This window comes from Aurantibacter aestuarii, from assembly GCF_003008425.1.
GTDB lineage: Bacteria > Bacteroidota > Bacteroidia > Flavobacteriales > Flavobacteriaceae > Aurantibacter > Aurantibacter aestuarii.
Window position 1 is genome coordinate 171,459 of record NZ_PXOQ01000015.1, and the last position, 115,343, is coordinate 286,801.

Annotated in this window: 107 protein-coding genes and 1 riboswitch (2 of these 108 cut by a window edge); of the genes, 56 read left to right on the forward strand and 51 right to left on the reverse strand. The window is 31.7% G+C overall.

From position 1 onward, the window contains the following. Nucleotides 1-92, reverse strand: the 5' portion of a protein-coding gene (locus tag C7H52_RS12130; protein ID WP_106464172.1) for a stage II sporulation protein M. 886 nt of this gene lie to the left of the window's left edge; 92 of the gene's 978 nt are visible here — the first part of the coding sequence; its start codon is at nucleotides 90-92; the stop codon falls past the left edge of the window. Nucleotides 93-158: 66 nt separating this feature from the next. On the opposite strand from C7H52_RS12130, the gene C7H52_RS12135 reads away from it, so the two are divergent. Next, nucleotides 159-905: an RDD family protein gene (locus tag C7H52_RS12135; protein WP_106464173.1), complete on the forward strand. Its 747-nt coding sequence runs from the start codon at nucleotides 159-161 to the stop codon at nucleotides 903-905. 20 nt (nucleotides 906-925) lie between these two features. Beyond that, nucleotides 926-1,528, forward strand: a complete 603-nt coding sequence (locus C7H52_RS12140) for a trimeric intracellular cation channel family protein (protein ID WP_181256249.1) — start codon at nucleotides 926-928, stop codon at nucleotides 1,526-1,528. Nucleotides 1,529-1,554: 26 nt separating this feature from the next. On the opposite strand, the gene C7H52_RS12145 is transcribed toward C7H52_RS12140, so the two are convergent. Further along, nucleotides 1,555-2,253, reverse strand: a complete 699-nt coding sequence (locus C7H52_RS12145) for a peptidylprolyl isomerase (protein WP_106464323.1) — start codon at nucleotides 2,251-2,253, stop codon at nucleotides 1,555-1,557. Between the two features lie 2 nt (nucleotides 2,254-2,255). Between C7H52_RS12145 and C7H52_RS12150 the strand changes: the two genes are divergently transcribed. Together C7H52_RS12150 and C7H52_RS12155 are read left to right on the forward strand one after the other, a co-directional pair. Continuing rightward, a complete protein-coding gene (locus C7H52_RS12150) occupies nucleotides 2,256-2,897 on the forward strand; it encodes an NUDIX hydrolase (protein WP_106464174.1) in 642 nt (213 codons plus the stop codon). 48 nt (nucleotides 2,898-2,945) lie between these two features. Continuing rightward, a complete protein-coding gene (locus tag C7H52_RS12155) occupies nucleotides 2,946-3,749 on the forward strand; it encodes a lysophospholipid acyltransferase family protein (RefSeq protein ID WP_106464175.1) in 804 nt (267 codons plus the stop codon). On the opposite strand, the gene C7H52_RS12160 is transcribed toward C7H52_RS12155, so the two are convergent. Both C7H52_RS12160 and C7H52_RS12165 read right to left on the reverse strand, forming a co-directional pair. Further along, nucleotides 3,746-4,384, reverse strand: coding sequence for a hypothetical protein (locus tag C7H52_RS12160; protein WP_106464176.1), 639 nt, complete (start codon nucleotides 4,382-4,384; stop codon nucleotides 3,746-3,748). The two genes, C7H52_RS12155 and C7H52_RS12160, sit on opposite strands and share 4 nt — an antisense overlap. Nucleotides 4,385-4,389: 5 nt before the next feature. Then, on the reverse strand, nucleotides 4,390-4,884 hold the full coding sequence (locus C7H52_RS12165) for an RNA polymerase sigma factor (RefSeq protein WP_106464177.1): 495 nt from the start codon (nucleotides 4,882-4,884) through the stop codon (nucleotides 4,390-4,392). A 190-nt stretch (nucleotides 4,885-5,074) separates the two neighbouring features. Between C7H52_RS12165 and C7H52_RS12170 the strand changes: the two genes are divergently transcribed. The 4 genes from C7H52_RS12170 to C7H52_RS12185 are packed head-to-tail and all read left to right on the forward strand — an operon-like array spanning nucleotide 5,075 to nucleotide 8,090. After that, on the forward strand, nucleotides 5,075-5,701 hold the full coding sequence (locus C7H52_RS12170) for a hypothetical protein (protein WP_106464178.1): 627 nt from the start codon (nucleotides 5,075-5,077) through the stop codon (nucleotides 5,699-5,701). Beyond that, nucleotides 5,698-7,020, forward strand: coding sequence for a 2TM domain-containing protein (locus C7H52_RS12175; RefSeq protein WP_106464179.1), 1,323 nt, complete (start codon nucleotides 5,698-5,700; stop codon nucleotides 7,018-7,020). Before C7H52_RS12170 ends, C7H52_RS12175 begins: the two co-directional genes overlap by 4 nt. Beyond that, a complete protein-coding gene (locus C7H52_RS12180) occupies nucleotides 7,011-7,328 on the forward strand; it encodes a 2TM domain-containing protein (RefSeq protein WP_106464180.1) in 318 nt (105 codons plus the stop codon). Before C7H52_RS12175 ends, C7H52_RS12180 begins: the two co-directional genes overlap by 10 nt. Nucleotides 7,329-7,334: 6 nt before the next feature. Continuing rightward, complete coding sequence (locus C7H52_RS12185) at nucleotides 7,335-8,090, forward strand: LytR/AlgR family response regulator transcription factor (RefSeq protein WP_106464181.1); 756 nt, start codon at nucleotides 7,335-7,337, stop codon at nucleotides 8,088-8,090. On the opposite strand, the gene C7H52_RS12190 is transcribed toward C7H52_RS12185, so the two are convergent. Then, nucleotides 8,082-9,296: an LETM1-related biofilm-associated protein gene (locus C7H52_RS12190; protein ID WP_106464182.1), complete on the reverse strand. Its 1,215-nt coding sequence runs from the start codon at nucleotides 9,294-9,296 to the stop codon at nucleotides 8,082-8,084. The genes C7H52_RS12185 and C7H52_RS12190 overlap by 9 nt on opposite strands. Before the next feature lie 156 nt (nucleotides 9,297-9,452). Here C7H52_RS12190 and C7H52_RS12195 point away from each other — a divergent pair, with 156 nt between their 5' ends. The 3 genes from C7H52_RS12195 (at nucleotide 9,453) to C7H52_RS12205 (ending at nucleotide 12,090) form a co-directional block, all read left to right on the forward strand. Then, nucleotides 9,453-10,109 (forward strand): DUF4331 family protein, encoded by a 657-nt coding sequence (locus tag C7H52_RS12195; RefSeq protein WP_106464183.1) that lies wholly within the window; start codon nucleotides 9,453-9,455, stop codon nucleotides 10,107-10,109. A 29-nt stretch (nucleotides 10,110-10,138) separates the two neighbouring features. After that, a complete protein-coding gene (locus C7H52_RS12200; RefSeq protein WP_106464184.1) occupies nucleotides 10,139-10,702 on the forward strand; it encodes a DUF4331 family protein in 564 nt (187 codons plus the stop codon). Between the two features lie 89 nt (nucleotides 10,703-10,791). Beyond that, nucleotides 10,792-12,090, forward strand: coding sequence for a tetratricopeptide repeat protein (locus C7H52_RS12205; protein WP_106464324.1), 1,299 nt, complete (start codon nucleotides 10,792-10,794; stop codon nucleotides 12,088-12,090). A 257-nt stretch (nucleotides 12,091-12,347) separates the two neighbouring features. On the opposite strand, the gene C7H52_RS12210 is transcribed toward C7H52_RS12205, so the two are convergent. The 3 genes from C7H52_RS12210 to C7H52_RS12220 are packed head-to-tail and all read right to left on the reverse strand — an operon-like array spanning nucleotide 12,348 to nucleotide 14,338. Then, on the reverse strand, nucleotides 12,348-13,166 hold the full coding sequence (locus C7H52_RS12210; protein WP_106464185.1) for an anti-sigma factor: 819 nt from the start codon (nucleotides 13,164-13,166) through the stop codon (nucleotides 12,348-12,350). Between the two features lies 1 nt (nucleotide 13,167). Next, the gene (locus C7H52_RS12215; protein WP_106464186.1) at nucleotides 13,168-13,701 is read right to left on the reverse strand and encodes an RNA polymerase sigma factor; all 534 of its coding nucleotides are present in this window, start codon (nucleotides 13,699-13,701) and stop codon (nucleotides 13,168-13,170) included. Between the two features lie 16 nt (nucleotides 13,702-13,717). Continuing rightward, nucleotides 13,718-14,338 carry a superoxide dismutase family protein gene (locus C7H52_RS12220; RefSeq protein WP_106464187.1) on the reverse strand — a complete coding sequence of 207 codons (621 nt, stop codon included), beginning with the start codon at nucleotides 14,336-14,338 and terminating at the stop codon, nucleotides 13,718-13,720. Nucleotides 14,339-14,515: 177 nt separating this feature from the next. On the opposite strand from C7H52_RS12220, the gene C7H52_RS12225 reads away from it, so the two are divergent. Further along, on the forward strand, nucleotides 14,516-15,643 hold the full coding sequence (locus tag C7H52_RS12225; protein WP_106464188.1) for a vWA domain-containing protein: 1,128 nt from the start codon (nucleotides 14,516-14,518) through the stop codon (nucleotides 15,641-15,643). A gap of 88 nt (nucleotides 15,644-15,731) precedes the next feature. Continuing rightward, nucleotides 15,732-17,198, forward strand: a complete 1,467-nt coding sequence (locus C7H52_RS12230) for a MoxR family ATPase (protein ID WP_106464325.1) — start codon at nucleotides 15,732-15,734, stop codon at nucleotides 17,196-17,198. Nucleotides 17,199-17,391: 193 nt separating this feature from the next. Here the strand turns inward: C7H52_RS12230 and C7H52_RS12235 are convergent, their stop codons facing one another. The 10 genes from C7H52_RS12235 to C7H52_RS12290 all read right to left on the reverse strand — a co-directional run bounded on the left by C7H52_RS12235 (nucleotide 17,392) and on the right by C7H52_RS12290 (nucleotide 33,622). Then, nucleotides 17,392-17,772 (reverse strand): hypothetical protein, encoded by a 381-nt coding sequence (locus C7H52_RS12235; RefSeq protein WP_106464189.1) that lies wholly within the window; start codon nucleotides 17,770-17,772, stop codon nucleotides 17,392-17,394. A 641-nt stretch (nucleotides 17,773-18,413) separates the two neighbouring features. Then, a complete protein-coding gene (locus tag C7H52_RS12250) occupies nucleotides 18,414-19,094 on the reverse strand; it encodes a DMP19 family protein (protein ID WP_181256242.1) in 681 nt (226 codons plus the stop codon). A gap of 300 nt (nucleotides 19,095-19,394) precedes the next feature. Next, nucleotides 19,395-21,197, reverse strand: a complete 1,803-nt coding sequence (locus tag C7H52_RS12255; protein WP_106464326.1) for an acyl-CoA dehydrogenase family protein — start codon at nucleotides 21,195-21,197, stop codon at nucleotides 19,395-19,397. 112 nt (nucleotides 21,198-21,309) lie between these two features. After that, nucleotides 21,310-22,500 (reverse strand): acetyl-CoA C-acyltransferase, encoded by a 1,191-nt coding sequence (locus tag C7H52_RS12260; protein WP_106464193.1) that lies wholly within the window; start codon nucleotides 22,498-22,500, stop codon nucleotides 21,310-21,312. A 100-nt stretch (nucleotides 22,501-22,600) separates the two neighbouring features. After that, nucleotides 22,601-25,009 carry a 3-hydroxyacyl-CoA dehydrogenase/enoyl-CoA hydratase family protein gene (locus C7H52_RS12265; protein ID WP_106464194.1) on the reverse strand — a complete coding sequence of 803 codons (2,409 nt, stop codon included), beginning with the start codon at nucleotides 25,007-25,009 and terminating at the stop codon, nucleotides 22,601-22,603. A gap of 7 nt (nucleotides 25,010-25,016) precedes the next feature. After that, complete coding sequence (locus C7H52_RS12270; RefSeq protein WP_106464195.1) at nucleotides 25,017-25,472, reverse strand: MarR family winged helix-turn-helix transcriptional regulator; 456 nt, start codon at nucleotides 25,470-25,472, stop codon at nucleotides 25,017-25,019. A gap of 98 nt (nucleotides 25,473-25,570) precedes the next feature. Then, entirely contained in the window at nucleotides 25,571-27,343 is a 1,773-nt protein-coding gene (locus C7H52_RS12275; RefSeq protein WP_106464196.1) for an AMP-dependent synthetase/ligase, read from the reverse strand. Nucleotides 27,344-27,454: 111 nt separating this feature from the next. Beyond that, nucleotides 27,455-31,126: a phosphoribosylformylglycinamidine synthase gene (gene purL / locus C7H52_RS12280; RefSeq protein WP_106464197.1), complete on the reverse strand. Its 3,672-nt coding sequence runs from the start codon at nucleotides 31,124-31,126 to the stop codon at nucleotides 27,455-27,457. Between the two features lie 143 nt (nucleotides 31,127-31,269). Then, complete coding sequence (locus tag C7H52_RS12285) at nucleotides 31,270-32,409, reverse strand: endonuclease (protein ID WP_106464198.1); 1,140 nt, start codon at nucleotides 32,407-32,409, stop codon at nucleotides 31,270-31,272. A gap of 7 nt (nucleotides 32,410-32,416) precedes the next feature. Beyond that, nucleotides 32,417-33,622, reverse strand: a complete 1,206-nt coding sequence (locus C7H52_RS12290) for an RsmB/NOP family class I SAM-dependent RNA methyltransferase (RefSeq protein WP_106464199.1) — start codon at nucleotides 33,620-33,622, stop codon at nucleotides 32,417-32,419. 401 nt (nucleotides 33,623-34,023) lie between these two features. On the opposite strand from C7H52_RS12290, the gene C7H52_RS12295 reads away from it, so the two are divergent. After that, complete coding sequence (locus C7H52_RS12295; RefSeq protein WP_106464200.1) at nucleotides 34,024-35,475, forward strand: hypothetical protein; 1,452 nt, start codon at nucleotides 34,024-34,026, stop codon at nucleotides 35,473-35,475. Between the two features lie 34 nt (nucleotides 35,476-35,509). Beyond that, nucleotides 35,510-36,634 carry a WD40/YVTN/BNR-like repeat-containing protein gene (locus C7H52_RS12300; protein WP_245918621.1) on the forward strand — a complete coding sequence of 375 codons (1,125 nt, stop codon included), beginning with the start codon at nucleotides 35,510-35,512 and terminating at the stop codon, nucleotides 36,632-36,634. A 54-nt stretch (nucleotides 36,635-36,688) separates the two neighbouring features. Here C7H52_RS12300 and C7H52_RS12305 read toward each other — a convergent pair whose 3' ends face one another. Genes C7H52_RS12305 through C7H52_RS12335 form a run of 7 tightly spaced genes read right to left on the reverse strand, consistent with a single transcriptional unit; the run spans nucleotide 36,689 to nucleotide 43,338 of the window. Further along, nucleotides 36,689-37,129: a Spy/CpxP family protein refolding chaperone gene (locus C7H52_RS12305; RefSeq protein ID WP_106464201.1), complete on the reverse strand. Its 441-nt coding sequence runs from the start codon at nucleotides 37,127-37,129 to the stop codon at nucleotides 36,689-36,691. 2 nt (nucleotides 37,130-37,131) lie between these two features. Then, nucleotides 37,132-37,596 carry a hypothetical protein gene (locus C7H52_RS12310; RefSeq protein ID WP_106464202.1) on the reverse strand — a complete coding sequence of 155 codons (465 nt, stop codon included), beginning with the start codon at nucleotides 37,594-37,596 and terminating at the stop codon, nucleotides 37,132-37,134. Between the two features lie 30 nt (nucleotides 37,597-37,626). Then, a complete protein-coding gene (locus C7H52_RS12315; RefSeq protein ID WP_106464203.1) occupies nucleotides 37,627-38,169 on the reverse strand; it encodes an RNA polymerase sigma factor in 543 nt (180 codons plus the stop codon). Nucleotides 38,170-38,227: 58 nt separating this feature from the next. Beyond that, a complete protein-coding gene (locus C7H52_RS12320) occupies nucleotides 38,228-40,057 on the reverse strand; it encodes an ABC transporter ATP-binding protein (protein ID WP_106464204.1) in 1,830 nt (609 codons plus the stop codon). Beyond that, the gene (locus C7H52_RS12325; RefSeq protein WP_106464205.1) at nucleotides 40,058-41,776 is read right to left on the reverse strand and encodes a phospho-sugar mutase; all 1,719 of its coding nucleotides are present in this window, start codon (nucleotides 41,774-41,776) and stop codon (nucleotides 40,058-40,060) included. It lies immediately after the preceding gene. A gap of 47 nt (nucleotides 41,777-41,823) precedes the next feature. Next, nucleotides 41,824-42,771 carry a glycosyltransferase family 2 protein gene (locus tag C7H52_RS12330; RefSeq protein WP_106464206.1) on the reverse strand — a complete coding sequence of 316 codons (948 nt, stop codon included), beginning with the start codon at nucleotides 42,769-42,771 and terminating at the stop codon, nucleotides 41,824-41,826. Between the two features lie 33 nt (nucleotides 42,772-42,804). Further along, nucleotides 42,805-43,338 (reverse strand): DUF4199 domain-containing protein, encoded by a 534-nt coding sequence (locus tag C7H52_RS12335; protein ID WP_106464207.1) that lies wholly within the window; start codon nucleotides 43,336-43,338, stop codon nucleotides 42,805-42,807. A gap of 156 nt (nucleotides 43,339-43,494) precedes the next feature. Here C7H52_RS12335 and C7H52_RS12340 point away from each other — a divergent pair, with 156 nt between their 5' ends. The 3 genes from C7H52_RS12340 (at nucleotide 43,495) to C7H52_RS12350 (ending at nucleotide 45,354) form a co-directional block, all read left to right on the forward strand. Then, nucleotides 43,495-43,746, forward strand: a complete 252-nt coding sequence (locus C7H52_RS12340) for a type B 50S ribosomal protein L31 (RefSeq protein WP_106464208.1) — start codon at nucleotides 43,495-43,497, stop codon at nucleotides 43,744-43,746. Between the two features lie 103 nt (nucleotides 43,747-43,849). Continuing rightward, on the forward strand, nucleotides 43,850-45,025 hold the full coding sequence (locus tag C7H52_RS12345; protein WP_106464209.1) for a GlmU family protein: 1,176 nt from the start codon (nucleotides 43,850-43,852) through the stop codon (nucleotides 45,023-45,025). A gap of 2 nt (nucleotides 45,026-45,027) precedes the next feature. Then, nucleotides 45,028-45,354, forward strand: a complete 327-nt coding sequence (locus tag C7H52_RS12350) for a hypothetical protein (RefSeq protein WP_106464210.1) — start codon at nucleotides 45,028-45,030, stop codon at nucleotides 45,352-45,354. Between the two features lies 1 nt (nucleotide 45,355). Here the strand turns inward: C7H52_RS12350 and C7H52_RS12355 are convergent, their stop codons facing one another. Genes C7H52_RS12355 through C7H52_RS12370 form a run of 4 tightly spaced genes read right to left on the reverse strand, consistent with a single transcriptional unit; the run spans nucleotide 45,356 to nucleotide 50,225 of the window. Next, nucleotides 45,356-46,966, reverse strand: a complete 1,611-nt coding sequence (locus tag C7H52_RS12355; protein WP_106464211.1) for an ABC transporter substrate-binding protein — start codon at nucleotides 46,964-46,966, stop codon at nucleotides 45,356-45,358. A gap of 2 nt (nucleotides 46,967-46,968) precedes the next feature. After that, nucleotides 46,969-48,726, reverse strand: coding sequence for a hypothetical protein (locus tag C7H52_RS12360; protein WP_106464212.1), 1,758 nt, complete (start codon nucleotides 48,724-48,726; stop codon nucleotides 46,969-46,971). A gap of 11 nt (nucleotides 48,727-48,737) precedes the next feature. Beyond that, complete coding sequence (locus C7H52_RS12365; RefSeq protein ID WP_106464213.1) at nucleotides 48,738-49,886, reverse strand: ABC transporter ATP-binding protein; 1,149 nt, start codon at nucleotides 49,884-49,886, stop codon at nucleotides 48,738-48,740. 39 nt (nucleotides 49,887-49,925) lie between these two features. Next, on the reverse strand, nucleotides 49,926-50,225 hold the full coding sequence (locus C7H52_RS12370) for a GNAT family protein (protein WP_106464214.1): 300 nt from the start codon (nucleotides 50,223-50,225) through the stop codon (nucleotides 49,926-49,928). 122 nt (nucleotides 50,226-50,347) lie between these two features. Here C7H52_RS12370 and C7H52_RS12375 point away from each other — a divergent pair, with 122 nt between their 5' ends. Genes C7H52_RS12375 through C7H52_RS12390 form a run of 4 tightly spaced genes read left to right on the forward strand, consistent with a single transcriptional unit; the run spans nucleotide 50,348 to nucleotide 53,868 of the window. After that, the gene (locus C7H52_RS12375; RefSeq protein WP_106464215.1) at nucleotides 50,348-51,013 is read left to right on the forward strand and encodes an alpha/beta hydrolase; all 666 of its coding nucleotides are present in this window, start codon (nucleotides 50,348-50,350) and stop codon (nucleotides 51,011-51,013) included. A gap of 52 nt (nucleotides 51,014-51,065) precedes the next feature. Next, nucleotides 51,066-51,986 (forward strand): lytic transglycosylase domain-containing protein, encoded by a 921-nt coding sequence (locus C7H52_RS12380; protein WP_106464216.1) that lies wholly within the window; start codon nucleotides 51,066-51,068, stop codon nucleotides 51,984-51,986. Beyond that, nucleotides 51,986-53,443: a cardiolipin synthase gene (cls, locus tag C7H52_RS12385; RefSeq protein ID WP_106464217.1), complete on the forward strand. Its 1,458-nt coding sequence runs from the start codon at nucleotides 51,986-51,988 to the stop codon at nucleotides 53,441-53,443. The genes C7H52_RS12380 and cls overlap by 1 nt, the downstream gene beginning before the upstream one ends. 50 nt (nucleotides 53,444-53,493) lie before the next feature. Beyond that, a complete protein-coding gene (locus tag C7H52_RS12390) occupies nucleotides 53,494-53,868 on the forward strand; it encodes a TSUP family transporter (protein WP_106464218.1) in 375 nt (124 codons plus the stop codon). Between the two features lie 2 nt (nucleotides 53,869-53,870). Here the strand turns inward: C7H52_RS12390 and C7H52_RS12395 are convergent, their stop codons facing one another. Beyond that, entirely contained in the window at nucleotides 53,871-54,563 is a 693-nt protein-coding gene (locus C7H52_RS12395; protein ID WP_106464219.1) for a TlpA family protein disulfide reductase, read from the reverse strand. A gap of 200 nt (nucleotides 54,564-54,763) precedes the next feature. After that, nucleotides 54,764-55,345 (reverse strand): tetratricopeptide repeat protein, encoded by a 582-nt coding sequence (locus C7H52_RS12400; RefSeq protein WP_106464220.1) that lies wholly within the window; start codon nucleotides 55,343-55,345, stop codon nucleotides 54,764-54,766. A 205-nt stretch (nucleotides 55,346-55,550) separates the two neighbouring features. Here C7H52_RS12400 and rpmH point away from each other — a divergent pair, with 205 nt between their 5' ends. The 3 genes from rpmH to C7H52_RS12415 all read left to right on the forward strand — a co-directional run bounded on the left by rpmH (nucleotide 55,551) and on the right by C7H52_RS12415 (nucleotide 61,066). Beyond that, nucleotides 55,551-55,712, forward strand: a complete 162-nt coding sequence (gene rpmH, locus C7H52_RS12405; RefSeq protein WP_038527912.1) for a 50S ribosomal protein L34 — start codon at nucleotides 55,551-55,553, stop codon at nucleotides 55,710-55,712. Between the two features lie 98 nt (nucleotides 55,713-55,810). After that, nucleotides 55,811-58,666, forward strand: coding sequence for a carbamoyl-phosphate synthase large subunit (gene carB / locus C7H52_RS12410; RefSeq protein ID WP_106464221.1), 2,856 nt, complete (start codon nucleotides 55,811-55,813; stop codon nucleotides 58,664-58,666). A 207-nt stretch (nucleotides 58,667-58,873) separates the two neighbouring features. Beyond that, complete coding sequence (locus tag C7H52_RS12415) at nucleotides 58,874-61,066, forward strand: T9SS type A sorting domain-containing protein (RefSeq protein WP_106464222.1); 2,193 nt, start codon at nucleotides 58,874-58,876, stop codon at nucleotides 61,064-61,066. A 1-nt stretch (nucleotide 61,067) separates the two neighbouring features. On the opposite strand, the gene C7H52_RS12420 is transcribed toward C7H52_RS12415, so the two are convergent. The 7 genes from C7H52_RS12420 to C7H52_RS12450 all read right to left on the reverse strand — a co-directional run bounded on the left by C7H52_RS12420 (nucleotide 61,068) and on the right by C7H52_RS12450 (nucleotide 67,104). Next, nucleotides 61,068-61,619 carry an acyl-CoA thioesterase gene (locus C7H52_RS12420; protein ID WP_106464223.1) on the reverse strand — a complete coding sequence of 184 codons (552 nt, stop codon included), beginning with the start codon at nucleotides 61,617-61,619 and terminating at the stop codon, nucleotides 61,068-61,070. Nucleotide 61,620: 1 nt separating this feature from the next. Next, nucleotides 61,621-61,791 (reverse strand): hypothetical protein, encoded by a 171-nt coding sequence (locus tag C7H52_RS13490; protein WP_181256243.1) that lies wholly within the window; start codon nucleotides 61,789-61,791, stop codon nucleotides 61,621-61,623. Nucleotides 61,792-61,875: 84 nt separating this feature from the next. Continuing rightward, entirely contained in the window at nucleotides 61,876-63,267 is a 1,392-nt protein-coding gene (gene rmuC, locus C7H52_RS12430; protein WP_106464225.1) for a DNA recombination protein RmuC, read from the reverse strand. Nucleotides 63,268-63,312: 45 nt separating this feature from the next. After that, nucleotides 63,313-64,047 (reverse strand): head GIN domain-containing protein, encoded by a 735-nt coding sequence (locus C7H52_RS12435; protein ID WP_106464226.1) that lies wholly within the window; start codon nucleotides 64,045-64,047, stop codon nucleotides 63,313-63,315. Between the two features lie 61 nt (nucleotides 64,048-64,108). Then, on the reverse strand, nucleotides 64,109-64,897 hold the full coding sequence (locus C7H52_RS12440) for an ABC transporter ATP-binding protein (protein WP_245918622.1): 789 nt from the start codon (nucleotides 64,895-64,897) through the stop codon (nucleotides 64,109-64,111). A 30-nt stretch (nucleotides 64,898-64,927) separates the two neighbouring features. Continuing rightward, the gene (locus C7H52_RS12445) at nucleotides 64,928-65,956 is read right to left on the reverse strand and encodes a FecCD family ABC transporter permease (protein WP_106464227.1); all 1,029 of its coding nucleotides are present in this window, start codon (nucleotides 65,954-65,956) and stop codon (nucleotides 64,928-64,930) included. 2 nt (nucleotides 65,957-65,958) lie between these two features. Further along, entirely contained in the window at nucleotides 65,959-67,104 is a 1,146-nt protein-coding gene (locus C7H52_RS12450) for an ABC transporter substrate-binding protein (RefSeq protein WP_106464228.1), read from the reverse strand. Between the two features lie 70 nt (nucleotides 67,105-67,174). Further along, nucleotides 67,175-67,383: riboswitch (cobalamin riboswitch) on the forward strand. A gap of 32 nt (nucleotides 67,384-67,415) precedes the next feature. Here C7H52_RS12450 and C7H52_RS12455 point away from each other — a divergent pair. Together C7H52_RS12455 and C7H52_RS12460 are read left to right on the forward strand one after the other, a co-directional pair. Then, complete coding sequence (locus C7H52_RS12455) at nucleotides 67,416-69,245, forward strand: TonB-dependent receptor plug domain-containing protein (protein WP_106464229.1); 1,830 nt, start codon at nucleotides 67,416-67,418, stop codon at nucleotides 69,243-69,245. 11 nt (nucleotides 69,246-69,256) lie between these two features. Next, the gene (locus C7H52_RS12460) at nucleotides 69,257-70,321 is read left to right on the forward strand and encodes a DUF5074 domain-containing protein (protein ID WP_106464230.1); all 1,065 of its coding nucleotides are present in this window, start codon (nucleotides 69,257-69,259) and stop codon (nucleotides 70,319-70,321) included. A gap of 54 nt (nucleotides 70,322-70,375) precedes the next feature. On the opposite strand, the gene C7H52_RS12465 is transcribed toward C7H52_RS12460, so the two are convergent. Next, nucleotides 70,376-71,077: a Dph6-related ATP pyrophosphatase gene (locus tag C7H52_RS12465; protein WP_106464231.1), complete on the reverse strand. Its 702-nt coding sequence runs from the start codon at nucleotides 71,075-71,077 to the stop codon at nucleotides 70,376-70,378. A 2-nt stretch (nucleotides 71,078-71,079) separates the two neighbouring features. After that, the gene (locus C7H52_RS12470) at nucleotides 71,080-72,480 is read right to left on the reverse strand and encodes a S41 family peptidase (protein WP_106464232.1); all 1,401 of its coding nucleotides are present in this window, start codon (nucleotides 72,478-72,480) and stop codon (nucleotides 71,080-71,082) included. 118 nt (nucleotides 72,481-72,598) lie between these two features. Here C7H52_RS12470 and C7H52_RS12475 point away from each other — a divergent pair, with 118 nt between their 5' ends. Genes C7H52_RS12475 through C7H52_RS12490 form a run of 4 tightly spaced genes read left to right on the forward strand, consistent with a single transcriptional unit; the run spans nucleotide 72,599 to nucleotide 74,733 of the window. Further along, nucleotides 72,599-73,108 (forward strand): RNA polymerase sigma factor, encoded by a 510-nt coding sequence (locus tag C7H52_RS12475; RefSeq protein ID WP_106464233.1) that lies wholly within the window; start codon nucleotides 72,599-72,601, stop codon nucleotides 73,106-73,108. Beyond that, on the forward strand, nucleotides 73,095-73,583 hold the full coding sequence (locus tag C7H52_RS12480; RefSeq protein WP_106464234.1) for a hypothetical protein: 489 nt from the start codon (nucleotides 73,095-73,097) through the stop codon (nucleotides 73,581-73,583). Before C7H52_RS12475 ends, C7H52_RS12480 begins: the two co-directional genes overlap by 14 nt. Nucleotides 73,584-73,609: 26 nt before the next feature. Next, complete coding sequence (locus C7H52_RS12485; protein WP_106464235.1) at nucleotides 73,610-74,203, forward strand: DUF4252 domain-containing protein; 594 nt, start codon at nucleotides 73,610-73,612, stop codon at nucleotides 74,201-74,203. After that, the gene (locus tag C7H52_RS12490) at nucleotides 74,203-74,733 is read left to right on the forward strand and encodes a DUF4252 domain-containing protein (protein ID WP_106464236.1); all 531 of its coding nucleotides are present in this window, start codon (nucleotides 74,203-74,205) and stop codon (nucleotides 74,731-74,733) included. The genes C7H52_RS12485 and C7H52_RS12490 overlap by 1 nt, the downstream gene beginning before the upstream one ends. Before the next feature lie 76 nt (nucleotides 74,734-74,809). Here the strand turns inward: C7H52_RS12490 and purB are convergent, their stop codons facing one another. Both purB and C7H52_RS12500 read right to left on the reverse strand, forming a co-directional pair. Beyond that, nucleotides 74,810-76,153 (reverse strand): adenylosuccinate lyase, encoded by a 1,344-nt coding sequence (purB, locus tag C7H52_RS12495; RefSeq protein WP_106464237.1) that lies wholly within the window; start codon nucleotides 76,151-76,153, stop codon nucleotides 74,810-74,812. Nucleotides 76,154-76,223: 70 nt separating this feature from the next. Further along, nucleotides 76,224-76,655 carry an adenylosuccinate lyase gene (locus C7H52_RS12500; protein WP_245918623.1) on the reverse strand — a complete coding sequence of 144 codons (432 nt, stop codon included), beginning with the start codon at nucleotides 76,653-76,655 and terminating at the stop codon, nucleotides 76,224-76,226. A 161-nt stretch (nucleotides 76,656-76,816) separates the two neighbouring features. On the opposite strand from C7H52_RS12500, the gene C7H52_RS12505 reads away from it, so the two are divergent. Together C7H52_RS12505 and C7H52_RS12510 are read left to right on the forward strand one after the other, a co-directional pair. Then, on the forward strand, nucleotides 76,817-77,293 hold the full coding sequence (locus tag C7H52_RS12505; RefSeq protein ID WP_106464239.1) for a heme-binding domain-containing protein: 477 nt from the start codon (nucleotides 76,817-76,819) through the stop codon (nucleotides 77,291-77,293). A gap of 2 nt (nucleotides 77,294-77,295) precedes the next feature. After that, entirely contained in the window at nucleotides 77,296-78,528 is a 1,233-nt protein-coding gene (locus C7H52_RS12510) for a glycosyltransferase (protein ID WP_245918624.1), read from the forward strand. 53 nt (nucleotides 78,529-78,581) lie between these two features. Here the strand turns inward: C7H52_RS12510 and C7H52_RS12515 are convergent, their stop codons facing one another. The 3 genes from C7H52_RS12515 to C7H52_RS12525 all read right to left on the reverse strand — a co-directional run bounded on the left by C7H52_RS12515 (nucleotide 78,582) and on the right by C7H52_RS12525 (nucleotide 80,902). Further along, complete coding sequence (locus tag C7H52_RS12515; protein ID WP_106464240.1) at nucleotides 78,582-78,977, reverse strand: GlcG/HbpS family heme-binding protein; 396 nt, start codon at nucleotides 78,975-78,977, stop codon at nucleotides 78,582-78,584. 71 nt (nucleotides 78,978-79,048) lie between these two features. Further along, nucleotides 79,049-80,332, reverse strand: a complete 1,284-nt coding sequence (locus C7H52_RS12520) for an APC family permease (protein WP_106464241.1) — start codon at nucleotides 80,330-80,332, stop codon at nucleotides 79,049-79,051. Nucleotides 80,333-80,359: 27 nt separating this feature from the next. After that, entirely contained in the window at nucleotides 80,360-80,902 is a 543-nt protein-coding gene (locus tag C7H52_RS12525) for a CIA30 family protein (RefSeq protein WP_106464242.1), read from the reverse strand. 99 nt (nucleotides 80,903-81,001) lie between these two features. Here C7H52_RS12525 and C7H52_RS12530 point away from each other — a divergent pair, with 99 nt between their 5' ends. Further along, nucleotides 81,002-82,477, forward strand: a complete 1,476-nt coding sequence (locus C7H52_RS12530; RefSeq protein ID WP_106464243.1) for a sulfatase — start codon at nucleotides 81,002-81,004, stop codon at nucleotides 82,475-82,477. A 71-nt stretch (nucleotides 82,478-82,548) separates the two neighbouring features. Here the strand turns inward: C7H52_RS12530 and C7H52_RS12535 are convergent, their stop codons facing one another. The 6 genes from C7H52_RS12535 to C7H52_RS12560 all read right to left on the reverse strand — a co-directional run bounded on the left by C7H52_RS12535 (nucleotide 82,549) and on the right by C7H52_RS12560 (nucleotide 90,738). Next, nucleotides 82,549-82,998, reverse strand: coding sequence for a KTSC domain-containing protein (locus tag C7H52_RS12535; protein ID WP_106464244.1), 450 nt, complete (start codon nucleotides 82,996-82,998; stop codon nucleotides 82,549-82,551). Nucleotides 82,999-83,185: 187 nt separating this feature from the next. Beyond that, nucleotides 83,186-86,542 (reverse strand): preprotein translocase subunit SecA, encoded by a 3,357-nt coding sequence (secA, locus tag C7H52_RS12540; protein ID WP_106464245.1) that lies wholly within the window; start codon nucleotides 86,540-86,542, stop codon nucleotides 83,186-83,188. Between the two features lie 151 nt (nucleotides 86,543-86,693). Further along, on the reverse strand, nucleotides 86,694-86,915 hold the full coding sequence (locus tag C7H52_RS12545; protein ID WP_106464246.1) for a DUF2795 domain-containing protein: 222 nt from the start codon (nucleotides 86,913-86,915) through the stop codon (nucleotides 86,694-86,696). 148 nt (nucleotides 86,916-87,063) lie between these two features. After that, nucleotides 87,064-87,636 (reverse strand): cob(I)yrinic acid a,c-diamide adenosyltransferase, encoded by a 573-nt coding sequence (locus tag C7H52_RS12550; protein WP_106464247.1) that lies wholly within the window; start codon nucleotides 87,634-87,636, stop codon nucleotides 87,064-87,066. A gap of 312 nt (nucleotides 87,637-87,948) precedes the next feature. Next, the gene (locus C7H52_RS12555) at nucleotides 87,949-88,719 is read right to left on the reverse strand and encodes an O-methyltransferase (protein WP_106464248.1); all 771 of its coding nucleotides are present in this window, start codon (nucleotides 88,717-88,719) and stop codon (nucleotides 87,949-87,951) included. A 156-nt stretch (nucleotides 88,720-88,875) separates the two neighbouring features. Further along, complete coding sequence (locus tag C7H52_RS12560; RefSeq protein ID WP_106464249.1) at nucleotides 88,876-90,738, reverse strand: ABC-F family ATP-binding cassette domain-containing protein; 1,863 nt, start codon at nucleotides 90,736-90,738, stop codon at nucleotides 88,876-88,878. A gap of 113 nt (nucleotides 90,739-90,851) precedes the next feature. Between C7H52_RS12560 and C7H52_RS12565 the strand changes: the two genes are divergently transcribed. The 22 genes from C7H52_RS12565 to C7H52_RS12670 form a co-directional block, all read left to right on the forward strand. After that, complete coding sequence (locus C7H52_RS12565) at nucleotides 90,852-91,643, forward strand: polysaccharide biosynthesis/export family protein (protein ID WP_317045579.1); 792 nt, start codon at nucleotides 90,852-90,854, stop codon at nucleotides 91,641-91,643. A 1-nt stretch (nucleotide 91,644) separates the two neighbouring features. Beyond that, complete coding sequence (locus C7H52_RS12570; RefSeq protein WP_106464251.1) at nucleotides 91,645-94,098, forward strand: exopolysaccharide transport family protein; 2,454 nt, start codon at nucleotides 91,645-91,647, stop codon at nucleotides 94,096-94,098. Between the two features lie 9 nt (nucleotides 94,099-94,107). Continuing rightward, nucleotides 94,108-95,001 (forward strand): ABC transporter permease, encoded by an 894-nt coding sequence (locus tag C7H52_RS12575; RefSeq protein WP_106464252.1) that lies wholly within the window; start codon nucleotides 94,108-94,110, stop codon nucleotides 94,999-95,001. A 2-nt stretch (nucleotides 95,002-95,003) separates the two neighbouring features. Beyond that, nucleotides 95,004-96,290 carry an ABC transporter ATP-binding protein gene (locus C7H52_RS12580; protein ID WP_106464253.1) on the forward strand — a complete coding sequence of 429 codons (1,287 nt, stop codon included), beginning with the start codon at nucleotides 95,004-95,006 and terminating at the stop codon, nucleotides 96,288-96,290. Continuing rightward, nucleotides 96,287-97,429, forward strand: coding sequence for a TDP-N-acetylfucosamine:lipid II N-acetylfucosaminyltransferase (locus C7H52_RS12585; RefSeq protein WP_106464254.1), 1,143 nt, complete (start codon nucleotides 96,287-96,289; stop codon nucleotides 97,427-97,429). The genes C7H52_RS12580 and C7H52_RS12585 overlap by 4 nt, the downstream gene beginning before the upstream one ends. A gap of 224 nt (nucleotides 97,430-97,653) precedes the next feature. Further along, nucleotides 97,654-98,532 carry a glycosyltransferase family 2 protein gene (locus C7H52_RS12590; protein WP_106464255.1) on the forward strand — a complete coding sequence of 293 codons (879 nt, stop codon included), beginning with the start codon at nucleotides 97,654-97,656 and terminating at the stop codon, nucleotides 98,530-98,532. A gap of 6 nt (nucleotides 98,533-98,538) precedes the next feature. After that, nucleotides 98,539-99,654: a glycosyltransferase gene (locus tag C7H52_RS12595; protein WP_106464256.1), complete on the forward strand. Its 1,116-nt coding sequence runs from the start codon at nucleotides 98,539-98,541 to the stop codon at nucleotides 99,652-99,654. A gap of 32 nt (nucleotides 99,655-99,686) precedes the next feature. Further along, a complete protein-coding gene (locus tag C7H52_RS12600) occupies nucleotides 99,687-100,607 on the forward strand; it encodes an NAD-dependent epimerase/dehydratase family protein (protein WP_106464257.1) in 921 nt (306 codons plus the stop codon). A 5-nt stretch (nucleotides 100,608-100,612) separates the two neighbouring features. Then, the gene (locus C7H52_RS12605) at nucleotides 100,613-101,644 is read left to right on the forward strand and encodes a glycosyltransferase family A protein (protein ID WP_106464258.1); all 1,032 of its coding nucleotides are present in this window, start codon (nucleotides 100,613-100,615) and stop codon (nucleotides 101,642-101,644) included. Between the two features lie 56 nt (nucleotides 101,645-101,700). After that, nucleotides 101,701-102,867 (forward strand): glycosyltransferase, encoded by a 1,167-nt coding sequence (locus C7H52_RS12610; RefSeq protein WP_106464259.1) that lies wholly within the window; start codon nucleotides 101,701-101,703, stop codon nucleotides 102,865-102,867. Nucleotides 102,868-102,876: 9 nt separating this feature from the next. Then, nucleotides 102,877-103,704, forward strand: coding sequence for an alpha-1,2-fucosyltransferase (locus C7H52_RS12615; RefSeq protein WP_106464260.1), 828 nt, complete (start codon nucleotides 102,877-102,879; stop codon nucleotides 103,702-103,704). A 16-nt stretch (nucleotides 103,705-103,720) separates the two neighbouring features. Next, complete coding sequence (locus tag C7H52_RS12620) at nucleotides 103,721-104,869, forward strand: glycosyltransferase (protein WP_106464261.1); 1,149 nt, start codon at nucleotides 103,721-103,723, stop codon at nucleotides 104,867-104,869. After that, nucleotides 104,869-105,750 (forward strand): glycosyltransferase family 2 protein, encoded by an 882-nt coding sequence (locus tag C7H52_RS12625; protein ID WP_106464262.1) that lies wholly within the window; start codon nucleotides 104,869-104,871, stop codon nucleotides 105,748-105,750. The genes C7H52_RS12620 and C7H52_RS12625 overlap by 1 nt, the downstream gene beginning before the upstream one ends. Nucleotides 105,751-105,753: 3 nt before the next feature. Next, a complete protein-coding gene (locus C7H52_RS12630) occupies nucleotides 105,754-106,731 on the forward strand; it encodes a glycosyltransferase family 10 domain-containing protein (RefSeq protein ID WP_106464263.1) in 978 nt (325 codons plus the stop codon). Beyond that, a complete protein-coding gene (locus tag C7H52_RS12635; RefSeq protein ID WP_106464264.1) occupies nucleotides 106,732-108,171 on the forward strand; it encodes an MBOAT family O-acyltransferase in 1,440 nt (479 codons plus the stop codon). It abuts the gene before it with no gap. 3 nt (nucleotides 108,172-108,174) lie between these two features. Beyond that, nucleotides 108,175-109,080: a hypothetical protein gene (locus tag C7H52_RS12640; protein WP_106464265.1), complete on the forward strand. Its 906-nt coding sequence runs from the start codon at nucleotides 108,175-108,177 to the stop codon at nucleotides 109,078-109,080. Nucleotides 109,081-109,113: 33 nt separating this feature from the next. Continuing rightward, nucleotides 109,114-110,181 (forward strand): GDP-mannose 4,6-dehydratase, encoded by a 1,068-nt coding sequence (gmd, locus tag C7H52_RS12645; RefSeq protein WP_106464266.1) that lies wholly within the window; start codon nucleotides 109,114-109,116, stop codon nucleotides 110,179-110,181. Further along, nucleotides 110,181-111,107, forward strand: coding sequence for a GDP-L-fucose synthase family protein (locus C7H52_RS12650; RefSeq protein WP_106464267.1), 927 nt, complete (start codon nucleotides 110,181-110,183; stop codon nucleotides 111,105-111,107). The genes gmd and C7H52_RS12650 overlap by 1 nt, the downstream gene beginning before the upstream one ends. Then, a complete protein-coding gene (locus C7H52_RS12655; RefSeq protein ID WP_106464268.1) occupies nucleotides 111,100-112,260 on the forward strand; it encodes a DegT/DnrJ/EryC1/StrS family aminotransferase in 1,161 nt (386 codons plus the stop codon). The genes C7H52_RS12650 and C7H52_RS12655 overlap by 8 nt, the downstream gene beginning before the upstream one ends. 66 nt (nucleotides 112,261-112,326) lie before the next feature. Then, nucleotides 112,327-113,481 carry an acylneuraminate cytidylyltransferase gene (locus tag C7H52_RS12660; RefSeq protein WP_106464269.1) on the forward strand — a complete coding sequence of 385 codons (1,155 nt, stop codon included), beginning with the start codon at nucleotides 112,327-112,329 and terminating at the stop codon, nucleotides 113,479-113,481. A 5-nt stretch (nucleotides 113,482-113,486) separates the two neighbouring features. After that, complete coding sequence (locus tag C7H52_RS12665) at nucleotides 113,487-114,359, forward strand: N-acetylneuraminate synthase family protein (protein ID WP_106464270.1); 873 nt, start codon at nucleotides 113,487-113,489, stop codon at nucleotides 114,357-114,359. Nucleotides 114,360-114,462: 103 nt separating this feature from the next. After that, a protein-coding gene (locus C7H52_RS12670; protein WP_106464271.1) for a glycosyltransferase family 28 protein crosses the window boundary here: on the forward strand, nucleotides 114,463-115,343 show its 5' portion. The gene runs 514 nt beyond the window's last position; 881 of the gene's 1,395 nt are visible here — the first part of the coding sequence; the start codon lies at nucleotides 114,463-114,465; the stop codon falls past the right edge of the window.

The window sequence follows — 115,343 nt, forward strand, 5'->3', positions numbered from 1 at the left end:
TCGTCGGGATTTTTAAGCTGTTTGCCAAAAATAGCGGTCTCAAAATCCTGCCATTTTTGCTTGTTTTTCTTTATAAAAGCGACTTCTCTCATATAGGCTCAAAGCTACATAAATTTTTATTTTTAAAAACTAAAAAAACGACCATTTTTTACTGCTGAATGACTTTAATAGCGATAAATACCACACAAAATGTAAACATTAATTTTGAAGCTGCAAGTGTTGGTGAGCGTATTTTGGCATACCTTGTAGATTTTATTATTAAAGTAGCTTATTTAGCTACCATGAGTTTGCTGCTTTTTAAAGTTTTTAATTTTGAAAGAGTCCTAGAAAAAATGGATCAATGGTCTGCAACAGCTATAATTATAGGAATTTATTTCCCGTTTTTTATATATACTCTGGTTTTAGAAAGTATTATGGATGGCCAAACCATTGGAAAAAGAATTTTAAAAATTCAAGTGGTTAAAATAGATGGCTACCAGGCTTCTTTACCAGATTTCTTAGTAAGATGGCTATTTCGTATTGTAGATATAAACTTACTTTCTGGTATAATTGGAGTCATTACTATTGTTTCTACAAAAAACAGTCAGCGCTTAGGAGATATTACCGCAGGTACTGGTGTAATTTCTTTAAAAAATAAAATTGGTATAGACCAGACCATATTAATGGATTTGGAAGATGCATATCAACCAACATATCTTAATGTCATTCGTTTATCCGATAATGATGCACGTATTATTAAAGAAACGTTTGAAAAAGCTAAGAAGGATAAAGACTATGCTACTTTAATAAAACTAAGACAAAAAGTTATAGAAGTAGTTAAAATTACCGAACAAAAAGAAAGCAACGATGTTGAATTTCTTACAACAATTTTAAAAGATTATAATTACTTTACTCAAAACATGTAGCATTATTTATGGAAATTAACATGTTTTACATACTAGACATTTTAGGGACAATTTCATTTGCTATTTCAGGTGTTTTAATTGCCATGAATAAGCGTATGGATATTTTTGGTGTTCTAATTATAGCATTTGTTACCTCTGTAGGCGGAGGTACGTTAAGAGATGTTTTAATAGGGAATACACCAGTTGCTTGGATGAAAGACATGACATTTGCTTACGTTATTATTTCGTCAACCGTATTAGCCATTATATTTAAAAATAAAATAGACTACCTGAGAAAGTCACTTTTCCTTTTTGACACTATAGGTATTGGATTATATACAGTTGTAGGAATAGAGAAAGGGCTAAACGCAGAATTGCACCCTTTAATTTGTATTGCATTGGGAACTATGAGTGCTTGTTTTGGTGGTGTTATTAGAGATATTTTATGTAATGAAATTCCTGTGATTTTTAGAAAAGAAATTTACGCAACCGCTTGTATTTTAGGTGGTTTTGTATATTTCTTATTAAAATTTACCGCTATAGATTCCGATTTAGTTTTTATTATTTCTGGTTCTGTAGTTATTATTTCAAGAAGTCTTGCTGTAAAATTTAAGATATCATTACCAAGTTTATATAGGGATTAGCCTTAAGACTGAAGACTGCAAAAAAATCACTCCAAAATTTCTGCTTTTTCAATATAAACATTGTGTAAAGGCCATTCAGCCTCATCGGTTCTAACCGAATTTATTTTATCTACCACATCCATACCTTTAATGACTTCACCAAAAATAGTATAATCGCCATCAAGATGATAACTATCGGTTTGTACAATAAAAAATTCGTAAGGTGAAGCTAATTTATGTGGATTTTCTATATCACTGCTGGGCATAGAAATGACACCGCGTTTATGAGTAAAGCCTCTATTAGTATCTGTAGGTAATAAATAGTGACCAATTTTTCTTCGACGCTTTGCTACATCAACATTATCTGTATTTCCACCTTGAATAATGAAGTTTTCTACAACCCGATGGAATTGTGTGTTATCAAATGCTCCTAATTTTGTAAGGTAAATAAAATTAGCGCGATGAAACTTTGTTTCGTTGTATAGTAAAATCTCAATATCTCCAAAAGTTGTTGTTAATCTAACTTTAGTCTCTTTATTCTCTTTCTCGTATTCCAGAAAAAACTCCATTGCGTTATCCTCATCTAAATAGGGATAAGTTTTTTTTGGTTTTTTAACTGTATCTTTTTTTATAACTTTAGTTGCTTTTATATTATCTTGAGTAGTATCTTCGGTAGTATTTTTAGAGGTATTTGATTGGCAAGACAGAATAATAAAGCTTAAAATTACCCAACTTAATTTTTGCATATATGAATTTTGAATCATTTAAAAAATTACTTTCAAAAATACAACATCTAGATTTACCTGCCGAAAAATCTCATATTAAGATGATGCCACCATATAGAAATGAGTTGGTTGCTAATCATAAAGAACCATTACATACAGCAAGAAAGGCTGCTGTTTTGGCTTTGTTTTATCCAGACGAGTTTAATGAAACCAAGCTGGTTTTAATTTTAAGAAAAACCTATAAAGGTGTACATTCGGCGCAAGTTGGTTTTCCTGGAGGCAAAGTTGAAAAAGAAGATAAAAGTTTAGCAGACACCGCATTAAGGGAAACTTTTGAAGAAGTAGGCGTTGCATTAAATAATATGGTTATTGTAAAAGCATTAACTAAAGTGTATATCCCGCCAAGTCATTATAATGTATATCCATTTATAGGTTATTGTTTACAAACACCAATTTTAAAAAAACAAGATGAAGAGGTGGAAGCTATTCTGGAAGTAGATTTTAATCATTTTTTAGATGATAGCAATTTAAAATCCAAAAAGGTGAAACCAGAACAGCTTAAAGAGTTTGATGTGCCTGCTTTAGAACTAAACAATCACTTAGTATGGGGAGCAACAGCAATGATGCTAAGCGAAGTAAAAGACTTAATAAAAACAGTGCTTTAACGCTCGATTTTGTTACATTTGTAATCCTCAAAAATAAAAGATATAACTATGGGATTGTTTAAAAAAAATCCTTTTGGACATAATTTATTTATAAAAAAATGGCTAATTCGCATATTAGGAGTTCTGTCTCATCGTAGATTTAGAGGTTTTAATGAATTACAAATTGATGGTTCAGAAATATTAAAAACCCTACCGGATACTAATGTATTATTCATTTCAAATCATCAAACTTATTTTGCAGATGTGGTATCGATGTTTCATGTTTTTAATGCAAGTTTAAGTGGAAGAGACGATAATATTAAAAACGTAGGCTATTTATGGAATCCAAAACTTAATTTATATTATGTGGCGGCTAAAGAAACCATGAGTGCAGGGTTATTGCCCAAAATTTTAGCCTATGTTGGCTCTATCTCTATAGAAAGAACCTGGAGAAGTGAAGGTAAAGATGTAAACCGTCAAGTAAAGATGAGTGACATTTCAGCCATTAGCAAAGCGTTAGACGATGGTTGGGTGATTACTTTCCCGCAAGGTACAACCACACCTTTTAAACCTATTAGAAAAGGAACCGCACACATTATTAAACGTTATAAACCAATTGTTATACCTATTGTTATAGATGGTTTTAGACGAAGTTTTGATAAAAAAGGACTTCGAATTAAAAAGAAAAATATACTTCAAACTTTTGAAATTAAGGAGCCGCTAAAAATTGATTATGATAATGAATCTATAGAAGACATTGTTGAGAAAATTGAATATGCTATAGAACAACATCCTTCATTTTTAAAAGTTCTTACACCACAACAGCTTAAAGAACAGGAAGAATTAAATGAACAGCGAAGATGGAAATCTTAAATTTCTAACTTTCTTAATTCATTATAATTTTTATTAAGTTTCTTTAATAAGAAGCCATAAATTATTTTATAAAATAACCAGATTACTGCAACAAAAACTAATGCTAGGCCAGCAAGTGAGGCATAAAAACCTGCCATTTGTAAATTACTGTAATGGGATAGGTTATCTAATAAAATAGGAGAATTGTGTATTGAAATATAGAAACCTATAACCATAGAAACAGCAATAACTACTAAGTTGTAGATTACATAAAACTTTACAATTTTTCTTGTTTTTAGAATATTTTTCATCAGAAGCTTTGCATTATCCAAGGTGCTAATAGCTTTATAAGATTTGTATAATAAATAAACAAACAGACCTATAATGGCATAACTTACTACAGTTAATATTTCATCTAAATAACCATCACCATAAACCATAGCGATACTTTGGTTATATCTATCTGAAAAAAGTAAAGGCAATACATTAATAAGTATCCAGAATACAAATTCTCCAATACTTATATAAAATAAAGTTTTTACTATATTAGAAGATTTCTTCTGTAGCATATTATAAATATCTGTAGCAGAAAAAGTATTTTCTGGAGTATTGGAACTTTCTTTCCAATGCTTTTTTAATAATTCTAATTCATCCATTATTATTACGGATTTAATATGGTTCTTAACTTGGTTTTCACTCGATTCATTTTCACTCTGGCATTCACTTCGCTTATTCCTAAGGTTTCACTTATTTCACTATAATTCTTATCTTCTAAATACAAAAACACTAAAGCTTTATCTATATCATTAAGTTGTTGCAAGGCTTGATACATTAGTTTTAACTGTTGTTCTGTAGTATCATCATATTCTTCCTGAGAAATTTTAAATTCTACAGTATCAAACTCTTGAGTCTGGATACGTCGTTTAGATTTTCGATATAAGGTTATTGCAGTATTTAAACCAATTCGGTACATCCAAGTACTAAACTTGGCATCACCACGAAATTTAGGATAGGCTTTAAATAATTGTATGGTTATTTCCTGAAACAAATCATTATGAGCATCGTAATTGTTAGTATACAACCTACATACCTTATGCACAATGTTTTGGTGCTTTTCTAATAACGTAACAAATTCTTTCTTTTCTACTTCCGTCAATGGTGATGGATTTGGTTAAAATCTACTTTGGTTTCTTATAAGTAAAATAAATATATGTTTTGTTACACATAAAATGAATTTTTTACTAAAAATTACAATTCATCCTTATAATATAACAGTTCAGTATTTTTTTATTTATTTAAATGGTCCTTTAAAATACATTTGTTATAAACTTTAAAACCTCCGTATTATGACAAAGTTATTTTTAATTATTGCCACTTTAATGGCGCCTTTTGTAGTAGCTCAAAATAATTATGATGTACTCATGCAAAACGCTTTACAAGAAAAAGATTTTGATGCCCTGTGTAATAAATTTAAAGAAGTAAATAAACAATTTCCAGATCAGTGGTTACCAAATTACTATTTAGCTTATCATAACATTAATAATTCTTTCTTAAATTTAAAAGATGAAGACCATTTTAAAGAAAAATTGGAAAATGCTCAGTACTATATAGACAGAGCTCACGATTTAAAACCAGACAAAGCCGAATTATTGGTTTTACAAGCAAAGTTGTATCTGGCATATGTTGTTAGTAATACTGAAAAATACGGAAGAAGTTATGCTCCAATTATTACAAAGCTTAATAATGATGCATTCCTATTAGCTCCAAATAATCCAAGAGTAGTTTTAAACAAAGCACAGTGGGAGATAGGAATGGCTAAATACTTTGGTTCAAGTACAAAAAGCCTATGTAAAGATTTAGAGTTAGCTTTAAATAAGTTTCAGGATTTTAAAAGTAAAGGAAACTATGCACCTTCTTGGGGTTTAGATGAAATTAAAAAAGAATTATCTTCCTGTAAAGAAATGAGTAAATGAAAAAAAATATAATTATCACATTTTGTATAGGCACACTAATTTTTTTGATAGGCTCTTACTATTTTAAAGATTTTAAATTTTTAAATGCGAATGAGTTATTAGTCACTTTTGTATTCTATCAGCTTTACGCATTTGTTTTAGGTTTTTCTAATATGCTTTTTTTTAAGGTGCTTCATAAAAATGAGAATTTAAAAGCATGGTACATTAAATCAATAATAGGAGTTTTAGGTTCTGGACTAATTACGCTTTTAGGCTTGTTTTTACTGCGTTGGTTTACATCGGTTATTTACAATGGTAATAGTTTCAATTTTTTTATAACACATGAAACCATTAAAGCTTATCAGTTTGGCTTATGGATAACATTAACAGTAGTAATAATTTTTCATGTGATTTATTACTATAATTCATTTCAAAAGCAAAAATTAAAGGAACAAAAAGTAATTGCAGGAACAGCCAATGCAAAATTCGATGCTCTTAAAAGTCAATTAGATCCACATTTTTTATTTAATAGTTTGAATGTTCTTAATAGTTTAATTGAAGAAAATAAAGATAAAGCACAAGATTTTACTACTGGACTTTCTAAAGTTTATAGATATGTTTTGGAACAAAAGAATAAAGAACTAGTAAGTTTAGAAGAAGAATTAGCGTTTGCAAGAATTTATATGTCCCTTTTAAAAATGCGATTTGAAGATAGCTTGAAATTTGAAGCTCCAAAAGTATTAGCAAACAGCGAAAGTAAAGTTGTGCCTCTTTCTCTCCAATTAGTTTTAGAAAATGCTGTAAAGCATAATGTTGTAAACAGTAAAAACCCATTAAAGATTGTGATTAAAGAAGAAAATGGAGCGCTGGTAATAGAAAATAACATTCAACCAAAAAAAACATTAGAGCAATCCAGTGGTTTTGGACTAACTAATATTACACAACGATACCAATTATTAACCCATAGAAAAGTTCAAGTGCTTAAAAACGATAAAATTTTTAGAGTTAGTATACCCATTTTAACAAAACAAATAGAAATTATGAAACAAATAGAACAGTATAGTACTGATAGTGCTTATTTAAGAGCTCAAAAAAGAGTTGACGATTTAAAAGGATTTTATTCAAACCTTATGTCTTACTGTATAATTATACCATTTTTAATTGGGGTTAATTATTATTCAGGTTGGGGTTATAAATGGTTTTGGTTTCCCATGTTTGGATGGGGTATAGGCTTATGTTTTCATGCTTTTGGAGTCTTTGGCTTTGGAAATACGTGGGAGCAAAAACAAATAAAAAACCACATGGATAAAGAACTAAATAAAACTAAAAAATGGAATTAAAATTTAATACTTTAGAAGAGCAACTTGCTTATGATCGCGCTGTAAAAAGAGTAAAAGAATTAAAATCTTTTTATATTCATTTAGCTGTATTTTTAGCTATTAATTTATTTATCGTTTATATTAATTTTACTAACCTAAAACCCAATGAAAGTTATTTTCAGATGAAGAATTTTTATACCTTTATTTTTTGGGGGATTGGCCTATTAGCTCATGCAGCATCTGTTTTTTTACCACAAATGTTAATGTCAAAAAACTGGGAAAAAAGAAAAATAGATGAGTATATAAATAGAGAACGACTGAATAACTAGCTTATAATGTTAAATACAGTAATTATAGAAGATGAAAAGCCATCTGCCAGGCGTTTAAATCGTATGGTTGATGAGTTAGGAGTGTCTAATCTAGCAGTTCTGCACAGTGTAGAAGAAGCCATAAGTTGGTTTAAGGTGAATAAGCATCCCGATTTAATTTTTTTGGATATCCAATTAGGTGATGGGTTATCTTTTGAGATTTTTGAAGAAGTAAAAGTACTTTCAGCTATTATCTTTACGACAGCTTATGATGCCTATGCTTTAAAAGCCTTTAAGTTAAATAGTATAGATTATTTGTTAAAACCAATAGACAAAAACGAACTTAGTACCGCAGTTGTTAAGTTTAAAGATGTACATCAAAAAGGTTCAAGTATAAATATAGAAACTATTCACCAACTTATTTCTCAACAAAAAGAGCCAATATACAAGACTCGCTTTTCAGTTAAAATTGGGCAGCATTTAAAACTTATAGAAGTTCATTCTATCTCCTGTTTTTATTCGGAGAATAAGTCTACATTAGTTCATACTTCAGAAAATAGAAGTTATGTTTTGGATACTAATTTAGATCAATTGGAATCTGAATTAAACCCAGAACAATTTTTTAGGGTAAGTAGAAAGTTTATCATTCATATAAAAACAATAAGAGATATTATATCCTATACTAATTCACGACTAGAAATAAAATTGCAACCCGAATTAAAAGACCAAAATATTATAGTTTCAAGAGAGCGTGTAAAAGCTTTTAAGGAATGGCTAAATTAAGTCCTCGTTTTCATTGATTGTTTGGTTAACCTTGTTGTCGTCAAATGCAGAAGGCATCATATTAGGAAGTAATTTCACAAAAATAGGAAGTAAAATTGCACCTCCAGGTAGCATAAATATGGCTAAACTTGGAATAGTTTTTAAAATATCCAATAATTGAAATTGTACTTTTTCTTGCTCTTCCTTACTTAATTCTCTAATTGTTGACTGTGTAAGAAGTACCATTAACTCTCTACTTTGAGAAATTTCCTTTAAAATTCGTTTACTGTTACGTTTAATTAATTTTATAACTAATTGTGAGGAATTATCATAAAAATTATTCAGCTTATTTGAAGTTTTAAAAATGGAAGAATTTTTATGATTAAAATAGAAATGTGTCATCTCATTTAAAGAATTTTCAATAAATTCTTTTTTAATATTCATATCAGCTCCTAAAGCTTTTATAAAATTATAAGATTTATCATCTTCAAATACAGGTTCCCATATAGTAAAAGTTGCAATGTCTAGAAAATAAAGTTTTTCAACTTGTTTAAACTTTGTTTCTATAAGCCTTCTGTAATTAAGATCTACATCATATTGTTTTTTCTTTTGATAATATAATGAGTCTGAAATTTGTTTTAAAGCACTTTTTTTCTCTTTTTTTCTCGCTTTTTTAAAGGCGTAAATATCATTCGTGATATTAAGAATGATATATTCTAATTCTTTTAGATAGTCATGAGTATTAATTTCTTTTTCTAGAAACTTATCATAAGCTAAAACGTCTAAAAATAATAAAGAGTTAGTGGTCTGCTTATTAAAATGTTTAGTAAAAATGTTTTGGTCTATTTGTACATGCTCATGTATAATACGCTCTAATTGTTGTCTAGCATCTTTTCCAGCGATAAATTTATCCCATAAAGTAAGTTCAACCACCTCAATACTATTAAAGAAGTTTAAAAGCGATAAAACAAAGTCATTAAATTGAAACTTCTCGTGATGAATATTATATGTATAATAAAAAGCAGTCACTAAATTAAGCTTCTCAATTTCATCTTGAGAAAATTCTTGCTCAATATTAAAATTAAATATTGAAGAAGAACTATAACCGTAAACAAACCTATGTTCTCTTAAAATATTATATAAATCTCTAAGACTTAGTTTTATAGGTTTAAGCGGTTTTACAAATTCTCCGAATTTTTTAATCCAGCCACTGGCAGAAGGATTCATAGAAATATATTTTCTGCAAATATAATTTAAATACTTAAAGCAATGCTTTTAAATTATGTTAACAGAAGTTTAACAAGAGTGTTAAAACCGAACGACGAATTCTATCGTATATTGTGATAGAGAACAAATTAATAAACTAAAAAAATCTCAAAAATTATGAAAAAACTAAAAATTATTTTAGGAGTAGGCTTGCTAGCGGTAGCAGGTTATTTTACGGTTGCTGCCGATCACATTGATGCACCAGCTGTTATGGGCGGGTCTAGTGATATCACGGACTATTTTGCCTTTCAAGGTCAAGACAATAACAATATAGTTTTTGTAGCTAATGTTCAGGGTCTATTGGCTCCTGGCTCTGCAACTTCATCAGCTACATTCGATGAAAATGTAATGATTGAATTTAATATTGATACAAATGCAGATGCAGTTGAAGACTTAGTAATACAAGCGGTACCAAGAGACGGTAAAATGTATTTCTTTGGACCGTACCAACCAAATTCTACAGGTATATCTTCAACTATTAAATCTGAAGCATTAGCGACTAGTGTTAACATATCTCAATATGGAGGTGCAGCAGCTATAAGTAATAGTTCTGTTTCTGGAATTAAAGCTTTTGCGGGACCTAGAGATGATCCTTTCTTTTTTGACTTTGCACAATACAGCGAAATAATAGCTGGAAATGCTACAAGTTTTAATAACCCAGGTTCAGATACTTTTGCAGGTACAAACGTTATGTCGATAGTAGTGGAAGTACCTAAAGCTTTATTAGGAGGATCTGGTTCAATTAATACTTGGGTTGAGTCTAAAAGAAAATAATTAGTTAAACACTTTAAAAATATAGAAAAATGAAATCAATAAAAATATTACTTACAGCAACATGCTTATCGGTATTTCTTTTTAACTGTTCAGAAGATGACGTAAATGACAGAAACTTTGCAACATCTCCTGAAGGAGAACCAATAGAACAGTTTGATGGGACTTATACCTTAGAAGATCAAATGGCTAGACCAGCAATTAATACAGTTTTTGTTAATTCTGGTAGTAAAGACACCTTCAATACAACTTTGCCTGCAGATATGGGAAGTGCTTTTCAATCTAGTTTTGAAGCTAAATTACTAGCTTTAAATCCAGGGTACACTACTAACGCATTAGGTTTAGACGCTGCAACTTTTACAACTGTTCTTGCTACAGACGTTTTAACTGTATCTTTAGATGGGACAACAACTTTCTTTGATGGAACAAATGTTTTAACTGGTAGAACTTTAGCCGATGACGTTATTAATGTAGAATTATTATTAATTTTTGGAGGACCAATGGGAGCAGACAATCCAGGTTTAACAAATGATAATGTTGATGCTAACGACAAACCATTCTTAAATTCATTCCCTTATTTAGCTTCTCCTTGGTAGAATCTAAATAACATAAAAAGGCATTTAGAATTTTCTAAATGCCTTTTTTTTTTATAAAACAAACAACAACAAACAAAATAATAACCATTATGATAACTAAAAATATATGGTTTGTATTAATAGTACTTGCAATTTTTACATCTTGTAAAACAGATACAGATTCTGATAGTACCATTACAAGTCAAAAAGATTATTTAGTTTTTTTAGAATCTAATAACCCAAACAATACCCAAAAAGAAGCTAAAGAAAATTTTGAATTCTGGAACGAAAAAATAAATAAAGAACCTAATCAATTTCCATATTTAGGAAAATTAGCATCTTCTCAAAATGCTCTTTTTGAAGCAACAGGTAACATTGAAAACTTAAAAAACGCTGAAGCTTATTTAGTGCAGCTTAATGAAAAAACACAATTTAATAAGCCTTCTCATTTGCAATCATTAGCACGTGTTTATATTAGTCAGCATAGGTTTCTGGAAGCGCTAGAACTACTATTAAATGCTGAAAATATAGGAGATAATTTAGAAGCATCTCAAAAAATGTTATTTGATGTCTATTTAGAATTAGGAGATTCTGATAAAGCTGCTGCTTATCTTGAAAAGTTTAAAGATTTTAGCGATTTTGATTACTTATTGCGTTTAGCTAAATGGAGCGATCATAACAGCGATTTAGATGCTGCAATTAAATATATGGAAAAAGCGACCGCAATTGCAGAATCTTCAAATCTAAAATCTGCTAAAATATGGTCTTATACTAATTTAGCGGATTTTTATGGGCATAGTGGACAAATTGATAAAGCTTACAATTTTTATTTGAAAAGTTTGGAGTTAGATCCTGATAACTCTTATGCAAAAAAAGGAATTGCGTGGATTGTTTTTTCTCATGAAAAAAATACAAAAGAAGCTAAGTCTATTATTAATAAAATTTTAGAAACACATAATGCACCAGATTATTATTTGCTTTTAGCAGAGATAGCTGAATATGAGGGAAATGAAAAGGAAAAAAATAAAGCATTAGATAGTTATTGGCAAGCAATAAATAACAGTGGTTACGGTGATATGTATAACGTATATTCTGCTAAACTGTATCTTGATTCTAATCCTGAAAAAGCGTTGGAAATTGCAAAACGAGAAGTGGAAAATCGTCCAACAGCAATGTCTTACAGTTTATATTCTCATAGCTTATTATCTATAGGTCAAAAAGAAGAAGCTTTAAAAGTATTGGAAACTCATGTTATCGGACATACCACAGAGCCTGATGCACTGTTAACTGCAGCTTACATCTATAAGGCAAATGGCTTGAACGAAAAAGTTAAGCCTATAAAAAAAGACTTGTTAGATAGTAGTTTTGAAATAGGACCTTTAACAATTAAAGAAGTAGAATTATTATAATTTTTTTATATTAAAAAATAAATTTATATGTCGTAATCATTAAAAAAATAGTTTTTAATGTTACTCACAATATATGAATTATAAAATAATTAAAAGTACTAACAAGGTTTCATTTTGAAACAATGTTTGTTTTTTGTTAGTTTGTTTTCGAAGCAGTTACTTAAAAGTAACTGCTTCGTTTTTTTTAAATCAGTTTTTTTCAATAAAAAAAAGCCTCTAATTTTAGAGGCTTTTATTGTTAATCTATTTTATTCTTTTTAAGAGTTTTCTACAACACCTAAGGTATATAATTGTTCAAGTGTTGGAGAAATACTTCCACCTTCAGGTTCTAAAGTAATCCCAAATGCCTGAGAAGAATTCATATTATTAAATACAAAAATTTTATCTTCATCAGCTTTAAAATTGTCTGCCGTACCTAAACTTGTTGGAGTTAAAGGATTTAAAGTTAACGACCATACTTGATAAACTTTGCCTTCAGGAGGTTCTGGTAGACCACTTAAATCTAAATAAACTTTATCATTATCTGGATCCCAATACGCTTTTGCATAAGACTCGGGCGAAACCGCTTGTCCTCCTAATGGCACACTTATCGTGTTTTCATTAGTAATGGCAGAAAGTATAGCTTTAGTTTCTGCTAATCGTGTATGGCTTTCTTCTAAATTTATGTCTTTAGAATTCAATTCTACTTCTAAACTAGTATTTTCAGCGTCTAACTGTGTTACTTCGTTTTGTAAATTAGTATTTTGATTTATACTCCAAAGTAAACCACCAGCTAATATTATAGAAGCTGCCCAGCCTAAGTAACCAAATAGTTTGTTATTAGATTTAGTTTTGTGTAATTTAACAACCTTAGAAGAAGCATTGATTTGATCTTTAACAGCATTAAAGGCAGCAGTTTGTGAAACGTTAAGCCCTTTAGTTAAAGTTATAATTGCATGCTCTATTTCTAAAACTTCTTGTAAAACTTCTGGATGTTTTTGCATCATGTCAAACACTTCCAAGTTTTCGGCTTCAGAGAGGTTACCAGCAATATACTGCTCTAATATTCCAGATTCTATGTACGTTTGTGTTTCCATATTATAACAAATCTTTTCTAAGTTGCATAATGCAATTTCTGTTATGTGTTTTAATGGTTCCTAATGGAATTTCTAATTCTTCAGATGCTTCCTTTTGAGTAAACCCTTTAAAATATAATAACTCAATTACTTTTCTACACATTTCAGGTAATTTAGAAACAAACTTTTTCAAGCCAATGGTGTTTGTACTTGCATCTAAATTATCATTCGATTGTATAATATCTACGAAATAATCGCTATTTAGGTTTTTTGAATTGTTTTTAAAATTTTTGGATCTGGTTTTGTCTATCGCTGCATTTCTAGCTATGTTTATTAACCATGTAAAAAATCGGCCCTTACTATTATCGTAAGAGTCCGATTTGTTCCAAGCTTTAATAAAAACATCTTGCATAATTTCTTGTGCGATATCACTATCCTTAACAATATTATAAATAACGCCTTGCATACTGTCGCTATACATATTGTATAAGGTTTCAAATGCTTTCTCGTCTTTATTTTTAAATTGTAAAACCAGTGCGTCTAAGTCAACTGTCATAAAATTATATAATGTATTATTGGATAATTCCGGCGCAACTTACTCTTTTACCAGCAGCTCCTGAAGGTTGTGAAGTTAAATCATCTTCACCTTCATGCACTATTATAGCTTTACCTACAATATTTTTCGTTTCATCTTCACAGCCAATACACCATAATTCGGTATGGAAGTTGACGGTTCCTTCACCATTTTCATCAGCTACAAAGTTACCAATATCTCCTCTATGGTAAGCACCATCTTCAGTACCCCATTTTCCATGTGGCTGCCCTGTTGGATTCCAGTGTCCACCACTAGATTTAGCATCGTCGCTAGAACAATCTGCAGTTTCATGAACGTGGATTGCATGAACTCCTGGTTTTAAACCAGAAATTTTAGCTACCATTTGTACATCATCATTCCCATCTTCCGTAAATGTTACAGTACCTGTAACGTTACTTCCGCTTTTAGAATTTAAGTTTATAGTCATAGACTTGGCAACAGACATGCCTTCATCTTCATCAGAATTCATTTCAGAATTAGAATCCCCAGACATCATTTCAGTGTCTTGGTTGGTCATGTTGTCTTCTTTTTTTTCTTCTTTACAATTCGTTGCAAAAATTAGCAACGCCATACTTAGTGGTAATAATACCTTTTTCATAATATTTGATTTTGGTTGATAAATACTTTCTATAAATATAATTGATATAAATGAGCATTTCAATTAAATGTTAAATTTTTAATAGAAGTTTAGCATCTATGCTACTTTACAATTAGCATCATAAATTGATGTTAAGGGGTTTTTTAAAAGCTAAATAAGCTGTATTTTTATAAGGCTATGAAAAAAAATACGAATTACAAGAAAGGCTTTGTTTTTAAAAGTTATAAAGCTCCTTTTCAAACCCCTTTTGAAGTTCTTTTTGATATTTTCAAAGAATTAATTACTCATACTTCTGGAGATTTTGATGAAGCAATAGATTGGCTAAAGCAATTAGATGTCGAATACAAATTAACCACGCCAGAATACACTATAGACGACTTTATCGAAGATTTAAAGAAAAAAGGTTATATCCGTGAAGAGATTAAACCCGATGGAAGTAAAGGTACTGGTATTACGGCTAAAACGGAACGTGCCATTAGGCAGTCTGCTTTAGAGCAAATCTTTGGAAACATTAAACGTAGCGGCTCTGGTAACCATAAAAGTAAAGGCTTAGGAATAGGAGACGAGCATACGGGCGATTTTAGAAATTATCAGTTTGGTGATGGATTGGAAAAAGTTTCTATAACCGAAAGCTTAAGAAATGCACAAATAAATAACGGTATTGGTAATTTTAGTCTAACTGAAGACGATTTAGTCGTTGAAGAGACCACGCATAAATCTCAAATGAGTACTGTTTTAATGATAGATATTAGCCATAGTATGATTCTTTATGGAGAAGATCGTATTACGCCTGCAAAGAAAGTTGCTATGGCTTTAGCGGAATTAATCACCACTAGGTATCCTAAAGACACTTTAGATATTTTAGTTTTTGGTAATGATGCCTGGACTATAAAAATTAAAGATTTACCTTATTTAAACGTTGGTCCTTACCATACCAATACGGTTGCAGGCTTAAGCTTAGCAATGGATTTACTGCGTAGAAAACGCAATACCAACAAACAAATTTTTATGATTACCGATGGTAAGCCAAGTTGCTTACGTTTACCAGATGGACAGTATTATAAAGACAGTAATGGCTTAAACCCATATATAACAAACAAATGCTATGGAGTAGCTCAACAAGCCAGAAAATTACATATACCTATCACCACATTTATGATTGCTCAGGACCCTTATTTAATGCAATTTGTTGAAGAATTTACAAAAGCTAACCAAGGAAAAGCATTCTATACAGGATTAAAAGGTTTAGGTGAAATGATTTTTGAGGATTACGAAACTAATAGGAAGAAACGAATTAAAGGATAAATTAATAAGCTACTAGTCATTAGGTATTAGACATAAGCTTTTTAAAGAGTTTACTAACAACCAAATGCTAACGGTAAAAAGCTATAAAATGAATATAGAAGATATAAAAACACTAGGTGAATTAAAAAAAACAAATTATAAAAGTAAATCTATAAAAGATGAGCTTCGTGATAATTTAATAAAGAATATAAAAGCAAAAAAAACTACGTTTGAAGGTGTACACGGATATGAAAACACCGTTATTCCAGAATTAGAACGCGCTATTTTATCACGTCATAATATAAACTTATTAGGATTACGTGGACAGGCAAAAACCCGTTTAGCACGCTTAATGGTACAACTTTTAGATGAATATATTCCTATTGTAGAAGGTTCTGAAATTAATGACGACCCATTAAATCCAATCTCGCGGTTTGCAAAAGAATTAATAAATGAAAAAGCCGATAAAACTCCAATTTCTTGGTTGCATAGAAGTGAACGTTTTGCAGAGAAATTAGCAACACCAGATGTAACAGTGGCAGATATTATTGGAGATGTAGACCCAATAAAAGCAGCTAATCTAAAACTAAGTTATGCAGATGATCGAGTGATTCATTATGGTATGATTCCACGTGCTAACCGCTGTATTTTCGTAATAAATGAGTTACCAGATTTACAAGCTAGAATACAAGTCGCATTATTTAATATTTTACAAGAAGGCGATATACAAATTAGAGGTTTTAAGTTAAGATTACCTTTAGACATGCAATTTATATTTACGGCTAATCCAGAAGATTATACCAATCGCGGAAGTATAGTTACCCCATTAAAAGACCGCATAGGTTCTCAAATATTAACACATTATCCAACAGATATTGAGACTGCTAAAACCATAACTGCACAAGAGGCTAACTTAAAAGACTTCCAAAAGGAAATGGTTTATGTTCCAGAACTAGCACACGATATATTAGAACAAATTGTATTTGAAGCTCGTGAAAGCGAATATATAGATGCCAAAAGTGGTGTGAGTGCCAGACTTAGTATTACAGCTTATCAAAATTTAATAAGTACTGCCGAACGTAGAGCTTTATTAGCTGGAGATAAAAAAACGACAGTACGATTAAGTGATTTTTTAGGAATAATACCTGCAATAACAGGTAAGGTAGAATTAGTTTATGAAGGTGAACAAGAAGGAGCAGCTAAAGTAGCGTATAGTTTAATTGGCGATGCTATAAAAAATCTGTTTCCAGAGTTCTTCCCTGAAATTGAAAAATTAAAAAAAGAAACAGAAGAGAGTCCGTATGACGAGATTGTTTCCTGGTTTTTTAACTCTCAAGATGGTTTTGAATTGTTAGATCATATAAGAGATAAAGAATATCGAAGACTTCTTGATTCGGTAACGCCATTAGATGATTTGTTAGGAGCACATCAACCAAATCTGACTAAGCAAGACAGTTACTTTGTAAAAGAATTTGTGCTATGGGCTTTAGTAGAGTATAAGCAATTAAGTAAATACAGATTTACTGAAGGCTTACATTTTAAAGATCCTTATGGTAGTTTTATAAGTGGTATTTAGTGAATTTAGAAAAATAAAAAAAGCATCAATTTTAATAAGTTGGTGCTTTTTTTATGGGGTTATATTATATTTTTGGAGTAAATCTAGAAAAAGCATTTTTAATGTAGCAACTTTTATTACAGAAAATCCGCGAGGGTTTTTAGATATAGTAGAGAACAAGCAATTACTTATATCCCGGTGTTGTAAACAGTTTTTACTTATCCATATTGTAAACTTTTAAGCTAATTACAATGCCTTTACTATCAAATTTTAACATCAGTTGCTTTTCACATTTTTCGTGATCTGATGAATCCAGGCAATAGCCGTAAAAATATTCAACTATTCCAAAGTTAGGTGTTTCAAAGTCAGGATATCCTAATAATTCAATGATTTCAGTTTTTGTTTTACCATTAAACTCATATTCGTCCTGTAAGTTATTCATCATATTCCAACGAAGTTGATAATCACTTTTCAATTCCGTCCAATTTTTCCACTTTTCAGAGTCAAACTTTTCATTAGTATTCTCTTTGAGAAAATATCCTATTAAGATTATCATTCCGAAAATCAGAATTCCATATTTTAATGTTTTTTTCAATGTTCTTCTGAAATTGTTTACAACGGTTTTGTATAAAAATAGTTGCGCTTTTATCGACGAGGATTTTCCGTAGGAAAATCAGAAGTTGGTAAAAAAGCGACGACCATAATTAAAGCTTAATGTAGCAATTTTTTTATGCATTGTTGTGAGCTGGCTTTTTAAATTCAGATTCATAGCGTTTTTTATAGAATTATTTGATAAAATTCCGTTATTAGATTTTTAGGCTTTGCCGAAGATTGTGGCCAAGTAAATAAACAGAAATGAAAAAATCCAACTTGTATAAATGCAAAGTATATCACTATCCACTTCCATAAGAATGATTTAAAAATTTTCAGAATTACTATCGTTAAAATTAAATTCATTATAATCAAAACCGGCATATAGATAATTCGGCTCAATCCAGTATTTGGGAAAAGCTCTATCAAGAGCAATGTCTCAGCAATCCCAATTATCAGTGATAGAATTATGATTATATATCGCATTTTCAATTTTTCAGCTTGCTCACAACGGTCTCGGCTATGAGTAGTTGCGTGGGTTAGCACTTAACTTTGCAAGTACGCACCAAACTAAAAATCCGCTAGGATTTTCAGAAGTAGGCGAGAACAAGCAATTACTTATAGCCATTGTTGTAAGCCGTTTTTTTATTCCTTTATTGTTGCAAATTTGTCAATATTATTCTCGATTAAATCTGCAACTTGTTTGTACAGTTTTTTCTTAAATTCTTTGTCGTAATAATAATCCTCAATCTTTTCGGTCGATTTTAATTCTTTATATCCATCTGCGAACGAATTCCATCTTTTTTCCCAATCTTTGGATTCATCATTAAAAACCTCTTTTAGTTCGCTAATTTTTGACGATTTCCCAGTTAATTCTTTCAATACGTTTTCATAGTCAGTTTCCAATTCCGTCATTTTTAGTTCGTCCCAAGTTTCCGCAACTGCAACAATAAATTCAGGTCGGTTGAAAATAAATTGATAAACTCCGCCATTGTCAGTATCTCCGTTAAATGATAAAAACGCCCAAAATATTTTTTGTTCACGGGTTAATTTAGTCCATAATTCGTTGTAGTCTTCAATTCCACTTTTTGCAACTGTTTCATCAAAGAATTTATACATATATTCCCACATTCTGTTATCGTATTCGTCAAATTCATTCCAATCATATTTGGTCTTTGTTGAATCAAGCCACGTTTGAGGAATTTCCATTGAAATCTGTAATTCACTTTGGTTTCCGTCATTCAATGAATAGAAAGTAGTTGGTTTTGTGTTTTCAGATGTAGATTCTGTCGTATTTTGTTTCTTTTTATTTAGGTAAACAAACAAAAGTCCGATTGCTATAATTATTCCGATTATTATTTTCATTGGCGTTTTTCTCGAATGGCTTACAACTTGTTATATCATAACATTTATTAACGATATCCCGTAAATAAGTCAGGATATCGTAAAATTATTGTTACTGTTATCCTGTAAATATAATTTTTTTATTTAAATCTTATTTTAATTTATAAGCCTTAATATGAAGATGTATTTACTTGTTTAAATTGGGAGGAAGATGTGAAAATAAAAAAAGCCTTTCTTATTGAACAAGAAAGGCTTTTGCAGTAAAATTTATTTATTACTTACTTAAAAACAGTATTTATTTTCAGCTTTTACTTTTTCTGCTATTTCGTTACGTAAATCTACAATATCTGGATAGTTGGTGTATTTTGTATAACGTTTAAGACCCATAAGCATCATTCGTTGCTCATCGCCTTCAGCAAAAGAAATAATACTTTCTTTTCCTTTACCTTCAACAATACTTACTGCATTGTATAAATATAATTTAGACATAGCAATTTGTACCGCTTGTTCTTTTTCGCTGGTACGCTTCGCATTTTTCTCGGTTCTTAAAATTGCCGACTCTGCCATATAAATTTCAATTAAAATATCGGCAGCTGCTATTAATAATTGCTGGTGTTGGTCTAACTCGGTTCCATATTTTTGAACCGCAGCTCCAGCTACCATTAAAAATACTTTTTTAAGTTTGGCAATCATGTCTTTTTCTTCTGAAAATAGCTCAGAATAATCTGGTGTTTCAAAAGAAGGAATGCCCATTAGTTCATTTTGAACTTCTGTAGCTGGTCCTAATAAATCCACATGACCTTTCATAGCTTTTTTAACTAACATACCAACCGACAACATACGGTTAATTTCGTTAGTACCTTCGTAAATACGTGCAATACGCGCATCTCTCCAAGCAGCTTCCATAGGCGTTTCTTCAGAAAAGCCCATTCCTCCAAAAATCTGGATGCCTTCATCTGCACAATTTTGTACATCTTCAGACACCGCAACTTTTAAGATAGAACATTCTATAGCATATTCTTCAACACCTTTGAGCTCTGCTTCCTGATGTGTATTTCCAGCAGCTTCACGTAAAGCAATGCGGTCTTCTATATTTTTAGACGCTCTGTAAGTAGCACTTTCTCCAACATAAGCATCGGTAGCCATTTTGGCTAACTTCATTTTAATAGCACCAAAGTCTGCAATAGGCGTGTTAAATTGTTTACGTTCGTTCGCATAGTTTACAGCTGTTGTTAAAATACGACGTTGCGAATCTAAACAAGCTGCAGCTAACTTAATACGTCCAACGTTAAGCGCATTCATTGCAATTTTAAAACCTTCGCCGCGTCCAGCCAACATATTTTCTATAGGCACTACAGTATCATTAAAAAATACCTGACGAGTAGAACTTGCTCTAATTCCTAATTTATGCTCTTCTTCACCCATAGAAATTCCATTCTTTGGGTCGTTTTCAACAATAAAACCAGTAATATTTTTATCATTTTCTAAACGGGCAAATACAATAAATACGCTACAGAAACCTGCATTCGATATCCACATTTTTTGTCCGTTAATTTTATACGATTTTCCATCTTCCGATAAAGTTGCAGTTGTTTTACCAGAATTAGCATCCGATCCTGCACCAGGTTCTGTTAAACAGTAAGCTCCAAACCATTCTCCGGTAGCCAATTTAGGAACATATTTTTGTTTCTGTGCTTCTGTACCATATAAGGTAATTGGCATTGTACCAATACCGGTATGTGCTCCAAATGCAGTACTGAAAGATCCTGTTCCAGACGAAATATAATCGCAGGTTAAAACGGTTGAGACAAATCCCATCCCTAATCCGCCATAAGCTTCAGGAACAGCAACTCCTAAAAAGCCCATTTCTCCAGCTTTACGCATTACTTCTTCTGTAAGTGCATAGTCTTTAGCCTCAAATCTGTCTTTATGAGGTATAATTTCACGGTCATTAAATTCCATAACCGATTCTTTCATCATTTTTTGTTCTTCTGAAAAATCTTCAGGTGTAAAAACCTCTTCACATTTTGTTTCTTTTACTAAGAATTGACCGCCACGTAGGATGTCTTTATCTGTTTCTGCCATTTTATTTAGTATTAGTTTTTTTGTTATTAGTGTTTGTTCGAGCAAAGTCGGAACTTTTTATAAATTGTCCATTTATAGGTCTCGACTTCTCTCGACCGGACAGAGATTATTTTTAGTTTAAAAACTCAAATATTCCACAAGCACCTTGACCTGTTCCGACACACATCGTTACAGCGCCATATTTGCCAACCATATTTCGTTTACGCATTTCGTCAAATAATTGTACCGATAATTTGGCACCTGTACAACCTAATGGGTGACCTAAAGCAATAGCGCCACCATTTACATTGATGATATCTGGGTTAAGGTTTAATTCACGAATGACTGCTAAAGATTGAGAGGCAAATGCTTCATTTAATTCAATTAACTCTAAATCTTCTTGCTTTAATCCTGCTTGTTTTAAAGCTTTTGGAATTGCTTTAACAGGTCCAATTCCCATAATACGAGGTTCTACACCAGCTGCAGCATAATTAACTAATCGTGCAACAGGTTCTAGATTTAATTCTTTCACCATATCTTCACTCATAACCATAACAAACGCCGCTCCATCACTCATTTGAGAAGAGTTTCCAGCGGTTACGCTACCTCCAGCAGCAAATACAGCTCTTAATTTTGCTAAGGCTTCTTTGCTCGTGCCTGCACGCGGTCCTTCATCTTTAGTAACAGTGTAGGTTTTGGTTGCTTTTTTTCCGTTAGCATCAAGATAAGTCTGTTCCACATCTATAGGAACAATCTGGTCTTGAAAACGGTCTTCAGCTAAAGCTTTTAAGGCTTTCATGTGTGAATTGTAAGCAAATTCATCCTGATCTTCACGAGACACCTTAAACTGTTTCGCAACAGCTTCTGCGGTATTTCCCATACCCCAATAGTAATCTTCGTGACCTGATTTTACAATATCGTAGTTTAATTCGGGTTTAAATCCTGTCATAGGAACCGAGCTCATACTTTCTGCGCCACCTGCAATAATACAATCTGCCATTCCAGCTTGAATTTTAGCGGTTGCCATACCAATGGTTTCTATTCCTGACGAACAAAAACGATTTACGGTTACACCAGGAACATCCACAATATCTAATCCCATTAATGAGATTAATCGTGCCATATTTAAACCCTGAGAACCTTCTGGCATAGCATTACCTACAATTACATCGTCAATACGTTTCGGGTCTAAATTAGGAAGCTCTTTCATCATGTATTTGATGGTTTCAGCAGCTAATTCATCGGTTCTTTTAAAACGGAACACACCTTTAGGAGCTTTCCCAACTGCAGTTCTGTATGCTTTTACTATATATGCTTGTTTCATATTTTATGCTTTTAGCTATTAGCTTTTGGCTTCTAGCGTCTATGAATAGTTTTTTTAATTTGCCAATAGCAAGGAGCTAAAGGCTAATTGCTTTATTTTTTTAATTACGTAAAGGTTTCCCCTTAGTTAACATATGCTGAATTCTTTCCAGAGTTTTACGTTCTGTACATAACGATAAAAAGGCTTCGCGTTCTAAATCTAATAAGTACTGTTCGCTTACTAAGGTTGGTTCAGATAAATCGCCACCAGCCATTACATATGCTAGTTTATTAGCAATTTTCATATCATGCTCACTTATGTAGTTACTGTCCTGCATAGAATCTGTACCTACTAAGAACATCCCTAATGCTTGTTTACCCAAGACCTTAATATCTTTACGTTTTACAGGTTGTGTATAACCCATATCTGCCATAAGTTTAGCGTGTTGTTTCGCCACAGCTAACTGTCGGTCTTTATTTACCACGACTATATCTTTACCTTTTTGTAAAAGATTTAAATCGAAAGCTTCGTAAGCCGATGTAGATACTTTTGCCATACCTATAGTTAAGAAATGCTCTTGTAAAACATTTAACTGTACATCGCCTTTTTGGAATAAGTCCTGCGCTCTTAAAGCCATTTCTTTAGAACCACCACCACCAGGGATGACTCCAACACCAAATTCTACTAAGCCCATATAAGTTTCTGCCGCAGCAACCACTTTATCTGCATGAAGTGATAACTCACAACCTCCACCAAGTGTCATACCATGCGGTGCAGATATGGTTGGAATTGCAGAGTAGCGCATGCGCATCATCGTGTCTTGGAAATACTTAATTGCGGCATTTAATTCGTCATATTCTTGCTCTGCAGCCATCATGAAAATCATCCCAATATTTGCTCCAACAGAGAAGTTTGGACCTTGATTACCAACAACCAAACCAGCAAAGTCTTTTTCAGCTAAATCGATTGCTTTATTAAGACCTGCTAAAACATCGCCACCAATGGTGTTCATTTTAGAACGGAATTCTACATTTAAAATACCATCTCCTAAATCTTGAACAGAAACTCCTGAGTTTTTAAAGACTTCGGTGGTTTTTCTGATATTATCTAATATGATAAAACTATCTTGACCTGGTATTTTTTCTTGCGTTTTATTTGAAATATTGTAAAAATAACTAGCTCCGTCTTTAATAGAGTAGAAGCTATCGCTACCAGAATTTAACATGTCTGCAACCCAGTCTGCTGGTTTTAAACCTTCGGCCTGCATCATTTCGATACCTTTTTGTACGCCAATAGCATCCCAAATTTGGAACGGACCGTGTTCCCATCCAAATCCAGCTTTCATGGCATCGTCTATCTTGTATAAATCGTCTGTAATTTCTGGAATTCGGTTTGAAACGTATGCAAATAATGCAGAAAAACTTTTTCTGTAAAATTCGCCAGCTTTATCTTTTCCTTTAACTAAAACTTTAAATCTATCTGCAACATGATCTATGGACTTTGTAAGTTCTAAAGTTGCAAATTTAGCACGTTTATTAGCTCTGTATTCTAAAGTGTTTAAATCTAAAGATAAAATATCTTTAGAACCATCTGCTTTACGCTCTAATTTATAAAATCCTTGTCCTGTTTTACTTCCTAACAATTTGTTTTCCATCATTGTATTGATGAAATCTGGTAGAACGAAAAGTTCTTTACGCTCGTCGTTAGGACAGTTTTCTCTTATGCCGTTAGCTACATGAACTAGCGTATCAAGACCAACTACGTCTACAGTTCTAAAGGTTGCCGATTTTGGTCGCCCAATAACAGGTCCGGATAATTTATCGACTTCTTCTATGGTTAAATCTAAATCTTTAACGGTATGAAATAAACTCATAATAGAGAAAATTCCAATTCTGTTTCCTATAAACGCAGGTGTATCTTTAGCAACTACAGAAGTTTTTCCTAAAAATTGTTCGCCATAACCATTTAAAAATTCTAAAACAGATGGATCTGTTTTTGGACCTGGAATAATTTCAAACAATTTTAAATAACGTGCCGGATTAAAAAAGTGTGTTCCGCAGAAATTTTTCTGGAAATCTTCACTTCGCCCTTCACTCATAAATTGAATAGGAATACCAGAGGTGTTTGAAGTAATTAAAGTTCCAGGTGTTCTATGTTTTTCTAATTTTTCAAACACCTGCTTTTTAATATCCAGACGCTCCACAACCACTTCCATGATCCAGTCTACGTCTTTAACTTTAGCAATATCATCTTCTAAATTACCAGTTGTAATACGATTGGCAAAAGAAGTATGGTAAATGGGAGAGGGCTTAGACTTTAATGATGCTGTTAAAGCATCATTTACTAATCTGTTTCTAACCACTTTATCTTCTAAAGTTAATCCTTTAGCTTTCTCCTGATCATTTAGTTCTCTTGGTACTATGTCTAATAATAAGACTTCAACACCAATATTAGCAAAATGGCAAGCAATACCGCTTCCCATAATACCAGAACCTATAACAGCAATTTTTTTTATGATACGTTTACTCATAATTATTTTAGCTTGATTTTATTTCGTTTTGATTGTATATTTTTTTATTGGAAACTCTTTCATTGATAAGGTCTGCAACCTCATAAAAATGTTTAAGTTTTTCTTCAGAGACATGATTTCTAATATCTTCATTAAATTTCAATACTTTTTCTTTGGAATATTGGCGCTTCTCTCGACCAAATTCGGTTAAATGTATAATGACGCCTCGCCCGTCTAAAGGATTTGGTTTACGCTCTATAAGTCCTCTTTTTTCCATAGATTTTAAAATACGAGAAAGACTTGTAGCTTCCATACCCATTATTGGACCTAGTGCTGTAGATGATGTTCCTTCTTCTTTATCGATACTTAACAAGGTAAAGCCAGTTGCCATAGTACTATCAAACTTAGCTGCTTCCTCATTATACATTTTGTTAACAGCCAACCAGGTGGTTCTTAACATATAATCTATAGTACGATCTTTCATGTTATAATTTAATATTTAACCAAAGATAAAAAAAAATACTATGCACGCATAGTATTTTTTAGTTAATTTGATGTTATAATTAAATTTATTCAGAAATATTACGAATTATATATTTTTTGATATAAATCTTTATAAATATCTTTAATAATATCACGTTTCATTTTCATGGTTGGTGTTAATTGTCCGCCTTCAATAGACCAAACATCTTTTGTAAGTTCAAAACGTTTGATTTGTTCCCATTTACCAAAATGTGTATTGCAAGAATCTATTTCTCTTTGAATACGTGAGATGACTTCTTCTGAATTAACAATTGCTTCGTTAGTGGTATCTATTTGTTTTCCTTTTTTAGAAATCCAATCTTTTATAAATTCAAAATTGGGTTGGATAAGAGCAGCTGGCATTTTTTGACCTTCACCAATTACCATGACTTGTTCTATAAAACGAGATTGTTTTAATTCATTTTCAAGAAGCGTCGGGATGACATATTTACCACCTGAAGTTTTAAACATTTCTTTTTTACGACCTGTTATTTTTAAAAATCCTTCAGCGTCAATTTCACCTTTATCTCCGGTATGGAAATATGCTCCAGTCATTACTTCATTCGTTTTGGCCTCATCTTTATAATAGCCCAACATAACATTTGGACCTTTAATAAGAAGTTCGCCATCTTCAGCAATTTTAACTTCCACGCCATCTATAGGCTTCCCGACGGTTCCTACTTTAAAGTTTTTGCCACGCATCATCCCAACTGACACTACGGGAGATGTTTCGGTTAACCCATAACCTTCCATAACCTGCATTCCTGCTGCGCAAAATAAACGAGTTAATCTGGGTTGCAGCGGAGCAGAACCAGAAACCATAGTGGACAACTCTCCACCTAAGGCTTCCTGCCATTTACTAAAAATAAGTTTTCTAGCAATGCTTAGCTTAAACTCATACCAAGCACCATTTTCTCTGTAGGGTTTCCACTGTTCTCCTAATTCTATTGCCCAATGGAATAGTTTGTATTTTATTCCTGAAAGTTCAGATCCTTTTGCATAAATTTTATCGTATACTTTTTCAAGTAATCGAGGCACTACACTCATTAAGTGTGGTTGGATTTCTTTAGCGTTTTCTCCAATTTTGTCGATCCCTTCAGCAAAATAAATACTCGATCCAGAATACTGATATAAGTAAATTAACATGCGTTCAAAAATATGGCAGATTGGTAAAAAACTTAAAATACGGGTTTCACCGCTCGTAAGTGGTAATCTAGGGTAACTATTTAAAACATTACTAGTAATATTATCGTGCGATAGCATAACCCCTTTAGGTTTACCTGTGGTACCAGAAGTGTAAATAATAGTTGCCAGATCTGTTGGTTTTACAGCGTCTTTTCTTGCTTCAACTTCAGACTGATTGCTCTCGTCTTTTCCAAGTTTAAATAATTCTGAATAATGTTTGCAACCATTAATATGGTCAAAACTATAAATCTCTTTAATTTTTGTATTATGTTGGACTTTTCTAACCTTTTCTAAAACTTCTTCATCTGAAACAAAGCAATATATAGATTCACTATGGTTTAAAACATATTCATAATCTTCTGCAGTTATCGTTGGATATACCGGGACATTTTGTGCGCCAGTTTGAAGAATACCAATATCCATAATATTCCAATCCGTTCTATTGGTTGATGAAATGACAGCTATTTTATCATCTTTTTGAACCCCCATTTTTAAAAGGGCACGACTTACAGCATTAGCTTTATCGACATAGTCTTTAGATGATGTTTTTATCCACTCACCATTAGTTTTAGTAACTAAAGCTGCTTGTAGATTATATTTTTGTAATTGGTAATGTGGAAAATCAAATAAACGGGTAACTTCTGTCATTGGTTATGATGATAAAATGATATTTAAAAGCAAAATACGATAATAAATTGATACAAAAAAAGGAGTTTTTGTAGAAACTCCTCTTAAATAGTGATAATTAGTTAGATATAATTATTTTTTATTTACAATCCATTTTCTGGCGTTAACAAAAGCTTCTAGCCAAGGAGAGACTTCGTCCTTACGACCGTTTGGATAGTTAGCCCAGTTCCATTGGAATGTAGAACGCTCTATATGTGGCATAGTTACTAGATGTCTTCCTGTTTTGTCGCTCATCATAGCCGTATTAAAATCAGAGCCATTTGGGTTATTTGGATAACCTTCGTAAGCATATTTTGCAACAATGTTATATTTATCTTCGGTATAAGGTAATTTAAATTTCCCTTCACCATGAGAAATCCAAACACCTAGCTCTGTTCCTGCCAAATTAGAAAGCATAACGGAATGATTTTCCTGAATTTTAACAGATGTGAATGAACTTTCGTGCTTTTTAGAATCGTTGTAAGTCATTTTACCATGCTCATCATGCTCCGGATTAATTAAATCCAGTTCCATCCAAAGCTGACAACCATTACAAATTCCAACAGATAAGGTATCTTCTCTTTTAAAGAAATTCTCTAATGCTATTTTTGCTTTCTCATTATATTTAAAAGCACCAGCCCAACCTTTTGCAGAGCCTAACACATCACTGTTTGAAAATCCTCCAACAGCACCAATAAATTGGATATCTTCTAAAGTTTCACGTCCAGAAATTAAATCGGTCATGTGGACATCTTTCACGTCAAAACCAGCTAAATACATCGCATTTGCCATTTCACGCTCAGAATTAGATCCTTTTTCGCGAATAATTGCCGCTTTTGGTCTTTCGTTTGGAAGTGTTCCAATTGTATCTTTTAACTTTCCTGTAAAATGCTGAGGAAATGTATATTTTAAAGGCTGATTTTTAAAGTTTTCAAATCTCGCATCTGCTAAATCGTTAGCCGTTTGTTTGCGGTCTAATAATAAAGAAGTTTTTGACCAGACATCTCTAAGTCTTGAAACTGTCAAGCTAAATACTTCATTATGATTGATGATACTTAAAAAGTCACCTTCCACAACTTTTCCTATATTGAAAAACTCAATATTAGCTTCTTCTAAAACGGCTTCAATGGAAGCATCTTTTGATTGAAATACGATCCCTGAATTTTCAGAAAATAATAACTTAATAGAGTCTTTTTCAGAAAGTGCAGTTAAATCCAACTCGGCACCTAAATCAACTTCAGCAAAACATAACTCCAATAAAGTTGTAATTAATCCACCAGATGCTACATCATGTCCAGCAACAATTTGATGATTTTTTATTAAGTTTTGTATGGTATTAAATACGCGTTTTACATATGCTGCATCAGTAATATTTGGTGTTTCATTTCCTAAAGTATTTAAAGTTTGAGAAAAAGAACTACCACCTAATTTAAATTCATCTTGAGACAAATTAATGTAATAAATATCTCCTGCATTTTGTTGAAGTACAGGTTCTATTACATTTGTAATATCATTACAATTGGCTGCAGCTGAAATAATTACTGTTCCAGGAGAAATAACATCGCCATCAGGATATTTTTGCTTCATTGATAATGAATCTTTACCGGTTGGAACGTTAATTCCTAAATCGATAGCAAATTCTGATATGGCTTGAACCGCTTCATATAAACGTGCATCTTCGCCTTCGTTTTTACAAGGCCACATCCAGTTAGCAGAAAGCGATACACTTTTTAAGTTATCTTTTAATGGCGCCCAGATTATGTTTGTAAGCGCTTCAGTTATAGAATTACGACTTCCAGCAACAGGGTTAATTAAGCCTGAAATAGGAGAGTGGCCAATACTGGTAGCAATACCTTCTTTACCATTATAATCCAGAGCCATTACACCAACATTGTTAAGTGGAATTTGTAAAGCTCCTACACATTGTTGTTTTGCTACTTTACCACCAACACATCTATCTACTTTATTGGTTAACCAGTCTTTAGAAGCTACTGCTTCCAGTTGTAATACGTTATCTAAATAATCATGAAAAGAATCGCTGTTGTAATCTAAATCCTTATAAATTCTTTGGATGGTTTTGTCGGTCATGACTGTTTTTGGAGAACTACCAAACATATCTTCCAATGCTAAATCCATTGGTTTTTCTCCAGTGGTTTTAGATTTAAATGTAAAACGATCATCTCCGGTAACATCTCCAACAGTATACATTGGTGAACGCTCGCGGTCTGCTATTTTTTGTAAAGTGTCTATATGTTTTTCGGCAATAACTAATCCCATACGTTCCTGAGATTCGTTTCCAATAATTTCTTTGGCTGATAAAGTTGGGTCGCCAACAGGTAATTGATCTAAATCTATTTTTCCGCCGGTTTCTTCAACTAATTCTGAAAGACAGTTTAAATGTCCACCAGCACCATGATCGTGAATTGAAACGATAAAGTTTTCATCACTTTCTACCATACCACGAACCGCATTAGCAGCACGTTTTTGCATTTCCGGATTAGAACGTTGAATGGCATTTAATTCTATTCCTGAACTATTTCCTCCGGTATCTGCAGAAGATACAGCAGCGCCACCCATACCTATACGGTAATTTTCTCCACCAAGGATAACTATTTTATCTCCTGTATTAGGTTTGTCTTTTAATGCTTGGTCTGCTTTTCCATATCCAATTCCACCAGCTTGCATAATCACTTTATCAAAACCTAAACGTCTTGCATCTTCTTCATGCTCAAATGTAAGTACAGACCCACAAATTAAGGGTTGACCAAACTTGTTCCCAAAGTCGGACGCACCATTACTGGCTTTAATTAAAATATCCATTGGGGTTTGGTATAGCCATTTACGTTCCTGCATACCATTTTCCCAAGGTCTATTTTCTTCTAATCTTGAGTAAGATGTCATGTAAACCGCAGTACCTGCTAATGGAAGAGAACCTTTTCCTCCAGCCAAACGGTCTCTAATTTCGCCTCCAGAACCAGTTGCAGCACCGTTAAAAGGTTCTACAGTAGTTGGGAAATTATGCGTTTCGGCTTTTAATGAAATAACCGATTCGAAATCTTTAGTTTCATAATAATCTGGCTTATCTGCACTTTTTGGCGCAAATTGTTTCACAACTGGACCTTTTACAAATGCGACATTATCTTTATATGCCGAAACAATATCATTTGGATGTTGTTTCGAGGTTTCTTTAATTAATTTAAATAGAGACGTTTCTTTCTCCTCTCCATCAATAATAAAAGTGCCATTAAATATTTTATGACGACAATGTTCTGAATTAACTTGAGAAAATCCAAAAACTTCAGAGTCGGTTAGAGAGCGTCCAATTTTTTTAGCAACACTTTCTAGGTAAGCTACCTCTTCATCACTTAAAGCTAAACCTTCTTTGTCGTTATAATTCGCTATGTCTGTAATGTCTTTAACTGCTTCAGGCTGAATATTTATGGTAAACATGTCCTGATTTAGACTGTTAAATTTCTCAGAGATCATAGGATCAAAATCCTTGAAATCTTCAGTAGAAGCCTTAAACTCTTCAATTCTTATAATATCAGAAATTCCCATATTTTGAGTAATTTCTACTGCATTAGTACTCCAAGGGGTTATCATAGCTGCTCTAGGTCCAATAAAAAAAGCATCTACAGATGCTTGTTCTAATTTTGGCTGGTCGCCAAATAACCATGATAATTTTGAAATACTTTCGTTAGATAATTCTTTTGTTGTTTGAACAGCAAAAACCTTACTGTTTACGTTTCCAAAGAAATGAATCATTAGGTGATGATTTTAGAGTAAATATTAAGTTACAAATTTAGAATTTTTAGTTTAAAATTCGTTGAAAATAATGGAGTTAATTTTTTAGTTATTCACGAGGTTTTAAACAAAAAAAAGCGACTTAGTAAAGTCGCTTTTTTAAATTATTTTATAATAAGTTTTTTTGAAATAGTTCCAGAGGAACTTTCCAATTTAACAATGTAAACACCAGGCTTTAGTTTAGTAAGGTTTACTTTATTGTTTTTTGGTGTTACTTTGATTTCAAACACATTTTGACCTAAAACATTAAAAATACTTACGTTGAGATTTTTAGGGGTTCTAACGGTTAAAATCTGATTTGTTAACGGATTTGGGTAAATAGATATATCGCTATCATTTAAAGAAAATGATTTTGTAGATAATACAGATTGCCAGATGGTCTGTACATAAGAAGGATTATCTATAAAAGGATTTCTATTGTTGTGTTGTGTGAAAATTGCATTATTTCTATCAATTTCACGTTGAGATACAGGATCTTGGATATGCCAATTGTATAATATATCTAGAAAAGGTTGAGCAATAGCTTGGCTAGCAGAACCATCAAACATTGGGTAAGAGTTGTAACTAGTTAAGTTATCTTCATAACGGGTTACAAAATAAAAGTAGATTCTAGCTATGTCACCTTTAAATTCATCTATTGGTTCAAAAACAGTGTTAGTATAACCAGCTGCATAATCTGCATTTCTATTAAGCCCAATTTTTGTACCATTGGTAAAAGTTTGTGTTGCATTATCTGTTTCCCCGTAAGGTGTTACATTTCTTTGACCGTTAATATACTTATCAGAAGGAATTACAAAATGGGCATCACTACGTTCAGGGAAACTACCACCAAAAACTGAATTTGGAATGGTGTGTTCTCTATTAAAACGTTGCCCTTCAGCTGTTCCTAAAGTCCCATCATCTTGCTGTGCGCTTCCATAAATATATTCATAGTTGTCTGGTCCAGATGGTATTTCAGAATACATATCTAAAATCACCTTGTTTGTTGCAGGAATTGGACCGGAATGATCATAATAAATATCAACATCAGATAATTCATAAGTATTATATAAATCGCCATACGATAATTGAACCGACTGATACTCTGGAGATAGTCCGTCATTATTGTTGTCGATTATTCTTTTTAATTGAGTTTTTAATGTAAACCCAGTTCCAGTAGCAGAGTCATAATATCCCGCTGGTATTTGGGCAAATAGAGAATTTGCAATTAGCAATACAGTTAATAATAAGTAGTTTTTTTTCATATCTAAATTATTTTCTTTTTAATAAAGCCATATAAAAGCCGTCAAAACCACTTTCATAAGATAATACTTTTTTATCTTTTACTAAAGTAAATTCTTCGTTGTCCTTTAAAAATTTGTTTACTTGTTCCTGATTTTCAGAAGGTAAAATAGAACAAGTGGCATAAACCAACTGCCCTCCAGACTTTACCATTCTAGAATAAGTACTTAAAATTTCTTCTTGAGTAGCTCTAATTCTATCTAAAAATTCTGGTTGCAGTTTCCATTTTGCATCTGGGTTACGTCTTAAAACACCTAAACCAGAACAAGGTGCATCTATTAAAACGGCATCTGCCTTGTCATATAACTTTTTAATCACTTTCGTACTTTCTATATGTCTAGGTTCTATATTATGAGCGCCATTACGTTTAGCACGTCTTTTTAATTCTTTTAATTTATGGTCATAAATATCTAAAGCAATAATTTGCCCTTTATTTTCCATAATAGAAGCTAAATGTAATGTTTTACCACCAGCACCAGCACAAGTATCTACCACTCTCATACCTGGTTGGATATTCAAAAAAGGTGCCACAAGTTGCGAGGACGCATCTTGAACTTCAAATAACCCATTTTTAAAAGCATCTGTTGTAAAAACATTACCACGTTCTTTTAAAATTAGAGCATCTGGATAATTTTTATCTTCAGTAGTTTCAATATCTAAATCAAATAATTCAGCCTTTAACTTTTCTTTTGTGGTTTTAAGTGTATTTACTCTTAAAATCACTTCGGCCTGCTGGTTTAAAGATTCAATTTCTTTAGACCATTTTTCCTCACCCAATTCTTTAACACCAAGTTCGTCTAACCAATCTGGAATGGATTGTTTAATTTTTCTAATTTTAGAAAGTTCATCAAAACGACCTTTAATTTTTCGTGTAGGCGTACCTTCAAAGTATTTCCAGTCTGGTAATTTAATGCCTTTTAAAGTGGCCCAAACGGCAAACATGCGCCATACGTCATCTCTTGAAAAAGGTTCTTTAACTTCTGCAATTTCAGCATATAGACGTTTCCAACGTACGATGTCGTAAGTAGTTTCAGCAACAAAACCACGATCGCGGCTTCCCCAGCGTTTATCTCTTTTTAGTAAGCTTTGCACCACTTTATCGGCATATTTACCTTCATTAAAAATTAAAAGTAAACCGTCTACGGTTGCAAAACATAAATTTCTGTGTAATCTCATTTTTTATTATTTAGCCATAATTAGTTATAGCTTTTGCTTAAAAATAAAAGCGTACAAAGGTACATTTAAAATGTAAAATAACTCTATGATTTAGGGTTTTATATAGAAAGTTTTATGGTTTGAGTCTTAGAAAGCTACTACTGTAAGTTTTTATTTCATCTAAGTATATGTTTTATCTATTTATTAGCTCGCAAAGTTTAAGCTTATTTTTCAAGCAACATTTATGATTTTTTTTACTTTTTTGTGATAGTTTTTAATTTATTTAAAAACATCTTGCCGAAATACCGATAAACTCGATAAACCGTTTTTACAGCTACTTTATTAACGTTATGTTAACTTTTAATTGTGAGCTCAAATTTTTCATTAGGATTTAGATAGACTAACTTCACAAAAAAAATATAATGAAAAAGATTTACATTTTAGCAGCGTTTTTAATTTACATTTCTAGTATTGCTCAGGTAGGTATTGGAACAACAAATATTGAAAATGGTGCAGCACTTCAAATCGAAAGTACCTCAAAGGGACTTTTAATACCAAGGGTAGCTTTACAATCAAGAAATAGTGAGGCACCAATTACACCATCGCCTATTGTTACAGGTTTATTAGTCTATAATACGGCTACAGCTGGAGCAGGAGGTAATGCAGTGATTCCAGGATTTTATTATTGGAATGGTAGTTTATGGGTTTCTATTACCGCAAATTCTGTTGGAGGCACTTTCTGGTCGTTATTAGGAAACTCTGGTACTACTCCAGGAACTAATTATTTGGGGACTTCAGACAATTTAGACTTACAGTTCAGGACTAATGCCATTAGAAGAGCTACATTCAAAAATGACGGAACATTAATTTTTGGAAATAATAACAATGCTTTAGCAAATACTTTAACGAGTGTATATCCAGCAGGAACTCAAATCGGAATGTTTGTATTGGCTCAAAACTCACCTCGTGCTATTCGAGCTTTAAATTTTTCTGGGACAGAGTTTGTTATTGATGGAGGTAATTTAGATGCAAATGGTGGTCGAGGAGTTATAGGTATAAGTGCTAATTTAGCAGCAAATACAGCAACTACCGTTACAGGAGTTATAGGTATTGCAGGTAGAACAACTTTTACTGAATTAGCTGGAGAATCTGTTGGTGTATCTGCACAAGGGACAACAGGTATTCACGTAAGAGGTGTGGGGAAAAGCACCACAGATTATTTTGCAGCTTCCTTTGAGTACGATCAAGATAATGATATTAATACATCCACAGGACCATTTGCAAGAATAGCTGGTAAAGATTTTGATTATTTTAATGGAAATGCAAATGCTAGAGATGTTACATATGGAGGATATTTTGATGCAAATGTTAACGCTAATGATTTTGTGTTTGTTGGAGCTAGAAATGATGGCACCTCATATAAAGTTTTAGGTGGAGGTTCTGTGTCTACAATGGTCAAAGATGAAGAAGGAAATAATCGTATACTTCATGCTACTGAAACCCCAGAAATTTTATTTGAAGACTTTGGCTCTTCTAAATTAGTTAATGGAGAAGCTTACATTAATTTAGATCCGCTTTTAGCAAAACACATTTATGTAGACGAAAAATATCCTATACGTGTTTTCATCCAATTAGAAGGCGATTGTAATGGTGTGTATGTTACCGAAAAAACTAAATTAGGTTTTAGAGTTAAAGAGTTACAAAACGGAACATCTAATGTACCGTTTTCATGGAACTTAGTGGCCAATAGAGCAGACGCTTTAAATCCTGACGGTAGTATTTCGTCAAAACACGTTGGCGTACGTTTACCTATTGGGCCTAATAAATTAGAACCATTAAAAGAAACACAGCAAGAGTATGATATTAAAAAATAATATTTTTTAATTAATAATATTAGTAAAAAGCTTTATGTTAAATCATAAAGCTTTTTCTATTTTTAAGAAAAATATTACAACTATGAAATATGTATGGCTTTTAATCTTAGTTTGCTATTCATGTAAGTCTAAGATGCACTCTTCTTTAGATTTAAATGAAAAAAAACAACAATCAAGACTGTTTACTGAAGTTAAAATTATTCCAATAATTGAAGAGGAGACGCTTAATGTAAGGGCTTTAGAAATCGTTGAGGATAAAAATGCCTTAGTTTTTTTAAGTTCTTTAGGAGATTTAGGTGTATATAATAATGAAATAGAAGAACTAATATTTCCTATAGAGATTGAAACGGATTCTATAAAACCAAATTTTAGATCTCTATCTGCACGAAATTCTAGTGGGTATGGTATGAGTATTTCAAGCCCAGCAAAGCTTTACAAATTAGACATTGACCCAAAAAAATCCAATATTGTCTATCAGGAAGACCATGAAAAAGCATTTTATGACTCACTTGAATTTTGGAATGATGATGAAGGTATCGCCATAGGCGATCCAACCGATGATTGTATGAGTATAATTATAACTAGAGATGGAGGAACATCATGGAAAAAAATAACTTGTGAAAATTTACCAGAAGCTAAAGATGGAGAAGCTGCTTTTGCAGCAAGCGATACTAATATTGCCATAGTAGGTGACAAAACTTGGGTAGCCACAGGCGGCAAGGCTAGTCGTATATTGTTTTCTCCTGATAAGGGAAAAACATGGGGCGTTTTTAATACGCCAATAATTCAAGGTTTAGAAACTACAGGTATGTATTCTATAGATTTCTATGATGATTTAAATGGGTTTGCAATTGGCGGGGATTACAAGCTTCCTGAACAGAATAAGGCAAATAAAATTAGAACACAAGATGGTGGTAAAACTTGGGAGCTTGTTGCGGAGAATAAAAATCCTGGTTACAGAAGTTGTGTAAAATATGTACCTAATAGTAATGCTAAACAATTAGTGGCTGTAGGTTTTAATGGTATAGATTACAGTAGTGATGGAGGCAATAATTGGAAACATTTAAGTGATGAAGGTTTTTATACTTTAAGGTTTTCAAATGACAGTATAGCATTTGCTGGAGGAAATGGTCGTGTTAGCAAATTAGTTTTTAAATAAAAAAAACCTTGAAATGGATGTTTTCAATGTTTAAATTCTGATTATTTAATGCGTTTATTTTTTATGTCTGCCCTTAAATTCTTTAATCATTTTCATTTTAAAACTACGCTCTGACTCAAATAATTTAATAATTTTAATATTAGAAATAATACTTTGTAAATTATTTAAATAAGTTGTTTTTAAAACACTTTCTTCTTTCTCGATATTTATCATTTTTGAGATTAAAGATTTAGCATCTGTTTCGCTTATGGTTTCTGTTTTAACCGCAGATATCAAAGTCATTTTTTTCTTTCTTAAAGATTGTCTTTTCTCTTCAAAATCATTATAAATTGGCCAGAATTTTTGTGCCTCAGACTGAGTTAGATTAAGCTGTTCTGTAATATGAGCCACTTTTAGGGCTTCAATTTTTTCTCTTTCTTTTTTTTTGTCATTGTCTTGTGCTGTAACACTAAAAGTTAAAGTTAAAGTCAATAAAAGGGTTATAAATTGTTTCATAATTAATAGTTTATTAAATCATCTACTTCTAAGTTGTCTATGTAATTTTCAAGATTATTAGTTTTAATATCAATAAAATCAGTTTCAGATAACTTTGGGTCAGAGGTTAAACTTTCTAACTCATTATAGCTAATTTCCTCAATTAAATAATTTTCTAAAGTTTGATTCTCAATAGAGTTTATATTTAAAGTATTTTTTGGAATACTTATGGTAAATAATAATAATACAGCAGCTGCAATACTCGTAGCCCATACTATATTTTTTCTATTAAAAATTGAAATAACTTTTGTCTTAGAGGCTATTGCGTCTGTAGAAACTTCAAAATTATTTAAATAATTATCTGGTAATTTAAAACCTGATGATTTATATTTTTCTAAATAAACCTGAGTTTTAATGTTCCGTTCAAGCTCATCAAAATAATAATCTGGTGTTTTAAACCCAGAATTGTATTTTTCTTTTTCTTTCATATAACTAAGACTAAATTGATGATAAAAGGTTTAATGTTCTTTTAAATAGGATTCAATTTTTTTACTTGCGATATGGTAAGAGGCTTTTAGGGCACCTTCACTAGTTTCTAAAATACTAGACATTTCACTATATTTTAATTCCTGAAAATACTTCATATTAAATACCATTTGTTGTTTTTCAGGTAATGCTGCTATAGCTTTCTGAAGTTTAAGTTGAATACTATCTCCTTCAAAATACACATCGGCTTCTAAATTTTTTATAGCTAATTCTTGTGCTTCCTGATTACTTATTTTTAAGCGTTTGGCATTTTTATTTAAATGTGTAATTGCTTCGTTAGTAGCAATTCTGTATAGCCAAGAGTAGAGTTGACTTTCTCCTTTAAACTTATGTATGTTTTTAAAAACCTTAATGAATACATTTTGAAGTACATCATCTGTGTCATCATGAGATTTTAAAATATGACGAATATGCCAATACAAACGTTCTTTGTATTGCGTTATAAGTTGAGAAAAAGCTTTGTTTTTAGTGCTTTCTGTAATTAAAGCTTTTATAAGTTCTTGTTCCTCTAGCACTTTACATCGTTTTATATTAGACTAAGAGCTAATGAAAAGGTTTAATATTGATGAGAATTTATTCAAAACTTTGCATATCTACAAGTTTCTTATAGATACCATTTTTAGCTAAAAGTTCTAAATGAGAACCTTTTTCAGCAATTTCTCCCTTATGCATTACAATTATTGTATCTGCATTTTGGATAGTAGATAAGCGGTGTGCAATTACTACGGAAGTTCTATTTTTCATCATGTTTTCTAAGGCTTCCTGTACCAAACGTTCACTTTCGGTATCCAGTGCAGAAGTTGCTTCGTCAAGAACCATAATTGGAGGGTTTTTTAATACAGCTCGAGCTATACTTAATCGTTGTTTTTGACCGCCACTTAGGCTGCCTCCAGCATCTCCTATATTAGTGTCTATACCTTGAGGTAGGTCTTTAACAAATTCCCATGCATTTGCAATTTTAAGAGCATCAATAACATCTTCATCCGTTGCATCTTCTTTTCCAAGAATTAAATTATTTTTAATAGAATCATTAAATAAAATAGAATCTTGAGTCACTAAACCAATTTGTTTACGTAATGATTTTATACTTACATTTTTAATATTATGACCATCAAACTTAATTTCACCTTCATTCACATCATAAAATCTAGTCAGTAAATTTGCGATGGTGCTTTTTCCACTTCCAGATTGTCCAACTAACGCTACTGTTTTTCCTTTGGGAATGGTTACAGAAAAATCTTTTAAGACATAGTCATCGTTATATTTGAAGTTTATATGTTCTATAGAGATTTCTTGTTGGAGCCCGGCTAATTCTGTTGGGTTTTCAATATCTGGGATCGTATTGACTTCATCTAAAATTTCAAAAACACGGTCTGCAGCAGCTAAACCATTTTTAACACGATAAGAAGCTTTAGAAATGGCTTTTGCCGGAGTTAATATGTTATATGCTAACCCCATAAAAGCTAAAAATACTGTGCCTTCTAATGTTTTATCTACTAATACTAAGTTACCTCCATACCAAAGTAAAATAGCTATAGTAATTATACCCATAAACTCACTTAGCGGGCCAGCTAAATTATTTTTCTTACCAATTTTATTAGAAAGTTTTAGCAGACTGTTTGCTGAGACATTAAATTTATTTCTAAAATGATTTTCAGAATTATAACTCTTAATAACTTTTAATCCAGTTAAACCCTCTTCTACAATAGATATTAATCGGCCACTCTCTGCTTGTGCTTTTAAAGATTTATTTTTTAAACTTTTTCCTATCAAGGAAATTATAAAGCCAGCGATAGGTATAAAAATAAATACGAAAAGTGTAAGTTCCCAGCTAAAAGCAAACATCATTATTATTGAAAACAATATAGTAAGAGGTTCTTTAACCGCAAGCTCTAGTACAACAAAAAAAGAATTTTGCACTTCAGAAACATCGCCTAAAACTCTAGCCATGACATCTCCTTTTTGTCTTTTAGAATAAAATTTAAGAGGTAAAGAAATAATTTTTTCAAACATATCCTTTCTTAAATCTGTTAAGACACCATTTTTTAGATGCATCATATGGTGAAGTGCAAGATATCCGAATAAATTTTTAAATAGGAACGTTATAATTACAATAGATACGACTAGTAATAGTGCTAATTGTTGATCTCCAGAATTTATAAATGTCGTGATTTTATAATTTAATAATTGTTCTAAATAATTTTTGGTATCACCTAACCCAGTCCAAACAGGTTCTGCTTTTACAACTTCAGATTTATCAAAAAGTACATTCATCATAGGAATTAATGCTACAAATGATAGTGTACTAAAGAAAGCATAAAGAACATTAAAGCCTATGTTACCTAAAACATATTTTTTGTATTTTTTTATATAAGGTAATAACTGATTAAATATACGTTTCATTTAATTAATTTTCATGTCTTTAATAATCTGGTCTATTTTAAGTTCCAGTTCTTTTTCGACCGAAATAAAATTTTCAACCGAATTTAAATCTGTATTTACACTTATATAAAACTTAATCTTAGGCTCTGTACCGCTTGGTCTTAAGGCTATTTTACTGCCATTTTCGGTATAGTAAATTAAAACATTAGATTTTGGAATGTCTATGGTTGAAGTGGTCTGATCCTGCAGGTTTTTTGAAAGAGATAACTGATAATCTTCTATTAAAACCACTTTTTCCCCAGCAACTTCCTTTAAAGGGGTTTCTCTGGCATCGACCATCATTTGTTTAATCTCATTAGCACCATCAATCCCTTTTTTAGTTAGGGAAATTAAACGTTCTTTATATAAGCCATGCTCTACATATAAGTTTAATAAATGTTTGTAAAGATAACTTCCATTGGCTTTAGCATGAGCAGCTATTTCGCAAGCTAATAGTGTAGAGGTGTTAGCATCTTTATCTCTAACAAAATCGCCAACCATAAAGCCAAAACTTTCTTCGCCTCCACCAACAAAATGCTGGTCTGGAAAATCTTTAATCATTTTAGCAATCCACTTAAAACCAGTAAGACCAATTTTATAGTCTACATTATAAGCATCTGCAAGTTCCTGCATCATTGGTGTAGATACAATTGTACTGGCTATAAAAGGATTTTTGGTGTCTTTTTTTGAATGTTGTAATAAAAAATCTGTCATTAAAACCATCGTCTGGTTTCCGTTTAACAAGATTAATTTATCTTCATTGTTTCTAACAGCTATACCTAAGCGGTCACTATCAGGATCTGTACCAATAACAATATCGGCATTTATAGTATCGGCTAACTCCAAAGCCATTTTTAAAGCTTCAGGTTCTTCCGGATTTGGAGATTTTACTGTAGGAAAATTTCCGTCTGGTTCACTTTGTTCTTTAACTAAATGAACATCTGTATAACCTGCACGCTTAAGCGTTTCTGGTACTGTTGTTATAGACGTTCCATGTAGCGCTGTAAAAACAATTTTTAAATTTTTTCTGGCTTCGTTTGTTACAAAACTTCCGTTTTTAACCGATGCGTCTATAAAAACATCATCTACTTCTTTTCCTATAGTTTTTATTAAAGCGGTATTAGCTTCAAATTTAATATCACTATAATCTAAACTATTAATTTCTGTAATTATCTCTTTATCTTGTGGTGGGACTAATTGTCCGCCATCTTGCCAATATACCTTATAACCGTTATATTCTGGTGGATTGTGAGACGCAGTAAGTACAATACCGCAATGACAATTAAGGTATTTTAAAGCAAAAGATAACTCTGGAGTAGGACGTAAATCTTCAAATAAAAACACTTCAATATTATTGGCAGAAAACACATTAGCTACAACCTGTGCCAAGCTTTTACTGTTGTGTCTGCAGTCGTAAGCAATGACTACTTTTATTTTTTCTTTAGGGAAAGATTGGTGTAAATAGTTACTAAGACCTTGTGTGTTTTTTCCTAAAGTATATTTATTAATCCTGTTGGTTCCAGGTCCCATAACACCTCTCATTCCTCCAGTACCAAACTCTAAATCTTTATAAAAACTATCGTTTAAAGTATTGGTGTCGTTTTGCTGAAGTGATTTTATACTATTTTGAGTGTCTTGGTCAAAAGTTGGAGTTAACCAATTAGCGATACGTTGCGATAAGTCAAGATTTGTTTGAGACATAAATAAGAATATTGAATTACAAAAATAGTTATTTTGAAACGAATGGATTAGAAATTAAGCTCTTCGTTTATTAAATAGCGTTTACTATCTTTTTTTGTTCTTAGAATTATTTCACCTAAAAAACCAGCAACAAAAAATTGTGTACCTAAAATCATAGTGGTTAATGCAATAAAAAACTGTGGTCTTTGGGTTATAAGTCTGCCATAAGGATTGAAAAACAGTTTATCTATGCCTAAATAAATAGCAAAGCAAAACCCTATAAAAAACATGACAATACCTAGACCGCCAAATAAATACATAGGACGTTTACCAAAGCGAGATAAAAACCAAATGGTAATAAGATCTAAAAAACCATTTATAAAACGGTCCATACCAAACTTAGTTTCACCGTATTTTCTTGCTTGATGTGCTACTACTTTTTCGCCAATTTTTACAAACCCAGCATTTTTTGCCAAAACTGGTATGTAGCGGTGCATTTCACCATTAACATCAATATGTTTTATAACGGTATTTTTATAAGCTTTTAACCCACAATTAAAGTCGTTTAATTTAACTCCAGATGTTTTTCTTGCAGCCCAGTTAAATAATTTTGAAGGAAGATTTTTAGTAAACTTATTATCGAAGCGTTTCTTTTTCCATCCAGAAATTAAATCGTAATCCTCCTGTTTAATTAGATTGTAAAGTTCTGGTATTTCTTCTGGGCTGTCTTGCAAGTCGGCATCCATTGTAATGACAACATCGCCTTTTGCAACTTTAAATCCGGCGTGTAAGGCTTGAGATTTACCAAAGTTTTTAAAAAACTGTATACCTTTTACAGAACTGTTTTGTTCAGCAAGCTGACTTATAATGTTCCAGGATTGGTCTGTACTACCATCGTCAATAAAGATAATTTCATATAAAAAACGATTGGATTGCATAACTGTTACAATCCAATCGTGAAGCTCTATAAGCGATTCTTCTTCGTTAAGTAGTGGTATAACTACAGATATATTCATTTCCTACATTTAATATATAGGTCAAAGATAAAACTATATTTGATTTTCTTTTGGTTTTTTCATAATCAATGCAATGATAAGACCTATAATAGATTGAATCACTAAAAAGATTGCGGTAGATTGTAATTGAGGTCCAACAGAATATTGATTTTTTTGTTCTTCCATAGCATCAACTGTTTGAGAAATAGATTCAGCAGGAGCTCCAAACCCTTTCATCATTTTTACAGTAGCCTCAATAGTCATTTCTTTTAATTGTAATGCGGCCTCTTGATCTAATACATTAAAAATTAGTATACTGGTGGCTGTACTAATAATAATACCAATAGCAATAGTAATAAAATAGGCAGAAAAGGCATCTTTAAACTCTATAAATCCTTCATTTAACTGTTTTGCTTTTGTTACGGAAATAGTGCCGAAAACGATAATGACTATAAATAGAAAAACACCAAGCCACCACTTGGTTAGAAGTTCTAAATAGGCGGCATAACTTACTAACGTTATACCAGCTAAAATACTACCTAGAATAAGTCCTAGATTGATTGCTTTAGATTTAGTTGACTGTTCCATAAATTGTATTAGTTTTGGTTTGTTAATTTATAAGTATGCAAGATATTCAAATTGTTACAAAAAAAATTAAAAATTATTTTAATATAAATGTTGTGCAATTGTAAATAATTTGTAAATTTGCACCTCGATTTTACAATACATTTAAAGCTTAAAGCGATGAAAAAAAATATACATCCAGAAAATTATAGAGTAGTAGCATTTAAAGATATGTCTAATGATGATGTGTTTTTAACAAAGTCTACAGCAAACACAAGTGAAACTTTAGAGGTTGATGGTGTTGAGTATCCTTTAATCAAAATGGAAATCTCTAGAACTTCTCACCCGTTCTTTACAGGTAAGTCTAAATTAATAGATACTGCTGGGCGTATTGATAAGTTCAAAAATAAATATGCAAAGTTTAAAAAATAATTTTAGTTGTTAATATTTTTTATGAAGAGCCTTTTAGTTGTCTAAAAGGCTTTTTTTATGTTTTAAATTAACCTATTTTTACTTTTAAGTAAAACCAATACTTATGAATTTTATTCTTTTTGATGGTGATTCTAGAACCCATTTATTACCGTTTACTTATACCAGACCAGTTGCAGATATTAGAGTAGGTATTCTAACCATTCGTGAAAAGTGGGAATATTACTTGGGAACTACAACCACTACGGTTACAGAGGATTATTTATCTGAAAAATTCCCAATGGTAGAATTGGAGGAAAATATCATGATTAATGCCTCTTTCTTGCCTAATGAAGAATTAGTTGAAACTGTTATGAATTTGTCTGAAAATCAGGCGATATTTAAAGGTGAAGATGTTATTGCGTTCTACACAAAAGACAGTCAAGATGACGTTAATTTAGAAACTTATGAAAACATTGAGTTTGATTACGACGTTTTAACCGTAACCAGAACCTGGGATATCTTCTCTAAAAATGATGAAGCTATTAGAGCAGACTTTGAATTATTAACCAAAGACAGAACCTCTCAACCTATTCCAAAAAGTAACAATATTATTGGAGCAGAACATATTTTTATAGAAGAAGGCGCTAAAGTTGAATTTGCAACCTTAAATGCTAGTACTGGACCAATTTACATAGGAAAAGATGCTGAAATTATGGAAGGAAGCCTAGTACGTGGACCTTTAGCTCTGTGTGAGCATGCTACTTTAAAATTAGGAGCAAAAATATATGGCGCTACAACTATTGGTCCACACAGCAAAGTTGGAGGCGAAGTGAATAATTCTGTATTATTTGGCTATTCTAATAAAGGACATGATGGGTTCTTAGGAAACTCAGTGTTAGGAGAATGGTGTAATCTTGGAGCAGATACGAATAACTCTAATTTAAAAAATAATTATGTGGAAGTGAGGCTTTGGGATTATGCTGAAGGTCGCTTTGCGAAAACAGGCTTACAGTTTTGTGGTTTAATGATGGGAGACCATAGTAAATGTGGCATTAATACCATGTTTAATACAGGAACCGTGGTTGGTGTTAATGCTAATATATTTGGAAGTGGTTTTCCTAGAAATTTTGTGCCAAGTTATTCTTGGGGTGGCTCTAGCGGATTTACAACCTACTTACCAAGCAAAGCATTTGAGGTTGCTAAAGTGGTTATGGCACGGCGCGATATAGAATTTACACCATTAGATGAAGCAATATTAAATCAAGTTTTTGAAGATACTAAACCCTTTAGAAAAGATTAATTATGTTAGGACTATTATTACTTTATTTTATTGGTAAGTATTTTTATAAACTAGCCGAAACTTATAACGAGAAAAAATGGTTATTTGCAATTTTAGGAGTATTATCCTATTATTTGGGTACTGCAATTGGTGGAGTAATTATTGGCGTTTTAGATGTCTACTTAGAACTTGGTGTAAATTGGGATGGTTTTGGAACTAATTTTATATTTTTACCATTTGGATTGGCTTTTGCATACTTATTTTATTATTTATTAAAACGCAACTGGTCTAAAAAACAAAGTGAAGAACTTTTGTCTATTGAAGATATTGGTAAGCATCCAACCGAATAAGTTACTTTTTTTTAACTTGTTTTAATTCTAATAAGTTTACGGGGTTAATGCCCAATCCTATAACATTTTTTTGACTAAATCTAACCACTTCATCGTAAAATAAAGGCACTATAGGTGTGGTTTTCATGACTAAAGAATCCATTTGCTTATAAAGTAAAGCTCTCTTTTTAGGATTAGTTTCATTAAAAGCGGTTTCGTATAAGTCATCAAAACTACTGTTTTTATAATGTGTATAATTAGGTCCATTTGGTGCAAAATTTTTGCTATAATAAAGAGATAAATAATTTTCTGCATCGGGATAGTCGGCAACCCAACTGGCTCTAAAAAAATCTAATTTACCATTGGCTTTAGCGCTTTTTAAAGATGAAGCAGGCATGACATCTATCTTAACCTGTAATCCTATTTTTAATAATTCCCTTTGTATAAACTCACAGAAACTTAAATAGTTTCCAGTAGTACTTAATGTAATTGTTGGAGTCGAAATATTGGTTTTTACAATAAATTCTTGAACCAGTTGTTTTGCTAATTCCGGATTATAACTAAACCCATTGGCTTCACTAAACCCAGCCAATCCTTTAGGGATAAACCCACCATTTGCAGGTATGCCGATATCATTTCTAAGATAAGTCATCATCTTTTTACGATCAAAACCATGGTTTATAGCTTTTCGTATTAATTCTGATTGAATTTCTGGCACGGATGTATCCATATAAAAAGCCAAGTATTCAGTATTTAAATAAGGGCTCCTAATCATGCGAACTCTATCAGAATACGTTTCTCTTAATTTACCAGAAGCTGTTAAAATTTCATCTTTATAGGATGCATCTAAACCAGAGACAAAATCGATATTACCTTGCAAAAACTGAAGAAATTCACTTTGTTTATCTGGTAAAAATGTAATAGCAATTGCTTCTAAATAAGGTAATTGTTTTCCATTTAAATCTTTTTCAAAATAATGCGGATTTTTTCTGAAAACCAATTTGATGTTTTCTTCCCATTTTTTAAATTGAAACGGACCTGTGCCAATTGGATTTGAACGAAATGAAGTGCCATAATGAGAAATAAGTTCTTCCGGAACAACACTACAATATTTCATAGTTAATTTTCCTAAAAACGAAGGGTCCGGTTGTTTTAGTTTGATTGTAAGTTGCGTATTACTGTGTACCTCAATATCCCACAAATTATTGGTTAGCCAGCTTCCTGGAGATGCTATTTTGGGATCACATAATCTAAATAAACTGTATTCAAAATCTTTAGCAATTACTGTTCTTGTGGAATCTTTACCAAACCGTTCATGCTTATGAAACTCTACATCTGGTCTTATCGTAAATGTATAGTTTAAAGCATCTTCACTAATATTCCATTGTGTAGCAATAGATGGCTGTATGTTTAAACTATCGTCCATTTGGACTAAACCATTAAACAATTGGTTAGTAGCCCATATATCGGCTAAATCCTTTGCAAATGCAGGATCTAATGAACCAATATTTTTGTGTTCGTTATATCTAAAAACAGTGGTTTCATCTATTTCGGTCGATTTAGAAGTACAGCTCGAAAATAGATTTGTAACAAGAATAAAACTAAGTGCTAATACTAAAAATTTATAGATCATATTTAAGCTTCGGGTAAGGCTTTCCAACGTTTAATTATACTAATGTAAAAGTAGATAAAAATAAATCCAGATATTAAAAGAATATAGCTCCAATTGAAGCCTAATTGGTCTAGGATAGTATAATTATAGCAATTTTCTTCTATTTTAAAAAGAAAAGTTTCACAATAGCTGCGTTGGTGATAAGATATTATTCCAAGAATGAGAAATAGATAAAGAACAAAACCACTTATACTTATATTTAAAGCAACTCCTACAATCGCTTTTTTTAATTTTCTATAAAACAAGAGCGGTATACTAAGTATTATGGTGCCGATTGTAAAAATTAAGTAAATAGTAAAAACTTCAAAAAAATTATTATTAAACGCAAAAATATATTGTGTTAAAAGGATAATAAATGCAATACCAATAGCCAGAACACCTACAGTTATAACAGAAAACAATAAAAGTCTTAGGCCTGTAATTCTAAATATAAAAATAAGTGTTGCTAAAGTAAATGCAATCCATAAAAAAATATGTAGACTATTATTTAATGGGTTGTTATGTTTAACATCATTTATATTTTCAAAAGTATTTTTTAAATTTTCACTTTCTAAATAAAATCGACTTAATCGGGCTTTATAAAACTTTTCTGAGGCTAGAAGTTCTTCATTTGAGAAATTTTTATCATAAAGTGGTGGTGGGTTATTTCTTATAAAAGCGTGGACTTTAAAATTAATAGGATTATACAACATGTCTGCCCATGCTTTAGCAGTTAAATTATGTGGGATTTTGTATTTATTTGCAACTGCAATAAATGCATTAAAATGAGTAATAATTTCCTGTCGTGAGACTTCATTAAGAAAATCAATATTTAATTTATTTCTTTTTTTCTCTTTTGGTGTATAATTGTTATAAGCGTCGTAGTTATAATTGGTATAATAACTATTATGATTTAAATTTTTCTCGTCATGATAGTTTATGTAGAATGTTTCCGAGTAGTTTTTGTAACTGGGTTGAAGTGTTTTAATGTATTTTGAAGCATCTACAACAGAGTCTTTGTAATAATACCTTGTAGTTGAGTCATTTAATTTAATTTGACGCATATAACCATCTAAAGTTCTGTAGTTTTTATAAGATTTCCCTTTCTGTACATTTGGAACATCTATGGTTTTAACACTATAAAACTGAAACTCTTTTTCAAAAACTGAATAATAAGGTTTTGTTTTATCGATTAAGCCATAATTGGTTTCACAAAAGTGATTATAGAAAAAATCTGGATAGCGTGCTTTATCTATTAAGTAATCTTCAAGATGATGAGAAAAAAATAGAGCAGTATCATTAGACAATTTAACATCTTGAGATACAGAGTCGTCACTATATGTAATATGAATAAAACTTTTTACTCCAAAGGAATAGGAATAAAAGTAAGTGGTAGAAAAAAAAATAATTATAAAGAAATATAGAAACTGAGAAAATAAATCACGTCTTTTTATGGGATAAAAAGCTTTGAATGCATTGTTTCTAAATAAATGAATTAACCAAACCACCAACATTAGTATGGAGATAATTAGACTTAAAAGCATGCCTCCATTTCTAAAAAATAAAGCATCTACACTTCGCTCATGTAAACTAACTGGATCTGTAAGAGAAACAAAACCTAAGATAAAAAAAAGCACATGTATAATTAATGCAACACTCAACATCCAAACCAATTTTGTATTCCAAATGTTTGGGTAAGATTCTAATAGTTTCTTGTTAATTTTTGATATAAATGCTTTCATAACGTTTTATTTTAAACAAAAAAGCGTCTGGTTGAGATTGAAATATTTCTAATATAAGTAGTTTGTATTCCCGTTTCTCCTAGTTGTTTTAAAACTTCATTGAAGGTTGTTTCATATCTAAAATATGCAATGTAAATACCTCCATTAAATACTAGTTTTTTTAATTTTAAGTTTTTAAAAGCATTTAAAAGCTCGTCTCTACTAGCAGAACTATCTAATTCAATAATCAGCTCGTCTTCGACATTAGAAATTTTGCTTAGAGTATCTTTATATTGACCTTCCTTAAGAAAAATAACGTTGTCCGAAATTTTTTCAACTTCAAATAATTGTTGCGAACTTAATATTAAAGCAATTGGATGACTTAAAGAGTTACAAATAGATTTTAAATCTTCTAAAATAACCTGTTGTGCTAAAACATCTAAATTTGCTAACGGCTCGTCTAATAACAAGACTTCAGGTTGTCTTAAAAGTGTTCGTGCTAGTTCAAAACGCATTTTGTAACCAGAAGATAATTCGCTCCATTTAAGGTGTTTGTAATTCCATAATCCCATACGGGCAATCATCATTAAAACTCTTATTTCGTTTTCTTCTTTAGGAATTCCATAATGAGCAAGGACTAATTTCAAATTGTCTTTTAAACTTCCATACCATTTTTCTGTCCTTTGCGGGATATAAACGAGTTTAGATCTTAAATCGAAATCTGAAGTGTATGGTTTATTAAAAGTGTATTCTATAGAGCCTTTATCAAAATTGAGTTCTTTAGCAAGAATTCTTAAAAGTGTTGTTTTTCCATTACCGTTTTCTCCAACTAAACCATAAACCTGACCTTTTTTAATGCTAAAACTTACAGGACCCAAAGAAAACCCATTTTTCCCATAGCGTTTAGTAATATTTTGTGCTGTAATTACTGCGGAATAGTCCTCGTGAATAGTAATGTTTGAGGTCTCAACGAGTTTTAAAACATCAATACATTGAGTTACAAATGCTTCAATTTGGTTTGGATTATTTGCTTTCCATTGAGTTAAACCTATAATGTGCTGATATATGCTTAGATTTTGTGTGTCTATAGCGCAGTCCATTAATTTTCTATAGCCAAGCTCAACATCGTTATGTTTAAAACAGGCGTAAACCTCTTGAATACGTTGGTTTTTTAAGGACATGATGTATTGGAGTCTTAAAGGCTAAAAAAAGTGTTTGGGTTATATTCTCACTCCAATTGGGAGCATACTTTTATAGAGTCTATTTTTTCTAATAAACTTTACAATTTTAGCATGAGTAGGCATTACACTTAGGCTATCATTTTCTTTAATTTTATCTAAAACTGTTTTTATAAAATGATATTCAAAATCTTCATTTTCAATCCCTTCTGGAATATGTAATTTTGTTAAAAATATTTTGCGATCTTGGAGTGCATACTCTATCGTAGCTAGCTCATTTTGATACGTATATTCAAACTGTCTTAAAAACTCATTATCTACAAGTGCATCAGCATCTATCATAAAGTATCAATATTAAATTTAAATGAATGGTTAGGTATTAAATACAATGTATTTAATACATTTATATCGTAAAAATACGAAAAAAAAATAGCTATAGCTATTTTATAAGAGTCTAATCTATTATGAATCAAGCGCTCATACATGTGTATTTAATGCCTGGCATGGCTGCAAGTCCACTAATATTTGAATACATAAAGCTACCCGAAGATCAATTTAAAATACATTATCTCGAATGGGTCTTGCCAAATCCAAAAGAAAAGTTACAAGACTATGCGTATAGAATGAGTAAAAAAGTTATGCATGATCAAGCTGTACTCATTGGTGTTTCGTTTGGTGGTGTTTTGGTACAAGAAATGAGTAAGTTTTTAAATCTTAAAAAATTAATAATTGTTTCAAGTGTCAAATCTAATCTAGAACTTCCAAGAAGACTACATACCATACGCAAATTAAAAGCTTATTATGTATTGCCAACTGGCTTGGCAAAATACGTTAATATGTTCTCTCGGTTTGCTATTGGAAAAAATAAGGTTTCAAAGCGCTTAAAGTTGTATCAAAAGTATTTATCGGTAAATGATAAGGTCTATTTAGACTGGGCAATTAAAGAAATAGTTTGTTGGAAACAACAAGAAGCTATAAAGAACTGTATTCATATACATGGTGATAATGACTTTGTGTTTCCAATAAAAAATTTAGGACCTTGTATTACTGTTTCTGGAGGAACCCACATTATGATTATTAATAAATATAAATGGTTTAATGAAAACTTACCAGAATTAATATTAGGTTAAAACTTATGGTGATTACATTTTAATCTACTAATTTTAAAGAAAAATTATGGTCATGAAATTTTTAAAAGTAAGCTTAATGGTCGTTGGAGGCATTTGTATTGGCTTACTATCGGTAAACGCTTTGCAGGATCCACCAACTGAAGCTAATTTTGAGAAAAAGAGAGCTAATGGCTACAATGTATATGCTTTACAGGTACCGGAAAACTTAGATTTTGCAGAGGAACCCGTACCTTTAAAAAATCCAGATATTTACGAGCGTATGGATCGTGAATTATTGGTAAATACGTATTGGCAGTCTAATGCATTTTTATTAATAAAACGAGCACATAAATACTTTCCTATAATTGAACCTATTTTAAAAAAGAATGGCATTCCGGACGATTTTAAATATTTAGCAGTTATAGAATCTGGTTTACAAAATGTGGTCTCGCCTGCAGGAGCTTCAGGATTTTGGCAAATTATGAAAGCAACAGGTCAAGAAAATGGACTAGAAATTAATAGTAATGTAGATGAGCGTTATCATTTAGAAAAAGCCACACAATTGGCTTGCGATTACTTAAAAAACGCTAAAGATAATTTAGGAACCTGGACGGCAGCAGCAGCTGCTTATAATGCAGGAAATACTGGAATTTCTAGACGATTAAGAGATCAAGATGTAACCAGTTACTATGATTTACTTTTAGGTGAAGAAACCGGAAGGTATGTGTTTAGAATTGTCGCTTTAAAAGAAATTTTAAAAAATACTGAAACCTACGGCTTCAACTATAGAGAGAAAGATTTATATAATTATATCCCAACAAAAAAAATAATGGTTGATTATGAGATTGATGATCTTGCTGCTTTTGCAAAGTCTAATGGAATAAATTATAAAATTCTTAAAATTCATAATCCATGGTTAAGAGAAAATAAGTTAAATAATAAAAGTAGAAAGGTTTATTATATCGAAATTCCTGAAAAAGGGTACTATAATTAATGTTTAATTTTTTAGGACATAACTTCTGGACTATAGCCATAATTTTAAATTACATACTGGTTATTTCAGCATTGACTACGGTTATATTTAAGCGTATAAACCCTACAAAAACACTATCATACATAATTGTATTGTTAGTGTTTCCCTTTTTTGGGCTTATTATTTACTACCTGTTTGGTCAAGAATATAGAAAAGATAAACTCTTTAACAGAAAAAATGTTTTAAATAATTCTATCGTTAAACGTGTAAATGAAGAAATTACGTTGGACAAAAAAAAATTAGATGACTTAGAACATAACTATTTAGATGAAAAAATAAAATTAGTAAAACTTTTACAACGAAATGAAAAGTCGCCACTAACATTATGTAATAAATTAGAAATTTTAAAAAACGGTGAAGTAAAATTTAAACGACTTTTTGAAGATTTCAGGAATGCAAAAAAAAATATTCATGTTGAGTATTACATTTTAAAAGACGATAAGATTGGTACAGAATTTATAGATATTTTATGTGAAAAGGCTAAAGAAGGTCTTAGTGTAAAGCTTACTTTTGACGATGTTGGAAGTAAAATATCTAAAGCAGCAAGAAAAAAATTAAAAGCAGCAGGCGTAGAGTTTTATGAGTTTATGCCTGTAATATTTCCCAAATTTGCTGGGAAAATGAATTACAGGAATCACCGAAAAATAGCTGTTATAGATGGTGAAATAGCATATTTAGGTGGTATAAATGTTTCAGATACTTATGTCAATTATCCTCATAACAAAGCTTATTGGAGAGACACGCATTTAAGATTGGTGGGAGAATCTGTTTACACCATTCAATTACATTTTTTAACAACATGGAATTTTGTTTCTGGTAAAGATGTAAAAATTGAAAAAAATTATTTCCATCAATGCGATTTAGATGAAGGTGTTCCAGTACAAATTGCAGCTAGTGGCCCCGATACCGATTGGGCAAATATTATGGAAGCTATTTTTTATGCTATTACTACAGCGGAAGATTACATTTATATAACGACACCTTATTTTATTCCCAATGATCAAATTTTAACGGCATTACAAGTAGCTTCTAAAAGTGGTGTAGATGTAAGAATTTTAATTCCTAACGAATCGGATTCGTGGACAGCAAAACATGCTACAAATTCTTATCTTGAGCAATTATTTGAGGCAAATATTAAAATTTATCGTTATACTAAAGGGTTCATTCATGCAAAAACCATGGTTGTAGATGGATTATTTTCAACAATAGGAACCTCAAATATGGATTATAGAAGTTTTAATATTAATTTTGAAATCAACGCTTTAATTTATCATAAAGAAACCAGTCTGTTATTAAAACAAGATTTTATGAACGATTTGGAGTACGCAGATTTAATGAACCCTGAAGAATGGCAGAAGCGTTCCAAATGGTTAAAATCTCAGGAGGCTTATGCAAGACTCTGGGCACCATTACTATAATAATAATTAGCTCTAGTAAAAAAAATACTATTTACTAAAAAAATAACTCAATGAAAATGAATGTAATTTTAATTCTTATCATCATAGGACTTTTAGCAGGATTATTTAGCGGACTTTTTGGAGTAGGCGGCGGAGTTGTTATGGTGCCGTTAATGGTATTTGCTTTAGGATATACACAGCACCAGTCTCAAGGGATGAGTTTGGCTGTACTAGCTGTTCCAGTAACTTTTTTAGCAGCTTATACCTACCATAAAACAGGAGAGAATCCGATTAACTTTAAATATGCCCTTATTATTGCGGTCTGTTTTGTAGCCGGAGCTTATTTTGGAACAAAAATAGCGGTTTCAATTAATGAGAACGTCCTTAAAAAGTTATTTAGTTTATTGCTTTTATTTATAGCAATTAAAATGTTTTTTAGTAAATAAAGTTACTTATTCGCAATTATTAATTCATTTAAGCTAAGCTTATACGCATTAAAATCTTCTGGTTTAATTTGCTTTCGGCCACCTTTTTTCTTTTCAATAGGACTAAGTGGACTTAGCTTTATAATATTACGTACTGTTCTATCTTCGTTTATAAAAAAATACGTAGGAAACCCAAATGAGTGTTTTAGGTTTCTAAGTTCTTTAGAAAATATATTTAACTTTTCATTAATGTAAGTAATGTGTACTTTACTTGAGTAGTCTTTACTAGCTTTTCTAATTTCTTTTTTTGTACTCCAAAAAAGAACTACAAAGTCTATTTCCTTATGATAGGTTTCTACCAACTCATTTATAGCAGCAATTTCTTCATTAGACTTATAACACCATAAGGTATTTGTCATTAAAAACACTGGTTTTTTATAATAGCTGTTAAGACTAATAATTCTGCCATTTTTCTTTTTGACTTTAAAGTCATCAAACTTAGTGTTAACCAAACAGTGTTGTACTAAAGAATCGAAAAGGAAACGACCTCTTATAAAGTTTTTATCCAGATATGCCTTCTTACTTTCTTTTTTAAAATGCTTTAGGTGCTTATTTAAAGTTTGAGAGAAAATTACGGTGTCGCTCTGGTTTTGAGCTATTATAAACTCAAAACGAACTAATATTAGAAAACTTAATAGAACTATAAAGGTTTTCATTATTAAAATATAAAGCGTTAGTACTATTAAATATCTAAATTAAAAGTCAATAAAAATAAAATAGTCGTTAACAGCATATATAAAACCGATAAACGTCAATAAAAAGTAATTTTACATTATTAAAATGTTGTTTTTCAGCATTTTAAAATAAAAAAAGCAGCCGAAAAACGCTGCTTTGATATTTGGTATATTCTAAGAGTTTAGCGTCTAGAAGCTCTCCTTTGCGCTCTAGCCGATCCACCTTGACCAAAATGCTGTTTTGGGCCTTGAGAGCGCTTCATATTCTCTTTCATCATCTTTATCTGGTCTTTTAACATGCCTTGCTTATCTAAAGCTTCAGCATCCTTTAGTAATATTACCGCTTCTTGCTTTTTTCCTTTGGTAAAAGAAATCCCAGCCAGATTTAGTTTTGCCATAGCCATATCATGGCTCATATTCAAACCTAATCCTATTGCTTTTCTAAAGTGTTTTTCAGCCTCGTTCATATTAGATTGTGAGACCATAATACCATGAAGATAATAGTAATAGCCTTGTTGTTTTTTTACTAAAGCAGCTTCAGGATTTTTAATTTTATCTAGCCAGTTTTTAGCACCTTCAAAATCTTGTTTACGTAACTTTAAAAAAGACAGTAAAATAAATTCATTTTTAAAATATAAAAACACAAAAATTAGAGATAGTAAAATGTACATAATACCATTTCCAATATGCCCTAATGTAAATTGCCAAACGGCTACACCAATTATTAAAGCTGCTATTATAAGTTTAAAATTTTTATGAAACATATCTGTATTCTAATTGAGGTTTGAGTAAATTCGTTTTGTTTTGCAAAGAAACTAAATTTTATCCAAAATGCCGATTTAAAAATATACTCAAAAAAAAATAATATAACATTTGCTACATTAAAAAGACTTTGTATATTTGCACGCAGTTTTATAGAGGAATAAAACGAGAAATTAATCACTATTCAGATTTTAAAGATAATATATAATGAGTAAAAGAACATTTCAACCATCGAAAAGAAAAAGAAGAAACAAGCATGGTTTCAGAGAAAGAATGGCTTCTGCTAATGGTAGAAAAGTATTAGCGCGTCGTCGTGCTAAAGGAAGAAAGAAATTATCTGTGTCATCTGAATCTAGACACAAAAAATAATGATTAACAATTGTTAATATATATTAGGCGTTACTTAGGTGTAACGCCTTTTTTTATATCTACGAAATAAGTAATTTTATAAGCTCAAAATCAACATTATGCCAAAAAATCAAAACTTAAAATCAATTTTAATTATAGGATCTGGACCTATAGTAATTGGACAAGCCTGTGAGTTTGACTATTCTGGAACACAAGCATTACGCTCGTTACGTGAAGATGGAATAGAAACTATTTTGATTAACTCTAATCCAGCAACCATTATGACAGATCCAACCATGGCGGATCATGTGTACTTATTGCCTCTTAACACAAAATCTATTATTAAGATTTTAAAGGAGCACCCACAAATTGATGCTGTATTACCAACTATGGGAGGACAGACAGCTTTAAATTTATGTATTGAAGCAGATGAAAAAGGAATTTGGGAAGATTTTGGAGTAGAATTAATTGGTGTAGATATTGATGCTATTAATGTTACGGAAGATAGAGAGCAGTTTAGAGCTTTAATGGGCAAAATTGGAGTTGGCATGGCTCCTCAAGCTACAGCAACTTCATTTTTAAAAGGAAAAGAAATTGCTCAGGAGTTTGGTTTTCCACTTTGTATTCGTTCATCATTTACTTTAGGTGGAGCTGGAGCAGCGATTGTTCACGACGAAGCAGATTTTGATAGACTTTTAACTTATGGGTTAGAGATTTCTCCAATTCACGAAGTTATGATCGATAAAGCACTTTTAGGATGGAAAGAATATGAGTTAGAGCTGTTAAGAGATGCTAATGACAATGTGGTTATTATTTGTGCCATAGAAAATATGGATCCTATGGGAATTCACACTGGAGATTCTATAACAGTAGCTCCAGCTATGACTTTAAGCGACAAAACCTACCAAAAAATGCGTGATATGGCTATTCATATGATGCGTAGTATTGGAGATTTTGCAGGTGGCTGTAATGTACAGTTTGCCGTAAGTCCAGATGAGAATGAAGATATTATCGCTATTGAAATTAACCCTCGTGTTTCACGTTCTTCAGCGTTAGCCAGTAAGGCAACAGGTTATCCTATTGCAAAAGTTGCTGCTAAATTGGCTTTAGGTTACCATTTAGATGAATTAGAAAACCAGATTACAAAGTCTACATCGGCATTATTCGAGCCTACTTTAGATTATGTTATTGTAAAAATACCACGTTGGAATTTCGATAAATTTGAAGGATCGGACAGAACTTTAGGATTACAGATGAAATCTGTAGGTGAAGTTATGGGAATTGGTCGTTCATTTCAGGAAGCATTACATAAAGCAACGCAATCTTTAGAGATTAAGCGTAATGGTTTAGGAGCAGATGGAAAAGGTTATAAAAATTACGAACAGATTATAGAAAAGTTAACGCATGCAAGTTGGGATCGTGTATTTGTAATTTACGATGCCATAGCCATGGGAATTCCTTTAAAGCGTATTCATGAAATCACAAAAATTGATATGTGGTTTTTACGTCAATACGAAGAACTTTTCAACTTAGAAAAAGAAATTTCAACATTTACAATAGACACATTAGATCGTGAGTTATTACTAGAAGCTAAACAAAAAGGTTATGGAGACAGACAAATTGCCCATATGCTTAAATGTTTAGAAAGTGAAGTATATAAAAAGCGTGAAGAATTAAAAATTAATCGTGTTTACAAACTAGTAGATACTTGTGCTGCCGAGTTTAAAGCACAAACGCCATATTATTACTCTACGTTTGAAGCTGAAATAGAAACAGCAGACGGAAAGGTTTTTGTAGATAATGAAAGTATTGTTACCGATAAGAAAAAAGTAGTAGTATTAGGTTCTGGACCAAACCGAATAGGGCAAGGAATAGAATTTGATTATTCTTGTGTACATGGTGTTTTAGCAGCTAAGGAGTGTGGTTATGAAACCATTATGATTAACTGTAACCCAGAAACCGTTTCTACCGATTTTGATACGGCAGATAAATTATACTTTGAGCCTGTTTTTTGGGAGCATATCTACGATATTATAAGACATGAAAAGCCAGAAGGCGTTATTGTTCAGTTAGGTGGACAAACCGCTTTAAAACTTGCAGAAAAGTTATCTAAATACGGAATTAAAGTGTTAGGAACTAGTTTTGAAGCTTTAGATTTAGCAGAAGATCGTGGACGCTTCTCAGATTTATTAACAGATTTGAAAATTCCATTTCCAAAGTTCGGAATTGCAGAAAGTGCAGATGAAGCTTCAGCTTTAGCAGATCAATTAGACTTTCCACTTTTAGTAAGACCATCTTACGTATTAGGAGGACAAGGCATGAAAATTGTCATCAACAAAAAAGAACTTGAAGAACACGTTATTGATTTATTAAAATCAATTCCAGGAAATAAGTTATTATTAGATCATTATTTAGATGGCGCAATAGAAGCCGAAGCAGATGCGATTTGTGATACCGATGGAAATGTGTACATTATTGGTATTATGGAGCATATAGAGCCTTGTGGTATCCATTCAGGAGATTCTAACGCAACATTACCACCATTTAATTTAGGAGATTTGGTCATGGAGCAAATTAAAGACCATACACATAAGATTGCAAGAGCATTAAATACAGTTGGATTAATTAATATTCAATTTGCAGTAAAAGATGATAAAGTTTATATCATTGAAGCCAACCCGAGAGCTTCTCGTACGGTACCATTTATAGCAAAAGCTTATGGAGAGCCTTATGTAAATTATGCCACTAAAGTAATGTTAGGTCATAATAAAGTAACGGACTTTGACTTTAATCCTAAGTTAGAAGGTTATGCTATTAAACAGCCAGTATTTTCTTTTAATAAATTCCCAAATGTTAATAAGGCATTAGGTCCAGAAATGAAGAGTACAGGAGAAAGTATCTTATTCATAGATAGTTTAAAAGATGATGAGTTTTACGAATTGTATGCAAGACGTAAAATGTACTTAAGTAAATAACACAATTTGTAGGTTCTAATTCTAAAGAATTGAATCATACAATCGACTTTATTCGATAAAGTTAAATTTTTAAGGGTCAAACAGCACTTTAACCGTGCAGTTTGACCTTTTGTTTTTCAGCTTAAATCATTAAATTGCTACAATAAATTAAACAGCAACTATTAGGTCTACAGCATCTTAAGTTGATATATTACTTAAAATCACGCTATGCTAAAACACTACTTTTTTTTATTTTTTATAGGTTCTTTTTTTATTTGTGTAACAAAAGTGAGCGCACAACATAGTATTGCGCGCGATTGGAATGAGCAACTTTTAGGAGCAATTAGAGCCGATTTTGCAAGACCTACTGTACATGCTAGAAATTTATTTCATACTAGTGTTTTAATGTATGATAGCTGGGCAATTTTTGATGATAATGCAGAAACTGTTTTTTTAGGTAAAACTTTTGGAGGCTACACCTGTGCTTTTAATGGGATACAAAATCCAGATAATATCGAAGAAGCACGAGCAGAACTTATGAGTTATGCAGTATTTAGGTTGCTTAATCATCGTTTTGCAAATTCTCCAGGAAGTACAAACACTTTAAATGCATTTAATGTACAATTTACTCAAGATGGTTATGATCCCAGCTTTACTTCAACCGATTACTCCTCAAATTCATTTGCAGCGTTGGGTAATTACTTGGCAGAACAAATGATTAATTTTGGATTGCAGGACTATTCAAACGAAGCTAATAGTTATCAAAATCAATATTATACTCCAGAAAATGACCCATTAATTTTAGACATATATGAAGATCAAAATAATCTGGTTAATCCAAATGCATGGCAACCACTAGCTTTTGATGTTTTTGTAGACCAAAGTGGTAATCCATTTCCATTAAATACCCCTCAATTTTTAAGTCCGGAATGGGGACAAGTTACACCATACTGTTTAAAAGCTCAGGATATGGAAATCTTAAATGATGGTTTTGATTGTTACGTATATAAAAATCCGGGACCACCAGAATTTATTCAAAATTCCACTTCAAATGGAATAGAAGATCCCTATAAGTGGCATTTTGCATTAGTGGCGGCTTGGTCTTCGCATATGGATCCTAATGACCCAACTTTAATAGATATCTCTCCAGGAGCTTTAGGAAACTACGATTCACAAAATTTTCCTGAGACTTTTTTAGAGTATCAGAATTTCTATGATTTTTTTAATGGAGGCGATGCCAGTACAGGACATGCAACTAATCCAGTTACAGGACAACCTTACCAGACACAATTAGTTAAACGTGCAGATTATGCTCGGGTTTTAGCTGAATTTTGGGCAGATGGTCCAGACTCTGAAACTCCACCAGGACATTGGTTTACTTTATTGAATTATGTGAGCGACCACAATTTAACAGTGAAAAAAATTGAAGGACAAGGTGAGGTAGTTAACGATTTAGAATGGGATGTTAAGGCATATTTAACTTTAGGAGGAGCCATGCATGATGCGGCAATTGCTACTTGGGGTATAAAAGGTTATTACGATTATATCAGGCCAATCTCTGCAATACGTTATATGGCAGGAAAAGGACAAAGTACAGACCCTAATTTACCAAGTTTTGATCCGCATGGACTACCTTTAATACCAGGACATATTGAATTGATTTATGCAGGAGATCCTTTAGCAGGAACAAATAATGAACATGTGGGTAAGATTAAAATTTATGCTTGGAAAGGTCCGGATTTTATTCAAAATCCAGATACAGATGTGGCAGGTGTGGACTGGATATTAGGAACGCATTGGTGGTCTTACCAGCGTGGTACTTTTGTGACGCCACCATTTGCAGGATATTTATCAGGACATTCCACCTTTTCCAGAGCAGCAGCAGAGGTGTTAACTTTGTTTACAGGTGATGCTTTTTTTCCGGGAGGTATGGGAACTTTTGATGTCGTTCAAAATGACTTTTTAGTATTTGAAGAAGGTCCAAGCGAAAGTTTTACATTACAATGGGCAACTTACAGAGATGCATCGGACCAAACTAGTTTATCTAGAATTTGGGGAGGCATTCATCCGCCTATAGACGATATAAGAGGCCGACAAATTGGAGCTGAAATAGGAACAGAAGCTTTTGAGCTTTCTAAAACCTATTTCAATAAACCAGAAGAGACTGTTGAAGAGGACAATTTAAATACTTCAATCGTGGTGTATCCTGTACCATTTAATAATAGGTTGACCATAAAGTTAAAAGCTGATAATTCTTCAGAAATTTCCTTTTTTAATATAAGAGGTGAATTAGTGATGACCAAAACTGTTGTTTCTGGGGAACAGATAAACACACAACACATATCATCCGGAGTCTATTTTTTAAGGTTAACAGATGTAGTGACTCAGGAAAGTATTATAAAAAAAGTAGTGAAGTTATAAGTTAGTCAAGCTGTTCGGGTAATTCTATTTTAACTTTATGTTTAATAAGCTCTTCGTTGTATTTATGGTGTGAAAAATCGGCATGTTCAAACTCTTTAATACGGTGAAGTTTGGTTTTTTTTCGTTTGATGGCTTTTAGAAAGCGTTTGACTTCATTTTTATCGTTTAAAATTAATCCAGGAACTTCTACAGAATTTCCGTTATCGTCTTTTGCTACCATAGTAAAATAAGACGAGTTACAATGTTTAGTTCTTCCGGTCTGTATGTGTTCTGCTTCCACACGAATACCAATAACCATCGAGGTGTTTCCTACGTAGTTAACAGAAGCTTTCATAGTAACAAGTTCTCCAACTTCAATTGGGTTTAAGAAATCAACTGTATCTACACTAGCTGTTACACAATAAGCCTTAGAGTGCTTACTGGCACAAGCAAACGCAATTTGGTCCATTAAATTTAAAATGTAACCACCATGAATTTTTCCGCTAAAATTCGAGTGGGATGGCAACATTAATTCGGAAATGGTAATTCTAGAGTCGTCTACTTTTTTAAACATGTTATAGGTTTAAGTTTGTTATGGTATTTTCAATATCTTTTTTTACATGAAATCCTAAAATGATAAATATTATACCAAATACAAAGGATAGTGTTGAGATAAAGTAATCTAAACTTTGTTGATTAGATAATTTTTCAAACCCTAATCCAACAGATAGTCCAATTGAAAGCAAAATAGCTCCGATTATTAGTATATGAATATACCTAAACCGAAGCGTCCATTTAAAAACTATATTTTGATTTTTTTCTTTCAATTGTTATTCTTCCTCTTGATCTAAAGCTCTGTTTAATATTTTTTCGGGTAATGCTTTTTTGGCTTTAGCACCCATTTTCTTTAGTTTTTCGACGCTTATAATTAAATTTCCTCGACCTTCTACTAACTTATTCATAGCGGCAGAATAGTCTTTTTTAGCGTCATCTATTTTTTTACCAACACCAGTTAAATCTTTTACTAAGCCTTCAAATTTGTCATATAAAGCACCAGCTTGTCTTGCAATTTCTATAGCGTTTTGTTGTTGTTTTTCATTATTCCACATAGTGTCTATGGTTCGTAAGGTCGCCAATAGAGTAGAAGGTGTTACGATAACTATATTTTGCTCGAATGCTTTATTGTATAAAAAATTATCTTCATTTATAGCTATGGCAAATGCAGGTTCTATAGGAATAAATAGCAATACAAAATCTGGAGACTCAATATCATATAAATCCTGATAATTCTTAGCAGATAATTGGTCTACATGACGTTTTATGGAATTGATATGTGCTTTTAAAAATAAAGGTCTTTGGTCTTCATCTGCATTTACAAAACGTTCATAATCGACTAGAGATACTTTAGAGTCAATAATCATTTTACGGTTGTTAGGTAACTGCAATATTACATCTGGTAATACACGACTTCCGTCTTCTCGGGTAAAATTTTGTTGTAAAAAATATTCACGGTCTTTTTCCAAACCAGATTTTTCCAACACGCGCTCTAAAACCAATTCACCCCAATTACCTTGCATTTTACTATCGCCTTTTAAGGCTTTAGTTAAATTGGTGGCTTCTTTGGTCATTTGTAAATTCAAATCTTTAAGCCCTAATAATTGCTCTTTTAAAGCACTATGCATACTAATACTTTCTTTTTGAGAATCTTCAACTTTCTTTTCAAAGCCTTGTATTTTATCTTGTAGCGGACTTAAAATCTGCTTAATATTTTCTCTGTTTTGAATAGTAAACTTTTCCGATTTTTCATCTAAAATCTTTTGAGCTAATAATTCAAAATCTTTACGCAATTGGTCTTGGCGTTCTTCAAACTCTGCATCACGTTTTACGTTTTGCTGTTGCAGATTCTCTAATTCTGTAGCCTTACGGGTAAGTTCTGCGCTTAAAAAATCTTTTTCACGTCTAATGTCTTCTCTGTTTTCTTCAACTTTACCTAGTGTATCTTTTAACTGGTGTAGTTGTGTGTTAAACTGTACCTGTAGTTTTTCTGTTTCTGTAGAAAGTAAATTTTTTTGTTCTTCTAACTGGTTTTGAAGATTTGTATTCCGCTCTTCTAAAGTGCTTTTTTCGCTAGAACTTTTTAATGACGTTATTAGTTTACCTATATAGGCACCAATAAGTCCAGAAACTAATATGGCAATGCTAAGAATAATGTTATCGGACATAAAAACGGTTGTAGTCTTTTATTTTAAACTATTATTTTGATGAATTTATTTTTTTAATCTAATATCTCCAGAACCGGTTACTTTTTGGTCTACTTGTATAGGAGTTCCTTTATAATAGATATCTCCGGAACCGGTAACGCGAGCTTTTAAATGCTCTAGTACCATGACTTCAACATCTCCAGAACCAGTTACATTTGCATTAACATGTTTGGTGGTTAAAGCATAACCATGAAAATTTCCAGATCCGGTAACTGTAGTTTCTAAGCGCTCCGTTTGTCCTTTTAAAGTAAGGTCTCCAGAACCCGTTACGTTAGCAGTGATCTCTTCAGCATTTACTGCTAAAACAATATCTCCAGAACCAGATATTCTTGCTTTAAATGTTTCAGCATTAATTCTAGTATTAGAGGTAACATCTCCAGATCCCGACAAAGAGACTTTAGATAGATCTTTAAATGGTATAGTTATTTTAATCGTTTTATTAGTGCTCGTATTTAAACGGGTGTTGTTTTCTACTTTAATAGTTAATATTTTACCATCTGTTTCGGTTATAATGTAATCTAATAAATTACTCTCGCCTTCAATGGTAATATTACCTTCAGTTCCATCAACCAATTCAAAATCCATCCAACCTGATAAATTAAGAATGTCATAATCTGATGTTTCTCGGGTTATTTTAATTAACTCTCCATTTCCATTTATTTTCTGGCCAAATTCCGAAGCACAAGCATTAAGAAGAATAGCAAATAAAATAAAAATTAAAACTGATTTTAATGTTGACATATAGTGTGGTTTAAGATGTGTTTAAAATTACAAATTAAAATAAAAGCGAAACCAGTATCGTCTATTTTTTTACAACAAAACTTCCTGAAATCTTATCGAAAGAAATAATTTCTTCTGGAAAAAGGGTTTCAAAAGTGCCTTGTTCGATTAGTTGGCAAGGTTGGTTAAAGTAAGTTTTTTCTGGAGTCATGACCAGCATTTGATCACACAATTGAATAGCTAAATTAATTTCATGAGATGAAAATAAAATGGTTTTTTGTGCAGTTTTAGCTATGCCTTGTAAAAGTTTTAAAATGTAAGCTTTATGGTACATGTCTAAATGAGTGGTTGGCTCATCTAAAATTATAAGTGGTGTATCTTGAGCCAATGCTCTTGCAATTAATACTTTTTGTAATTGGCCATCACTTAATTCGTAACATTTTTTATCTGAAAGTTCCAATGAGTGGGTTTGCTCAAGCGAGGTATTAATTAATGCAACATCTGTTTCAGTTAGTTTTCCTATCCAATTGGTATAAGGCTGTCTGCCTAACGCCACCAATTCAAAAACACTAAGATTTTTAGAAAGAGATTTATCGGTTAATACCAGACTTAACTGTGTGGCTAAGATGCTGTTTGAGTAAGATGATAGTGGTTTATTATTGATATAGATTTCACCTGAAAGTGCGGGTTGTAATTGGGTTAAGGTACGTAATAATGTAGATTTTCCTATACCATTAGCTCCAACCAAACCTACTAACTCTCCTGTATTTAAATTAAAATTGATGTTTGAAGCTATAAGCATAACGTTCTTTTTGGATTGGTATCCAACAGAAAGATCTTTAACAGATAATATGCTATGCTCTTTTTTCAATTGTCTTAGTTTAACTGATGTATTACTTTATTAAAATATCATTTTTCGTTTTCTTACCAATAACCAAATGACTACTGGTGCTCCAATAAATGACGTGATGGCATTTATAGGTAATGTATAATCACTACTTGGTAATTGTGCCACGCTGTCACAAATTAGCATTAAAATGGCTCCAAAAAGCAACACTGCAGGTATAAGCGTACTATGGTTTGTACTTTTAAACAGTTGTCTTGTTAAATGCGGAACGGCTAAGCCTATAAATGCAATTGGTCCTGCAAACGCAGTAATACTTCCTGCAATTAAACTAGTAGCTATAATAATAAGCAAACGACTTTTCTTCAAATTAACCCCTAAGCTTTTAGCGTATTGATCGCCTAAAAGCAAGGCATTTAATGTCTTAATAACCAGAATGCATCCTATTAAGCCAATAACGTAAACCATACATAAAATTTGAATACTGGTCCAATCTAAATCGCCTAAACTTCCAAAACCCCAGAAAATATATTGTTGTAATTGTTCTGCATTACTAAAGTAGGATAATACACTTACAATTGCTGAGGTAAGACTTCCAAACATTAAACCAATTATAAGCAAGGTCATGGTGTCTTTAACTTTATTTGCCACCAGTAAAACGGTAAGTAAGACTAAAAAACTTCCTAAACTGGCAGCAATAACCAGACTCCATTTAGACATTAAAAATGTAGCTAGAAAGCCACCAAAAATACTGCTGCCCAAAATTAAAATAGCAACACCTAAACTAGCGCCAGAAGTAATCCCCAGAACATAAGGTCCCGCTAATGGATTTTTAAAAAGCGTTTGCATAAGTAATCCGGAAACACCTAAACCAGAGCCAACAATAATAGCTGTTATGGCTTTTGGTAGTCTGTAATTTAAAATGATATAGCTTAGGTTATCGGGTTCTGAAGTTCCAAATAATGAAGACACTACTTTAGAAAAAGGAATGGATACAGACCCTAAACTTAAATTTATTCCAAAACAGCATAGCAATACCAGAAGTAGAATAAAAAAGGTTAAGCCATATGTTTTTTTTGGGCTCAAAATTATTTTAAAGGTTTAAAAAAGGTGGTGTTGTAATCTGGTAACACGTCTGGATGGCAAATTTTAATAATATCTTTTAAGACCAAATCTGGTCTGGCAGTTCCCAATTCATAATAGGTTACACCGCCAGTAGCACCCGTGGTATTAGAAAAAGTGTAAATAGATTTGTTCTTAAAAGCTTCAAAATTTGCATAATGTGAATTTGATTCTTCTAACGCTTTATAACTTGGGTAATAGCTAGGGCTAATCCAAAGGTCAGCATCTTGTGCTTTAGTAAAAACGGTTTCAAAATTTAAAGCCAAACTACCTTTACTTTCAGTATTTTGCCATAAATAATTAACGTTGGCATCTTTTAAAATTTTTGCTTCAGTACTTGTACCACTTGGTAAATACCACACATCTTTATGCATGGCACCACTTAAAACACTTGGACTATTCTTAATATTTTGAGCCAATTTTTTGGCTTCTAAATAATTGGTTTCAATAGTGTTAAAAATAGAGTCAGCTTTAGCAGATTTATTAAATAATACCCCGAAAAACTTAATCCATTCGGCTTTTGCTAGAGGTGATTTTTCTACCCAATCGCCATTATAGATTATAGGGATTTGAGCATTTTTTATAGTGTTTAAAGACTTGCTTGTACCATCTACACCAAATGCTACAATAAGATTAGGGTTTAAACTTAAAATAAGCTCGGTATTTAAGCTTTCATTTTTTCCAACTTCCTTTACTAAATCACTATCAATTCTGGCTCTTGTTTTTTCAGATGAAATATAATCTCGTCCAGGAAAACCAATTAGAGTTTCTTCAACGTCCAATAATTCTAACGCAGGAATGTGAGTTGTACTGGTCACTATAACTTTTTCAATTGGTGTTAGTATAATTCCATCATACGCATCTTTTAAAAATGTGGTTTTAGCAGCATTTTCTTTTGAAATAACGATGTATTTATATTCTTTTTCGGCATTAGGCCAAGGATTTGTTATAGTAATAGTTTTGTAATTACCGTTATCCAAAACCGAAAATCCTTCAGCATATTTAAGTTCTAAAGTTTGAGATGTTGTAACAGGAAGTTCGGATGTTTCTTTAACTTCATTTTTACAAGAAAAACAAACCAGACACGTAAGGACTAAGAAAACATATTTCATTTAAGTAACGTTTTTAAAATACCAAAAGTAACATTATTTATGTTTTTAAGCTGTTAATTGTATTAATTCCTTATTTTCGCAGCGATTTTGGTTTTTATATTTTTAGAAGTATAAAATTAAAAGGGAATTTGGTGAAAATCCAAAACTGTTCCCGCAACTGTAAGTTAAGTTCTACGCGTTAGAATGCTTGTTATAACACTTCATGTCACTGGAAATTTTTTCTGGGAAGACTTATAACAGGACATAAGTCAGGAGACCTGCCATATCATTCATCAAATACTGACTTTCGGGTAAAAGGTCTTACTGATTATATGAAATTAAAAGTTTTCTTATTAAGCTTACTTATACCAATGTTTACTTTTGGTCAACTAGATTCTATACAAAAGTTAGATGAAGTGGTATTAAGCGATGTAAAATTAAAACAGTTTACAAACACACAAGCCACTCAGGTTATAAAAGATAGTGTCTTAAAACGTACTAGTGCAGACTTAACCACGCTTTTAAATTATAATACACCTATTTATTTTAAAGAAAATGGTTTAGGTATGGTATCCTCACCATCTTTTCGAGGTTCTACAGCTCAACAAACTGCTGTGATTTGGAACGGGATAAATATAAATTCTCAAACCACAGGACAAACCGATTTTAATACCATCTCTACCAGAAACTACAATCAATTAGAAGTAAGAAGTGGAGGAGGAAGCGTACTTTATGGCAGTGGAGCAATTGGTGGTACTATTCACCTAAAAAATAATTTAAGATTTAGCGAAGGTTTTAAAAACGAAGTGTCTTTTAACGCGGGTAGTTTTGATACGTATAATGGTAATTATAAATTATCATTTTCAGATGATAAATTGAGTATTAATGGTGGTGTTAATTTTTTAAAATCTGATAATGATTTTCCTTATTTTAAAAAAGATCGAAAAAATTTAAACGGACAATTTTATAATTCAGATTTTAATATAAGTGTTGGCTATAATATTGATGATACAAACCGCATACAGTATCATAACAATGTTTATATAGGGAGCAGGCACTTTTCATTACAAATTCCAAGAGAAAATAAAACAAAATACGACAATTTCGATACTAGAAATTTAGTGGTTTGGACCAGCCAGTTTAGCAAATGGACTTCTAATTTAAGATTGGCGTATTTAACGGAGTCTTATGATTATTACCCTGATATAGACAGTGAAATGTCTTCTGGCAGTGAAGTGAAAACTATTATTGCAAAATACGATGTCAATTATCAATTATCGGATAAAATAACCATAAATCCTGTGGTGGATTTTACCCAAAATGATGGTGAAGGAACAAATATTGCACAAATAAAACGACAAATTGGTGGCGGAAGTTTATTGCTAAAACATCAATTTTTAGATAAGGCTTTATATGAAGCTTCCGTAAGAAAAGAAATTACAGATACTTACGAAAGTCCTGTTTTATATCACTTAGGTTTACAATTTAATATTTTTAAACCTTATACATTAAAATTAAATGTATCTAAAAATTTTAGGATTCCAACTTTTAATGATTTGTATTGGGATACCGGAGGAAACCTCGATTTACTACCGGAAACTGCCCAGCAGTATGAAGTAAGCCATGAGTTTAATTTTAAATGGTTAACATTTGGTGTAACAGGTTATTATAATGACATTACCAACATGATTCGTTGGATACCTACGGGTGGTTTTTGGAAACCAGAAAATATTGATGAAGTCGAGACTATGGGTATAGAAAGTAAGCTGCAACTTAATAAAAAGTTTGGCAACCATAACATTACGTTAAACTCAACTTACGGGTATACGGTTTCAGAAAATAAAGCAACCTCAAAGCAGCTAATATATGTGCCACTTCACAAATTTAATGCTTCAGTAGCCTACCAATTTAAAGGGTTTACTACGTTTTATGAATATCTCTTTGTAGATGATGTGTTTTCTACATCAGACCATTTAAAGAAATTTCAAGTAGATGCATACCAAATTTCAAATATTGGTGCAGAGTGCATTTTTATTAAGAAAAACAGACAGTTAACTATTGGCTTAAAAGCTAAAAATGTTTTCAATGTAGACTACCAAGCGGTTTTAGGTCGCAACATGCCAGGAATTAATTACAATACTTATATAAACCTTAAATTTTAAACAATTAACAAATGAAACTTTTAAACAGATTTTTAGGATTAGCTATACTTCTAGCTTTATTTACAACGTCATGTAGTAGTGATGATGATGGTATTAATGTAGGTCAGTCGCCATCTGTGCCATTAGGTGCTTACGAGAATGGAACCTTTATTTTAAATGAAGGATCTAGTGCTGCAACTGCTGGTGTAGATTTTTTAAGTGATGCAGGTGTTTTAACTAGTGATGTATTTAGAATTGAAAATCCAGATGAAGATGAATTGGGACTGTTTTTACAAAACATATTTTTTGATGACACAAGAGCTTTTATAATTTCTGGCGGAACTAGTTCAATTACAGTTGTAAACCGTTATACGTTTAAATTTATTACTAGCATAGAAACCAATTTAGACAACCCGAGATATGGGATTGTAGTTAATGGAAAAGCATACGTTACAAATCAAGCTGGATTTTCAACAGGTGCAGATGATTTTGTAACGGTTATTAACTTATCTAACTATTCAACATCAACTGTTTTGATAGGCGACTATGTAGATAGAATTACTTTTGCGGGCGATAAAGTGGTTATAGCAAATGGTGCATTTGGAAGTGGAAATGGAGTTACTTTCTTAAATACCACAAATAATTCTTTTCAGACTTTAGATTTAGGAGCAGGAAATTCTCCAAATTCTTTAATTGCAGTAAATGATAACGTATATGCATTAACAGGAAACAACAAATTTTTTCAAATAGATGCTAATACAGCTACCTTATCAAGTACTTTAGACATTCCAGCAGCTATTAGTGGTGTTAAAAATTTACAGATAGAAAATGATGAGGTTTATTTTACTGCAGATACTTCTGTTTATAGTTTTGGTTTAGGAGACACTACAGTCTCTACAACTCCATTATTTACTTATAATTCTACATCTCAGTTTGGGGCAATGTATGGTTTTTCTGTTTCAGATAACTCTATATTTGTTGGAGATGCAGGCGATTTTGCATCTGCAGGAACCTTTTTTGAATATACAACTGCAGGTACTTTGGTAGATAGCTATACATCGAGTGGAGTAGGACCAAATGGATTTTATAAAAACTAAACATATATTAATTATATTAAATAATAAAAAGACGACTTATTTAAGTCGTCTTTTTTAGTTTAGTAATATATCGCAAAACCAGAATCCTGTTTTTGTTGTATTGTTATTTGGAGTTTCGTATTCTCTGTATGTTTTTTCGCCTAGTTCAAAATTAATTGGTTTTTTAAATATTGGTCCATCAAAGCAAAAGGTATGAAACTCTCCATTTTCTCCGCAAGGATCTACATGTTCTGGAAGTTGATCTATGAGATCTTGTGTAATGGTTTGTCCAACAAAATCTTCAGAAAAATATTCTGCTTTTGCACAAACAACAACGGTTTTAAATCCTAATTCTAAAAACTGAGTAATAAGTTGCTTTGTGTCTTTTTTCCAAAGCGGGTATATAGCTTTTATACCATAAGGATTTAAGTTGGTATCTCTATAAGCTTTTAAATCCTCCAGAAAAATATCGCCAAAACCGCAATACGTAAAGTTTTGAGCTTTTAATAGACTCATTTCTTTGGTCATTATGCGTTCGTAATCTTCCATACTTGGCATTTCGGGTAACTCAATGGTATGTAGTTGAAGCTGTAATGATTTAGCCTGAGCTTCTAAAACTTCTCGTCTTAATCCGTGCATACTCACTCTGTTGTAATGGCTATTAATAGTAGTTATTAATAGTTGTATGTCGTAATCAGGGTTTTTCAGCATTAAAAAAAGCGCAAATGCTGAGTCTTTACCAGAACTCCAGTTAAAATACGTTTTATGAATCTTCATGCTTATTTTGGTAATTCATTTAAATACATATCATAACCAAATGGTATTAAATCTGCTTTATGAATAACATTTTTTGCAGGTTTTACAAGTTGTGGTTGTGCCTGTCTATTTAAAGCATCAATTTGAGCTATTGCTTCAGCTAATAATGGTTCATTCATATCTCCTAATATACCCAGATTAAAAACATCTTCGGGTAAATTAGTTTGTGGTGTGATTCCAGAAACAGGAACACCAACATTATTCACATCGGTTGTAGCTGCTACTAGAGGTTGCATAGCATACAAATGTGTAGGATTAACTTGGGATCTTGAAAAATCTGGAGAATCGTATAAAGTAACGGATGCTTGAGATTTTCCAACGGTATTGGTTCCAATCTGCACTACATTTATGTAAGCTTTAAGACTGTTGATAATCATTTCACTTGCAGAAGCGGTATTGCCAGAAGTAAGAACATAAACTTTAGAAAGGTTTAGACTGTTTATAGTTTCACCATCAAAACTGTTGGTAAAATTATAGGCAACATTATTAGCACTTAACAAGCTATTGTAATTTAATCTAGAAAATGTTTGCCCGTTAAATTGCCCAGTAATCATACTTGCTAATAAGGTTGCCGAATTTACAGAACCACCAGGATTGTATCGTAAATCTAAAACCAGCTGGTCTATATTACTAGACGCAAAGTTGCCAAATGCCGCATTAAGTTGTGAGTTAAAGTTTGCAGTAAAACCATTGTACATTAAATAGCCAACAGTTTCGGTATCTACAGTAAAGGTATTGCTTATAAAAACAGGATTTTCGTTATAAACCTGTTTACTAAGTGTAATGGTTTGTCCGTTTGGTTCTACTTGGTCTGTTGTCGCATTATAAGTGGCTAAATTTATGCTGTAGGTATCATTACTTAAAAGTGTTCTAAAGTTAGAAACCGTTAAATTAGTATTATTAATAGCTGTAAATAACATTCCTCTGGTAACGCCTTGTGATGAAGCACTCGTATTAGGTAAAACATATTTTACAAAACCAAAAATATCATCACCACTTGGAGTTGTTCTTATAAGGCCAAATTCCATTCCATTGGTAGTACTTAAACCTTGAAACTGTTGCTCTAAAGCTAAATAGTCATTTGTTAGCCAACTAAATCTATCAACATTTTGTCGGTCAAAAATTAGATTTTCAAAAAAATCTTCAGGACTGCTTTGGCTCAAATAAGATTGATAGTCGCTAGAGGCTGTTTTATCATTTACTAAGTCGGGAACGTTTTCATTATATAAATAATAGGTTCTTAAACCTCTGTAAATAAAATCGTTTATATCAGTATTAGAGACCGGATTATCATCTAAATCTGTTGCACAATTAAAGGATATAGTAATAAGAAAAAAGCTTAATATTTTTTTTAAATTCTTCATAATCAAAATTAATAGTTAAAGATAATTATATATTTTTTTAATTGTCATGTAACAAAATTCTTTTTTATTCGTCGTAATAACATAAGCAACCTAACCAGTGCTTTAAATCAAACCAAAAATGAAACAAACCGAGTTCTTACATATTGTAATGCCTTTTAAGGACAAGGTGTTTAGGCTTGCAAAGCGTTTGTTAGTTTCTAAAGATGAAGCAGAGGATGCCACACAAGAAGTTATATTAAAATTATGGCAAAATAAAGAGGCCATAAAAAAATATAAAAATGTTGAAGCATTCGCTATGACTATGACCAAGAATTTTTGCTTTGATAAGTTAAAATCTAAACAAGCTCAAAACCTTAAAATAGTTCATAGCAATTATAAGGACGAAACAATTAGTTTACAAAGAAAGTTAGAAGTTAATGATGCATTAGAACGTGTTAAAAAACTAATAGAAGCTTTGCCAGAACAGCAAAAATTAGTGATACAATTAAGAGATATCGAACAGTATGAGTTTAATGAAATAGAGGAGATGTTAGAGATGAAAGCGGGCACCATTAGAGTGTTATTATCTAGAGCAAGAAAAACCATACGACAACAATTAATACAAGCCCATAATTATGGAATTAAATAAAATAGAACAATTATTAGATAAATATTTAGAAGGAGAGACTTCGCTTAATGAAGAACAGACTTTGCAAGAGTTTTTTAACTCAAAACAGGTACCAAGTCACTTATTAAGCTATCAACCGCTTTTTAATTATTTTTCGAATGCTAAAACCGAAGTTTATTCTCAAGCACTACCATTAAAAAGTAAAACGCCAACAGTGTATAAGTGGTTTAGTGTAGCAGCAGTTATATTAATTTCGGCAGGAGTGTTCTTTAATTGGTCGGTTTCCAATGCCGATTTAGGAACGTTCAAAAAAGATGAAACTCAATTAGCGTATAATCAGTTTGTGGAGTCTATGCAAATGGTGTCTAAACACTTTAATAAAGGCACATCTCAAGTCAATTACTTACAAGCTATTAATACCGCTCAAGATCAAGTTAATTTTTTAAATGAACTACAAAACCCTATTGGAAGAATAATTATAGTAAACAACGAATAACATAACAGTATTAAAACAATATAAATATGAAAACTCTAAACATAACTTTTAATCAAATGAAAAAATCTTTAACACTTTTAGCCTTAGCTTTACTTATTACATCAACAAGTATGGCGCAAGATATATTTAGTAAATATAGCGACAATGGGAAAGTTTCTTATGTTTCTATTAAGCCTAAAATGTTTCAGTTATTAGCTAAAATGGATATTAATACAGACGATCCAGAAGCACAACAGTATTTAGATATGGTAAATAGCATTACCAGTTTTAAAACACTTGCAACTCAAGATAAAGTGATTGCTTTAGATCTGGCAAAATGGGTTAAAGGGCAATCTACAAAACTTGAAGAATTGATGAAGGTTAAAGATAATGGTGTACAAATGACCTTTTATGTGAAGCAAGGAAAAGATGAAAACCATGTAAGCGAATTAATCATGTTTGTTGATGGTTTAACAGACATAACTAAAAGCGCAAACGTAAATATTAATGGTCAGAACCGTAGTATCGATACGGTTGTAATTTCTCTGACAGGAGATATCGATTTAAATCAAATCTCTAAATTAACTAGTAAAATGAATTTACCAGGTGGAAGTGCTTTAGAAAATAAATCTAAAAAATAATGAGGTCGATTTTAGCACTAGTTTTAATTGCACTCACTTTTTCGAGCTGTAAAAAAGAGGATTCCATACAAACATTTTTTGTAGAGCATCAAGAGCGACCAGATTACTCTGTAGTAGATGTCTCTTCGTCATTATTAGATCTTGAAAAAACTAATTTAAATGTAGAAGAGCAAGAAGCTTTAGATAGCTTTGATAAATTACATATTCTACTTTACAAAGCAACAGATAGTACTCAAGAGGCTTACGAAAGTGAATTAAAAAAAATTAATAAAGTTTTTAAAAATAAAGCTTATCCGGAATTATTTGTATTTAACGATAATGGTACAAAATTTAAAATCCATACTGTCGGAGAAAACGATGAAGTTGATGAGATTTTAGTATTGGCAAGTTCAAATCGAATGGGTTTTGCTGCGATAAGAGTTTTGGGAGACAATATGGATGCCACTAAAATGGCAACGTTAGTGTCTAAAATTCAAAATTCTAATGCCAATAATGATAAGCTAAAAGGCATTATGAACTTTCTACAATAAAGTTTATAGTTTTGGTTAATGTAGAAAAGGCTTTCCGTAAAGGAAAGCCTTTTTGTTATTTAAAACGATTTAAAATTTATATGCCTGTATAATTTGCAGGAGTTATGGCTTTTAATTCTGTTTTAATAGCATCGCTTACTTCTAATGTATCTATAAATTGTGCAATAGACGTTTGTGTAATAGCTTCATTAGTTCTAGTTAAACCTTTTAAAGCCTCATATGGATTTGGGTAAGCTTCACGTCTTAAAATAGTTTGTATAGCTTCAGCAACAACTGCCCAGTTATTTTCTAGGTCGTCTGCAAATTTAGACTCGTTTAAAAGTAGCTTGTTTAAACCTTTAAGTGTACTTGCAAAACCAATTAAGGTATGGCCAAAAGGTACACCAACATTACGTAAAACGGTACTGTCTGTTAAATCACGTTGTAAACGAGATACAGGAAGTTTAGCCGATAAATGCTCAAAAATCGCATTTGCCAATCCTAAATTTCCTTCAGAATTTTCAAAATCTATAGGATTTACCTTATGTGGCATGGCAGAAGACCCTACTTCACCAGCTTTTATTTTTTGTTTGAAATAATCCATAGACACATAAGTCCAAATATCTCGATCTAAATCTATTAAAATAGTATTTAAACGCTTCATGGTATCAAATAAAGCCGCCATATGGTCATAATGCTCTATTTGAGTGGTAGGAAATGAGTGGTGTAAGCCAAGTTTTTCTTGTACAAAAGAGGTTCCAAATGCTTTCCAGTCTATGTCTGGATAAGCTACATGATGTGCGTTATAATTCCCAGTTGCACCACCAAATTTTGCAGCACTAGGGATATCATTTAATAAATTAAATTGTTCTTTAAGTCGAACGGCAAATACTTCAATTTCTTTTCCTAATCGGGTAGGAGATGCAGGCTGTCCATGAGTACGAGCAAGCATAGGGATATGTGCCCAGTCTTTAGCTAATTCTTCAATTTTAGCTAAAACATTTAAATATTCCGGAACATAAACGTCGTTCATCGCGTCCTTTATACTTAAAGGAATGGCTGTGTTGTTTATATCCTGAGAGGTTAATCCGAAATGAATAAACTCTTTAAATTCACTTAGACCAAGTGTATCAAACTGTTCTTTAATAAAATACTCTACCGCTTTAACATCGTGGTTAGTGACCTTTTCTATATCCTTAATAGCCTGAGCATTTTCGGTAGAAAAATTCTTGTAAATAGCTCTTAAGTCTTCAAAAGTAGACGGGTTAACCGACTTTAATTGAGGTAGAGGTGCTTCACATAAAGCAATAAAATATTCAATCTCTACTAAAACGCGGTATTTAATTAAGGCTTCTTCAGAAAAATAATTTTTTAATTGTTCTACTTTAGATCTATAACGTCCATCTATAGGAGAAATGGCATTTAGGGCTGATAATGACATAGTTTGTGTGTTGTGTTTTAAAAAAAGCAAATATAACCAACTCTGCTAAAAAAGGAATTATTAAACCCGATTATATTTTTTTAAGAATATGTCTAGATCGTGCTTTAAAAGCTGCGCTTTGGTGGTTAAAATCTCGTTCCAGAATAATTTTTAATTCCGGGTGGATCCAATCGGTTTCTTTACCAAACAAGAAGAGAATATGCATGGCATAGGCTTTAACGGCAACTTTCTGTTCTGTAATTAGCCAATCAAAACAAGCTTCAATAATAGCTTCTTTATGTTGTGGTTGAAGGATTTTTTTTACAGGATGAGGTGCTGCACCAAAGTAGGCATCTGCGGTATACTCGCATATCTTAGCACAAGGTCTTAAAGCAGAGTCTATTGTAACTTGATAAATTCGGGATAAAAACACATCTAGATAGGGTAAAAAGTACTCTAAATGCTCTTTACATAAAAATTCTAAAACCCAAGCTGCTCGTGCCGAAATTTTATCGGTTGTCATATATAAAATGTCTAAAAGTATAGGGATAAGAGTGGGTTGGTTAATTACCAACTGCGCGTAGTAGTGCCTTTTTTCTCGGGAATGATTGACATAATTTAATTCTTGATAAAGCTCCTTATGTGTCACCTTTTTTATATTTTTATGGCTTAAAGATATATAAAATGAAAATTGTAAAAAAAATACTTATAGTTTTACTTCTAGTGCTTGTTATAGCTCAGTTTTTTGGCCCAGATAAAAATGAAAGTGATTTGGAAGATATCAAACCTTTTTTAACTGAAACGAATCCGCCAAAAGATGTTTTAGCTATTTTAGAAACCACTTGTTACGATTGCCATAGTAGTAATACTACCTATCCTTGGTACAACAACATAACTCCTGTAAACTATTGGTTGGACAGTCATATTGAAGAAGGAAAAGAGCATTTTAATATGTCGGACTGGAACTCTTATTCTTTAAAGAAAAAAGACCATAAGCTAGATGAACTTATAGAAGAGGTTGAAGAAGGAGAAATGCCATTAAACTCATACACCTATACTCATGGTGATGCTAACTTAACTCCGGAACAAATTAAAAAAGTGACCGAGTGGGCAAAAAATGTGAGAGCGTTCTATAGCATTCAAATGGAAGTACCACAGTAAGATTGGATAAAACGCTTTTAATACTTGGCTTTGTCTGGCCAGAACCTAAAAGTTCTGCTGCCGGATCTAGAATGCTACAACTTATCCAGCTATTTTTAAAAGCGAATTACAAAATTACGTTTGCTACCGCTTGCGCTAAATCAGACCAGGCTTTTAATCTTAAATCTATAGGTTTAGAAACTGTTTCTATTACACTTAATGATTCTGGTTTTGATGCTTTTGTAAAACAACTAAATCCTAAAATTGTGCTTTTTGATAGGTTTAATATTGAAGAGCAGTTTGGTTGGCGAGTTTCAGAGCAATGTCCTAACGCGGTTAAACTATTAGATACAGAAGATTTACATTGTTTACGTAAAGGCAGACATGCGGCATTTAAAAAAGGAGAAGCTTTTAATGACGATTATTTATATACTGAACTAGCAAAACGTGAAATTGCCAGTATATTAAGATCCGACTGTACTTTGATGATTTCAGAATATGAAATAGAGCTTTTAAAGAATAAATTTAAACTACAAGAATCCCAATTATATTATTTGCCATTTTTAGTTGAAGATAGCCAAATTAATGTGACAGGTCTAAACACTTTTGAAAAGCGAAAAAATTTTATAACTATTGGAAACTTTTTACACGAACCCAATTGGCAAGCGGTATTACTATTAAAGCATAAGATTTGGCCTAAAATAAGATTGCAGTTACCAAACGCCGAATTACATATTTATGGGGCTTATGTGTCTCAAAAAGCCACACAATTACACCAACCAAAAGATGGTTTTTATATTAAAGGTTTTGCAGAAAATGTCAATAGACTTATGGAGGAATATAGGGTTTGTTTGTCTTATTTACCTTTTGGAGCAGGTCTTAAAGGAAAAATATTAGACGCCATGAGAAATGGTTTGCCATGCGCGATGAATCCTATAGCGACGGAAGGTATTTTTGGTCATTTACACATAAACGGTATTTGTGAAGAAGATATAAATACTTTTAGTGATCAAACTGTTCAATTGTACTCTAATAAGAATGCTTGGGAAGAAGCACAGAAAAATGGTTATAAAGTACTAGAAGAGCGTTTTAAATTAGCTTTATTTGAATCGGCTTTTATAGATAGCGTAGAGCAACTTCAGCAAAATTTAAAAAAACATAGGCAAGAGCATTTTTTGGGGCAGATTTTACAACACCACAACCTGCAAAGTACTAAATACATGAGTAAGTGGATTGAAGCTAAAAATAAGCTATAACATGATCTAAAAAATAAAGGGATTACTTTATTAAGATAATCCCTCTGTTATTATTATAACGCTTTAGAACCAGCTTCGGCAACTGTATGGTCATTGTCAACAGAACTTCCACTAACGCCAACAGCACCAATAATTTCTCCAGATGCATTTTTTAATACCACGCCTCCTGGAAAGGTAATTAGTCCATTATTAGAATGTTCAATATTGTAAAGAGGTTGTCCAGGTTGAGATAACTCACCTATAGAACCTGTGTTCATATCAAAATAACGAGCTGTTTTAGCTTTTTTAATGGCAATATCTAAAGAGCCTAACCAAGCACCATCCATTCTTGCAAACGCCACTAAATTGGCGCCAGCATCTACTACGGCTATATTCATTTTTGTATCTATTGCTTTAGATTTTTCTTTGGCTGCAGCAATTACTTGTTCAGCCTGAGCTAATGTCATCATATAATTATATTATTTAAATTCTTATTAAAGGTAGTGTTTAAAGGCTCTAATTGTGTTAAGAAAATGTTGTTTTATGACTCTGTTTTTTTATATACCCATTCAAAAACAAAACATAAGACAATAATTCCTATAGAAATAATAACCCCAATTCGGTTCTGGTTAAATTGCTGTAAAATTAAATTTATAAAGGCTAATAAACACAACAGGCTGGCTAAACCATGAATCCATTTTTTAGAATTTAATTCAGCATATTTTTTATAGGCTATATAGTTTACAATACTAAAAATAAGTAAAAAACCACTGCTACCAGCGGTAGAAATACTCTCTAAATTAAACGCGTTAACCAATGTAAGAGATAAAAGCGCTGTAATAATTAATCCAATAGGTTTTCCCCAATATATATGACAAAAATATTTAGGTAATTCATCATCTTCTGCAATGTTGTAATTAATTCTACTACTACCTAACAGGGTTGCATTTATTGCAGAAAAAGTTGAAATTAAAGCTGTAATTGAAATGATAGTAAATCCTATTTGACCTAAAGTCGGTTCAGCTGCTTTGGCAAGTACAAAATCTTTTGCGCTTGCAATATCTTCAAAAGAAATGGCTCCAACCGTTACAATTGCTATTAAGACATACAATAAAACGACAAACCCCACCGCTCCAAAATAAGCTTTTTCAGTATTTCTTTCTTTGTTTTTTAAGTCAGAAATAGAATTGGCTATAAGCTCGAAACCTTCATATGCTACAAAAATCACCATTCCGCCGAAAAGTAATAAAAGAGGGCTCTCCCAATTGGTTGGTGTTAATTGACTTAAATGAACTGGATTTGTATATAAACCATAAAAACCAATGCCAATAAAAACTAACAGAATTAATAATTTTATAACAACTGAAACCGATTCAATACCACTTACAAATTTGACACTAAGATAATTTATTATAAGAGCTAAAATTATTATTGCAGATTCTAAAATATGTACATCTATAGTTTTATTTTCAGTAATTTTTATAAGTTCAGAACCATAAGACCCGAATGCAGATGCGTATAATGCTAACATTACTATATAACTTACCCACAGTAAATTATTAATACCTCCTGCAAAAATACTGGTTCCAAACTGTTGTCCTATAAACTTAACGGTTCCGCCATTTTCCGGATATTTTTTAGATAATTTTGCGTAAGAATAAGTTGTTAGCAAGGCAATAAGTCCTGCAAATAGAAAAGCAACAGGAGTTCCTCCTTTAGCTAAAGAAACCGCTAAGCCTAAAACTGCAAAAATACCGCCACCAACCATGCCACCTACACCAATGGAAATGGCTTCTTTTAAATCAATTTTTTTGTTTTCAGGCATTCTAGATTTGGTTTTGATATATCAAAATTACTCAAAATTGATGTAATCTATTTCAATATCAAAATTGCCTTCTTCTTTATCGCTTATAATTAATGCAATATTAAAAACCTCTTCTAAAGCATCTAAAGGCATAGAATCTTCCATTTTTTCTGAAATTTTATAATAGTCAAAGTCCGATAATTTAATGGTAAGCTCTTGCCAGTCATCAGATTTAGGGGAAAATGTAAACTTGTAATAGGGTATGTAATATTTCTGAGAACTTTTTAAGGAGATACCAAAACTCCGTGAAGTATTAACGCTTTTAAAACGAATGGTCAAGGTTTTACACTCTTTAAGTGCGCCTTTTGGAATTAAAGTACGCATACTTGCAAACCCGCCATTATTTTCTAGAGACGTATGACCTTTAAAGATAATACTGTTTTCTTTTTCTTCAATTTTAGAATTAGACTTTCCACCCATAACATCGTCATTTACAATACGCCATGTATCTGTATTGTTTTTACTCCCAAAATTAAATTGAGGTGGATTGGTCATTATCGTCATAGTTATAAGTAAATAAATGAGTTTCATAAGACTTAAATTTAAGTTTTTAATCTACCATTTTTTAATATTTAATATAAGCTTAACGAAGTTGTTTAATCTTTTTTATTTTTGAATAAATTAGTTTTTATGAAATATATCAGCGCAAGTTTTTTTATCATTTTATGTGTATTAATGTCTTGTAAACAACCACAGGTTGGTCAATCTATAAAAAAGGGACCTAAAAAAAACCAACCCAATGTGCTGTTGCTTTATATGGACGATTTGCGCCCGGAACTTGGAGCCTATGGTTCCAGTTTAGTCAAAACCCCTCACATAGATAGTTTAGCTTCCCATGGAGTAACTTTTAAGGAAGCTTACAGCAATGTATCTGTTTGTGGGGCATCTAGAGCTTCCATGCTTACAGGAATTAGACCTACACGAACGCAGTTTTTAAATTATAATACGTTTGTAGAAAAAGAAACGCCTAATGCCATAAGTTTACCGTTACTCTTTAAACAAAATGGGTACACGACCATCTCTAATGGTAAAATTTATCATCATTTAGATGATAATGATACCGATTTTGATGAGGTTTACAGACCTTATGCATTTGATAACAACGATAAGAATTTAGCACCAACCGATTATTGGCAATCGCTTTGGAAAGACTATCAAAACCCTGAAAATAGAATAGAGTATAAGCAAACCAATACAGGTCCGGCTTATGAAAGTGCAGAGGTAGAAGATTCGGTTTATATTGATGGATTAATGACAGAGAAAGTTATTAGAGATATTAAAAAACTAAAAAACAGTAAGCAACCATTTTTTTTAACTGCAGGTTTTATTAGTCCGCACTTACCTTTTAATGCACCAAAAAAATACTGGGATATGTATCCTAGAGCATCTATAAAATTACCAAATAATAATATTATTCCTAAACATGCTCCTGCGTTAAGTATTAGTAATTGGCCAGAAATGAGAGCTTACAGTGGTATTCCAAAATCTGGTCCTGTTAGTGATAGTTTAGCAAAAACCTTAATTCATGGGTATTATGCCACTGTAAGTTATACCGATGCTTTAATTGGTAACATAGTATCAGCCTTAAAAGCTGAGCAATTGTACGATAATACTATTATAATATTGGTTAGTGACCATGGTTATAATTTATCTGAACATACACAATGGGCTAAATTTACGACTCATAAAATATCTTCTCAGGTGCCATTAATTATATCGGCACCAAACTATCGGGAAAACGTATCGTCTTCAGCTTTGGTAGAATTGGTAGATGTGTACCCAACATTAACCGATTTATGTCAACTTAAAAATCCAGTAAACCAGTTGGAAGGCGAAAGTTTAGTGTCCCATTTTACCTCTTCAAATGCAACAGGAAAAGAAGTTCTGTTCTTAAAAAACGGCAATGGTTATGGTTTAAAAACAAAGGAATTTGGATATACAGAGTTTATTCACCCAAAAACCAAAGCGCTTTTAGCAAGAACCTTATACGACCACAGCAAAGATCCAGAAGAAACTATAAATGTAGCAGAGCTTCCGGAATATGCCTCAACCGTGTTTCAATTACATCAAACCTTACATTCTAAATTTAAAGCCAATTTGGAGTAAACTTTTTTTTCTAAAAAGAAAGCGGCTTTATAATAAAATTACAAAGCCGCTTTTTTAGGAGTTTTAGAAACTTAAACCGTTTCCATACTTTTTTTAGATTTACGATACAAGTAAGACGTAAATACATTTCGCTTTGCAAAACGTGTTAATTTGTCCGACTGGCACATTTTTACATACACATTTCTTGGTACACCAAAATACTCATAAGTCGTACCGTCTAAAAATGTAATTTCTAAACGTAAATTTTTATATTGAAAGTCTGCAATACCAGAAGTATTAATGGTTTCGGTATATTCTTCTTGGTATTTCTCTCTGGTTTCTGGAGCAATACTTACTAGAAAATGATAGGCATCAATAATTTTACGTCCCATTTCTTCAGCTTCAGCAGCTTTTTCATCGTCTGCCTGAAATTTATCCGGATGCCATTCTTTAACTAAGTTTCTGTAAGTTGTTTTCAACTCTTTTAAAGTTGATTTAGGCTCTGCAGCAAATAAGGTTCTGTATTCTTTAACGCGTTTCATATCAATTTTTTAAGAAAGCGCAAAGGTAGTTTTTAAATTAGGTTTTAAAACCATTATTTTAATTTTATTTAATTCTGAATTTTTTTAGTTTTAATCGATTTAAGTTGGTTGAGTTTTTTAGAGTGAGTTATAAAAAAAAATCTCAAAACCGAAGTTTTGAGATTTTCATATACATATTTAGAAGACTTTAGTTATTGAAAATCACCCAAGTACCTTGTTTTAATAAAGGCTCTGCTTGTTTGTATTTTACATCTTTACTTTCACCCGTCATCACGTTTTTAATAGTCACTTTATCATTACGTCCAATTTTTGGTTGGTCTCTAACAATAGTTTCTACAACTTGTTGTTGTGGTTGCGTTTGTCCAGCTTGTCTGTTTTGAGCAGAACGCTCATCTAAATTCGGAATTTCTTCTTTTTGAGTTTGTAATTTCTCTTTGCTTTTTACTTCGCGAGCTTCACTTATAGCTGAAGAATCTTGAGTAGGCAATTCGCCTTTAAATAAAAATGAGATCACATCTTTATTTACCGTATCAATCATAACTTTAAATAACTCGAAAGCTTCAAACTTATAAATTAATAAAGGATCTTTTTGTTCGTGTACGGCTAATTGGACCGATTGTTTTAACTCGTCCATTTTACGTAAATGCGTTTTCCAAGCATCGTCTATAATGGCTAAAGAGATATTTTTCTCGAAGTCTACAATAAGTTGTTTACCATTAGTTTCGTAAGCTTTTTCTAAATCGGTGACAACTTGAATAGATTTTACACCATCTGTAAAAGGTACTACAATACGTTTGAATTGCTCACGTTGAGTTTCATATACATTTTTAATAACAGGGAAAGCTACTTCTGCATTACGCTCCATTTTAGATTTGTAATGTGCAAATGCTTCCTTATAGACTTTTTGTGCAATTTGTAATGCTGAAAGTTTAGCAAATTCTGCTTCAGAAATAGGTGAACTCATAGAGAAATAACGAATCAATTCAAATTCGAAATTCTTAAAGTCGTTAGTTGCTTTATTTCCATCTGAAATCACTTCAGCAGTATCGTATATCATATTGGCGATATCGACACTTAAACGTTCACCAAATAAGGCGTTGTAACGACGTTTGTACACCACTTCACGCTGAGCATTCATAACATCATCGTACTCTAATAAACGCTTACGAACCCCAAAGTTATTTTCTTCAACTTTTTTCTGTGCTCTTTCAATAGATTTAGAAATCATAGAATGCTGAATGACTTCACCTTCTTTTAATCCCATTCTATCCATCATTTTGGCAATACGTTCACTACCAAATAATCGCATTAAATTATCTTCTAAAGACACATAAAATTGTGAGCTTCCTGGATCTCCTTGACGACCAGCACGACCACGTAACTGTCTGTCTACACGACGCGAATCGTGACGTTCTGTACCAACAATAGCTAAACCACCAGCAGCTTTAACCGCTTCACTTAACTTAATATCTGTACCACGACCAGCCATGTTTGTTGCAATAGTTACTTGTCCTGGTTTTCCAGCTTCGGCAACAATATCGGCTTCACGTTTGTGTAATTTCGCATTAAGTACATTGTGCGGTACTTTACGAATAGATAACATTTTACCTAATAATTCCGATATTTCTACATTAGTAGTACCAATTAAAACAGGTCTTCCGGCTTGTGATAATTTGGTAACTTCGTCTATAACGGCGTTATATTTTTCTCTTTTGGTTTTATAAACTAAATCTTCTTTGTCTTTTCTGGCAATTGGTCTGTTGGTAGGAATTTCTACCACATCTAGCTTGTAGATTTCCCAAAATTCTCCTGCTTCTGTAACCGCAGTACCTGTCATACCAGACAGTTTACGGTACATTCTAAAGTAATTTTGAAGTGTTACGGTTGCAAAAGTTTGTGTGGCATCTTCAATTTTTACGTTTTCTTTCGCTTCAATCGCTTGGTGTAACCCGTCAGAATAACGACGACCATCCATTATACGTCCGGTTTGCTCATCTACAATCATGACTTTATTGTCCATAACCACATATTGGTTATCTTTTTCAAATAAAGCGTAGGCTTTTAATAGCTGACTTAAAGTATGAATACGCTCCGATTTAATTCCGAATTCTTTAAAAAGCTCTTCTTTCTTTTCAGCTTCTTCTTCTTTAGAAAGATTTAATTTTTCAATTTTTGCAATTTCTAAACCTATTTCTGGTAAAACGAAAAAGTCTGGATTATCTGCTCCCGAAATGTATTCAACACCTTTATCGGTTAATTCTACTTGATTGTTTTTTTCTTCAATAACATAGTACAATTCCGCATCTACCTTAGGCATTTCGCGGTTATTGTCTGCCATGTATGTGTTTTCTGTTTTTTGAAGTAATTGCTTGTTTCCTTCTTCACTTAAAAACTTAATTAATGCTTTATTTTTAGGAATACCTCTGTAAACTCTTAATAATAAAAAGCCTCCTTCTTTGGTGTCACCTTCAGCAATTAATTTCTTAGCTTCTACTAAAACACCAGTTAAATATTTACGTTGTACCGAAACAATGTCGTCTACTTTAGGTTTTAATTCTGTAAACTCATGGCGGTCTCCTTGTGGGATTGGACCGGAAATAATTAATGGCGTACGCGCATCATCTACTAAAACTGAATCGACCTCATCTACAATAGCGTAGTGGTGTGGACGTTGCACTAAATCGTTTGGAGAGTGCGACATGTTATCACGCAGGTAATCGAAACCAAATTCATTGTTTGTCCCGTAAGTAATGTCTGCATTATAAGCTTTACGACGCGCATCACTGTTAGGTTGATGGTAGTCAATACAATCTACACTTAAACCGTGGAACTCAAATATTGGTGCCATCCATGCACTATCTCGCTTCGCTAAATAGTCGTTTACAGTTACTAAATGCACGCCTTTTCCAGCTATGGCATTTAAATACATTGGCAGGGTTGCAACTAAGGTTTTACCTTCACCAGTTTGCATCTCTGCAATTTTACCTTGGTGCATGGCAATACCACCAATTAACTGCACATCGTAATGTACCATGTCCCATGTAATGGCTTTTCCTGCAGCATCCCATGAATTTGCCCAAATGGCTTGGTCACCTTCTAAGGTTACATTGTCTTTAAGTCCAGAAATATGACGGTCAAACTCATTTGCGGTTACAGTAATTTCTGTATTATTAGCAAAACGCATAGCGGTTTCTTTAACTACAGCAAATGCTTCAGGTAAGATTTCGTTTAAAACGGTTTCTGTTGCCGCATAACTTTCATCTTTAATTTTATCAATTTCTTGATAAATGTCTTCGCGACGGTCTATATCTTCGGTAGCGTCTGCTTCGTTTTGAAGTTTTTCAATTCTATCGTTAAAAGGTTGTCTTGCCTCAGCAATTTTCCCTTTAAATTCTGCAGTTTTAGCACGTAGTAAGTCGTGAGAAAGTCCAGAAAGAGAACTTTCAAAAGATTTTACTTTTTCAACTAAAGGCATTATGGACTTTACGTCTTGTTTAGACTTATCGCCTACAAACATTTTTAATACAGAATCTAAGAAACTCATTGGTATAATAGTATAAATTCAAAACTTACATTTTGAATATGGATTATTGTTTTATTTAGGTGTTAAATATACGTAGTGTAAAGGATAACCAGAAGTAAAAACACAAAAAAAGTCCCTAAAAATAGAGACTTTTGTTAATAGTTTATGAGAATTAATATTCGTCCTCGTTCCACAGATAATCTTCCTCTGTAGGATAGTCTGGCCAAATCTCTTCAATTGAATCGTAAGCATCATCTTCATCTTCAATAGATTGAAGATTTTCAACAACTTCTAGTGGAGCTCCTGTACGGATAGCGTAATCGATTAATTCATCTTTTGTTGCCGGCCAAGGTGCATCACTTAAATACGATGCTAATTCTAAAGTCCAATACATTATTTATATATTTTAATTTTTGCAAAAATAATTTTTTAGTTTAAGTATGCAAGTAAAAAGCAATTTATTTTACTGTTATAATTTTGTTAAGAACTCTTTGATACTTAAAACTATAGATTATTAATTTATAAGAACGTTGCCAAAAAGTTTAGTTTTTTTCTGGAATCCACTTTACTTCATCGGCTTGTAAGTCATGAGACAACTTTCGTGCCAGTACAAAAAGGTAGTCAGAAAGTCTATTTAAATACTGAAGCGTTTCTGGTAAAAACGGATCCAATTCATAAAGTGCTGTGGCTAAACGTTCTGCGCGTCTGCAAACGCAACGTGCTATGTGACAATATGACACTGTGGTATGTCCGCCAGGTAATACAAAATGCGTCATTTGTGGTAAGGTTTCATTCATAGAATCCATTTCTTTCTCCAAAAGCTCAATGTCTTCTGAAGTGATTTTTGGGATATTTAAACGTTCCTTACCATTTTTTAAAGTGGCTTTTTCAGGATCTGTTGCTAAAATAGCACCTACGGTAAACAACTTATCTTGGATAGTGATTAATGTATTTTTATAATCCTGATGCATGTCTTGGTCGCGAATTAAACCTATATGCGAATTTAATTCATCTACGGTACCGTAGCTTTCTATGCGTATGTGGTGTTTTGGAACACGAGTTCCTCCAAAAAGGGCAGTAGTTCCTTTATCTCCAGTTTTAGTATATATTTTCATTTTGTATCTATTAACTATTTGCTTTTGGCATTAGCGAGTTAGTTTAACGAAAATAAGGGATGTAATTTTAAAAGTGAAGTGATTTGAGTTAAAATAATAGTAGCGTTGTTATTTGTGTTTTTTATTGTTAATAATAACTAAAATGTAACCAATTATTAATGCGATGATTAACCAATGCCAACTCATTTTTTAAAACGTCGTTCTATTTTCTTCTTCTTATAACTATTTTTATAATTTTTATTCTTCCTCATTGGATTTCCAACAAAAACAGCAATTATTATAGTACCTATTATTAAAAGTCCAATCATTTTTCTATAATCTAATCACAAAATGTTCTCTAGCTTGCTCTTGTCTTATAAATACAAATCCGCACCAAAAACAATCAATAGTCACGGTTACTTTGGGGTGCGTTTTTATAAGTTCCCAAGCTTCCGTCATCTCCTTAGACCAATAAATATCATCAAAAAGAAAAACAGTATCGTTGTGTGCGTGGTTCAAAAGTTGATTAAAATAGGCAATGGTAGCTGTTTTGGTATGATTGCCATCAATATATATCACATCGAATGGGTTCTTTAATGTTGGAATCACTTCAGAAAAATCACCGTTTAAAACTGTGATATTTTTAGTGTGATGAGCGTCTAAAGAACCAGTAGTAAATGAAGCTATATTTGGGCAACCTTCAATTGTGGTGATTTCTGAATTTTTATGTCCTAAATGAAGCGCGTAAGTTGCTATCCCTAAAGATGTTCCTAATTCTAAGACTCGTTCAGCTTTAAAATAGTGGTTTAAGCGATAGAGTAGTTGGGCTCTTTTAATTGTGCTTCCAGCGCTTCTGGCGATTTCAGAAATCTGCCTTGTGTTACTTTTTGTTATCCGAGAGCCTGGACCTAAGTCCGTTACTGTAAGTTTAGTATTGTTGTTTAATAACTCTTTTTTGTAGGCTGAAATTTTATTGTAAGCCTCATAGGTTTTCTTGTCATAAAAACATTTAGTCACTAAATTGAACACAAAAGGCGAGTGGACTCCATGCTGATTGGTGGATTTAGCTAAAAATTTAAGATATGATATTATTTGATGAAACACTTTTTAAGCTATTAATTTTAAAGTTCTCGATACGTTTTACTCGTTTCTCGCAAAACACTCGAACTGACCATGTTTTTATAATTTAATGTTTTATTTTACTGCCTACTGCCTACTGCCTACTGCCTACTGCCTACTGCCTACTGCCTACTGTCACAACTAACTTTCCATTTTTTCAGTTAACTCGAGCCAACGTAATTCTTTTTCTTCAATTTCGTCTAAAATGGCTTGAACTTTTTCAGAGAGTTTTACTATGTCTTCTTGAGATAAATCTGGATTTAAGAATTTTTTTTCTAATTCAGTTTTATCAAATTCCAAGGATTTGATTTTACTTTCTATATTTTTATATTCTTTTTGTTCGTTATAACTTAAAGCAGTGTTACTGTCTTTTTTCCAAGATGATTTTTCAGATGTATTCTGTTTTTCTTGCGGCTCTGGATCTTTACTGTCGTCGTATGCTCTAAAATCGGAATAATTTCCAGGAAAATCTTCTACAACACCTTGACCTCTAAACACAAACAAGTGGTCTACAATTTTATCCATAAAGTAACGGTCGTGAGATACTACCATTAAACATCCGGGAAAATCTAACAGAAAGTCTTCAAGGACATTTAGGGTAACAATATCCAAATCGTTAGTAGGCTCATCTAGAATTAAAAAATTAGGATTCTGTATTAAAACCGTACATAAATATAAACGTTTACGCTCTCCACCACTTAATTTCTCGACAAAGTCATATTGTTTTTTACGATCAAAAAGAAAGCGTTCTAGTAATTGTTGCGCGCTAATGGTGCGTCCTTTTTTAAGAGGAATATGGTCGCCAAATTCTCTAAGAATATCTATAACTTTTTGTTCTGGTTTTGGTGTAATACCACCTTGTGTATAATAGCCAAATTTAATCGTGTCTCCTGTAATCACTTTACCAGCATCTGGCTCCATTGTTCCTGTAAGGATATTTAAGAAGGTAGATTTTCCCGTCCCATTTTTACCAATAATACCAATACGGTCACTTTTTTGAAAGTTGTAATTAAAATTGTCTAATATAGTTTTGTCTTTAAATGACTTTGATACTTTATGGAACTCTACAATTTTACTACCAAGACGCTCCATATTTAGTTCTAGCTCTACCACATGGTCTTTTCTGCGTTGGTGGGCTTTGTGTTTAATATCGGCAAAGTCGTCTATACGGGATTTTGATTTGGTTGTTCTGGCTTTAGGTTGCTTACGCATCCAGCCTAATTCTTTTTTATAGAGTTGCTTGGCTTTATTTGTTTCGGTTTCAAACTGCTCGATACGAGCTTCTTTCTTTTCTAAATAATAGCTGTAATTACCTTTATAACTGTAAAGTTCCTCATGGTCTAATTCTATAATTTCATTACAGACACGCTCTAAAAAGTAACGGTCGTGCGTCACCATAAAAAGCGTCATGTTTTCCTTAGCAAAAAAACTCTCTAGCCATTCAATCATTTCTAAATCTAAGTGGTTGGTTGGCTCATCTAGAATTAATAAATCGGGTTTATTTATTAAGGCATTAGCTAAAGACAAACGTTTTTTTTGTCCACCAGACATGGTGCTTACTTTTTGCTCTAAGTTGTCCAGTTTTAGTTTAAATAGAATTTGTTTGTATTGGGTTTCAAAATCCCAGGCTTGATGTAATTCCATTTGCTCAAACGCTTTTTGATATACATCTTCATCTTCAGGATTAAGAAGTGCTTTTTCGTAATTCTTTATGACTTTTAGAATATCGTTATCGCTATTAAAAATACTTTCTTCCACAGTCAAATTAGGATCTAAAATAGGCTCCTGAGGTAAAAAAGAAATTTTAATATCTTTTCTAAACACAATCTGACCAGAGTCTGGTGCATCTAAACCCGCCAACATATTTAAAATAGAGGTTTTACCCGAACCATTTTTGGCTACAAAAGCAATTTTTTGATCTTTATGTACACTAAAAGAAACGTCTTTAAACAGCTCTAATTCTCCATAAGATTTTGATATGTTTTCTACATTAAGATAATTCACGCGCTCTATTTTTTTTGCAAATTAAAGACAATTATTATAAAATAAGGCTTAATGTTTTGATATTAGTGCATTAGACTTATATTTGTGTTTCACAATTTTTTGTTAAAATGAAAATGAAATTTCTAGTGTCTATTATACTTTGTGCGCTATTTTTAAGCTCATGTATTACTAACAAAGATGTGGTTTATCTACAAGATAAAGGAACGGTTGTAGATACTTTAGCTATTAATGCCGCAGCAAAGCCTTACCGATTAAATATAAACGACCAGTTAAAAGTGTCTTTTAAGACTGAGCTTGGGCAAGACATTCAAGAAGTTACCAAAATATTTAATGTTACTGAAAAAGAGCCAGGAGATACAGAGCAACAACTATATTTTAGTGGTAACACAATAGATGTTCATGGCAATATAGAGTTTCCTGTTTTAGGTAAAATTAATGTATTAGGTTATACTTTAGAGGAAGTGGAAGATAAAATTAAAGAGTTACTTTATGAGTATTATTTTCAAGATGACGTAGAGCTTTATGTTACAGTTAAGCTTCCGGGCTTAAAATACACCACACTAGGAGAAATAGGTTCGAGTGGTCCTAAAGTACTTTATAAAAATAGAGTAAATATTATTGAAGCAATTGCCAATGCGGGAGATATTTCTCAAACCGGGGACCGTAAAGATGTTTTAATTGTAAGACAGTACCCGCAAGGTCAAAAAATACACCATATAGATTTAACAGATATTGCAGCAATGCAATCTGAGTTTTATTATATAAAACCCAATGATATCATTATGGTAAAACCTTTAAAGCGTAAAGCGCTTGGTGCAGGTCAAACCGCAACCCAAACATTTACTACAATAGCATCTATATTTTCGGTGTTAGTATCTACTTATTTTTTAGCTAGAAATTTATAATATGAGCGATACAGAATCTCAAGAATCAGGGCAATTAAATTTTGACTTTAAAGCGTTTGTGTTTAGAGTTATAAGCTACTGGAAATGGATTGCATTAGCACTTATTGTATTTATATATATTGTATATCATCAAAATATAAGACGTGAGTTTCCATATACGTTAAGTTCTCAAATTTCTATTCAAGACGATAAAAACCCTTTATTTACCTCTAATACCAGTTTAATATTTAATTATGGTGGGATTTCTGGTAAGGTGCAAGAACTGGTTTTAAACTTAAAATCCCGCAAGCATCATGAAAAAGTTGTGGATAGTTTGGATTTACATTTAAGTTATTTAAAACAGGGTCGTTTCTATAAAACAGATATTTATGGCGCACAACCTTTTCGGTTTATTGAAGCGGATAGTGCTCAACAAATTCTTAATATTCCTATAAAATTAAGTTTTACCTCAGCAACACGTTTTAGTTTGGAAATAGATTTTGAAGACATTAAATCTATTTCTACACAAAACTTTATAACCAAAAGAGTTAAATCTTTAAAAGTTACTCCAGGTGTTTTTAAAAAGGAATTTAATTTATACGACGAAATAACTCTGCCATTTCTGGCGGGGAAATTTGTTTTAAGACCAGAATATACTTTAAAAAAAGGAGACGAATATTTTATTCAGTTTAGCGAGTTTAATGCAACTGTGACTAGTTTTAATAGGGCTTTTAATGTATTAAATGACCAAAATTCTCCCTTGTTGACTTTAGTGTTAACCAATAAGAATAAAGCCAAAATAGTCGATTACTTAAACACATGTACCTTTATTTTAGAGCGGGACCAATTAATTAAAAAGAATGAATTTGCAACAAAAACAATTGCTTTTATAGATAGCCAACTTGCCAGAGTAAAAGGGCAGTTAACTACCAATGCAGATTCTTTAAACGACTATAAGCGGAAAAATAAAATATTTGATATAGAACAGGAAAGTACTACGCTTTCTTCTAAAATAGAGGGTTTAAAAGAACAGAGAGATGCATTAAGAGAGAGTCGTGTTTCTTATGATATTTTAGAAAATTATTTAAAAAGTAGTGACGATTTTACTAATTTTCCAGCCCCAGCTTTGGAAGGTATTACAGAAGGAAATATATCCTCCAATGTCTCTCAAATCACTGCTTTATCTGTTAGAAAATCTAACTTAGAGAAGTCTTTAAAAAGTGATGCGGCTGTATTTTCAGATTTAGATAGACAAATTAAAGCGTTAAAAACCGTGTTGTTTGAGAATATTAGCGCAGTTAACAAAACTATAGATAGCCAAATCCGGTCTATAAATGGTAGAATAAGTAGTTTAGAAAGTACTTTTTCAGTACTGCCAGAACAGCAACAAGAATTACAAGCTATAGAACGCCGTTATTTACTAAATGAAGCTACTTACAATTTATATTTAGCAAAACGAGGAGAAGCAGACCTAATAAAAGCCAGTAACGTATCCGACATTCAAATTATAGAACCTGCAAAGGATACCGGCCAAGGTAAAAACACGGTAAACCTTAATATTAGATATGTTTTTGCTGTGTTTGCGGCATTTATACCATTTGTTTTATTAGGTGCGGTCGTGACTTTTTTTGATAAGAAATTTCATGCTCCAAAAGATTTAGAAACTGCCACTCAAATACCTCTTTTAGGTGTAGTTGGTAAAAATGAGACTAATAGTAACTTAGTTGTGTTTAACAAACCTAAATCACCAATAGCAGAATCCTTTAGAGCTATTAGGTCTAATTTGTCCTTTTTTTATAATCAGAAACAAATTAGTGGATCAAAAACGGTTTTGTTAACTTCATCCATAAGTGGAGAAGGTAAGACCTTTTGTTCTATAAACATTGCTACAGTGTTTGCTCTAAGTGAAAAGAAAACGGTTTTAGTTGGGTTAGATTTAAGAAAGCCTAAAATATTTGATGATTTTGGTTTAACTAATGATATTGGAGCGGTTAACTATTTAATTGGTCAAAAATCTGTTAAAGAAGTTGTAAAACAAACACAAGTACCAAACCTGGACGTCATCCTTTCAGGACCTATACCACCTAATCCTTCAGAACTTTTAATTGGAGATGCAATTGAAAATTTAATCAAAGAATTAAAAGAAAATTACGACTACATAATTTTAGATACACCTCCTGTAGGATTAGTAGCAGATGCTTTTGAATTGATAAAATATGTGGATACGTCTATTTATGTTGCGCGACAAGATTATACAGAACGAAGTATGTTAGACTTAATTAATACAAAATACAATAAAAAAGAAGTTAAGTCTATTAGCACCTTATATAATTATTATGACGTTAAAGGACGATATGGTTATGGTTATGGGTATGGGTATGGTTATGGGTATGGCAACTATGCTAACGGATATCATCAATTAGAAACAAAACCATCTTTATGGAAGCGTTTAAAAGCAATATTAAAACTAAAATAATAGTTTGAAATGAAAAAAAACGATTCGGAATGGCTTTATACTATTTCTCCCAAAAAAAGCTTAATTAATTTAAATTTTGTTGAAATTTGGCGCTATAGAGATCTGTTATTACTTTTTGTAAAGCGTGATATTATAACGCTTTATAAGCAAACCGTATTAGGACCTTTATGGTATTTCATACAACCCTTATTCACATCTGTGATTTTTACACTAATATTTAATAATATAGCTAATATTGATACAGGGAATGGAATTCCGCCTTTCTTATTTAATTTAATTGGGATTACAACTTGGAACTATTTTAGCACTTGTCTAACAGGGACTAGTGATACGTTTAAATCCAACCAAAATATTTTCAGTAAGGTTTACTTCCCTAGAGTTATTACACCTTTATCTGGAGTTTTATCTAATGTTATTAAATTTGGTGTCCAACTTTTAGTTTTTATACTATTCTACATTTATTTTTATATTAGTTTAGTTGATACACAAATGACAGCAAGACCAAATGAGTATATAGCATTACTACCATTTGTCATTTTATTAATGGCATTGTTAGGATTAGGTCTGGGAATGGTTATTTCATCAATGACAACAAAATATAGAGATTTATCATTCTTGGTTGGTTTTGGAGTTCAGCTATTAATGTATGCTTCTGCGGTTATGTATCCTTTATCTTTAATTGAAGAAAAAGTTAGAAATGGTTCTATCCCAGAAATAGCTGGATACTTAGTTGCATATAACCCAATGAGTACGATTATAGAGTTGATGCGTTATATAACTTTAAGTACTGGAGAATTCTCATTATTTAATTTAGCTTACACTACAATAATTTGTGTTTTAATTTTTTTAATCGGATTAATAATTTTCAATAGAACTGAAAAATCCTTTATTGACACAGTTTAATTATGAGTGATATAATTCTTAAAGCCGAAAATATTTCTAAGCAATACCGATTAGGTTTGGTGGGAACGGGTACCATAAGTCATGATTTAAATAGGTGGTGGCATAAAATCAGAGGGAAAGAAGATCCTTACCTTAAAATTGGAGAGTCTAATGATAGAAGTACTAAAGGAAGTAGTGAATATGTTTGGGCTTTACAGGATATAAATTTTAATTTACATCGAGGTGAAGTTCTAGGTATTATTGGTAAAAACGGTGCAGGAAAATCGACTTTGCTAAAAATTCTATCTAAAGTAACCACACCTACAGTAGGAGAAATTAAGACTAAAGGTCGAATTGCTTCTTTATTAGAAGTAGGAACCGGATTTCATGGTGAAATGACAGGAAAAGAGAATATATATTTAAATGGTGCTATTTTAGGAATGACTAAAAAAGAGATTTCTTCAAAAATTGATGAAATTATAGAATTTTCGGGTTGTCAACGTTATATAGATACGCCTGTAAAGCGCTATAGTTCTGGAATGACGGTACGTTTGGCATTTGCTGTAGCCGCATTTTTAGAACCTGAAATTTTGGTAATTGATGAAGTTTTAGCTGTGGGTGATGCAGAGTTTCAAAAAAAAGCGATTGGTAAAATGCAAGATATCTCAAAGGGAGAAGGAAGAACTGTAATATTTGTTAGTCATAATATGGCAGCAGTTAAAAATTTATGTACCAGAGGTATTGTGTTAGAACATGGAAAAGTTGTTTTTACAGGTAACCAAAATGAATCTGTAGATTATTATCTATCTAATTCAATTTCAAATATACCATTAAATGACAGAAAAGACCGAGTTGGAAATAAAAATATTATTGTTAAAGCTATATCCTTTTTTAACAAAAATGGAGATTCAATTTCACAAGCTATATCAGGTGAATATTTGAGAGTTCGATTACATATCCAAAAAAATAGACCTGTAGATTTTAGCAAATTATTTGTAGGTATAGCCTTTTTAGATAATCAAGAAAAAAAAGTGGTCTCTTTTTTGAGTGATGAGATGGGGTCTGATTTCTCATATGTTGCAGATAATAATTATATAGATTTAATGATTCCAGAGTTTTTACTAAGGTCAGCTGTCTATAATTTGACTTTTATGATTACTGAAGGTTCTACAAGAAGTACAGATGCGTTAGATGTTTTAGAAAATGCTGCTGAAATTACTGTTTTAGAAGGGGATTATTGGAATACTGGTAAAACAAATAGGGCAGGAGATTTTGCTATAATACCAGCAACATATGAATCAAAATTATGATGACTTCTAAAATTCTCCATATTGCTAAGGATGAGAAATTTATAGATTCTGCGATAAATCAGTTTGGTTCTTTAAATTTTATAGATAATGACTTTTTTATTTTAAATGAATGTTCAGAGCTAAATTACATAAAGCAAAAAGAAAAGGTAAATTGTTTTAAAACTTCTTCTTATATAATTAATAAATTAAATCAGTATAGGATAATTTTTTTCCATAGTCTAGATGCTGATTTTATCCCTATTGTTTTAAGCACTAATAAAAACCAAACCTGTATATGGATGTGTTTTGGGTATGAAGTTTATAATGATTCATTTTATGTAGATAAAAAAAATCTTTATGCCGAATTAACTTTAAAACATACCACATTTACACCAGTTTCAATTCAGAAAAAACTAAAAAACTATCTTCGACCAATTAAACGTATAATATATAGAGACACCCCATTTACACCACAGGAATTAAAAATAAAAGCTATCAGACGAATGGATTATTTGGTTTCTTCTTATAAAGAGGAGTATTCCAAAATATCAGGATATATCCACCAAAAAAAAAAACAGTTAGATTTTACTTATTACCCATTAGAATATATTGTAAATGTTAACGATTTAGAGATAAAAACTACTAATCAGATTTTAGTTGGTAATTCAGGAACTTTAACAAATAATCATTTAGATGTTTTTAAAAAAATATATTATGAAAATTTAAATAATTATACTATACTTTGCCCTTTAAGTTATGGTGATAAAGTCTATATAGAAAAAATTAAAATAAAGGGTAAGTTTTATTTTAAAGATTATTTTTCACCAATAACAAATTTTTTGCCACTAGAGGATTATAATCAATTAATTAGAACTTCTTCTATTGCAATCTTTTATAATTTCAGACAGCAAGCTATAGGTAATATAATTGCATCTTTGTGGTATGGAGCTAAAGTTTTTTTAAGTAAAAAAAATTCTTTTTTTAGTTTGTTAAAAAGTAACGGCATAATCGTTTTCGACTTTGATAAAAGCAATTTAAATGTTTATGAACCATTGAATATTAATCAAATAACGCATAATAGATTAATATTGAAAAATTTATTTAGCGAAAAACGTTTATTAGAAAAATTGAGTTCGGAAATTGACAATCTAATAAAATGAACAAAAGAATAGAGGCAATAAAATCTATTACTCAAAGTGTTTTTAATTTAAATTCAAAAATGCTAGGAAGAATATAGTTCAAGTTAATACTTATAAAATATTAAAAATAATACATGTTTGTATTATTTTTTGAATATCAATTACATTTAAGTTGAATAATATTCAAGATATTTGAATGAGTATTAAGTTTGTTTAGAAAAAAATAAATACTGTAAATACAATAAATGAGTTTATTAGTTTCGATAATTATACCTACTTATAACAGAGCACATATTTTAAGTGAAACTTTAGATAGTGTGAAGTCACAAACTTATACTAATTGGGAGTGTATTGTAGTAGATGATGGCAGTATAGATGAAACAGAGGAATTAGTAGCGGATTATATTTTAAACGATAATAGATTTATTTATGTCAAAAGGCCTAATTTACATCTTCAAGGTGGCAATGGAGCTCGTAATTATGGTTTTGAAATTAGTAAGGGAGAATTTATCCAGTTTTTAGACTCAGATGATTTATTATCTAAAAATAAATTAAATTTACAATTAGATTTATTAATAGCAAATAACGCTGATGTTTCTACATGTCAATGGGGTAGATTTAGTACAAATCATGATTTTAAAATAAAAACATCGCCTTTTTATAGAAACTATAATAAAGCTTCAAACTTATTGATAGATTACGGAAATTTTAAATCTTTTTTGCCTTCACATGTGTTTTTAATTAAGCGAGATGTTTTTCTAAAATCTGGACTATGGTGTGAAACATTGAAGATTAATCAAGATGGAGAATTATTTTGTCGAGTATTACTTTGTGCCAACCGAATCGTTTTTTCAGAAGGGGCCCATGTTTTTTATAGGTTTGAAAATAAAAATAAAACAAGTAGTTTAACAAATAAACAAAAAGCAAAGGATTTAACAATAAGCTGGAAATTAATATCTAATCATCTAAATAATAAAAACAAAGATATTTTTAGGGATTATATATACTTCGGTAAAAATTATGCATTTAAAATTTTGAAAGAAAATTATAAAATAGAAATTTTAAAAAATTTTTATTTTTATAAGTTACAAATTTTTGCTTTTTTGAAAAGTAAACTTAATTAAAATAGATTGAAAAAAATAGCAATATTTGGACCAATAAACTCTAGAGGTGGAAGAGAGTTAGAAACTGCTTTTATTGCTAGCACTCTGATGGAGAAATATGACCTTTCTGTATATTCAACCGAGCAGGTTTTACAAGTAAATGACATACATTCTTTAAATCCAGAAATTGATATTTATTATAAGCATAAATCTTTTTTTTCAAAACTTAAATCTAAGTTTGGTTTTAAATCTAGCTACAAAAGCTTGTTGTTTAAACAATTAAATGGTGCAAAAGTTGAAACCTTACATGATGCTATATTAAATGTAGACCTAGTCTTTATAATGGCTCAGTTAACTTCAAATTATACTAAGGCAATTATTATAGAGGCAAAAAAGTTAAATAAACCTATAATATTTAGAACGACAGGCACAATTCCTAAAATAGATATTAAAGCACCTTTTTTTAATTATTTAAAAGATGTTAATCTATTTATTAATCATTCTGAAAAAAATTCAGATGTATTTATAAAGAATAATTATTTAAATTATAAAATAATTGATCAATGTGTTATAAATGAAGATGAGTTTTTAGATAAATGCCCTCTCCAATTCAAACAGATTAAAGACTTTTATTGTGTATCTAGATTAGATGATAACAAAGATGTTATAACAGCTGTTAAGGCATTTAATACTTTGAAGAACAATTCAAATTTAAAATTGCACATTATAGGAGAAGGTGAGTGTTTAAATACACTAAAATCTGCCTCAACTAATGAAAATATTAAATTTTATGGACATTTAGAACAGAAGGATTTAATTAAGTTAATTTATAAATTTCATTGTTTAATTATAACATCAAAAGAAGAGGCAGGACCATTAACAGGCCATGAAGCTGCTATACTTGGTTTACCCATTATTTCTACAAAGGTTGGTGCAATGCCAGAACGATTTATAAACAATAATTCCATGTGGTATAATGTAGGTGATTTTAATGAGCTCGCATTAAAAGTTTTAGAATATTCTGAATATTCAACAGAAGAAATTCAAAAGCTTCAAAAAGAAAATAAGATGTTATATAAACAAAATTCTTCAAAAAAACAGATAGCTAAACAATATTTAGATTCAGTAAGTATATATTTGTAATAATTGGCCTAGAATAATATTAAAAATAATTGATGACTAAATATTTAATCACAGGAGGAGCAGGAAACGTAGGAAGTACTTTAGCAAAACATTTAGCTAAAGATACTTCTAATCTTATAGTAATAGTAGATAACTTATCTACAGGAAGTTTACATAAAATACCAAAATTGGATAATATAAAATTTATAAAATCTAATGTAAATAATTATAAAGATATTGCTCCAATTTTTGCTCGTTTTGAATTTGACTATGTGTTTCATTATGCCGCTTTAGTAGGTGTTAAACGTACTTTAAAAAATCCAATTAGTGTGTTAGATGATATTGATGGAATTAAAAATGTGCTGTCATTATCTAAAAATTCAGGTGTTAAACGCGTGTTTTACTCTAGTTCATCCGAAGTGTATGGCGAACCGTTTGAAATACCTCAAAATGAAAATACCACACCTTTAAATTCAAGGTTACCATACGCAATAGTTAAAAATGTAGGAGAAGCTTTTTTTAAATCGTACTACCAAGAATATGGTTTAGAATATACCATATTTCGATTTTTTAATACTTATGGCCCTAATCAAAGTGAAGATTTTGTCTTGCCACGTTTTTTAAAGTTAGCATTAGCAGATAAGGACATTACTATTTATGGCGATGGTTTACAAACAAGATCATTTTGTTATGTAGACGATAATGTAGAAACCTGTATTAAAGCTATTTCTGACCCTTTATGTTCTAACGCAGTTTTAAATGTAGGAAGTGATAAGGAGCAAACGATATTATCTTTAGCACAAGCAGTAATAAAAGCAACAAATTCAAAAAGTAACATAATTCATTTGCCTGCTTTAAAAGAAGGTGATATGGCCAGACGTTGCCCGGATACTTCAAAAATGAAAGCTGTATTAAAAAGAGATTTATTATCTCTCGAAGAGGGATTAGATAAAATGATTAAATTTTATAAATAGTAATTATGCGTAAAGGAGTAAATCCAACTAAAGGAGGAAAATTAGTTAATTTAGAGCCTTGCGACCATAGAATCTTAATACCTCTTCATATTCCTAATGAAGAAGGATATTTTAAGGATGCTTATAAAATCTTTTTACTATGTTTAAACTCCTTATTAAAAACAAGCCAATCTAAGCTTAAAATTAGCATTATAAGCAATAAAAGTTCAACAATAATTAACCAGCGTCTTTTAAAATTATACGAAGAAGGTGTTATAAATGAATTAATTATTGAAAAAGAAGGTTTAGGTAAAATAAATAGTCTTTTAAAGGCATTAAGGACTACAGAAGAACGTTTAGTTACGATTACCGATGCCGATGTTTTATTTTTAAATAATTGGGAAAGTGAAGTGGTGTCGGTATTTAAAAGTTTTCCAAAAGCTGGTGCCGTAAGTCCAGTGCCGGTATTTAGAAAACATTTGGATTTAACATCAAACATTTGGTTGGATCATTTATTTAATAATAAAATTAAATTTCAACCTGTTAAAGATCGACCTGCATTAGAAAAATTTGTTCAAAGTATAGGTTGGCAATATTTGCCAGAAGACTACGGTGATACTATTGGTACTATAACACAAAATAATACGACTGCAGTTTTGGGGTGTCCGCATTTTGTGGCCACTTATAAGTCTGAAGTTTTTAAAGAGATGCCAAAAACGAACACACCATATTTAATTGATGGAGATAGTGAACTTAAATATCTAGATTTACCAACTATTAAAATGGATGGTTATCGGTTATCTACAAACACTAATAATGCCTATCACCTAGGGAATGTTTTTGAAGATTGGATGCAAGATGCTTTTGATAATTTAAAAGAAGTAAATAAACTTGAAGTAAATTATAATGAGCTAAAAGATTTAAAACCGAAAAAAATTAAATACTTAGTATCAGAAAAAATTTTCAAAAGGCTAATAAAAAAACGTAGTTTGTTAAAATTTCTGCTAAGAAAAAAAGGGTTGACTCAAAAACAAGTTCATGCATTTGTAAAGCGTTAATTTTGTTATGATTGATGTAGTGTATTAGAATGTATTACAGTAAAAAAATGAGGTAGATGAGTGAAAAAACAAATGTATTAGTTTTTGGTCCTATAAGCGACTTTGGTGGTCGTGAAATTATGACCAATTTACTTTACAAGTCTTTAGGTCATCAATATAATGTACAGATACTTTCTACCACTTTAATTTCTAAAAAGTCGGATGCATTAAAAGAAGTAAAAAGTAACCATTGGACTTCTGTTGGCAAGGAGATTTATAACAAGTCTTTTTATATCAAATTAACTTCAGTTCTAGCGAAATTAATTTATAAGCACAAAGAGCCATCCTATTTTTTTATTAAAAATAAATTTACTAAGTCTAAATATGATTTTGATTTAGAATATAAGAAGATTATCGATGCTTACTTACGAGACTCTAAATTGGTTATATATAGTGATGAAATTAGTGGAAAGTGGTTAAACTTTATAATTGAAGCTTGTGAAAAATATGATTCCAAGTTAATTTTAATCATAACTGGGAAAATCTTTCATATCCCAAAATTTCTGATTAATCAAAATTTTAAATTCAATATTTTAGTACACTCAAAAGAAAATTACTATATTCTTAAGCAGTTAGATCATGTTAGATTACATCATATTGATCAAACCACTAGTAAAGAACAGCAACTCTTAAATTTAAATCTAAATCCATCAGAAAAATTGACCTATGGTTTTATTGGTAGGTTTAGCCAGGAAAAAGGATTTATGGAGTTAATTAATGTGTTTGCCAAAAATAAAAAACCACTAGTAATTGCCGGCAATGGACCACTTTTAGATGAATTTAGACATCTAAATACTGAAAATATTCGATATATCGGTCAAATTAAGCCAGAAGAAATTTCAAAATTTTATAATTTAATAGATGTGGTTATAATACCGTCTTTTGAAGAAGGTGGACCAATAGTAGGCGTAGAAGCTATGGCAGCTGGAAAACTAATTATTTCAACAAAAGTTGGTGCAATGGAAGAACGTCTAATGAATACTTTAAATAATTTTTGGTTTTCACATGAAAATCAAAAGTCTTTAAACGTGGCTATTAAAAGCGTAGAATCATTATCTAAAGATAGACAGGTTATCATAAGAGAAGAATTAAGAACATTATATTTGAAAAATAACTCTATGGATGTTATAAAGTTTAAGTATTTAAAGTTATTTTATTCTATTTTAACTGATCAAAAAATATAAGATTATAGAATGATTATCATCAAATTAAAAGGCGGTTTAGGCAATCAATTGTTTCAATATGCAACTGCAAAAGCATTGGCATTACGACACAATACAATGCTTCGTATAGACCATTCTAATTTTGAAACTTATAAGTTACATGATTATGGCTTGTATCATTTTAATATTACAGATCAATTGTATAAAAAAGAACCAAAGTGGTTAGCTAAAATTGAAAAAAAACTTAAGCTTAAAACATTTTATAATGAAGATGACCATGGTTTTAGGTATAATAATGAGTTAAAACATCAGAAAGCTTATAAACTTTTTTTAGATGGCTATTTCCAATGTGAAGATTATTTTTTAGAATATAGACAAGAGATTTTAGAGGCTCTTAAAATCACGTCACCTTTAAAGCCCATTACAAAACAAACTTTAGAGACTATCAATTCCTGTAGCTCGGTAGCCTTGCATGTAAGACGTGGCGACTATTTATTGCATGATGTACATAATACCGATAAAGCAGCGTATTATGATAAAGCTATGAGTTACATAGAGTCTAAAGTAGAAAACCCCATTTATTTTATGTTTTCAGATGATATAGATTGGGTAAAAGAAAACTTTAGCTCTAAACATCAAATGGTTTTTATAGATTTTAATGATGCAAGCACCAATTATGAAGATATAAAACTCATGTCTAACTGTAAACATAATATTATTGCCAATAGTAGTTTTAGCTGGTGGAGTGCATGGTTAAATACCAATCCAGAGAAAATTATAACTGCACCAAAACATTGGTTTAATGGCGATATGTATGATTTTACAGACTTAGTGCCTAAAAGTTGGATAAAATTTTAATTGCTTTACAACGCTTATGAAAATACTAATGGTAGCCATACCAAACCATCATTTTTTTAGATGGACCAATCAATTAGAGCAATCTGGTTATGAGGTCTTTTGGTTTGATGTGTCTTCCAATGGTTCAAACTCACCTCAAATTCCCTGGGTGACACAATTTACCCATTGGAAACTAAAATGGGATTTTCCATTTAGAATCCGTATTAAAAAACAGCTACCAGCTTTGCAACCTATTTTAACTAAAGTAAATGAAGTAGATGTTAACAAAGCATTTAAAACAGTTTTAGAGAAGGTGAAACCAAATGTGATTCATTGTTTTGAGATGAAATTATCTGGCTTGCCCATTTTAAAAACGTTGCTTCTAAAAAATACTATGCCAGTAATTTATTCTTCTTGGGGTAGTGATTTGTATTATTTTAAAGAACTTGGAACACCTGAGATAGAAGTTAAAACTTTTTTAAAACGTATTAATTACTTAATTACAGACTGTAAAAGAGATATTGAAATAGCTAAAAAAAATGATTTCAATCAAACTGTTTTAGGTGTTTTTCCAGGAAATGGTGGATTAGAAATTAATAAACACTCCAAACTTCCAATTTTAGAGCGTAGTCAAATTATTTTTAAAGGTTATCAGTTTGATGTCGGTGAGGCTGTTCAAATATTAAAAGCCATAGAATTACTTCCGGCACCTATCCAAAAGACTTATAGATTTGTAGTTTATAGTGCTGACAAAGAGGTAGAAGATTATATTAGCAGCTCTTTAATTTTAAAGACATTAGATTTTTTGGTTTTAAAACGTCAAATTAAAATTCCAAATGATAAGTTAATTGCATTAATGGGAGAAAGCTGTCTTCATATTGGGAACAATTTATCTGATGGTATGCCAAATACCATGTTAGAGGCCATGATGCAGGGCTGTTTTCCAATTCAATCAAATCCAGGAAATGCAACAACAGAGATTATTACTCATGGTTACAATGGATTTCTAATAGAAAATCCTTTCGACTATAAAAAGATAGCTCAATTGATTGAACAGGCACTTTTAGATGATACATTAAGGCTAAACGCAGCAAGCTATAATTTTGAATTAATTAATAAAAAATATAATAGAAACGTATTAAAAACTGAAATTGTAAATTTGTACCAATCAACTCAAATTAAATAATGGACGTTTCTATTGTTATTGTTACAAAAAATAGGTCTAAAGAACTTGCGAAAACCTTAAACATATTAAAGCCATATCTAGATTTAGAAATTCATGAAGTTTTGGTTTTTATTGATGGATGTTCGGAAACACAAGACATTATGACTAGTTTTGAGTGGGTCAAGTGGTTTAAATCAGAGAAAAGTATTGGTGCTTCACCTGCTAGAAACCAATTATATCAACAGGCATCTGGCAAGATTTATATTGGTTTTGATGATGATGCACATCCGCTTACCACGACATTTATTAAAGATGTTCAAAATTTATTTCATAAAACAAAAGATTTAGGAATTATAGCTTTTAAAGAAATAAAAGGCATATTTGAATCGGATATACAAGCTTTAAATTACGGTATAGAAGAAAGTGAACATTACTATACCAACGACTTTATAGGTTGTGGTTTCGCTATTTCGGCAGAAGCCTATAAAAAAACAAATGGGTTTCCAACCTGGATGACTATTTATGGAGAAGAGACTTGTGTAGCGTGGGAAGTTCTTCATAATAAATATAAAATACTATATACAAATCAAATAAAAGTAAATCACAGGGTTGACTTAGAAGCACGTAAAAAAACCGGAAAAAATTATTTTCGCTTTAAACATCAATTAATTAATACCATTAATTTTTATTTAGTGTATTATCAAAAACCATTTATACCTATTATTAAAGTTATAATCCATAATGGAAAAAAATATGGATTTAAAAACAAAACATATTTTAAAAATTATATGTTTGCTCTGGCACAGGTTGTTTATAAGCTTCCAAAAACTTTAAAAAGTAGAGCTCCTATAGCTATAGATAATATTAATACATTTAAACAACTTGAAGCTTTAAAATATTAAGTTATGCTTGTAAGAATTTGTAGATATTATAGTTATCCAGATATTAAACGGCAAACACCTGGGCAATCTTTTACTTGGCAGGGTATTACGTTTACGGAAGAAAATGTGGAAGCGTGTGATTTCTTAATTATTTTAGACTATCCAAAATTAGACTTTAAAACCAAGGTGCATCCTAATAATATTTTACATATTAGTTTGGAACCAGCGAACGAGGTTTCAAAGTATAGACAATACGGAAATAAACAAGTTGCTCATATTTTTAATCAAATAAAAAATGATGGTAAATTTATAAAGTCTCAACCTGCTTTACCCTGGCATTTAGATTTAGATTATGATGCATTTAAATCTTTAAAACCTGAAACTTTACAAAAAGAAGATAAAATTGTGTGGGTCACCAGTAACCAACGCACCTCTAAGCAACATAATGAGCGCATGGATTTTCTTGATTCAATTTCAGATTTAAGCTTTATAGAATTATATGGTAGAGGCATTAAACCAGTAGATAGCAAACTAGAGGTTATGAAAACGGCTAAATATGCTATTGCTTATGAAAATTTTAGAAATGAATATAACTGGACAGAAAAAATTGCAGATTGTTTTTTAAGCTATACCATCCCATTATATTTTGGTTGTAATCGTATTTCAGACTATTTCCCTGAAGATGCTATTATTCAAATTGACCCAAAAGATAAACACATTAAAACCTATTTAAAGGAAATAGTAACTAAAACAGTTTATGAGGATAAACTTGAAGCTTTAAAAGAAGCCAGAAATTTAGTCCTAGATACCTATCAAATTTTTCCATTTTTCGCTAATCAAATTAACGCTATAATTGCTAAAGATGGGATAGGTCATCCTGAAGAAAAACAATTATTTAATTTTAAAGGAGGCGATGCTTATTTTGATAATTATCCAAAAATTTTGGATCTAAATAAAATAAAAAGGAGAATTGATTTAAAATTTAAAACATTACGAGGGTAAATGTATTTCAACTCCATAGATTTCGCTATATTTCTACCCATCGTATTTTTAGTGTATTGGTTTATAACGCAAAAAAACTTAAAACTTCAAAATGCATTAATCGTAGTTGCCAGTTATGTGTTTTATGGCTGGTGGGACTGGCGTTTTTTAAGTCTTATAGTATTTAGTTCCTTGGTAGACTATAGCATAGGCTTAGCTTTAAAAAAAGAAGAGCAGCAAAGTAAAAGAAAATTATTGTTATGGACCAGTATAGGCGTAAACCTTGGTTTTTTAGGCTTTTTTAAGTACTACAATTTTTTTGCAGATAATTTTGTTAGCGCATTTTCTTTTTTCGGACAACCAATACAACCTAACACTTTAGATATTATCTTACCCGTAGGGATTAGTTTCTACACGTTTCAAACTTTAAGTTATACTATAGACGTTTACAAACGTAAATTAGAACCTACCTCTAATCTTATTTCATTTTTAGCTTTTGTTAGCTTTTTCCCGCAGTTAGTAGCAGGACCCATAGAACGAGCAACCCATTTATTACCACAGTTTTATAAAAAAAGAGTTTTTCATTATTCTCTAGCCGTAAATGGTTGCCGCCAAATTTTATGGGGTTTGTTTAAAAAGATCGTGATTGCCGATAATTGTGCCGAATATGCCAATATGATTTTCAATAACTCATCAGATTATTCAGGCAGCACATTATTTATGGGTGCCTTGTTTTTTACGTTTCAGATTTATGGAGACTTTTCTGGATATAGCGATATTGCTATTGGAACTTCTAGACTGTTTGGTTTCGATTTGAAACAAAACTTTGCCTTTCCATATTTTTCAAGAGACATTGCAGAATTTTGGAGACGCTGGCACATAAGTTTATCTACTTGGTTTAGGGACTATTTGTATATTCCTTTAGGAGGAAGCCAAGGAGGAACTTTAATGAAAGTGCGTAATACCTTTATTATTTTTTTAGTAAGCGGGTTTTGGCATGGTGCCAACTGGACGTTTATAGCTTGGGGATTTTTAAATGCGCTTTATTTTTTACCGCTGTTATTAACAAATAAAAACAGAAAGCATACTACAAGTGTGGTTGCGCAACATAATTACTTACCTAATATAAAAGAGTTTATACATATATCTTTTACGTTTTTACTAACCGTCTTGGCTTGGGTATTTTTTAGAGCTAACAACTTGTCGCATGCATTTAATTATTTGAAAGGTATAGCGTCAAAAAGTATATTTTCATTACCAGAAGTAAGGCCGAGTTATTTAATACTATTAATTGTGTTTTTTATATGTATAGAGTGGATGGGACGTAGAAGTTTATTTGCCATAGAAAACCTACTTATTAAGAAACATTTTAGTGTAAAATTGGCATTTTATATTTTTTTAATTGTATTAATGTTTTTGTTTTACGGGAAAGAACAAGCCTTTATCTATTTTCAGTTTTAATACATGAAAAAGTTTATAGTCCATATTTTAATTTGTGCCTCTATACTTTTTATAGTTGATAAGCTGGCGTATTTTATTTTAAAAGAAACACCAAAGCATCTTTATGATACCCGATTAAAAAAAGTTTTGGATGGAGAGATGAATAAGGAGCTCATTATTTTAGGTTCCTCAAAAGGCGCTGGAAATATTATAGCCTCTCAAATTGAAAAAGAAACGGGTTATGATAGCTATAACCTCTCTTATATGGGTAGTAATGTAATATTCCATGAATTTATATTAAGAAAACTACTTAAACATAACAAAGCACCAAAAATAGTGCTGCTTACCATAGATAATCCACAAACTCTAATTAATGAAAAATCATTAAGTTATAGATTTGATAAATTATATCCGCTTTCTGTTTATAATGAGGTGAATGATGAGCTAATAGCACAAAATGATCGGTCTATTTTATCTCAATTTTTTTTAATGGGTAGATTATCAAAAGCACATATAAATTATTCTAATGAGAAACCTTCTAAGGACAATCCATTATTAGAAGATGGCTCCATGCCATTTATAAGAGTAAATCCTAAATCTAAAAGGGAATTTGTTGAAAGAAGTATTTTATACGATAAAACATTGGAAATGGAATCCAAGTTGGAAGCGTTAAATTCTATTCAAAATCAATGCGAAGCAAATAATATTCAATTATACTATGTATTTAGTCCCAAGATGTTTAATTTTAATAGCGCCTTTTATAAACGGTTTTTAAAGCTTATAAATTCCGAAAAAGAAATATTTAAATATGATAACAACTCACTATATACTCTTAAGACTAGTTACTTTGATCAATCACATTTAATGATTCATAGCGCAAAAGTTTTTACTAAAGAAATAAGTGAATTTATTAAAAGCCATAATCCCTGAAAATTCTTATTTTCGCCATATAAACCAAACAACATGAAAGTAGCCTTAGTTACAGGAGTAAACGGACAGGATGGTTCGTATTTAGCCGAATTATTATTAGAAAAAGGATACATGGTACATGGTATTATACGTCGTAGTTCGACATTTAATACGCATCGTATTGAGCACTTATATATAGATAACCTTTTAAAAGATCAACATAAAAACCAAAACATCAAATTGCATTATGGCGATATGACCGATGGTTCTAATTTAATTCGTTTGGTTCAGGAAACACAACCGGACGAAATTTATAATTTGGCGGCACAATCGCATGTAAAAGTCTCTTTTGACATGCCAGAATATACGGCAGAAACCGATGGGGTTGGAACTTTAAAGTTACTAGAAGCTATTCGAATTTGTGGCTTGACTAATAAAACACGTATCTATCAGGCTTCAACATCTGAATTATATGGTAAAGTACAAGAAATTCCTCAAACAGAAACGACGCCTTTTTATCCACGTTCTCCTTATGGCGTGGCTAAATTATATGCCTTTTGGATTACCAAGAATTACCGTGAATCTTACGGTATGTATGCGGTAAACGGAATTTTGTTTAATCATGAATCTGAGCGTAGAGGAGAAACTTTTGTGACCCGTAAAATTACTTTAGGAGCAGCAAGAATTGCAAAAGGTATACAAGAAAAATTATACTTAGGAAACTTAGACGCCAAACGTGACTGGGGTTATGCTAAAGATTATGTAGAATGTATGTGGTTAATGTTACAGCAGGATGTTCCTGAAGACTACGTCATTGGAACAGGCGTTCAATATACCGTAAGACGTTTTTGTGAATTGGCATTTAAAGAAGCAGGATTCGATTTAAAATGGGAAGGTAAAGCGGAGAATGAAAAAGGAATTTGTACTAAAACAGGGCAGGTCTTGATAGAGGTAGACCCTAATTATTACCGTTTAGCAGAAGTAGAAACCCTATTGGGTGATCCTACCAAAGCCAGAACTCAATTAGGCTGGAATCCACAAAAAACTTCATTTGAAGACTTAGTTAAAATTATGGTGCAACATGATTTAGACTATGTAGTCAATTATAAAAACACCTATTAATGAAAATTTTCTTAACAGGTAATACTGGCATGGTTGGAAAGAATATTTTGGAGCATGCAAAAGCTTCAGAACATACATTTTTAACACCATTACGTCAAGACTTAAATTTAGAAGACAAGGAAGCGGTAAACGCCTATGTTAAAACCCATCAGCCGGATTTAATTATTCATGCAGCTGGATTGGTTGGCGGCATTCAGGCAAATATGGCTCATCCGGTTAATTTTCTGGTTAAGAATTTAGATATTGGTCGTAACGTTATTATGGCTGGACAGCAAAATAGGGTTAAGCAAGTACTTAATTTGTCAAGCTCTTGTATGTATCCGCGTTTGGCTCAAAATCCGTTACAGGAAGAGTTAATTTTAAAAGGTGAATTAGAGCCTACTAATGAAGGATATGCCTTAGCAAAGATAGTATCTACGCGTTTATGTGAGTATATCAATTCTGAAGACGATTTTTTTCAGTACAAAACCATTATTCCATGTAATTTATATGGCAGGCATGACACCTTTTCTCCACAACATTCGCATATGATTCCTGCGGTAATTAAAAAGATACACGATGCTAAAATAACCAATGACGCATCCGTTGGTATTTGGGGCACCGGAGAAGCCAGACGTGAATTTATGTTTGCTGAAGATTTAGCCGATTTTATATTTTATGCACTGGAACATTTTTCAGACTTGCCACAAAACACCAATGTGGGTTTAGGTAAAGACTGGACCATAAACGAATACTATCAAACGATTGCCAAGGTTATAGGTTATACAGGTGAATTTATTCATGACACCTCAAAACCAACCGGCATGATGCAAAAACTAATAGACGACACCAAACTTAAAGCATTTGGCTGGCAAGCACAAACGTCTTTAGAAGAAGGTATTGCAAAGACCTACGAATTTTATAAAAACACTGTTTTAAATGACTAAATATCCACTAGCAACGTCAACTTGGGACGATAAAGAAATTGAAGCCATCAATACCGTAATTGCTTCAGACATGTACACCATGGGTAAACATGTACAGCAGTTTGAAGAAGAATTTTCAGACTTTGTGGGTTCTAAATATAGTGTTATGGTTAATTCGGGCTCATCGGCTAATTTATTAGCAGTAGCCGCTTTGTTTTACACCAAAAACCCTAAAATTAAGCGAGGCGATGAGGTTATTGTTCCTGCAGTCTCTTGGTCTACAACGTATTACCCTTTATACCAATATGGGTTAAAATTAAAATTTGTGGATGTGGATTTACACACCCTTAATTTTGATTTGGAGCAGTTGGAACAAGCCATTACTAAAGATACTAAGATGATTATGGCTGTGAATTTGTTAGGAAACCCTAATGACTTTGATGCTATAAACGCACTTATAAAAGATACCGATATTGTTTTGGTGGAAGATAATTGTGAGTCTATGGGTGCCGAGTTTAACGGGAAACAAGCTGGAACTTTTGGAGTTATGGGAACGTTTTCAACGTTTTTCTCTCACCATATGGCCACTATGGAAGGCGGATTGGTAGTAACCGACGATGAAGAGTTATACCACGTCCTAATTGCGTTGCGTGCACATGGATGGACGCGTCATCTACCTAAAGAAAATAAAGTAGCAAATAAAAGCGACGATTGGTTTACGGAATCTTTTAGGTTTGTTTTACCAGGATATAATGTAAGACCTGTAGAAATGTCTGGCGCTATTGGCGTACAACAATTAAAAAAATTACCAGATTTTCTAGAAAAACGTCGTGAGAATGCGTTGTTATTTCAAGAATTATTTAAAAATCACCCCGATTTTTATATCCAAAAAAACATTTCAAATAGTAGCTGGTTTGGGTTTAGTTTAATTATTAAGCCGGAATCTAAATTACAACGAAATGATGTGGTTAAATTATTAACGGATCATCATATTGATTGTCGCCCTATAGTTACAGGTGATTTCACTAAAAATGAGGTGCTAAAATACTTCGATTATGAGATTCATGGCGAAATGAAAAATGCCAAATATTTAGACACACATGGGTTGTTTGTTGGTAATCATCAAATTCCTTTAAAGGAGGAAATTAAACATTTGCATAAGGTATTGTCGTAAAGCAAGCTAAATCTTGCTAAACCACATATTTTGTTTATTTTAGCCTTTTAACCAGCAATAGATCAAATGAAAAAGATTGGCTTTATTCCTCTACGAAAAGGTTCAAAAGGAATTCCCGGAAAAAACAAACGTAAAATGGTGGGACGACCATTGTTTACCTGGGTTTTGGGTGCGGCTTATTTTTCAGATTTAGATGAGGTTATAGTGTATACCGATGATGAAACGATTATTAATTTCATAGAGAAAGAATACCATTATACCTCAAAAATAAAAGTGGTACATCGTCCGGAAGCTACTGCAACCGATACCGCTTCAACTGAAAGTGCTATGTTAGCTTATGCAGAACATATTCAATATGACTTTGATGTGTTTTGTTTATTGCAAGCTACATCGCCATTCACCACTTCAGAAAACATCAACGAGAGTTTAAAAAAATTAAACGAAGGTTTTGATTCTACCGTATCTGTAGTGCATACGCACCGCTTTTTATGGAATGAAGATGGCACAACAATTAATTACGATTATACTAACAGACCAAGACGTCAAGACTTTAAAGGTTTGCTAGTTGAAAATGGCGCTGTTTATACTTGTACCAAATCTGTTTTAAAAAACAAGCAAAACCGATTAGGAGATAAAGTGGCAGTTGTTAAAATGCCAGAAGATAGTTTATTAGAAATAGATTCTGAAACCGACTGGATTGCAATAGAACAACTTTTAATAGAACGCCAGCAACGAGCTAAAAGAACATCGCCACTCACTCATTTAGTGTTGGATGTGGATGGGGTTTTTACAGACGGTAGTATTACTTATACCAAAGATGGCGAGCATACCAAACGTTTCGATATGCGCGATGGTATGGGCTTAGAAATTTTGCGTCAGTTTAATATAAAAGTTATTATTATGACCAGCGAAAATTCAGAATTAGTCGCTAAACGTATGCAAAAACTTCAAATAAAGGATACCTATTTAGGTGTAAAAGATAAATTTACTTTGCTTCAAAAAATTGCCAAAGAGGACGGAATTTCATTAAGTCATTTTGCTTATATAGGAGACGATGTAAATGATCTTGCAAATATTTGTAGTGTGGGCTGGTCGTTTGCACCAAACAACGCTACCGCAATTGTCAAATTAAATGCCGATGTGGTCTTATCTAAAGACTCTGCAAATGGCGCGATTCGTGAAGCTTGCGAATTTATTTCAACGTATAATAAAAGATTTTAAATAGAATGGATATTAAAAAACCATACGTTATTGCAGAAATTGGTTGCAATCACAAAGGAAATATGGCAACAGCCAAAGAATTAATTAAAGTTGCAAAGATTTTTTGTAACGTGGATGCTGTGAAGTTTCAAAAACGTAATAATATAGAATTGTTGACCGAGGAACAATATAACGCACCACACCCCAATCCCGTAAATTCTTATGGAGATACTTATGGTGCACACAGAGAGTTTTTAGAATTTGATGTGGAGCAGCACCAGGAATTAAAAACCTTTTGTGAAGATATTGGAGTGACCTATTCAACTTCGGTATGGGATGTAACCTCTGCTAAAGAAATTGCGTCGCTTAAACCGGAATTTATTAAAATTCCTTCAGCGTGTAATAATAATGTAGCTATGCTGGAGTGGTTATGCGAAAATTATAAAGGAGAGATTCATATTTCTACAGGAATGACTACTAAAGATGAAATAGAGGGTTTAGTAGGATTATTTTCAAAATTTAACAGAGCTAAAGATTTAGTGCTTTACAACTGTACATCGGGTTATCCAGTACCATTTAAAGATGTGTGTCTTTTAGATATTAATATTCTTAAAGAAAAATATGGCGATAAAGTTAAACACATAGGTTTTTCTGGTCACCATTTGGGTATTGCTGTAGATGTTGCAGCCTATACTTTAGGAGCAAATATTATTGAGCGCCACTATACTTTAGACCGTACTTGGAAAGGTACAGATCATGCTGCATCTTTGGAGCCTATGGGCTTAAGAAAGTTAAGCAGAGACTTATTGGCTGTGTATGATGCTTTAAGTTATAAGCCAACAGATATTTTACCAATTGAGCAAGTACAAAGAGATAAATTAAAAAACCAGAAAGGCTAAATTGAATTATGAATTATGAATTATGAATTATGAGTTATGATTTATGATTTGCGAGTCTGGATTTATGTAATTAAAAAGTTCTTGATTTTTAGATTTTTTATAAATGAAGCAAAAAAAAGTATTTGTATTTTTCCCTGATGGCGTAGGACTTAGAAACTTTGCGTTTACCGATTTTAAATGGATTGGTGAACAGATGGGATTTGATATTACCTATTGGAACAATACTGTTTTTTCTTTAAAAGACAACTTAGGGTTTAATGAGGTTAAGATAGAGAACCATCAAATTCATCCGCTTACACCTCTCTATACACGTGCCAGAAAACGTGTAGAACTTAATGTTTCTGAACAAAAATTTAACGATCCAGTTTATCCAACCTATAAATTTCCATTTAATTATAAAGGTTTAAAAAACACTGTAAAAAGTTTATATACAAGGCTTTTAATAGCCCAGTATAATTCTGAAAAAGGAGTAGAACGTATAAGGGCAAAAATAAACGCTTTAGAACGTAAAAACCCTAAATACACCTACTGTAAAGCACAGTTACAAGAACATCAACCCGATTTGGTATTTTGTACTACGCAACGTGCTACGCAATCCATTTCAGCCTTGTTAGCCGCAAAAGATTTAGGCATACCAACCGCAGCTTTTGTGTATTCTTGGGACAATGTACCGAAAGCTATGCAAGTGGTGGAAACGGACTATTACTTTGTGTGGAGCGAGCATATGAAACGCGAAGTGCTGCAATACTATCCGTTTGTAAAAGAAAATCAGGTATTTGTAACAGGAACCCCACAATTTGAACCCCATTTTGACAACAGTTTAATTAAGTCTAGAGACACTTTTTTTGCTGAAAACAATTTAGACGTTAATAAAAAATACATCTGTTTTTCTGGTGACGATGAAACCACATCGCCATTAGATCAGTATTATTTAGAAGATTTAGCTATAGCTGTTAGAAGTTTAAATGCTAAAGGCGAAAATTT

Coding starts and splice junctions, on each gene's coding strand:
- C7H52_RS12200 (WP_106464184.1), top strand. CDS start 10,139: ATGAAATCAATAAAAATATTACTTACAGCAACATGCTTATCGGTATTT.
- C7H52_RS12160 (WP_106464176.1), bottom strand. CDS start 4,384: ATGGATGAATTAGAATTATTAAAAAAGCATTGGAAAGAAAGTTCCAAT.
- C7H52_RS12575 (WP_106464252.1), top strand. CDS start 94,108: ATGAAAAAAAACGATTCGGAATGGCTTTATACTATTTCTCCCAAAAAA.
- C7H52_RS12135 (WP_106464173.1), top strand. CDS start 159: ATGACTTTAATAGCGATAAATACCACACAAAATGTAAACATTAATTTT.
- C7H52_RS12305 (WP_106464201.1), bottom strand. CDS start 37,129: ATGAAACAATTTATAACCCTTTTATTGACTTTAACTTTAACTTTTAGT.
- C7H52_RS12460 (WP_106464230.1), top strand. CDS start 69,257: ATGAAACTTTTAAACAGATTTTTAGGATTAGCTATACTTCTAGCTTTA.
- C7H52_RS12530 (WP_106464243.1), top strand. CDS start 81,002: ATGAAATATATCAGCGCAAGTTTTTTTATCATTTTATGTGTATTAATG.
- C7H52_RS12180 (WP_106464180.1), top strand. CDS start 7,011: ATGGAATTAAAATTTAATACTTTAGAAGAGCAACTTGCTTATGATCGC.
- rpmH (WP_038527912.1), top strand. CDS start 55,551: ATGAGTAAAAGAACATTTCAACCATCGAAAAGAAAAAGAAGAAACAAG.
- C7H52_RS12480 (WP_106464234.1), top strand. CDS start 73,095: ATGGAATTAAATAAAATAGAACAATTATTAGATAAATATTTAGAAGGA.
- C7H52_RS12260 (WP_106464193.1), bottom strand. CDS start 22,500: ATGAAACAAGCATATATAGTAAAAGCATACAGAACTGCAGTTGGGAAA.
- C7H52_RS12490 (WP_106464236.1), top strand. CDS start 74,203: ATGAGGTCGATTTTAGCACTAGTTTTAATTGCACTCACTTTTTCGAGC.
- C7H52_RS12650 (WP_106464267.1), top strand. CDS start 110,181: ATGAAAATTTTCTTAACAGGTAATACTGGCATGGTTGGAAAGAATATT.
- C7H52_RS12450 (WP_106464228.1), bottom strand. CDS start 67,104: ATGAAATATGTTTTCTTAGTCCTTACGTGTCTGGTTTGTTTTTCTTGT.
- C7H52_RS12220 (WP_106464187.1), bottom strand. CDS start 14,338: ATGAAAAAGGTATTATTACCACTAAGTATGGCGTTGCTAATTTTTGCA.
- C7H52_RS12265 (WP_106464194.1), bottom strand. CDS start 25,009: ATGAGTAAACGTATCATAAAAAAAATTGCTGTTATAGGTTCTGGTATT.
- C7H52_RS12515 (WP_106464240.1), bottom strand. CDS start 78,977: ATGATGACATTAGCTCAGGCTGAACAAGTAATTGCTGCAGCCAAAGAA.
- purL (WP_106464197.1), bottom strand. CDS start 31,126: ATGATTCATTTCTTTGGAAACGTAAACAGTAAGGTTTTTGCTGTTCAA.
- C7H52_RS12475 (WP_106464233.1), top strand. CDS start 72,599: ATGAAACAAACCGAGTTCTTACATATTGTAATGCCTTTTAAGGACAAG.
- C7H52_RS12350 (WP_106464210.1), top strand. CDS start 45,028: ATGTTAGGACTATTATTACTTTATTTTATTGGTAAGTATTTTTATAAA.
- C7H52_RS12470 (WP_106464232.1), bottom strand. CDS start 72,480: ATGAAGAATTTAAAAAAAATATTAAGCTTTTTTCTTATTACTATATCC.
- C7H52_RS12390 (WP_106464218.1), top strand. CDS start 53,494: ATGAAAATGAATGTAATTTTAATTCTTATCATCATAGGACTTTTAGCA.
- C7H52_RS12455 (WP_106464229.1), top strand. CDS start 67,416: ATGAAATTAAAAGTTTTCTTATTAAGCTTACTTATACCAATGTTTACT.
- C7H52_RS12400 (WP_106464220.1), bottom strand. CDS start 55,345: ATGTTTCATAAAAATTTTAAACTTATAATAGCAGCTTTAATAATTGGT.
- C7H52_RS12590 (WP_106464255.1), top strand. CDS start 97,654: ATGAGTTTATTAGTTTCGATAATTATACCTACTTATAACAGAGCACAT.
- C7H52_RS12365 (WP_106464213.1), bottom strand. CDS start 49,886: ATGTCCTTAAAAAACCAACGTATTCAAGAGGTTTACGCCTGTTTTAAA.
- C7H52_RS12140 (WP_181256249.1), top strand. CDS start 926: ATGTTTTACATACTAGACATTTTAGGGACAATTTCATTTGCTATTTCA.
- C7H52_RS12205 (WP_106464324.1), top strand. CDS start 10,792: ATGATAACTAAAAATATATGGTTTGTATTAATAGTACTTGCAATTTTT.
- C7H52_RS12520 (WP_106464241.1), bottom strand. CDS start 80,332: ATGCCTGAAAACAAAAAAATTGATTTAAAAGAAGCCATTTCCATTGGT.
- C7H52_RS12525 (WP_106464242.1), bottom strand. CDS start 80,902: ATGAAACTCATTTATTTACTTATAACTATGACGATAATGACCAATCCA.
- C7H52_RS12500 (WP_245918623.1), bottom strand. CDS start 76,655: ATGACAACCGATAAAATTTCGGCACGAGCAGCTTGGGTTTTAGAATTT.
- C7H52_RS12380 (WP_106464216.1), top strand. CDS start 51,066: ATGAAATTTTTAAAAGTAAGCTTAATGGTCGTTGGAGGCATTTGTATT.
- C7H52_RS12610 (WP_106464259.1), top strand. CDS start 101,701: ATGAGTGAAAAAACAAATGTATTAGTTTTTGGTCCTATAAGCGACTTT.
- C7H52_RS12620 (WP_106464261.1), top strand. CDS start 103,721: ATGAAAATACTAATGGTAGCCATACCAAACCATCATTTTTTTAGATGG.
- C7H52_RS12185 (WP_106464181.1), top strand. CDS start 7,335: ATGTTAAATACAGTAATTATAGAAGATGAAAAGCCATCTGCCAGGCGT.
- C7H52_RS12320 (WP_106464204.1), bottom strand. CDS start 40,057: ATGAAACGTATATTTAATCAGTTATTACCTTATATAAAAAAATACAAA.
- C7H52_RS12640 (WP_106464265.1), top strand. CDS start 108,175: ATGAAAAAGTTTATAGTCCATATTTTAATTTGTGCCTCTATACTTTTT.
- C7H52_RS12565 (WP_317045579.1), top strand. CDS start 90,852: ATGAAATTTCTAGTGTCTATTATACTTTGTGCGCTATTTTTAAGCTCA.
- C7H52_RS12270 (WP_106464195.1), bottom strand. CDS start 25,472: ATGAAAGATCGTACTATAGATTATATGTTAAGAACCACCTGGTTGGCT.
- C7H52_RS12330 (WP_106464206.1), bottom strand. CDS start 42,771: ATGAATATATCTGTAGTTATACCACTACTTAACGAAGAAGAATCGCTT.
- C7H52_RS12210 (WP_106464185.1), bottom strand. CDS start 13,166: ATGGAAACACAAACGTACATAGAATCTGGAATATTAGAGCAGTATATT.
- C7H52_RS12340 (WP_106464208.1), top strand. CDS start 43,495: ATGAAAAAAAATATACATCCAGAAAATTATAGAGTAGTAGCATTTAAA.
- C7H52_RS12255 (WP_106464326.1), bottom strand. CDS start 21,197: ATGGCAGAAACAGATAAAGACATCCTACGTGGCGGTCAATTCTTAGTA.
- secA (WP_106464245.1), bottom strand. CDS start 86,542: ATGAGTTTCTTAGATTCTGTATTAAAAATGTTTGTAGGCGATAAGTCT.
- C7H52_RS12275 (WP_106464196.1), bottom strand. CDS start 27,343: ATGACAGAAGTTACCCGTTTATTTGATTTTCCACATTACCAATTACAA.
- C7H52_RS12375 (WP_106464215.1), top strand. CDS start 50,348: ATGAATCAAGCGCTCATACATGTGTATTTAATGCCTGGCATGGCTGCA.
- C7H52_RS12625 (WP_106464262.1), top strand. CDS start 104,869: ATGGACGTTTCTATTGTTATTGTTACAAAAAATAGGTCTAAAGAACTT.
- C7H52_RS12370 (WP_106464214.1), bottom strand. CDS start 50,225: ATGATAGATGCTGATGCACTTGTAGATAATGAGTTTTTAAGACAGTTT.
- C7H52_RS12355 (WP_106464211.1), bottom strand. CDS start 46,966: ATGATCTATAAATTTTTAGTATTAGCACTTAGTTTTATTCTTGTTACA.
- C7H52_RS12665 (WP_106464270.1), top strand. CDS start 113,487: ATGGATATTAAAAAACCATACGTTATTGCAGAAATTGGTTGCAATCAC.
- carB (WP_106464221.1), top strand. CDS start 55,811: ATGCCAAAAAATCAAAACTTAAAATCAATTTTAATTATAGGATCTGGA.
- C7H52_RS12190 (WP_106464182.1), bottom strand. CDS start 9,296: ATGAATCCTTCTGCCAGTGGCTGGATTAAAAAATTCGGAGAATTTGTA.
- C7H52_RS12150 (WP_106464174.1), top strand. CDS start 2,256: ATGAATTTTGAATCATTTAAAAAATTACTTTCAAAAATACAACATCTA.
- C7H52_RS12505 (WP_106464239.1), top strand. CDS start 76,817: ATGAAAATTGTAAAAAAAATACTTATAGTTTTACTTCTAGTGCTTGTT.
- C7H52_RS12175 (WP_106464179.1), top strand. CDS start 5,698: ATGAAAAAAAATATAATTATCACATTTTGTATAGGCACACTAATTTTT.
- C7H52_RS12585 (WP_106464254.1), top strand. CDS start 96,287: ATGATGACTTCTAAAATTCTCCATATTGCTAAGGATGAGAAATTTATA.
- C7H52_RS12635 (WP_106464264.1), top strand. CDS start 106,732: ATGTATTTCAACTCCATAGATTTCGCTATATTTCTACCCATCGTATTT.
- C7H52_RS12605 (WP_106464258.1), top strand. CDS start 100,613: ATGCGTAAAGGAGTAAATCCAACTAAAGGAGGAAAATTAGTTAATTTA.
- C7H52_RS12310 (WP_106464202.1), bottom strand. CDS start 37,596: ATGAAAGAAAAAGAAAAATACAATTCTGGGTTTAAAACACCAGATTAT.
- C7H52_RS12345 (WP_106464209.1), top strand. CDS start 43,850: ATGAATTTTATTCTTTTTGATGGTGATTCTAGAACCCATTTATTACCG.
- C7H52_RS12630 (WP_106464263.1), top strand. CDS start 105,754: ATGCTTGTAAGAATTTGTAGATATTATAGTTATCCAGATATTAAACGG.
- C7H52_RS12290 (WP_106464199.1), bottom strand. CDS start 33,622: ATGAGATTACACAGAAATTTATGTTTTGCAACCGTAGACGGTTTACTT.
- C7H52_RS12600 (WP_106464257.1), top strand. CDS start 99,687: ATGACTAAATATTTAATCACAGGAGGAGCAGGAAACGTAGGAAGTACT.
- C7H52_RS12655 (WP_106464268.1), top strand. CDS start 111,100: ATGACTAAATATCCACTAGCAACGTCAACTTGGGACGATAAAGAAATT.
- C7H52_RS12230 (WP_106464325.1), top strand. CDS start 15,732: ATGAATATAGAAGATATAAAAACACTAGGTGAATTAAAAAAAACAAAT.
- C7H52_RS12570 (WP_106464251.1), top strand. CDS start 91,645: ATGAGCGATACAGAATCTCAAGAATCAGGGCAATTAAATTTTGACTTT.
- C7H52_RS12420 (WP_106464223.1), bottom strand. CDS start 61,619: ATGTTTAAAAAAGTAGACGACTCTAGAATTACCATTTCCGAATTAATG.
- C7H52_RS12395 (WP_106464219.1), bottom strand. CDS start 54,563: ATGAAAACCTTTATAGTTCTATTAAGTTTTCTAATATTAGTTCGTTTT.
- C7H52_RS12615 (WP_106464260.1), top strand. CDS start 102,877: ATGATTATCATCAAATTAAAAGGCGGTTTAGGCAATCAATTGTTTCAA.
- C7H52_RS12325 (WP_106464205.1), bottom strand. CDS start 41,776: ATGTCTCAAACAAATCTTGACTTATCGCAACGTATCGCTAATTGGTTA.
- C7H52_RS12145 (WP_106464323.1), bottom strand. CDS start 2,253: ATGCAAAAATTAAGTTGGGTAATTTTAAGCTTTATTATTCTGTCTTGC.
- C7H52_RS12215 (WP_106464186.1), bottom strand. CDS start 13,701: ATGACAGTTGACTTAGACGCACTGGTTTTACAATTTAAAAATAAAGAC.
- C7H52_RS12155 (WP_106464175.1), top strand. CDS start 2,946: ATGGGATTGTTTAAAAAAAATCCTTTTGGACATAATTTATTTATAAAA.
- C7H52_RS12360 (WP_106464212.1), bottom strand. CDS start 48,726: ATGAAAGCATTTATATCAAAAATTAACAAGAAACTATTAGAATCTTAC.
- C7H52_RS12465 (WP_106464231.1), bottom strand. CDS start 71,077: ATGAAGATTCATAAAACGTATTTTAACTGGAGTTCTGGTAAAGACTCA.
- C7H52_RS12485 (WP_106464235.1), top strand. CDS start 73,610: ATGAAAACTCTAAACATAACTTTTAATCAAATGAAAAAATCTTTAACA.
- C7H52_RS12415 (WP_106464222.1), top strand. CDS start 58,874: ATGCTAAAACACTACTTTTTTTTATTTTTTATAGGTTCTTTTTTTATT.
- cls (WP_106464217.1), top strand. CDS start 51,986: ATGTTTAATTTTTTAGGACATAACTTCTGGACTATAGCCATAATTTTA.
- C7H52_RS12170 (WP_106464178.1), top strand. CDS start 5,075: ATGACAAAGTTATTTTTAATTATTGCCACTTTAATGGCGCCTTTTGTA.
- C7H52_RS12660 (WP_106464269.1), top strand. CDS start 112,327: ATGAAAAAGATTGGCTTTATTCCTCTACGAAAAGGTTCAAAAGGAATT.
- C7H52_RS12580 (WP_106464253.1), top strand. CDS start 95,004: ATGAGTGATATAATTCTTAAAGCCGAAAATATTTCTAAGCAATACCGA.
- C7H52_RS12545 (WP_106464246.1), bottom strand. CDS start 86,915: ATGTATTGGACTTTAGAATTAGCATCGTATTTAAGTGATGCACCTTGG.
- gmd (WP_106464266.1), top strand. CDS start 109,114: ATGAAAGTAGCCTTAGTTACAGGAGTAAACGGACAGGATGGTTCGTAT.
- C7H52_RS12335 (WP_106464207.1), bottom strand. CDS start 43,338: ATGGAACAGTCAACTAAATCTAAAGCAATCAATCTAGGACTTATTCTA.
- C7H52_RS12300 (WP_245918621.1), top strand. CDS start 35,510: ATGTTAAATCATAAAGCTTTTTCTATTTTTAAGAAAAATATTACAACT.
- C7H52_RS12225 (WP_106464188.1), top strand. CDS start 14,516: ATGAAAAAAAATACGAATTACAAGAAAGGCTTTGTTTTTAAAAGTTAT.
- C7H52_RS12550 (WP_106464247.1), bottom strand. CDS start 87,636: ATGAAAATATATACTAAAACTGGAGATAAAGGAACTACTGCCCTTTTT.
- C7H52_RS12195 (WP_106464183.1), top strand. CDS start 9,453: ATGAAAAAACTAAAAATTATTTTAGGAGTAGGCTTGCTAGCGGTAGCA.
- C7H52_RS12435 (WP_106464226.1), bottom strand. CDS start 64,047: ATGTCAACATTAAAATCAGTTTTAATTTTTATTTTATTTGCTATTCTT.
- C7H52_RS12295 (WP_106464200.1), top strand. CDS start 34,024: ATGAAAAAGATTTACATTTTAGCAGCGTTTTTAATTTACATTTCTAGT.
- C7H52_RS12535 (WP_106464244.1), bottom strand. CDS start 82,998: ATGAAACGCGTTAAAGAATACAGAACCTTATTTGCTGCAGAGCCTAAA.
- rmuC (WP_106464225.1), bottom strand. CDS start 63,267: ATGTCCGATAACATTATTCTTAGCATTGCCATATTAGTTTCTGGACTT.
- purB (WP_106464237.1), bottom strand. CDS start 76,153: ATGTCATTATCAGCCCTAAATGCCATTTCTCCTATAGATGGACGTTAT.
- C7H52_RS12285 (WP_106464198.1), bottom strand. CDS start 32,409: ATGAAAAAAAACTACTTATTATTAACTGTATTGCTAATTGCAAATTCT.